Annotated in this window: 86 protein-coding genes; 39 read left to right on the top strand and 47 right to left on the bottom strand. The window is 68.0% G+C overall.

The window, feature by feature from the left end; all coding sequences use genetic code 11:
• The 4 genes from ABLI39_RS14815 to holA all read left to right on the top strand — a co-directional run.
• The coding region (locus ABLI39_RS14815; protein WP_349414223.1) for an RHS repeat-associated core domain-containing protein at positions 1-1102 on the top strand (1102 nt) is incomplete at its 5' end.
• Positions 1099-1431, top strand: a complete 333-nt coding sequence (locus ABLI39_RS14820) for a hypothetical protein (RefSeq protein WP_349414224.1) — start codon at positions 1099-1101, stop codon at positions 1429-1431. The genes ABLI39_RS14815 and ABLI39_RS14820, both read left to right, overlap by 4 nt.
• A 364-nt stretch (positions 1432-1795) precedes the next feature.
• On the top strand, positions 1796-2716 hold the full coding sequence (locus ABLI39_RS14825; protein WP_502935236.1) for a ComEC/Rec2 family competence protein: 921 nt from the start codon (positions 1796-1798) through the stop codon (positions 2714-2716).
• Positions 2650-3663 carry a DNA polymerase III subunit delta gene (holA, locus tag ABLI39_RS14830; protein ID WP_349414226.1) on the top strand — a complete coding sequence of 338 codons (1014 nt, stop codon included), beginning with the start codon at positions 2650-2652 and terminating at the stop codon, positions 3661-3663. The genes ABLI39_RS14825 and holA overlap by 67 nt, the downstream gene beginning before the upstream one ends.
• 106 nt (positions 3664-3769) lie before the next feature.
• Here the strand turns inward: holA and rpsT are convergent, their stop codons facing one another.
• Entirely contained in the window at positions 3770-4030 is a 261-nt protein-coding gene (gene rpsT, locus ABLI39_RS14835) for a 30S ribosomal protein S20 (protein ID WP_056739236.1), read from the bottom strand.
• A 223-nt stretch (positions 4031-4253) separates the two neighbouring features.
• Positions 4254-4814, bottom strand: a complete 561-nt coding sequence (locus tag ABLI39_RS14840; protein WP_349414227.1) for a type II toxin-antitoxin system PemK/MazF family toxin — start codon at positions 4812-4814, stop codon at positions 4254-4256.
• 243 nt (positions 4815-5057) lie between these two features.
• On the opposite strand from ABLI39_RS14840, the gene lepA reads away from it, so the two are divergent.
• Positions 5058-6911 (top strand): translation elongation factor 4, encoded by a 1854-nt coding sequence (lepA, locus tag ABLI39_RS14845; RefSeq protein ID WP_349414228.1) that lies wholly within the window; start codon positions 5058-5060, stop codon positions 6909-6911.
• Between the two features lie 2 nt (positions 6912-6913).
• Positions 6914-8152: a radical SAM family heme chaperone HemW gene (hemW, locus tag ABLI39_RS14850; RefSeq protein WP_349414229.1), complete on the top strand. Its 1239-nt coding sequence runs from the start codon at positions 6914-6916 to the stop codon at positions 8150-8152.
• Between the two features lie 36 nt (positions 8153-8188).
• Here hemW and ABLI39_RS14855 read toward each other — a convergent pair whose 3' ends face one another.
• On the bottom strand, positions 8189-8608 hold the full coding sequence (locus ABLI39_RS14855; protein ID WP_138769263.1) for a DUF4870 domain-containing protein: 420 nt from the start codon (positions 8606-8608) through the stop codon (positions 8189-8191).
• A 120-nt stretch (positions 8609-8728) separates the two neighbouring features.
• Positions 8729-9577 (bottom strand): DUF3097 domain-containing protein, encoded by an 849-nt coding sequence (locus ABLI39_RS14860; RefSeq protein ID WP_349414230.1) that lies wholly within the window; start codon positions 9575-9577, stop codon positions 8729-8731.
• 245 nt (positions 9578-9822) lie between these two features.
• Here ABLI39_RS14860 and hrcA point away from each other — a divergent pair, with 245 nt between their 5' ends.
• The 3 genes from hrcA to ABLI39_RS14875 all read left to right on the top strand — a co-directional run bounded on the left by hrcA (position 9823) and on the right by ABLI39_RS14875 (position 12830).
• Positions 9823-10836, top strand: coding sequence for a heat-inducible transcriptional repressor HrcA (hrcA, locus tag ABLI39_RS14865; RefSeq protein ID WP_349414231.1), 1014 nt, complete (start codon positions 9823-9825; stop codon positions 10834-10836).
• Between the two features lie 81 nt (positions 10837-10917).
• Positions 10918-12045: a molecular chaperone DnaJ gene (gene dnaJ / locus ABLI39_RS14870; RefSeq protein ID WP_349414232.1), complete on the top strand. Its 1128-nt coding sequence runs from the start codon at positions 10918-10920 to the stop codon at positions 12043-12045.
• Between the two features lie 2 nt (positions 12046-12047).
• Positions 12048-12830: a 16S rRNA (uracil(1498)-N(3))-methyltransferase gene (locus tag ABLI39_RS14875; RefSeq protein ID WP_349414233.1), complete on the top strand. Its 783-nt coding sequence runs from the start codon at positions 12048-12050 to the stop codon at positions 12828-12830.
• Between the two features lie 41 nt (positions 12831-12871).
• On the opposite strand, the gene ABLI39_RS14880 is transcribed toward ABLI39_RS14875, so the two are convergent.
• Complete coding sequence (locus ABLI39_RS14880) at positions 12872-13756, bottom strand: GerMN domain-containing protein (protein ID WP_349414235.1); 885 nt, start codon at positions 13754-13756, stop codon at positions 12872-12874.
• Between the two features lie 461 nt (positions 13757-14217).
• Here ABLI39_RS14880 and ABLI39_RS14885 point away from each other — a divergent pair, with 461 nt between their 5' ends.
• The 5 genes from ABLI39_RS14885 (at position 14218) to ABLI39_RS14905 (ending at position 19785) form a co-directional block, all read left to right on the top strand.
• On the top strand, positions 14218-15306 hold the full coding sequence (locus ABLI39_RS14885) for a PhoH family protein (RefSeq protein WP_349414236.1): 1089 nt from the start codon (positions 14218-14220) through the stop codon (positions 15304-15306).
• A complete protein-coding gene (gene ybeY / locus ABLI39_RS14890) occupies positions 15303-15776 on the top strand; it encodes an rRNA maturation RNase YbeY (RefSeq protein WP_138769270.1) in 474 nt (157 codons plus the stop codon). Before ABLI39_RS14885 ends, ybeY begins: the two co-directional genes overlap by 4 nt.
• Positions 15773-17104 carry a hemolysin family protein gene (locus ABLI39_RS14895; protein ID WP_349414237.1) on the top strand — a complete coding sequence of 444 codons (1332 nt, stop codon included), beginning with the start codon at positions 15773-15775 and terminating at the stop codon, positions 17102-17104. Before ybeY ends, ABLI39_RS14895 begins: the two co-directional genes overlap by 4 nt.
• A complete protein-coding gene (gene era, locus ABLI39_RS14900) occupies positions 17088-18047 on the top strand; it encodes a GTPase Era (protein WP_349414238.1) in 960 nt (319 codons plus the stop codon). The genes ABLI39_RS14895 and era overlap by 17 nt, the downstream gene beginning before the upstream one ends.
• 163 nt (positions 18048-18210) lie before the next feature.
• On the top strand, positions 18211-19785 hold the full coding sequence (locus ABLI39_RS14905) for an LCP family protein (RefSeq protein ID WP_349414239.1): 1575 nt from the start codon (positions 18211-18213) through the stop codon (positions 19783-19785).
• 75 nt (positions 19786-19860) lie between these two features.
• Here the strand turns inward: ABLI39_RS14905 and ABLI39_RS14910 are convergent, their stop codons facing one another.
• Entirely contained in the window at positions 19861-21813 is a 1953-nt protein-coding gene (locus tag ABLI39_RS14910) for a M13 family metallopeptidase (protein WP_349414240.1), read from the bottom strand.
• A gap of 253 nt (positions 21814-22066) precedes the next feature.
• Here ABLI39_RS14910 and leuA point away from each other — a divergent pair, with 253 nt between their 5' ends.
• From leuA to ABLI39_RS14925, 3 genes are all read left to right on the top strand, one after another.
• On the top strand, positions 22067-23806 hold the full coding sequence (gene leuA / locus ABLI39_RS14915; protein WP_349414241.1) for a 2-isopropylmalate synthase: 1740 nt from the start codon (positions 22067-22069) through the stop codon (positions 23804-23806).
• A 108-nt stretch (positions 23807-23914) separates the two neighbouring features.
• On the top strand, positions 23915-24670 hold the full coding sequence (gene recO, locus ABLI39_RS14920; protein ID WP_349414242.1) for a DNA repair protein RecO: 756 nt from the start codon (positions 23915-23917) through the stop codon (positions 24668-24670).
• A gap of 2 nt (positions 24671-24672) precedes the next feature.
• Complete coding sequence (locus ABLI39_RS14925; RefSeq protein ID WP_349414243.1) at positions 24673-25518, top strand: isoprenyl transferase; 846 nt, start codon at positions 24673-24675, stop codon at positions 25516-25518.
• A gap of 6 nt (positions 25519-25524) precedes the next feature.
• Here the strand turns inward: ABLI39_RS14925 and ABLI39_RS14930 are convergent, their stop codons facing one another.
• Entirely contained in the window at positions 25525-26511 is a 987-nt protein-coding gene (locus ABLI39_RS14930; RefSeq protein ID WP_349414244.1) for an alpha/beta hydrolase, read from the bottom strand.
• A 21-nt stretch (positions 26512-26532) separates the two neighbouring features.
• On the bottom strand, positions 26533-28230 hold the full coding sequence (locus tag ABLI39_RS14935; RefSeq protein WP_349414245.1) for an FAD-binding dehydrogenase: 1698 nt from the start codon (positions 28228-28230) through the stop codon (positions 26533-26535).
• A 114-nt stretch (positions 28231-28344) separates the two neighbouring features.
• On the opposite strand from ABLI39_RS14935, the gene ABLI39_RS14940 reads away from it, so the two are divergent.
• Positions 28345-29418 (top strand): quinone-dependent dihydroorotate dehydrogenase, encoded by a 1074-nt coding sequence (locus ABLI39_RS14940; protein ID WP_349414246.1) that lies wholly within the window; start codon positions 28345-28347, stop codon positions 29416-29418.
• Between the two features lie 106 nt (positions 29419-29524).
• Here the strand turns inward: ABLI39_RS14940 and ABLI39_RS14945 are convergent, their stop codons facing one another.
• Positions 29525-30124, bottom strand: coding sequence for a DUF3043 domain-containing protein (locus tag ABLI39_RS14945; protein ID WP_349414247.1), 600 nt, complete (start codon positions 30122-30124; stop codon positions 29525-29527).
• A gap of 95 nt (positions 30125-30219) precedes the next feature.
• Here ABLI39_RS14945 and ABLI39_RS14950 point away from each other — a divergent pair, with 95 nt between their 5' ends.
• The 5 genes from ABLI39_RS14950 to ABLI39_RS14970 all read left to right on the top strand — a co-directional run bounded on the left by ABLI39_RS14950 (position 30220) and on the right by ABLI39_RS14970 (position 35444).
• On the top strand, positions 30220-31644 hold the full coding sequence (locus ABLI39_RS14950; RefSeq protein WP_349414248.1) for a dipeptidase: 1425 nt from the start codon (positions 30220-30222) through the stop codon (positions 31642-31644).
• 197 nt (positions 31645-31841) lie between these two features.
• Positions 31842-32231 (top strand): HesB/IscA family protein, encoded by a 390-nt coding sequence (locus tag ABLI39_RS14955; RefSeq protein WP_138769282.1) that lies wholly within the window; start codon positions 31842-31844, stop codon positions 32229-32231.
• A gap of 205 nt (positions 32232-32436) precedes the next feature.
• Positions 32437-33309: an aa3-type cytochrome oxidase subunit II gene (gene ctaC, locus ABLI39_RS14960; RefSeq protein WP_349414249.1), complete on the top strand. Its 873-nt coding sequence runs from the start codon at positions 32437-32439 to the stop codon at positions 33307-33309.
• Positions 33310-33321: 12 nt separating this feature from the next.
• A complete protein-coding gene (gene ctaD / locus ABLI39_RS14965; RefSeq protein WP_349414250.1) occupies positions 33322-35046 on the top strand; it encodes an aa3-type cytochrome oxidase subunit I in 1725 nt (574 codons plus the stop codon).
• Complete coding sequence (locus tag ABLI39_RS14970) at positions 35043-35444, top strand: cytochrome c oxidase subunit 4 (RefSeq protein ID WP_349414251.1); 402 nt, start codon at positions 35043-35045, stop codon at positions 35442-35444. Before ctaD ends, ABLI39_RS14970 begins: the two co-directional genes overlap by 4 nt.
• An 88-nt stretch (positions 35445-35532) precedes the next feature.
• On the opposite strand, the gene ABLI39_RS14975 is transcribed toward ABLI39_RS14970, so the two are convergent.
• Positions 35533-35823, bottom strand: coding sequence for an HPr family phosphocarrier protein (locus ABLI39_RS14975; RefSeq protein ID WP_349414252.1), 291 nt, complete (start codon positions 35821-35823; stop codon positions 35533-35535).
• A gap of 158 nt (positions 35824-35981) precedes the next feature.
• On the opposite strand from ABLI39_RS14975, the gene ABLI39_RS14980 reads away from it, so the two are divergent.
• Positions 35982-36749, top strand: coding sequence for a GntR family transcriptional regulator (locus ABLI39_RS14980; RefSeq protein ID WP_349414299.1), 768 nt, complete (start codon positions 35982-35984; stop codon positions 36747-36749).
• Between the two features lie 145 nt (positions 36750-36894).
• Here ABLI39_RS14980 and qcrB read toward each other — a convergent pair whose 3' ends face one another.
• The 4 genes from qcrB to ctaE all read right to left on the bottom strand — a co-directional run bounded on the left by qcrB (position 36895) and on the right by ctaE (position 41273).
• Complete coding sequence (gene qcrB / locus ABLI39_RS14985) at positions 36895-38574, bottom strand: cytochrome bc1 complex cytochrome b subunit (protein WP_349414253.1); 1680 nt, start codon at positions 38572-38574, stop codon at positions 36895-36897.
• Positions 38552-39622, bottom strand: a complete 1071-nt coding sequence (gene qcrA, locus ABLI39_RS14990; protein ID WP_349414254.1) for a cytochrome bc1 complex Rieske iron-sulfur subunit — start codon at positions 39620-39622, stop codon at positions 38552-38554. The genes qcrB and qcrA overlap by 23 nt, the downstream gene beginning before the upstream one ends.
• Positions 39623-39723: 101 nt before the next feature.
• Positions 39724-40512, bottom strand: coding sequence for a cytochrome bc1 complex diheme cytochrome c subunit (gene qcrC / locus ABLI39_RS14995; protein ID WP_349414255.1), 789 nt, complete (start codon positions 40510-40512; stop codon positions 39724-39726).
• Between the two features lie 86 nt (positions 40513-40598).
• Positions 40599-41273 (bottom strand): aa3-type cytochrome oxidase subunit III, encoded by a 675-nt coding sequence (gene ctaE, locus ABLI39_RS15000; RefSeq protein ID WP_217500973.1) that lies wholly within the window; start codon positions 41271-41273, stop codon positions 40599-40601.
• A gap of 112 nt (positions 41274-41385) precedes the next feature.
• On the opposite strand from ctaE, the gene trpD reads away from it, so the two are divergent.
• Positions 41386-42444 carry an anthranilate phosphoribosyltransferase gene (gene trpD, locus ABLI39_RS15005; protein ID WP_349414256.1) on the top strand — a complete coding sequence of 353 codons (1059 nt, stop codon included), beginning with the start codon at positions 41386-41388 and terminating at the stop codon, positions 42442-42444.
• An 8-nt stretch (positions 42445-42452) separates the two neighbouring features.
• Here the strand turns inward: trpD and ABLI39_RS15010 are convergent, their stop codons facing one another.
• Positions 42453-42734 (bottom strand): Lrp/AsnC family transcriptional regulator, encoded by a 282-nt coding sequence (locus tag ABLI39_RS15010; protein WP_146337532.1) that lies wholly within the window; start codon positions 42732-42734, stop codon positions 42453-42455.
• Positions 42735-42820: 86 nt separating this feature from the next.
• Positions 42821-43237: a DUF3054 domain-containing protein gene (locus tag ABLI39_RS15015; protein ID WP_349414257.1), complete on the bottom strand. Its 417-nt coding sequence runs from the start codon at positions 43235-43237 to the stop codon at positions 42821-42823.
• Between the two features lie 96 nt (positions 43238-43333).
• Between ABLI39_RS15015 and ABLI39_RS15020 the strand changes: the two genes are divergently transcribed.
• Positions 43334-43888 carry a cysteine hydrolase family protein gene (locus ABLI39_RS15020; RefSeq protein ID WP_349414258.1) on the top strand — a complete coding sequence of 185 codons (555 nt, stop codon included), beginning with the start codon at positions 43334-43336 and terminating at the stop codon, positions 43886-43888.
• A gap of 19 nt (positions 43889-43907) precedes the next feature.
• Here ABLI39_RS15020 and ABLI39_RS15025 read toward each other — a convergent pair whose 3' ends face one another.
• From ABLI39_RS15025 to ABLI39_RS15065, 9 genes are all read right to left on the bottom strand, one after another.
• Positions 43908-44231 carry a DUF1905 domain-containing protein gene (locus ABLI39_RS15025; RefSeq protein ID WP_349414259.1) on the bottom strand — a complete coding sequence of 108 codons (324 nt, stop codon included), beginning with the start codon at positions 44229-44231 and terminating at the stop codon, positions 43908-43910.
• Positions 44232-44395: 164 nt separating this feature from the next.
• Positions 44396-44674: a hypothetical protein gene (locus ABLI39_RS15030; protein ID WP_349414260.1), complete on the bottom strand. Its 279-nt coding sequence runs from the start codon at positions 44672-44674 to the stop codon at positions 44396-44398.
• A gap of 73 nt (positions 44675-44747) precedes the next feature.
• Positions 44748-46094, bottom strand: coding sequence for a site-specific integrase (locus ABLI39_RS15035; protein ID WP_349414261.1), 1347 nt, complete (start codon positions 46092-46094; stop codon positions 44748-44750).
• A 181-nt stretch (positions 46095-46275) separates the two neighbouring features.
• Positions 46276-46608: a helix-turn-helix domain-containing protein gene (locus ABLI39_RS15040; RefSeq protein WP_349414262.1), complete on the bottom strand. Its 333-nt coding sequence runs from the start codon at positions 46606-46608 to the stop codon at positions 46276-46278.
• 4 nt (positions 46609-46612) lie between these two features.
• Entirely contained in the window at positions 46613-47710 is a 1098-nt protein-coding gene (locus tag ABLI39_RS15045; RefSeq protein WP_349414263.1) for a tyrosine-type recombinase/integrase, read from the bottom strand.
• A 170-nt stretch (positions 47711-47880) separates the two neighbouring features.
• Positions 47881-48267 carry a hypothetical protein gene (locus tag ABLI39_RS15050; protein WP_349414264.1) on the bottom strand — a complete coding sequence of 129 codons (387 nt, stop codon included), beginning with the start codon at positions 48265-48267 and terminating at the stop codon, positions 47881-47883.
• Complete coding sequence (locus tag ABLI39_RS15055) at positions 48264-48674, bottom strand: HIT family protein (protein WP_349414301.1); 411 nt, start codon at positions 48672-48674, stop codon at positions 48264-48266. Before ABLI39_RS15055 ends, ABLI39_RS15050 begins: the two co-directional genes overlap by 4 nt.
• 201 nt (positions 48675-48875) lie before the next feature.
• The gene (locus ABLI39_RS15060; protein ID WP_349414265.1) at positions 48876-49118 is read right to left on the bottom strand and encodes a hypothetical protein; all 243 of its coding nucleotides are present in this window, start codon (positions 49116-49118) and stop codon (positions 48876-48878) included.
• 52 nt (positions 49119-49170) lie between these two features.
• Entirely contained in the window at positions 49171-51570 is a 2400-nt protein-coding gene (locus ABLI39_RS15065) for an ATP-binding cassette domain-containing protein (protein ID WP_349414266.1), read from the bottom strand.
• A gap of 170 nt (positions 51571-51740) precedes the next feature.
• Here ABLI39_RS15065 and ABLI39_RS15070 point away from each other — a divergent pair, with 170 nt between their 5' ends.
• Genes ABLI39_RS15070 through ABLI39_RS15095 form a run of 6 tightly spaced genes read left to right on the top strand, consistent with a single transcriptional unit; the run spans position 51741 to position 56550 of the window.
• Positions 51741-52979, top strand: a complete 1239-nt coding sequence (locus ABLI39_RS15070) for a type III polyketide synthase (RefSeq protein ID WP_349414267.1) — start codon at positions 51741-51743, stop codon at positions 52977-52979.
• Between the two features lie 11 nt (positions 52980-52990).
• Positions 52991-53704 (top strand): class I SAM-dependent methyltransferase, encoded by a 714-nt coding sequence (locus tag ABLI39_RS15075; RefSeq protein WP_349414268.1) that lies wholly within the window; start codon positions 52991-52993, stop codon positions 53702-53704.
• On the top strand, positions 53701-54855 hold the full coding sequence (locus ABLI39_RS15080) for an FAD-dependent oxidoreductase (RefSeq protein ID WP_349414269.1): 1155 nt from the start codon (positions 53701-53703) through the stop codon (positions 54853-54855). The genes ABLI39_RS15075 and ABLI39_RS15080 overlap by 4 nt, the downstream gene beginning before the upstream one ends.
• A gap of 28 nt (positions 54856-54883) precedes the next feature.
• On the top strand, positions 54884-55732 hold the full coding sequence (locus ABLI39_RS15085) for a hypothetical protein (protein ID WP_349414270.1): 849 nt from the start codon (positions 54884-54886) through the stop codon (positions 55730-55732).
• Entirely contained in the window at positions 55720-55845 is a 126-nt protein-coding gene (locus tag ABLI39_RS15090) for a hypothetical protein (protein ID WP_349414271.1), read from the top strand. The genes ABLI39_RS15085 and ABLI39_RS15090 overlap by 13 nt, the downstream gene beginning before the upstream one ends.
• A gap of 9 nt (positions 55846-55854) precedes the next feature.
• The gene (locus ABLI39_RS15095) at positions 55855-56550 is read left to right on the top strand and encodes a peptide deformylase (RefSeq protein WP_349414272.1); all 696 of its coding nucleotides are present in this window, start codon (positions 55855-55857) and stop codon (positions 56548-56550) included.
• Here ABLI39_RS15095 and ABLI39_RS15100 read toward each other — a convergent pair.
• The gene (locus ABLI39_RS15100; RefSeq protein ID WP_349414273.1) at positions 56547-58655 is read right to left on the bottom strand and encodes a S9 family peptidase; all 2109 of its coding nucleotides are present in this window, start codon (positions 58653-58655) and stop codon (positions 56547-56549) included. The genes ABLI39_RS15095 and ABLI39_RS15100 overlap by 4 nt on opposite strands.
• A gap of 110 nt (positions 58656-58765) precedes the next feature.
• Between ABLI39_RS15100 and ABLI39_RS15105 the strand changes: the two genes are divergently transcribed.
• From ABLI39_RS15105 to ABLI39_RS15120, 4 genes are all read left to right on the top strand, one after another.
• Complete coding sequence (locus ABLI39_RS15105; protein ID WP_349414274.1) at positions 58766-59635, top strand: methyltransferase domain-containing protein; 870 nt, start codon at positions 58766-58768, stop codon at positions 59633-59635.
• A 128-nt stretch (positions 59636-59763) separates the two neighbouring features.
• A complete protein-coding gene (locus ABLI39_RS15110) occupies positions 59764-60225 on the top strand; it encodes an NfeD family protein (RefSeq protein ID WP_349414275.1) in 462 nt (153 codons plus the stop codon).
• A gap of 116 nt (positions 60226-60341) precedes the next feature.
• Entirely contained in the window at positions 60342-61241 is a 900-nt protein-coding gene (locus tag ABLI39_RS15115; protein WP_146337544.1) for an SPFH domain-containing protein, read from the top strand.
• Positions 61242-61513: 272 nt separating this feature from the next.
• Entirely contained in the window at positions 61514-61861 is a 348-nt protein-coding gene (locus ABLI39_RS15120) for an RNA polymerase-binding protein RbpA (protein WP_026266329.1), read from the top strand.
• 73 nt (positions 61862-61934) lie between these two features.
• Here the strand turns inward: ABLI39_RS15120 and ABLI39_RS15125 are convergent, their stop codons facing one another.
• The 18 genes from ABLI39_RS15125 to ABLI39_RS15210 all read right to left on the bottom strand — a co-directional run bounded on the left by ABLI39_RS15125 (position 61935) and on the right by ABLI39_RS15210 (position 82733).
• A complete protein-coding gene (locus ABLI39_RS15125; RefSeq protein ID WP_349414276.1) occupies positions 61935-62672 on the bottom strand; it encodes a polyprenol monophosphomannose synthase in 738 nt (245 codons plus the stop codon).
• 113 nt (positions 62673-62785) lie between these two features.
• Positions 62786-64471: an amidohydrolase gene (locus ABLI39_RS15130; RefSeq protein WP_349414277.1), complete on the bottom strand. Its 1686-nt coding sequence runs from the start codon at positions 64469-64471 to the stop codon at positions 62786-62788.
• Between the two features lie 88 nt (positions 64472-64559).
• Positions 64560-67463, bottom strand: a complete 2904-nt coding sequence (locus ABLI39_RS15135; RefSeq protein WP_349414278.1) for a DEAD/DEAH box helicase — start codon at positions 67461-67463, stop codon at positions 64560-64562.
• Positions 67464-67487: 24 nt separating this feature from the next.
• A complete protein-coding gene (gene tatC / locus ABLI39_RS15140) occupies positions 67488-68282 on the bottom strand; it encodes a twin-arginine translocase subunit TatC (RefSeq protein WP_349414302.1) in 795 nt (264 codons plus the stop codon).
• 48 nt (positions 68283-68330) lie between these two features.
• Positions 68331-68600: a Sec-independent protein translocase subunit TatA gene (gene tatA / locus ABLI39_RS15145; RefSeq protein ID WP_349414279.1), complete on the bottom strand. Its 270-nt coding sequence runs from the start codon at positions 68598-68600 to the stop codon at positions 68331-68333.
• A gap of 35 nt (positions 68601-68635) precedes the next feature.
• Complete coding sequence (locus tag ABLI39_RS15150; protein ID WP_349414280.1) at positions 68636-69034, bottom strand: hypothetical protein; 399 nt, start codon at positions 69032-69034, stop codon at positions 68636-68638.
• A 5-nt stretch (positions 69035-69039) separates the two neighbouring features.
• Positions 69040-71091 (bottom strand): helix-turn-helix transcriptional regulator, encoded by a 2052-nt coding sequence (locus ABLI39_RS15155; RefSeq protein WP_349414281.1) that lies wholly within the window; start codon positions 71089-71091, stop codon positions 69040-69042.
• Positions 71092-71209: 118 nt separating this feature from the next.
• Complete coding sequence (locus tag ABLI39_RS15160) at positions 71210-71605, bottom strand: FKBP-type peptidyl-prolyl cis-trans isomerase (RefSeq protein WP_349414283.1); 396 nt, start codon at positions 71603-71605, stop codon at positions 71210-71212.
• 38 nt (positions 71606-71643) lie between these two features.
• Positions 71644-72579, bottom strand: a complete 936-nt coding sequence (locus ABLI39_RS15165; protein WP_349414284.1) for an FKBP-type peptidyl-prolyl cis-trans isomerase — start codon at positions 72577-72579, stop codon at positions 71644-71646.
• 112 nt (positions 72580-72691) lie between these two features.
• Positions 72692-74056 carry a Pup--protein ligase gene (gene pafA, locus ABLI39_RS15170; protein WP_349414285.1) on the bottom strand — a complete coding sequence of 455 codons (1365 nt, stop codon included), beginning with the start codon at positions 74054-74056 and terminating at the stop codon, positions 72692-72694.
• Between the two features lies 1 nt (position 74057).
• Positions 74058-74765, bottom strand: a complete 708-nt coding sequence (gene prcA, locus ABLI39_RS15175; protein ID WP_349414286.1) for a proteasome subunit alpha — start codon at positions 74763-74765, stop codon at positions 74058-74060.
• A gap of 1 nt (position 74766) precedes the next feature.
• The gene (gene prcB, locus ABLI39_RS15180) at positions 74767-75594 is read right to left on the bottom strand and encodes a proteasome subunit beta (RefSeq protein ID WP_349414287.1); all 828 of its coding nucleotides are present in this window, start codon (positions 75592-75594) and stop codon (positions 74767-74769) included.
• 102 nt (positions 75595-75696) lie between these two features.
• The gene (locus ABLI39_RS15185; protein ID WP_349414288.1) at positions 75697-75897 is read right to left on the bottom strand and encodes a ubiquitin-like protein Pup; all 201 of its coding nucleotides are present in this window, start codon (positions 75895-75897) and stop codon (positions 75697-75699) included.
• A 128-nt stretch (positions 75898-76025) separates the two neighbouring features.
• Positions 76026-77636 carry a depupylase/deamidase Dop gene (gene dop / locus ABLI39_RS15190; protein WP_349414303.1) on the bottom strand — a complete coding sequence of 537 codons (1611 nt, stop codon included), beginning with the start codon at positions 77634-77636 and terminating at the stop codon, positions 76026-76028.
• Between the two features lie 47 nt (positions 77637-77683).
• Positions 77684-79498 carry a proteasome ATPase gene (gene arc / locus ABLI39_RS15195; RefSeq protein WP_349414289.1) on the bottom strand — a complete coding sequence of 605 codons (1815 nt, stop codon included), beginning with the start codon at positions 79496-79498 and terminating at the stop codon, positions 77684-77686.
• A gap of 81 nt (positions 79499-79579) precedes the next feature.
• Complete coding sequence (locus tag ABLI39_RS15200) at positions 79580-80665, bottom strand: tRNA (adenine-N1)-methyltransferase (protein ID WP_349414290.1); 1086 nt, start codon at positions 80663-80665, stop codon at positions 79580-79582.
• Between the two features lie 102 nt (positions 80666-80767).
• On the bottom strand, positions 80768-81991 hold the full coding sequence (locus ABLI39_RS15205) for a site-2 protease family protein (protein WP_349414291.1): 1224 nt from the start codon (positions 81989-81991) through the stop codon (positions 80768-80770).
• Positions 81984-82733, bottom strand: coding sequence for an HAD family hydrolase (locus ABLI39_RS15210; RefSeq protein WP_349414292.1), 750 nt, complete (start codon positions 82731-82733; stop codon positions 81984-81986). Before ABLI39_RS15210 ends, ABLI39_RS15205 begins: the two co-directional genes overlap by 8 nt.
• Positions 82734-82854: 121 nt before the next feature.
• On the opposite strand from ABLI39_RS15210, the gene ABLI39_RS15215 reads away from it, so the two are divergent.
• On the top strand, positions 82855-83760 hold the full coding sequence (locus ABLI39_RS15215) for a PAC2 family protein (RefSeq protein ID WP_349414293.1): 906 nt from the start codon (positions 82855-82857) through the stop codon (positions 83758-83760).
• Between the two features lie 113 nt (positions 83761-83873).
• Here the strand turns inward: ABLI39_RS15215 and mshC are convergent, their stop codons facing one another.
• On the bottom strand, positions 83874-85163 hold the full coding sequence (gene mshC / locus ABLI39_RS15220; protein WP_349414294.1) for a cysteine--1-D-myo-inosityl 2-amino-2-deoxy-alpha-D-glucopyranoside ligase: 1290 nt from the start codon (positions 85161-85163) through the stop codon (positions 83874-83876).
• 15 nt (positions 85164-85178) lie between these two features.
• Positions 85179-86012, bottom strand: coding sequence for an undecaprenyl-diphosphate phosphatase (locus ABLI39_RS15225; RefSeq protein ID WP_349414295.1), 834 nt, complete (start codon positions 86010-86012; stop codon positions 85179-85181).
• Positions 86013-86063: 51 nt separating this feature from the next.
• On the opposite strand from ABLI39_RS15225, the gene ABLI39_RS15230 reads away from it, so the two are divergent.
• Positions 86064-86999 (top strand): aldo/keto reductase, encoded by a 936-nt coding sequence (locus ABLI39_RS15230; protein WP_349414296.1) that lies wholly within the window; start codon positions 86064-86066, stop codon positions 86997-86999.
• A gap of 93 nt (positions 87000-87092) precedes the next feature.
• Positions 87093-87620: a DUF427 domain-containing protein gene (locus tag ABLI39_RS15235; RefSeq protein WP_349414297.1), complete on the top strand. Its 528-nt coding sequence runs from the start codon at positions 87093-87095 to the stop codon at positions 87618-87620.
• A gap of 31 nt (positions 87621-87651) precedes the next feature.
• On the opposite strand, the gene ABLI39_RS15240 is transcribed toward ABLI39_RS15235, so the two are convergent.
• Positions 87652-88512: HNH endonuclease signature motif containing protein (locus ABLI39_RS15240; protein ID WP_349414298.1), on the bottom strand; the 861-nt coding region annotated here is incomplete at its 5' end.

Consider the following 88512-nt stretch of genomic DNA (forward strand, 5'->3'; position numbering starts at 1 on the left):
CAGCGGCGGCCTGGACATCGCCGGCCTGGAATGGCTCGGCGCCCGTGCCTACGACCCGGCCACCCGTGCCTTCCTCTCCACCGACCCCCTCGCCCCCGTCCTCGGCGCAGGCTGGGACGGCAACCCCTACGCCTACGCCGGCAACAACCCCATCAACACCACCGACCCCACCGGACTGCGGCCGCTCACCGACGACGAACTGAAGGCCTACGACGGCTCGAGCCGGGCAGCGTTCGCCGCCGCCGGGGACTGGTTGGGAGATAACTGGGAATACATCGCCGGCGGAGCCATGGTGATCGCCGGCGGCGTCCTCATGGCCACCGGGGTCGGAGGGCCGGCCGGGATGGTTCTCATCGCAGCCGGCGCCGACACGATCATCCAGAAAGCCACGACCGGCGGGGTGAACTGGGGACAGGTTGCGCTTAGTGGTGCCTTGGGCGGTTTCGGCGGCGCGAGTATCGCTGCCCGCGCTGGATTGTGCGGGATGAAAGCAACTCTCGTGGCCGGGGCTAGTTCAGGTGGCATCAGCGGCGGTATTCAAAGCTCGTATGGCTACTATTCTGGCCCCGGCCCCCATACTATTTCAGGCGCCGTGGGAGCGACCGCCCAAGGTACCGTGTTTGGGGCCGCGTTGGGTGGTGCTGGTGGTGCGGGTGGCCATGCTGCAGTTCAGGCAATCAACCGCTTCCGGCTGCGCGGACAATTTGGACCCATCAATCCGGGGCCCCTTCCGCAACATGTAGCGGAGACTTTTAGATCCGCGTCCTATCATCGAGTGAGGGCCTCGGAACCAGTAGATCTGTACCGCGTCTATGGTGGTCAAGCTGGGCCGGTCGCGCGGTACTGGAGCCGGGATATCCCGACCGGTCCGCTCCAGGCCCAGCTCGATAGTGCGCTGATTCCGGCTTGGGGAAATACCGCCACGGAAGTGAGTCATATTAGAGTGCCAGCGGGAACGCGCTTCTACGAAGGTTCGGCTGCGCAGCAACCCTTGGGCGGGACCGCCGAGAACCCATGGGAAGAAGCGTTCGGGTCCCTGTCAGGAGGTGGTAACCAGGTGTACATCAACGGAATGGTCTCCGACGAATGGATAGTCAAATGATTTTTGGATCGCCCGCCGATAAATTGAAGCGGTTCTTTGCGAAGCATGGACGTGCCGGTCTGATGCTTCCTGATGGATGGTACGGAAGGCCATTCGATTCCCTGTTCGCACTGGCGGGCGCTACGGACATTCCTGATGGTTTAGAGATCGAGATCGAGGGCGGCAGGACCTTGTACTTCCGGGGCAGTTTACGAATTGTCAAAACGCAACTCGAGAAGCATCCGGCTATAAGCATCGAGGGGTTCCAATCGGCTTCATGGACGCCTAACGACGGCGTTTCCGAGCAGCGCGTCTACGGCGATACAGGTTCCGTCCTCTTCGTTTCTTGAACGCTCGACCGACGGGGTCACCGCCGCAAGCCGCCGGAGCGGGTACTGCAAAACCCAGTGTGGTCGGCGGGGCAGCGTTAATGATCGTCCAGGGCGGTCAGGGCGCCGGTATGGGACTGACGAGCTTCGGCCCGGGCGTCGTCATCAAGAAAGCCACACCGGCGACTACCACGGGAAGTGCAGCTTAGAGGTGGCACCGTCCAGACGAGAGCGAGGCTCAGCTTCTCAGGCGAATCCTATCGACATGAGGCGCTGGAAGGCTCTGACAGTAGCCGGCTCATAGCCACCCCTCTCTTGACAATTCTCTGGAGCCAACTGCAGCCTGGTCCTTGGGGTCCTGCTGCTCGCTGCCCGCACCCTGCGGCTGCCCCGGCCGGCGGCCGCCGGCTGTGCCCTGACGGGGCTAGGCCTGTTCGTCCTGATGGTCGGCCCCGACGCCAGCGTCCTGCGGGCCGCCGTGATGGGCGCGGTCGGCCTCTCGGCGCTGGCTTTCGGCCGGGCCGGACGCGGCCTCAGCCTGCTCTGTGTTGCCTCCACCGGACTTCTGCTGGCGAATCCGGCGCTGGCGGCCGACTTCGGGTTCCTGCTGTCGGTACTGGCCACCCTTGGCATCGTGGTTGCGGGCAGGCCGTTGATGGCTTGGCTACCCGCCGTTGTGCCGCGCTGGTGCGCCGCCGGAATCGCGGTTCCGCTGTCCGCCCAGCTCTTCTGCGGACCTGTGATCGTGCTGCTCCAGCCGCAGTTTTCCAGCTACGCCCTGCCCGCGAACCTCGCCGCTGCCGCGCTGGTGCCTCCGGTGACCGTGGTCGGCACGGCCTCCGTGCCGCTCGTTGCCGTGGTCCCGGCGACGGCGGCCGTTCCGCTTGCCGTCGCCGGCACCTTTGCAGGCGGCGTGGCGGGCATTGCCCGGTACTTCGCCGCTCTCCCCGGCGCGGCGCTGCCCTGGCCGGAGGGTGCGTTCGGTGCGTCCACGATGGCTTTGCTTTCCGTGCTGTCCGTGGCCGCCATCTGGCTCGTGACCCACCCCGCCGCTACCCTGGGCCGGGTCCGGATCATCCAGGAACGGACGGCGCTCCTCCTGGCCGCCGCGCTGGACCGGAGAACATCCCCCGGCGCCGGCATGCGCCGACACCACGGACCCGGCCGCCGCGGCTTGGTGGACCGTCCCCGCCGTGGCAGGCTTAGAGTCTGCAAACCAACTTCCCGGAGGAATCACCAGTGGCTGCTGCCCAGACGCAACGCACCCGGACCGCGGCGGCGAACACCGCCACCTGGCGCGATGTGACGCCGGCGCCGGTGGTCCTGGTCGGCGGCCCGGAGGATTACCTTGGGTCCCGCGCCATGGACCGGATCCGCTCCCAGGTCAGGGCGGCCGCCCCCGACGTCGAGGTCACCCGGCTGAACGCCGGCAGCTACGAGCCCGGCACCCTGGCTATGAACGTTAGCCCGTCCCTCTTCGGCGAGCAGAAGCTGATCGAGGTCGAGGGACTGGAGGCCATGAATGACGCCTTCCTCGCCGACGCCCTGAAATACCTGGCCCAGCCCGAGCCCGACGCCGTGCTGGTGCTCCGCCATGGCGGGGGAGTGCGGGGGAAGAAACTCCTGGACGCGATCAAGGCCGGCGGCTGGCCGGTGGTTGACTGCCAGCCCCTGAAGAAGGACGCGGACAAGGCCGCTTTCGTCACGACCGAGTTTAAGGCGGCCGCCCGCCGGATTGAGCAGGACGCCGTGCATGCCCTGGTCAACGCCGTCGGCGCGCAGCTGGCCGAACTCGCCGCCGCCTGCAGCCAGCTGATCGCTGACGCAACCACCGCCGTCGACGCCGACATGGTGGACCGCTACTACGGCGGCCGGGTCGAAGCCACGGCCTTCAAGGTTGCCGACGCCGCCATGGCCGGCAACGCGCCGCTGGCCCTCTCCACGCTCCGCCACGCCCTGGACACCGGAGCGGACCCGGTGCCGATCGTCGCGGCCCTGGCGTCGAAGCTGCGCTCCCTGGCCAAGGTCGCGGGCGCCTCGGGCTCCTCCGGGCAGATCGCCAAGCAGCTGGGCATGCAGCCCTGGCTGGTCGAGCAGGCGCAGCGCGAGGCCAGGCGCTGGACGCCGGAAGGCCTGGTGCGGTCCATCCAGGTCACCGCCGAGGCGGACGCGCAGGTCAAGGGGCTCTCGCGTGACCCGGTTTACGCCGTCGAACACGCCGTGACGGTGATTGCCGGATCGGTGCGCCGCTGACGCTAGGCACAGCGGCTCGCCTTGGTCCCGTCTCCGCGTTAACTGGCTGTGGCCGGCACCCTGGGGGTGCCGGCCACAATCATCAGTTCGGTTGAACTGGAAAACCTTAGAGTGCGTTGACCTTCTTGGAGATCGCGGACTTGCGGTTTGCAGCGTTGTTCTTGTGAAGAACACCCTTGCTGACAGCCTTGTCGAGCTTCCGGCTGGCAGTAACCAGTGCAGCAGCAGCGGCATCCTTGTCGGTGGACTCAACGGCGGTGTTGACGGCGCGGATGGCCGTCTTCAGCTCGGACTTGACTGCGTTGTTGCGCAGGCGAGCCTTTTCGTTGGTCAGGATGCGCTTCTTCTGGGACTTGATATTAGCCACGTGTGAACTCTCTTTTTCAATGCGGAAAATGGTCTAGAGGGCTTTCAGATTGGCCATTGACTGAGCGGCGTGGGGATACCTATGGCGACCAACCATCTGTGGCCGTCGACCTGCACGGACACACAGCTGTCAATAATAGCAGAGACGCGCGGCCGGTGGCGATTTCCGGCGGCCGCCGCGGGTCGCGGGCGGGCACGCGTGGCGGGATGCCCGGAAGCGGGGCTCAGGACCAGCCATGCCGGTCGCGCAGCGCCGCGGAGATGGCGCGGAAGCGTCCCGCGTCGAGGATGGCACCTTCGCGCCGCACGTCTTCGGGATTGATCTGCAGGACGCGGTCCAGCCGTGCCTCACTCGGACGCCACTGCCGGTCCCAGGGTCCGGTGCCGATGTCCACGTAGTCGTCTGCGCGCCGGTCGTCCCCGTCGTGGTCCTTGCTGGTGAGCATCAGGCCGAGCAGGTAGCGGCCCTTGCTCCCCACCAGCAGCACCGGGCGGTCCTTGCCCCGGGTGTGGTCCTCCTCGAACGGCACCCAGGTCCAGACGATCTCGCCGGGTTCGGGCCGGCCGTTGGCGGCGGGGTTGTACTGCACCGTGGCCTTGCCGCGGAAATCGCCCGGGTAGGTACCGGTGAGTCCGCCGGAGGTGGCCGGAGACGTGCCGCCGGGGGGTCGGCCGGGCTTGCCGCCGGGGCGCCGCGTTTGGGCCGCCGCGCCGCCGCCGAGCCGGTCGAGGAAGCGCAGGGCGCCGCGGACGGCGTTGCTGAGGGAACGGAGATTCATGGCCATGGAGCAACCCTACCGGCCGCCTGCCGGCCAGCGCCCGGCCGGCACTCGGCCGTTGCCCGGCCGGCGCCTGACCGCGGCGGCTGATGCAGGGCCACGCTCCGGGACGTGGGAGACTATAAGGAACGAGAAATGCGGCGTGCCGCAGCGCGGTGGAACAGGCAACACGGTTCCACCCGCTGCGTTCGGCCGTGGAACAGCCAGCCAGTACAGCTCCCAGGTATTGCCAAACAGTAAGGACCCTGCGTGTCTCCCATGGCCCGCACCGCCCCGGTGCCTGCCGCAACAGATCCGGCCCTCATCCGGAACTTCTGCATCATTGCGCATATTGACCACGGCAAGTCCACGCTGGCCGACCGGATGCTCCAGTACACCGGCGTCGTGCAGTCCCGCGACATGAAGGCCCAGTACCTGGACCGGATGGACATCGAGCGCGAACGCGGCATCACCATCAAGTCCCAGGCCGTCCGGATGCCGTGGGAACTGGACGGCACCAGCTACGCGCTGAACATGATCGACACCCCCGGCCACGTCGACTTCACCTACGAGGTGTCCCGGTCGCTGGCCGCCTGCGAGGGCGCCGTGCTGCTCGTGGACGCGGCCCAGGGCATTGAGGCACAGACGCTCGCCAACCTCTACCTGGCGATGGAGAACAACCTCACGATCATTCCCGTCCTGAACAAGATCGACCTTCCTGCCGCCCAGCCGGAGAAGTACGCCGAGGAACTGGCCAACCTGATCGGCGGCGACCCGGACGAGGTGCTGCGCGTCTCCGGCAAGACCGGCGCCGGCGTCGAGGTCCTGCTGGACAAGATCATCCGCGACCTCCCCGCCCCGGTCGGCGATCCGAACGCCCCCGCCCGGGCCATGATCTTCGACTCCGTCTACGACACCTACCGCGGCGTTGTCACCTACGTCCGTGTGGTCGACGGCATGCTGCACCCGCGCGAACGCATCCAGATGATGTCCACCCGCGCCACGCACGAACTGCTCGAAATCGGTGTCAGCTCCCCGGAGCCCACCCCGTCCAAGGGCCTGGGCGTCGGGGAGGTCGGCTACCTGATCACCGGCGTGAAGGACGTGCGCCAGTCCAAGGTCGGCGACACCGTCACCAACCTGGCCAAGCCGGCCAGCGACTCGCTGCCCGGCTACGCCGACGCCAAGCCGATGGTCTTCTCCGGCCTGTACCCGCTGGACGGCACGGACTACCCGGTGCTGCGCGACGCGCTGGAGAAGCTGATGCTCAACGACGCCGCGCTGGTCTATGAGCCGGAGACGTCGGCCGCGCTGGGCTTCGGCTTCCGCGTCGGCTTCCTGGGGCTGCTGCACCTGGAAATCACCCGCGAGCGGCTCGAACGCGAGTACAAGCTGGACCTGATCTCCACCGCCCCCAACGTGGAGTACGAGGTGACGCTGGAGGACAAGAAGGTCGTGCACGTCACCAACCCCAGCGAATACCCCACCGGCAAGGTCTCCGAGGTCCGCGAGCCGATGGTGGCGGCCACCATCCTGGCCCCCAACGAATTCGTCGGCGCCATTATGGAGCTGTGCCAGAGCCGCCGCGGCGTGATGGGCGGCATGGACTACCTCTCCGAGGACCGGGTGGAAATCCGGTACCGCCTGCCGCTGGCCGAGATCGTCTTCGACTTCTTCGACATCCTCAAATCCAAGACCCGCGGCTACGGCTCGCTGGACTGGAAGGCCGACGGCGACCAGGTAGCCGACCTCGTCAAGGTGGACATCATGCTCCAGGGCGAGCAGGTGGACGCGTTCAGCGCCATCACCCACCGCGACAAGGCCTACGCCTACGGCGTGATGATGACGGGCAAGCTGCGCGAACTCATCCCGCGCCAGCAATTCGAGGTGCCGATCCAGGCCGCCATCGGCTCCAGGATCATTGCCCGCGAAAGCATCCGCGCCATCCGCAAGGACGTCCTGGCCAAGTGCTACGGCGGTGACATCACCCGAAAGCGCAAACTGCTGGAGAAGCAGAAGGAAGGCAAAAAGCGCATGAAGATGGTGGGCCGCGTCGAAGTGCCGCAGGAGGCCTTCATCGCCGCCCTGACCACGGAAGAGTCCAAGGACAAGGCCAAGAAGTAGCCATGCCAAGCGCGCTTCCCCTCGGTGACCCCGCGCCGCCGGACGGGCTCGTGCCCGGCCAAGCGCTGGAGGGCGCCGCGGACCGGGCCTTCGGGCTCTATGTGCACATTCCGTTCTGCGCCGTCCGCTGCGGCTACTGCGACTTCAACACCTACACCGCCACCGAGCTCGGCGGCGGTGCCTCGCAGGACGCCTACGCCGGCACCGCCGTAGCCGAAGTGGAGTTCGCCGGCCGGGTGCTCACAGCATCGGGCCTGCCGGCGCGCCGGCTCAGCACCGTCTTCTTTGGCGGTGGGACGCCCACGCTCCTGCCGGCCGCGGACCTGGCCAGCATCCTGGCCGCCGCGATCAAGACCTGGGGCCTGGAGCCCGGCGCCGAGGTCACCACCGAGGCCAACCCGGACTCGGTCACGCCCGAATCACTGCAGCTGCTCGCCGATGCCGGCTTCACCAGGGTCTCCTTCGGCATGCAGTCCGCCGTGCCGCACGTCCTGAAGGTCCTGGACCGCACCCACACGCCCAGCCGTGTGCCGCAAGTGGTCCAGTGGGCCCGCGAGGCCGGCCTCGCCGTCAGCCTGGACCTGATCTACGGCACGCCCGGCGAGTCGCTGGAGGACTGGCGCTACTCGCTCGAGACGGCGCTCTCCTACGGCCCGGACCACATCAGTGCCTACGCGCTGATTGTCGAAGACGGCACCAAGCTCGCCGCCCAGATCCGCCGCGGCGAGGTCCCCGGAATCGACGACGACGACCACGCAGCCAAGTACGAGCTCGCCGACGAGCTGATCTCCGCCGCCGGCCTTGGCTGGTACGAGGTCAGCAACTGGGCCCGCACCCCGGAGCAGGCCTGCCGCCACAACCTGGCCTATTGGCGCGGGGACGACTGGTGGGGGATCGGACCCGGCGCACATTCGCATGTGGGCGGGGTCCGCTGGTGGAACGTGAAGCACCCCACGGCCTACGCGTCCCGGCTGGGCTCCGGGGTATCGCCGGCCGCCGGCCGGGAGACGCTTGATTCGGCAACCCGCCACGTCGAGCGCGTGATGCTCGAGGCCAGGCTGGTGACCGGACTGGACATCCCGGGCCTGGGCGGGCTGGGGGACACCGGACGGCACGCCGTGGCCGGGCTGATCGCGGACGGGCTGGTGGACCCGGTACAGGCGTTCAAGGGCCGCCTGGTGCTGACGCTCAAGGGGCGGTTGCTGGCGGACGCGGTGGTCCGCAGGATCCTGCCCGACTAGGACCCGGACCGCGCCGGCGGTAGGTCTCCGTGCGCGCTACTTGATCCAGCGGAGGTTGTACTCGTAGCGGTGCGGCTGGCCGCGGTTGACGTGGATGCCCGCCGCGACGGAGAAGCAGGCCAGGGCCAGCCAGATGGCCGTCGCCAGCACGGCGAACAGGTTTCCGACCACCGGGACAAAGACCAGCAGGTTGGCGAGAACGGCGGCGATCGTGGGCGGCAGCGTGAAGTTGAGCGCTTCCTTCGACTCCTGCGCCGTGAAGGGGCCGCGGTCCTTGAAGATCAGGTAGATCAGCAGCGAAGGGATGCAGCCCAGAATGCCGCCAAAGTGCGCCAGGGTGGCCCACTGCCGGTCCTCGCTCGCCGTCAGCGGCAGGGCATTAGCGGGCACGCCGTGATACTGCGACTCGCCATGGCCTGCCTGGTGGTCCGTGTGTTCGCGTGCATCTTCTGCCACGTTTCGTCCTTTGGATTGCGGTGGAGCATTGGTACTTGTAGGGCCGCGGCCGCAACAAACGCTGCGGGCGCCGTTCCAAGAATACTTGCTCGGGCACCGAACCGGCGCACAGCGGGGCGGCTACGGCACCGTAAGGAAGTCGATGACCTCTTCCACCCGGCCCAGCAGGGACGGTTCCAGGTCCGCGTAGCTGCGGACGGCCCCGAGGAGTTTCTGCCAGCCCAGGCCGATGTCCTCCTTGCTGCTGTGCGGCCAGCCGAAGGCCGTCAGGATCCCGGTCTTCCAGTCCACCCCCCGCGGGATCACCGGCCACTGTTCAATGCCCAGCACGGCCGGGCGGATGGCCTGCCAGACGTCCACGTACGGGTGCCCGACGATCAGCACGTTGCCGGCGGCCCCCGGGGACGCCATCACGGCGTCGGCGATCCGGGACTCCTTCGAATCCGGGACGAGGTGGTCCACCAGCACACCGAGCCGGCGGCCCGGGCCCGGCCCGAACTCCTTCACGGCGGCAGCCAGGTCGTCGATGCCATGCAGCGGCTCGACCACGATGCCCTCCACCCGCAGGTCATCGCCCCAGACCCTCTCGACGAGCTCGGCGTCGTGCTTGCCTTCCACCCAGATCCGGCTGGCCTTGGCCACCTGGGCGCGCTGTCCGGCCACCCGCACCGAGCCGGAGGCCGTGCGCGCCCCGGCGGCCGCAGCGGGGGCCCGGGGGGCGGGCGGCATCAGCCGGATGGGCTGGCCCTCCAGCAGGAAGCCGAAGCCCAGCCGGAAGGAACGGGACTTGCCGCGCCGGTCCTCGAGGGCCACAACGTGCATGCCGCCGGACTTCTCCACCCGGGTCACAGCGCCCACCCAGCCGGACTGGACGTCCTCCAGCACCATGCCGCGTTCCACCGGGATTTCAGGGAGCTGGGCCTTGGCGGGGGCGGACAGGTCCTGCGGGCCCCAGTTCTGGTACGTCATCTGCTACACACTGCTTTGCGCTCGGAAAGTTTCGGGGGACGATTCGGTCCCGCGGCCTGCGGTGTGCCCGGAAACACCTGTCCCGGCGGTCACGCCCGCAGCGAATCCAATGCTAACAACGGCGCGAGTCATATTAGACTGGTTAGCACTTAGGCATGTCGAGTGCTAACCGCGGGTTCCCGGGCGCGTCCCGTCACGCCCGGCGGCACCCGGCTCAGCGGAAACAGGTCGATTGGAGGTGGGGCGTGAGCGAGCCACGCAAACTTGAAGTACTGCGCGCCATCGTGGAGGACTACGTCCATTCCCGTGAACCGGTGGGATCCAAGGCGCTGGTGGAGCGGCACCACCTGGGCGTCTCCAGCGCCACGATCCGCAACGACATGGCGGCCCTGGAGGACGAGGGCCTGATCACGGCGCCGCACACCAGCGCCGGTCGGATCCCCACCGACAAGGGCTACCGCCTGTTCGTGGACCAGATTTCGGCCGTGAAGCCGCTGTCCCTTGCGGAGCGGCGCGCCATCCAGGCGCTGCTGGAGGGCTCGGACGACCTCGACGACGTTCTCGACCGGACCGTGCGGTTGCTCTCGCAGCTGACCAACCAGGTCGCCGTCGTGCAGTACCCGCTGCTCAGCCGGGCCCGGGTCCGGCACATCGAATTTGTGCTGCTGGCTCCGCGCAAGGTGCTGACCGTGCTGATCGCCGACACCGGCAAGGTGGAACAGCGGGTGATCGACGTCGGCCAGGAGCTCGGCGACGAGGCCCTCGCGGAACTGCGCACCCTGTTCCTGGCCAAGCTTTCGGGCACCCCGCTGAACCTGCTGCCGCAGTCGCTGCAGGCCGTCGCGGACAGCTGCCCGCCCGCTCGGCGCGGCGCGGCCCAGGCCCTCGCCCGGGGGCTCGAGTCGCTGGCGGCGAGCAGCCGCGAGGAACGGATGGTCATGGCCGGCACGGCCAACCTGGCCCGGTCCAACGTGGACTTCCCGCTCAGCATCGGCCCGGTGCTCGAGGCCCTCGAGGAGCAGGTGGTGATGTTGCGCCTGCTCAGCGACATGGCGCAGGACCCCCGCGGCGTCACCGTCAGCATCGGCCGGGAGAACCCCTACGACGGCCTCTCCGAAGCCTCCGTGGTGGCCACCGGCTACGGTCCGGACGCCACCGCCAAGGTCGGCGTCCTCGGACCCACGCGGATGGACTATCCCACCACCATGGCCGCCGTCCGTGCGGTGGCCCGCTACCTTTCACGGATCCTCGGGCCCTGACGGCCCGGCCCCGGCACCAGCCATTTACCTGACACAGGCTCTGCCAGTTACCGGCAGTACAACCAGGAAGAGATACACACTTTGAGCAGCCACTACGACGTTCTTGGAGTCTCCCGCGAAGCGACGGGGGAAGAAATCAAGAAGGCCTACCGCAAACTCGCGCGGACCCTGCACCCGGACGTGAACCCCGGTGACGACGCTTCGGACCGGTTCAAGGCGGTCACGCACGCCTACGAGGTGCTCTCCGATCCGCAGAAACGCCGGGTCTACGACACCACGGGCAACGAGAACGGCACCGACAACGGCTTCGGCGGCGGCTACGCCGGGCAGGGCTTCGCCTTCCAGGACATCTTCGAGACCTTCTTTGGCGGCGCTGGCGGCCAGGGCGGCCCCGCTTCCCGGGTCCGGCGCGGGCAGGACGCACTGATCAGCGTCCGGATCGAGCTCCGCGACGCCGTCTTCGGCGTCAACAAGAAGCTCGAGGTGGACACCGCCGTCACCTGCCCCACCTGCGAGGGCTCCTGCTGCCGTGAGGGCAGCCACCCCGAACGTTGCGACATCTGCGGCGGCAGCGGCCAGGTCCAGCGCGCGGTGCGCTCCATCCTCGGCCAGGTTATGACCACTGCCCCGTGCGGCAGCTGTGAGGGTTTCGGCACCGTAATCAAGGACCCTTGCAACGAGTGCGGCGGCCAGGGCCGGATCCGCAGCCGCCGCTCGATGACTGTCAAGGTCCCGGCCGGCGTTGCCACCGGCACCCGCATCCAGCTCTCCGGCCAGGGTGAGGCCGGCCCGGCCGGCGGTCCCTCCGGCGACCTGTACGTCGAGATCCGGGTCAACAACGACCCGACCTTCGTCCGGGAGGGCGACGACCTGCACGCGAGCCTACACATCCCGATGACCGCGGCCGCCCTGGGCACGGAAGTGACCTTTGAGACCTTTGACGGGGCGCAGGAGATCGACGTCAAGGCAGGCACCCAGTCGGGCGAGATCATCACGCTCCGCGGCATGGGCGTGACCCACCTGCGCGGCTACGGCCGCGGCGACCTCAAGGTGCACCTGCAGGTGGACACCCCGGCCAAGCTCGACGCCGCCCAGGAAGACCTGCTCCGCCAGCTCGCCAAGCTCCGCGGCGAGCAGTTCACCGAAGGCAAGCTCGCCGCCAGCGGCGGCGTCTTCGCCAAGCTGCGGGACCGGCTCGGTAACCTGTAGCGGTGAGTAACCCGGTCTTCTTCACGCCCGCAGGAACCCTGGACGACCAGGGCCCCGGCACAACGTTCGTCCTCACGGGCGCCGAGGCGCGCCATGCGGTGACCGTCAAGCGGCTGGCCGTGGGGGAGGCGGTCGACCTTGCCGACGGCGCCGGCACCCGCATCACCGGCACCGTCACCGCCGTCGCTCCCCAGGAGCTGACGGTGGAATGCGTCGAGGCCAGCACCGAGGCGCGGCCGGATATCAGGCTGATCCTGGTGCAGGCACTGGCCAAGGGCGACCGCGACGAACTGGCCGCCGAAACCGCTACGGAACTGGGCATCGACGCCGTCGTGCCCTGGCAGGCGGAACGGTCGATCGTCCGGTGGAAGCCCGAGCGCGCAGCGAAGGCCCACGCCAAGTGGCAGTCCGTGGTGACGGCCGCCGCGAAGCAGGCGCGCCGCGCCTGGATCCCGGAGGTCCGGGACGCCGTCGACGGCGGCGCCCTGCAGGCAGCCGTCGCGGCCGCGGACCTTGCCGTCATCCTGCACGAGGATGCGGTCCGCCCGCTCCGCCAGGTGCTGGAAAGCTGGCGCGGCGCGGCCCAGGGGCAGGGGAGTGACGGCGGCGAGCCGCGCGAGGTGCTCCTGATTGTCGGTCCCGAGGGCGGCATCAGCCCCCGCGAGGTCACCCGGCTGTGCGACGCCGGTGCGGTGACCGCCCTGCTGGGCCATCATGTGCTGCGTTCCTCCACCGCGGGCCCGGCTGCCACCGTGCTGGCCAGCGACGTGCTCGGCCGCTGGTAGCCGCCGGGCACCGCAGACGGGCGCCGCTGCCGGGGCCGTGCCTAGCGGACGGTGAAGCCGCGGGTGTCCACGTTCAGGTCCTGCACCGTGCTGCCCGGATCCACCTGCGACACCCGGGCCTCATAGCTGCCGGGCCCGAGGTTCAGCGAGAAGTTGAACAGGCCGGCCTGCGCGCCGTCCGGGGAGGCGGTGATGTTGCCGTTCAGGTAGGGGGTCTTCGTGGTGCCGTCGACCCGCAGGATCTCCCAGCGCAGCTTGCCGCCCGGGACGGTGCTCCGGCCGGTAAACTTCACGGCCCCCTCGGCTGCCTGGGTGCCTTCCTGCGGATCGATGATCCACACCGGCGCCACCATCCCGGCGCTGCGCGACGTCGGCGAACCGAGGCGGACCCGGTTGAACGCGACGTAATCGGTGTGCCCGTCCACCAGGATGACCACCTGGATCTGCTGCCCGGCGTCGGTCAGGCCGGCGCTGGCACCGGCGGCCGTGGCGGTGTAGACCAGCTGCTGGATGGCGCGTTCGGCCATCTCGGCGTCGACGTTGCTGTTGAACGCGTCCGCGGACACATCCACCGTGATGACATTCTTGCCGGAAATGGACGTGGCCAGCTTTTTCGGGTTCTGCCAAGGGGTGAAGAAGTCGGGATCCAGCGGTTTCTCGGACATCATCACGCGCAGGGCCCGTGTGATGGGGTTGTCCTGCTCCGAGACGTCCCGGAACTCGCGGTAGAGGAAGACATTGTTGTTGCTGCGCCCGATCCAGTAGACCGGGGCCTTGTTGGACGCCTGCGTGGATTCCAGCGGCGCGCTGGTGGCGGCGGCGCCCGCGGCGGGGCCGGGCACCGTCTGGGTGGGAGTGCCCGAGTCGGTGATTCCCGGCTGGGGCGTGGCCACGCAGCCGGACAGCGCCAGGGCGGCAGGCAGCACCAGCAGCAGGGCCCCACGGCGCGCACGCCGTCCTGCTGCCTTGACTACTTCACGCTGGCTGATGGCCGCCGTCCTTTCGCTGTGAGCCCTGAATCATGCACTGCTCCGTGCCTGCCGGGTTTGTTCCGCGGGCAGGGCGCCGGCCGCGCCGGGTTGCCCGCCCTCCGTCGGGGAACGGCAGCGTCGGGCCCGGCAAGGCCAAATCCAGCATTACACAGCGCCGGGGCGCTCCGGGCGGGTTTTCGCGCCGGCCGGCGAACTGCAACGGGAACGATATGAGGACGATATGAAGTTGATACCTAATGTCGCTGCGCCGGACCCGGGCGCCGGTCCCGGGCCGCGCTGGCGTAAGATGGAGGGACCCGCCGGAACCGGCGCTGACGGCCCGGACCGGCGTCGGCCGGCAATGGCGGGAGACCATTTCCGAACTGGAGGGGACCAGAGGCCCACGGGCCAACACCATGACTGAAGCAGCCAACGGCAAGGCCCGGATCAGCGCGGGCGAGCGCACCGCAGGGGAATTTCCCCACTCCCTCCCAGGCCTGCGGACGGAAGTGGTCCTGTTCGACAACTCCGACCAAATGGTGCAGTCCCTGGGCAGCCACGACGAAGCCCTGCGCTTCATCGAAACCCAGTTCCCCGACGTCGACTTCCATGTCCGCGGCAACGAACTCGCCATCAGCGGCCCGGCCGCCGACGTACCCCGGATCATGCGGCTGCTCAACGAAGTGCGCGGCCTCGTGGCCCGCGGCACCGTCATCACGCCGGCCGTACTGCAGCAACTGGTGTCAATGCTGCGCAGCCAGTCGCTGCAGAACCCCGTGGACGTCCTGACGCTCAACATCCTCTCCAGCCGCGGCAAGACCATCCGGCCCAAGACCCTGAACCAGAAGAACTATGTGGACGCGATCGACGCGAACACGGTGATCTTCGGGATCGGCCCGGCCGGCACGGGCAAGACCTACCTGGCCATGGCCAAGGCGGTCCAGGCGCTGCAGCAGAAGGAAGTCAACCGGATCATCCTGACCCGCCCGGCGGTGGAAGCGGGGGAGCGGCTGGGCTTCCTCCCCGGCACGCTCAGCGACAAGATCGACCCCTACCTCCGTCCGCTCTACGATGCGCTGCACGACATGATGGACCCCGAGTCGATCCCGCGGCTGATGGCCGCCGGCACCATCGAGGTGGCACCGCTGGCCTACATGCGCGGGCGCACGCTCAACGACGCCTTCATCATCCTGGACGAGGCGCAAAACACCACCCCCGAGCAGATGAAGATGTTCCTCACCCGGCTGGGCTTCGGCTCCAAAATGGTGGTCACCGGCGACGTAACCCAGGTGGACCTGCCGTTCGGCACCCGCTCCGGGCTGCGGATCGTCGAAGAGATCCTGCAGGGGATCGAGGACGTCAATTTCTCGGTGCTGGACGCCTCAGACGTCGTCCGGCACCGGCTGGTGGGCGACATCGTGAACGCCTACAGCAACTGGGACGAAATACAAAGGAACCGGGTCAAGCACTCCGTCGCCCGGGAGAACCGGGGAGAACGCGCATGAGCATCGAAGTCAACAACGAATCAGGCGTGAGCGTCGACGAGGCGGAACTGGTGGCCCTGGCCCGGTTTGTCTTCGAACGGCTCTTCATCCACCCGCAGGCGGAGCTGTCCATCCTGCTGGTCGACGAGCCCGCCATGGAGAAGCTGCACATCGAACTGATGGACGAGCCGGGGTCCACGGACGTGCTGTCCGTGCCGATGGACGAACTGACCCCGGGCACACCGGACAAGCCGACCCCGCAGGGCATGCTGGGCGACATCGCGATCTGCCCCCAGGTAGCCGAGGTGCAGGCCAAGAACGCCGGGCACTCGACCCAGGACGAGATGCTGCTGCTCACCACCCACGGCATCCTGCATCTGCTCGGCTTTGACCACGCGGAACCGGAGGAAAAGGAGGAGATGTTCGGCCTGCAGCGCGAACTGCTCTCCGGCTTCACCGGCAAGGACGCCCCGGCAGAGACGATTCAGTGACCCCACTGATCGTGGCCGGCATGGCGCTGGTCTTCCTCAGCTTTGCCGCCCTGCTGACCGCGGCCGAGGCGGCCTTCAACTACCTTCCCCGGCATGACGCCGAACAGGCGATCCTGCACAGCCGCGGCACCGCGCTGAAACGGATCATGGGCCAGCCGGTGGCGCACATGCGCGCGCTCCGGTTCTGGCGCGTCTGGTTCGAGATGGCCTCGGCGGTGGCCGTGACCGTGCTGCTGCACAGCCTGCTGGATAACGTCTGGCTCGCGGGCCTGGCGGCCACGGGCATCATGGCCCTGGTGGGCTTTGTGATCGTCGGTGTGTCCCCGCGCCAGCTCGGCCGGGTGCACTCGGCAGGACTGGTGCGGTTCTCGGCCCCGCTGATCCGCTGGCTTTGCTGGGTGCTCGGCCCCATTCCGGGGTGGCTGGTCACCGTCGGCAGCGCCGTCGCCCCAGGCGCGCCGGCGGACAACGAGGCCTTCTTCAGCGAAGAGGAGTTCCGCGAACTGGTCGAACGCGCGAGCGAATCCGACGTGATCGAGGACAACGAGGCCGAGCTGATCCAGTCCGTGTTCGACTTCGGCGACACGCTGGTCCGCTCCGTGATGGTGCCCCGGACCGACATCCTCTGCATCGACTCGGGCTCCAGCCTGCACCGGGCGATGTCGCTGTTCCTACGCTCCGGGTACTCACGGATCCCGGTCATCGGTGAGAACACGGACCAGATCCTCGGCATCGTGTACCTCAAGGACGTCGCCGCCGTGGTCCACAACTTGGCCCCGGGCGAGGAGCCGCCGCTCGTCGACGAACTGGCCCGCGAAGTCCGCTACGTGCCGGATTCGAAGCCCGTGAGCGAGCTGCTCCGGGAGCTGCAAAAGGAATCGACGCACGTCGCGATCGTGATCGACGAATACGGCGGGACCGCCGGACTGGTCACGCTGGAGGACCTGATCGAGGAGATCGTCGGCGAGATCGTGGACGAATACGACACCGAGGCGGCCGAAGCCGTGGAACTGGGCGATGGCAGCTACCGGGTCAGCGCCAAGATGAGCATCGACGACCTCGGCGAGCTCTTCGACCTCGAGCTCGACGACGACGAGGTGGACACCGTGGGCGGCCTGCTCGCGAAGGCGCTCGGCCGGGTGCCGATCGTCGGGAGCACGGTCGCCGTCGACGGCGTCACGCTCCGGGCCGACCGGCTCGAGGGCCGCCGGAACCGCGTCAGCCACATCATTGCGGCCGCAGTTCCAAAGGAAGAAACTGACCTTGAAGGCCTTCTCGACGAGGCCGAACCAACGCAACAGGGAGTTCCACGTGAGCAAGCAGAATAAGTCCGACGGCGAAGCGCCCTTCGGCGGTTACCGGGCCGGTTTCGCGGTGCTGGTGGGACGGCCCAACGCGGGCAAATCCACCCTCACCAACGCCCTGGTCGGCCAGAAGGTCGCCATAACCTCGGCCAAGCCGCAGACCACCCGCCACACCATCCGCGGCATCGTGCACCGCGAGGACTCCCAGCTGATCCTCGTCGACACCCCCGGACTGCACCGCCCGCGCACCCTGCTCGGCAAGCGCCTGAACGAACTCGTCGCCGATACCCTCGCCGAGGTCGACGCGATCGGCTTCTGCCTGCCCGCCAACGAGAAGATCGGCCCCGGGGACAAGTTCATCGCGGCGCAGCTTGCCGCCCTCGGAAACAAGCCGGTCATCGCGGTCGTGACAAAGGCCGACACGGTGGACCGCCAGGGCCTGACCGAGCAGTTGCTCGCCGTCGCCGCCCTTGGCCGCGAGGTGCTGGGCGGGGACGGCTGGAAGGACATCGTCCCGGTCTCCGCCACGGACGGCTTCCAGGTCGGCACCGTCGCGGATGTGCTGATCAGCCACATGCCGCCGTCGCCGCCGCTCTACCCGGACGGGCACCTGACCGACGAGCCCGAAGCGGTGATGATCGCCGAACTGATCCGCGAAGCCGCACTCGAGGGCGTCCGTGACGAACTTCCGCACTCCCTGGCGGTCGTGGTCGACGAGATCGTTCCGCGCGAGGGCCGCCCCGAGGACCGCCCCTTCCTGGATGTCCGGGTCAACCTGTACGTGGAGCGGCCCTCGCAGAAGGCCATCATCATCGGCAAGGGCGGCGCCAGGCTCCGGGAGGTGGGCACCACGGCGCGCAAGGCCATCGAGGCGCTTCTTGGCGCCCGGATCTACCTGGACCTGCACGTCAAGGTCGCCAAGGACTGGCAGCGCGACCCGAAGCAGCTGGTGAAACTGGGTTTCTGACCCCCAACGACGGCGGTGTGGGCGGCGTTTCGGTACACCCGCCGCACCGCCGGCCCGGACCGCGGAAGGCCGCCGCGGCCCGGCCCCGGCACGCCCATCGGGATTTTCCCAGTTTCGGACACTAAAATGGTCAGACTCCCGCTCGCTAAGGAAGGCACCACCCGTGGTTCGACCCCGTGACAACCGTGCAGACGGAACCGGCTCCCCGGTTCGGTCAAACGCCGCTGCCCGGCACACGGAAGACCCTTCCGTCGGCCTCGCCCGCCATCTGGGTGCTGGCCCGCGGACCCCGGTATGGCTGAAGGCCACCACGCTGGTCATTTCGGTCCTGCTCGTGGGGGTGATTGCCTTCGGCGCGTACTGGTTCATCCGGCTGCAGGGAAACATCACCAAGCAGGCCCTTGGCGCCGGGAACAGCCGGACCGAAGACACCGTGGACGAAGCGAAGGACCGGATGCAGATCCTGATCCTCGGGTCGGACACCCGCGACGGCAAGAACTCGCAGTATGGCAGCGCGGCCGAATCCACCGGCTACGGCCACTCGGACGTGATGATGCTGATGGACATCTCCGCGGACAACAAGCGCGTGAGCGTGATCAGCTTCCCGCGCGATTTGCTGGTCAACATTCCCAAGTGCGTGGACCAGAAAACGAAGCAGGAGTTTCCGGCCCAGAAGAATGTCATGATCAACGCGGCGATGTCTGAGGCCGGCATCGGCTGTGCCGTGGACACGGTCAACAAGATAACCGGCCTGGAGATCGACCACTTTATGATGGCCGACTTCAACTCGGTCAAGGAGCTGTCCAACACGGTGGGCGGCGTGGACGTGTGTGTCAGTGACGCCATCTACGACCCCGACTCCGGGCTCCGCCTGCCCAAGGGCACCTCCAAGGTCCAGGGCGAGCAGGCCCTTTCCTTCGTCCGGACCCGGCATGCCTTCGGGGACGGCAGCGACCTCGGCCGGATCAAGGCTCAGCAGGGTTTCCTGTCCTCCCTGGTCCGCAAGATCAAGGACGACGGCACCCTCTCGAACCCGGGCCGGATGCTTGGCATCGCGGACGCGATCACCAAGAACCTCACTATTGACGAGGGCATGGCCTCCGTCCCGACGCTGCTGACGGTCGGGAACCGGCTCAGGGACATCGACGTCAGCAAGGTGGCCTTTGTCGCCGCCCCCACCGAGCCCGCCGTGTCGGACTCCAACCGCCTGCAGCTGGCCGAACCCGCCGCTTCGCAGCTGTTCGCGGCGATGCGCAAGGACATTGACCTGACCGACCCGGCCGCGAAACCGGATGCCTCGGCCAGCGCCCCGGCCAGTACGGAACCGGCGGCCAGCCAGAGTCCCGCCGCCCCGGCCTACAACAAGGCCCTGCAGCCCGTGACCGTGGCCAACGGCACCGGCGACCCGGCACGGGCCAAGGAGCTGGTCGCCGCGCTGACCGCGGGCGGCTTCACCCAGACGGGCCAGCTCACCGCGAAGGCGGTGGCGACGACGGCGGTGTACTACGGGGCCAACTTCGCCGACGTCGCAGTGGACGTCGCCGCGCTGCTGGGCATCCCGGCCTCCCAGGTGCTCCCGGCGGCCGGCGTCACCGGCGTGCAGGTCTACGTTGGCCGCGACTATGCCGGCGCGACCCAGCAGCCGGACGCCCCGGCGACGCTGCCGCCGGACATCGTCAACCAGACAGCCGGAGACACCGTCTGCCAGCAGGCCAACCCCGCGCTGATCACCCGCTAGGAACAACACAACAAAGGCGGGCGGGGTGATGTCACCCGGCCCGCCTTTGTTGACCCTGCCAGCGGCGGCTGCCCGCTACCAGATGCTCACCCGCTCCTCAGGCGCCAGCCACATACGGTCCTGCTCCGCGGTTTCGAAGGCCGCGTGGAAAGCATCGAGGTTCTTGGCGATGTTGTTCGTGCGGAACTCGTTGGGGGAGTGCGGATCCGTGGCCAGCCGGCGGACCGCCTCCTCGCCGCGGATGACCTGGCGCCAGCATGCGGCCCAGGACGCAAAGAAGCGCTGCGCGCCGGTAAGCCCGTCAAGGACCGGCGGTTCCTGCCCGCCGAGGCTGAGCTGGTACGCCTTGTACGCGATGGTGAGGCCGCCAAGGTCGCCGATGTTCTCACCGAGCGTCAGCTTGCCGTTGACGTGGTGGCCCTCGGCTTCGGCGGGGGAGAGCGCATCGAACTGGGCCACCAGTTTGGAGGTCAGGGCCTCGAACGCGGTCCGGTCCGCCTCGGTCCACCAGTTGCGGAGCAGGCCGCTGCCGTCGTACTGGGAACCTTGGTCATCAAAACCGTGGCCGATCTCGTGGCCGATCACGGCGCCGATCCCGCCGTAGTTGACGGCGTCGTCGGCGTCGGCGGTGAAGAACGGCGGCTGCAGGATCGCGGCCGGGAACACGATCTCGTTCAGCAGCGGGTGGTAGTAGGCGTTGACGGTCTGCGGCGTCATGAGCCACTTCTCCCGGTCCACCGGTTTGCCCACCTCGTCCAGGTGCCGGTCGACGTCGGCGCTGTGGGCCCGCTCCACGTTGCCGAGGAGGTCCGCCTCGTCGATGACCACGGCGGAGTAGTCAATCCACTTGTCCGGGTAGCCGATCTTGGCCCGGAAGGAATCGAGCTTCTTCAGCGCCTCCACCTTGGTCTCTTCGCCCATCCAGGCCAGGTCCGTAATCGACCCGCGGTACGCCTCGATCAGGTTGGCCACCAGCGCGCGCATGTGCTCCTTGTGGCTTTCCGGGAAATGCCGGGCGACGTAGATCTGCCCGACTGCCTCACCCAGGGCGGCCTCGACGACGGCGACGCCGCGCTTCCAGCGGTCCCGGTTGCGCGGCGTGCCGCTCAGCGTGGTGCCGTAGAACGCGAAGTTCGCGTCCACGAAGGCGGCGGACAGGTACGGGGCGGCAGCGCTGATGACCCGCAGTGCCAGCCATTCCTGCCAGACGGCCAGCGACACCGTGCCCAGCAGGGCGGCCGTGCCCGCGAAGAAATCCGGGGTGCTCACCACGAGCTCGGCGCGCTTCTCCGGGGCGATCCCGGCGGCGTCGAACCAGACCGGGAGCAACGGGAACACCTGCGCAGCCTCCTCGGCCGACTTCAGGTTGTAGGTCTTCTGCGGGTTGCGCAGCGTGACCTTGTCCCAGTGGTGCGACGCCAGGGACGTCTCCAGCTCCACCACGCGGGCGGCAGCGCCCTCGGCGTCGGGGATGCCGGCGAGCCCGAACATGGTGCGGGCGTGGTCGCGGTAGGCCTGGACCGTCGGCGCGAACTTCTCGTCGCGGTAATAGGATTCGTCCGGCAGCCCCAGGCCGCCCTGGCCCGTGTAAAGCAGGATCCGGTCCGGGTTGCCCGCGTCCGGCGCCGGATAGATGTAGAACAGCCCGGAGACGTCGGCGCGGAACAGCCGCCCGGCGAGCCGGACCAGCTCGGCCACGGACGGGGCGGCAAAGACCTCGGCCAGCCGGGCACGGATCGGCTCCGCACCCTTGGCCTCCACCGTGTCCTCGTCCATAAAGCTGTTGTAGAGGTCCCCGATCTTGCGTTCGATGCCGGTCGCGTCCGCGCCGCGGCCGGCCGCTTCCAGGATGATCTCCTTGACCGCAAGCTCCGAGCCGTCGCGCAGCGCCGTGAAGGTGCCCTCGAGCGGCCGGTCGTCCGGGATGGGGGTGTTCTTCAGCCAGCTGCCGTTGAAGTGCCGGTAAAGGTCGTCCTGGGGGCGGACGCCGGCGTCGATGGTGGACTGGTCAATCCCGGAAAGCGGCACTGCTGCTCCTTCGAATGGGACGCTGCGCCGGGCCCTGGCACCGGTGCGGCGTCTGCATGGTGGACGTTGCGGAGGTATGGCTCCTTCATCTTACGCACCCGTGTTAGTGTGAAAATGTGCGCGCAGAACTGCTCCTTCTTAGCTGCCGCGGCGAGGCCTCAGACGCGATCTAGCGCAAGGCCAAACCTCGCTGCGGAGTTTGTGTTGCCCGGCCACCCTTTCACCAGGAACCACAGAAAAGGCCCCGATAGTAATGCGAAACGCACAGCAGCCCTCAGGAATGCCGGTCCACCGCTACGTCCCGTTCCAGGACCTGATCACCGTCGAACTGCCGGACCGCACCTGGCCGGACAAGGTCATCACCAAGGCCCCGCGCTGGTGCGCCGTCGACCTGCGTGACGGCAACCAGGCCCTGATCGACCCGATGAGCCCGGCCCGCAAGATGAAGATGTTCGAGCTGCTGGTCCGGATGGGCTACAAGGAAATCGAGGTCGGATTCCCCTCGGCCTCGCAGACCGACTTCGACTTCGTCCGCCAGCTCATCGAGGGCAACCGCATCCCGGACGACGTCACCATCCAGGTCCTGACCCAGGCCCGCGAACACCTTATCGAGCGGACCTACGAATCTCTGGTCGGCGCCAAGCAGGCCATTGTGCACCTCTACAACTCGACGTCGGTCCTGCAGCGCCGGGTCGTGTTCAACCAGGACGAGGACGGCATCCTCGACATCGCCCTGCAGGGTGCCCGGCTCTGCAAGAAATACGAGGAAACCCTCGAGGACACCCACATCACCTACGAGTACTCGCCGGAGTCCTTCACCGGCACCGAACTCGCCTACGCCGTGCGGGTCTGCAACGCGATTGCCGACGTCTTCGAGGCGTCCGCCGACCGCCAGGTGATCATCAACCTGCCGGCCACAGTCGAAATGGCCACCCCCAACGTCTATGCCGACTCCATCGAGTGGATGAGCCGCCACCTGCACCCGCGCGAGGGCATCATCCTCTCCCTGCACCCCCACAACGACCGCGGGACCGGCGTTGCGGCCGCCGAGCTGGGCTACCTGGCCGGGGCCGACCGGATCGAGGGCTGCCTGTTCGGCAACGGGGAGCGGACCGGCAACGTGGACCTGGTCACCCTGGGCCTGAACATGTTCGTCCAGGGCATCGACCCGATGATCGACTTCTCCGACATCGACGACGTCCGCCGCACCGTCGAATACTGCAACCAGCTGCCCGTCGCGGAACGCTCGCCCTACGGCGGGGACCTGGTTTTCACGGCGTTCTCCGGCTCCCACCAGGACGCCATCAAAAAGGGCCTGGAAGCCCTGGAACGGGACGCGGCCGCCGCCGGCAAGGACGTGGCCGACTACGCCTGGCAGGTCCCGTACCTGCCGGTGGACCCCAAGGACCTCGGCCGCAGCTACGAGGCCGTGATCCGGGTCAACTCGCAGTCCGGCAAGGGCGGCGTGGCCTACCTGCTCAAGAACGAGCACAACCTGGACCTGCCGCGCCGGGCGCAGATTGAGTTCTCCGGCGTGATCCAGCGCCGCACTGACCTGGTGGGCGGCGAAGTCAGCGGCGGCCAGCTGTGGCAGCTCTTCCAGGACGAGTACCTGCCCTCCGCCGCCGCCGAGACCCAGTGGGGCCGCTACGCCCTCGGCGCGGTCAGCACCGAATCGGACGAAGACGGCACCATGACCCTGACCGCCGCGCTCAAGGTGGACGGCAAGCCGCTGCGCCGCACCGGGACCGGCAACGGCCCGATCGCGGCGCTGCTGAGCATCCTTCGTGAGGACGGCGTGGACGTCCGCGTGCTGGACTACAGCGAGCACGCCCTCTCCGAAGGCGGCAGCGCCCAGGCCGCGGCCTACGTCGAATGCGCCGTGGGGGAGCGGGTGCTGTGGGGAGTCGGGATCGACGCCAACACCTCCATGGCCTCGCTCAAGGCCGTCATCTCCGCCGTCAACCGGGCCATCCGGGACGCCCGCGCCTAGCAGCCGCAGTCGCCGTGCCGCCGGTTGCTCCGGCGGCGCGGGGCGGCGTCCCGGCAGGGCCGCATTTCCAATGGCAGTGTTTCCCCGAACTCAGTGCGAAGATTAACTGTGGCCCAACCCTCCTCCTTTGCTGCGCGCGCGTACCGCGACGACGCCGTTGTGCTGCGCACCCACAAGCTCGGCGAAGCGGACCGCATCATCACCCTGCTGACCAAGCACCACGGCCAGGTCCGGGCCGTCGCCAAGGGTGTCCGCCGGACCAGCAGCCGCTTCGGCGCCAGGCTGGAACCGTTTATGGTCGCGGACCTGCAGCTGATCTCCGGGCGTACCCTGGACGTGGTCACGCAGGCCGTCGCCAAGGGCGCTTACGGCTCCAGCATCGCCGCCGACTACGGCCGCTACACCGTGGCAGCCGCGATGACCGAGACGGCGGAGAAGCTCACCGACGTCGACGGCGAGGCCGGCACCGCCCAATACAACCTGCTGGTCGGCGCGCTGGCGTCGCTGAGCCGCGGCGACCACGCCCCCGAGCTCATCCTGGATTCCTACCTGCTCCGCGCCCTGTCCACCGGCGGCTGGGCACCCAGCTTCACCGACTGCGCCCGCTGCGGCGCGCCGGGGCCGCACACCGCCTTTTCCGCCGCGCTCGGCGGCATGGTCTGCGGGGAGTGCCGGCCGCCGGGATCCCCCGCGCCTGCCTCGGAGACGGTACTGCTGCTGGGGGCGCTGCTGACCGGCAACTGGACGGCGGCGGACGCCTCCGCGCCTGTCCACCGCCGGGAAGCCGCCGGCCTGGTGGCAAGCTACCTGCAGTGGCATCTGGAACGCGTCCTGAAATCCCTCAAACATGTGGAGCGAACATAACCGTGGCCCTCGGCAAGAGCAATCCAGGAAAGAAGAAGGATCCGGTCCGCCGGCGCACCGCCGAGGTGGTGGCCCCCTACCCGCACCCCTCCGGTGCCCTGCCGCCCGCCATCCCCGCGGAGTTTATTCCAAAGCACGTCGCGATCGTGATGGACGGCAACGGCCGCTGGGCGAACCAGCGCGGCCTGCCCCGGATCGAGGGCCACAAGGCGGGGGAGCCGGCCTTGCTGGACGTGATGGCCGGGGCCATCGAACTGGGCATCGAGCATGTCAGTGTTTACGCGTTTTCCACCGAGAACTGGCGCCGCTCGCCCGAGGAGGTGCGCTTCCTGATGGGATTTAACAAAGACGTGCTGCGTCGTCAGCGGAACCAGCTCGACGAGTGGGGCGTGCGGATCCGCTGGTCCGGGCGGCGGCCCAAGCTCTGGGGCTCGGTGATCCGGGAACTTGAGGAGGCCGAGGTGTACACCCGGGGCAACAGCACCTGCACACTGAACATGTGTGTTAATTACGGTGGACGGGCAGAGATCGCCGACGCCGTCTCCGCGATCGCCGAGGAAGTCGCCGCCGGCCGGCTCAAGCCCGGCGCCATCACCGAACGAACCATCCAGAAGTACCTGGACGAACCCGACCTGCCCGACGTCGACCTGTTCCTGCGCAGCTCCGGCGAGCAGCGCCTCTCCAACTTCATGCTCTGGCAGTCCGCTTACGCCGAGTTCGTCTTCCTCGACACGCTGTGGCCGGACGTGGACCGGCGGACCCTCTGGGACGCCGTCGAAATCTATGCCCAGCGGGACCGCCGCTACGGAGGCGCGGTCGACGCGGCCGCCCCGGTGCGCCCCGCCTGACCCGCCCTAGGTGCCGGCGGCGTCGTCCGTGACGTAGGCCCGGATCCAGCGGGCGAGCCGGGCATAGGCGTCGGCCCGGACCCGCGGCGCCGAGAGGAACACGTCGTGCAGGGCGCCGTCGATCCGTTCCAGGGTCACGGTGCGGCCCAGGCTGAGGGCGCGTAGGGCGATCGTGTTCACGTCCAGGACCGCGTCGGTGCGCCGCATTGACTCCTTCCAGAACATGCCGTTGGCGCTGGCGCCGGAGATCAGCACCAGGATCGGCACGTCGATGTTCAGCCCCCGGGCCACCCGGGACTGGCCGGCGAGCACCGCGCTGAGCCAGCCGGCGCGCACCGGAAAGGCCCGGGGCGGCCGGTAGTTGTCATCCAGGACCCATTCGCCCTCCGCGGCGCTGCTGATGCTGCGCCAGTAGAATGCCCGTTCGGGCAGCCGGATCACGGACTCGGGCCGGAAGCGGGCCAGCGGCTCCACCATGGTCCGGGCGGCGCGGCGCACCGCAGGGCTGCCGTGCATTTCGAGCCAGGGGCTGTCGAGGACCAGTTGGGCCGCACGGCCCGGGTGCCGGCTCGTCCAGAGCGCCGCGATCAGCCCGCCGGTGGAGTGCCCCATCAGGGTCACCGGCGGGGGAGCCGCGCCCTTGGGCGCGAGGGAGCCGATGATGTCGATCGCCGCGGTGATCTCGGCGTCGTAGTCGGCCAGGTCCGCGACGTAGCCGCCGTGGGCGCCCGGCCGGAGGCTCCGGCCGTGGTTGTGCATATCCAGTGCGAAAAACGTGAAGCCCTGGCCGGTCCAGAACTCCGCGAGTTCCTCATTGAAGAAGTAGTCGCTCCAGCCATGCAGGAACAGCACCGCCCGCCGCGGGGCGATGCCGGCCCCGGAGGCCGGGATGTGCCGGATCAGCGTGGCGGTGCGCTCCACCCCGTCCGGTCCCACCGACTGGAAGGGGCACGCCGCGAAGTCCTCGCCCAGGATGTCCCTCTGCCAGTCCATCTGATCCTCCCGGTCTGCCCGTTAGAGGGCGGCGGCCGCGGCGCGGCCCGCCGCTCGGCCGGAGAACAGGCACCCGCCCAGGAAGGTGCCCTCCAGGGCGCGGTAGCCGTGGATGCCGCCGCCGCCAAAGCCGGCCGCCTCGCCGGCGGCGTAGAGCCCGGCCACCGGGCGGCCGGCGCCGTCCAGGACCCGCGAGTGCAGATCCGTCTGGATCCCGCCGAGGCTCTTGCGGGTGAGGACGGAGAGCCGGACCGCCAGCAGCGGCCCGTGCCGGGGATCGAGCATCCGGTGCGGCGGCGCCACCCGCATGACCTTGTCCGTGGTGAAGCGCCGGGCGGCGCGGATCGCCGCGAGCTGCGGGTCCTTGCCCAGCCCGCTCGTGAACTGCCGGTCCCGGGACCTGATCAGCCGGTCCAGTTCCGCGGCATCGATGAGCGGGGCGCCGGTGAGGGTGTTCATCTTCCCGGCCAGCTCCGCGGGGCTGCCGGCCTGCAGGAAGTCCACGCCCCGGTCCAGGAAGCGCTGCAGCGGGCTGTCGCCGGCCGGTTTGAGGCGGGAGGCGAGTAGCCGGAGGTCCTTGCCGGTCAGATCCGGGTTCTGTTCGGAGCCGGAGAGCGCGAACTCTTTCATGGCGATGGTCTTGTTCAGCACGAACCAGGAATGGGTGTGCCCGGTGCCGAGGATGTGCCGGAGCGCGCCGAGCGAGTCGAAGCCCGGGAACAGCGGTGCCGGGAGCATCCGGCCCGTGGCGTCGAGCCAGAGCGCGGAGGGGCCGGGCAGGATCCGAATGCCGTGCTGCGGCCAGACCGGGGAGTGGTTGTGGATGCCTTCCGGGTAGTGCCACATCCGGTCGCCGTTGATCAGCCGGCCACCGGCGCGGTCCACGGCGGCCAGGAAGTCGCCGTCCACCGAGGCCGGCACACCGCTGAGCATCGACACCGGCGCCCCGCCGCCGGGCCATTGCCGCCGGACCGCGCCGTGGTTCCCGCCGATGCCGCCGCTGGTGACGACGACGGCGCCGGCGGCGGCCTCGAAGGCCCCGGTGACCGTGCGGGAAGACTGTTCGCCACGGGCGGCGGGGCTGGGTGCCAGGACCTCGCCGCGGACCCCGCTGAGCCGGCCCGCCGTCGTCGTCAGTTCGGTGGCGCGGTGCCGGAAGTGGAAGGTGACCCGTCCGGCAGCCACACCCTCGCGGAGCTTGGCGAGGAAGGGCGCGACCAGCGCCGGGCCGGTGCCCCAGGCGACGTGGAAGCGCGGCACGGTGTTGCCGTGGCCGTCCGGGCCGTAGCCCCCGCGCTCGGCCCACTGCACCAGCGGGAACAGCCCGACGCCCAGGGAGGCGAGCCAGGCGCGCTTTTCGCCGGCCGCGAAGTCCACGTACGCCTCCGCCCACTGCCGGGCCAGGGCGTCCTCGGGCCGGTCGAAGGCGGCGGAGGCGAGCCAGTCGGCCAGGGCCAGCCCGGCGCTGTCGCGGACGCCCAGCCGCCGCTGCTCCGGGGTGTTGACCAGGAAGAGGCCGCCAAAGGACCAGTGGGCCTGGCCGCCCGCCGAGGCCTCGGGTTCCTGGTCCAGGACCGCTACCCGCCGGCCCGCCCCATAGGCTTCGGCCGCGGCCACCAAGCCGGCGAGCCCGGCGCCGACCACCACCACGTCGGCTTTGATCGGTGCCCCGGGGGAGTGCGCCCGGCCGTGGCTGTGGACTGCATCATCGCTGGTCATGGCTTCATGCTAGCGCCCGGCGGGCCCAGGTTTTGGCTGCTTCCGGTGCGGGTTTGGGCCGGCCCGGGTGCCGGCATTTTGGTTTGCGCGGCCGGAACCGGAAAACTAGGGGGCATGCGCGTATATCCCACCTTCTTCCGGCTCGCCTTCTCCTGGATGGACGCCGAGCGCGCCCACAAGATCGGTTTCCGGGGCATCCGGCTGGCCAACCGCTGCGGCGCCGGCCGGGTGTTGCAGCGGATCACCGCCCCGGCGGCGTCGCTGCGGACCGAGGCTTTCGGCCTGACCTTCCCCTCGCCGTTCGGGCTGGCCGCGGGCTTTGACAAGGAAGGCCACGGCATCGAGGCGCTGACCGACCTGGGCTTCGGCCACGTCGAGGTCGGCACCATCACGGGACAAGCGCAGCCCGGCAACCCGGCCCCGCGGCTTTTCCGCCTCATCGAGGACCGGGCCGTGATCAACCGGATGGGGTTCAACAACGACGGCGCCGCCGCCGTCGCACCCCGGCTGCGCTCCGCCCGCGCCGCGCTGCAGCGCCGCTACCCCGGTGTCCGCCCGGTAATCGGCGTCAACATCGGCAAGAGCAAGGTGGTGGAGCTCGAGGACGCGGTGGCAGACTACCTGGTCAGCGCCCGCAGCCTGGCCCCCGCCGCCGACTACCTGGTGGTCAACGTGAGCTCGCCGAACACCCCGGGGCTGCGCCTGCTGCAGGACGTTGACACCCTTCGGCCGCTGCTGACCGCGGTGGGGGAAGCCGCCGACACCGCCGCGGGCCGCCACGTGCCGCTGCTGGTGAAGATCGCACCGGACCTCAGCGACGAGGACGTCGACGACGTCGCCCGGCTGGCGCTCGATCTTAAGCTGGACGGCATCATCGCCACCAACACCACCATCGGACGTTCCGGGCTGGTCTCCAGCCCGGAACAGATCGAGGCGTGCGGCGCCGGCGGACTCTCCGGCGCGCCGCTGAAACAGCGCTCCCTCGAGGTGCTGTCCCGGCTCAAGGCCGCAACCGGCGGCGCCGTCACCCTCGTCTCGGTGGGCGGCGTCGAGACCGCGCAGGACGTCCAGCAGCGCCTCGACGCCGGCGCCACCCTGGTGCAGGGCTACACCGCGTTCCTCTACGAGGGCCCGTTCTGGGCGGCGCGGCTCAACCGGCTGCTCGCCAAGCACCCGTCCCGGCGGTAGGCCGCGCGGCGGCGCACGCGCCACTCAGCCGGGGCACCTTGCCGCTGCCAACGAAAGAGCCCCCGGCAGTCCAGCTGCCGGGGGCTCGTCGTGTTGGAGGCGTGAATCAGGCGGGGAAGTCGCCGCGCTTGACCTGGGGCTTGGGCAGCCGCAGGCGGCGGAACTGCAGGGAGCGCATGGAACCGTACCAGACGGTGCCGCGCTCAACGTCGACGAACTTCTCCGTGAGGCGCTTCTTGAGCTTGCGGGACAGGATGAAGACGTCGACGAAGACGGCCAGGAACATCACCCAGAAACCGCCGAGGACATAGATCATCTGTTCGCTGCTCGCCGGGACCAGCAGGGAGATGATGACAAAGACGAGGGCGCCGAACATCAGGTACTCGCCGAGACTGAAACGTGCATCGACGTAGTCGCGGGCGAAGCGCTTCTGCGGGCCCTTGTCGCGCAGCGGCAGGAACTTCTCGTCGCCGGTGTCCATGGCCTGGCGCATTTTGAGGCGCTGCTCCGCGACGGCGGTGCGCTCGGCGGCGCGGGAGGCCTTGCGGTCCTCCGGAACCAGCGGCCGCTTGCGGGCGGCCACCTGGGCGCTGCGCTTGGGCGTGGGCGCGCCCTTGCCGATGGCGGCGTCCCGGGCTGCTGCCTCGGCCACCTGCTGGTCAACTACGTCCTGCGCCGCGGGCGCTTCTTTTCTACGTCCAAACACCCCTACAGAATACCCTGCCGAACACCGCGCCAGACCCAGTCCGCGGCCCCGTGGCGCTGTTTGTCGTGATGCCTGACACGGGTAGTGTTTTGGCCATGACTTCAGAACCCGCGGGGATCCCGCAGCCCTCAGCCGGCGGCTCCATCGATGCCGCCGCCCTCCGCCAGGCCGTCACAGAATCCTTCGACGCCACCGTCGAACAGTTGAAGGCGCTCGTGGCGATCCCTGGCATCGCCTGGCCCAGTTTCGACCCCGCCCCGCTGAACGCCAGCGCCGAGGCCGTCGCCGACCTCGTCCGCGCCAGCGGTTTCGAGGACGTCCGGATCCTGCGCTGCGACAAGGAGGACGGCACCCCCGGCGGCCCGGCCGTCGTCGCCCGCCGCCCGGCCGCGGCCGGCAAGCCCACCATCCTGCTCTACGCCCACCATGACGTGCAGCCCACCGGCGACCTGGCGCTCTGGGAGACCGAGCCGTTCACCGCCGTCGAACGCGACGGCCGCCTCTACGGCCGCGGCGCCGCGGATGACAAGGCCGGCATCCTGGCCCACGTCGCCGCCTACTCCGCCGTGACCCGGGTGCTCGGCGACGAGCTCGGCCTCGGCGTGACCTTCTTCTTCGAAGGCGAGGAGGAAGCAGGCTCACCCACCTTCCGGGCCTTCCTGGAAACCCACCAGGAACTGCTGCGATCCGACGTCATTGTCGTCGCCGATTCCTCTAACTGGAAGGTCGGCATCCCGGCGCTCACCACCAGCCTGCGCGGCCTGGTGGACGGCACCATCGAGGTCAAGGTGCTGGACCACGCCGTCCACTCCGGCATGTTCGGTGGACCCGTCCTGGACGCCCCCACGCTGCTGGCGCGGCTGATTGCCACCCTGCACGACGACGAGGGCAGCGTGGCGATCGAGGGCCTCGTCAGCCGCGACGACGTCGCCGTCGACCTCACCGAGGAGGAGTACCGCAACGACGCCTCCGTGCTCGACGGCGTCAAGCTCGCCGGCACCGGTTCGATCGCCTCGCGCATGTGGACCAAGCCGGCGCTGTCCATCATCGGCTTTGATGCCCCCGCGGTGGACGTCGCCTCCAACACCCTGCTGCCGCGCGCCCGCGCCAAATTCAGCCTGCGCCTCGCCCCGGGCCAGGACCCGGCCGAAGCCATGGAGGCCGTTCGGCGGCACGTTGAGGCGAACGCGCCGTTTGGCGCCGAGGTGGTGTTCACCCCGGGGGAGAGCGGCAACGCCTTCCTCACGGACACCAGCTCCACCGCCGCCAGCATGGCGATGTGGGCGCTCGGCGAGGCCTGGGGCGTGCCCGCGGTGGAGACTGGGATCGGCGGCTCGATTCCGTTCATCGCCGACCTGACCGAGCTGTACCCGGACGTGCAGATCCTGGTCACCGGTGTGGAGGATCCCGATTCGCGGGCGCACAGCGCCAACGAGTCGCTGCACCTGGACGACTTCCGCAACGCGATCATTGCCGAGGCGCTCCTGCTGGCCCGGCTGAACGCCGAGGGACTGGCCTGAAGTCCTGCCCTGAGGTCCTGTCCAGGCAGGCCCGCGGGTCCGCGCTTCCGGGGAACATCCGGCCGGCTCTGAGGGTTACGTCAGGAGTTAGAGCTACACGTCTGATCGACGTAGCATGTAGCTATAGCCCATACCGTTTAAGTAGGGGCGGGCACCGCGCAGGCGGAGCCGCCACGACCGTCGTAAGAAGGTAGGCCATGAGCACTACAACCAATGAAAACAGCGCCGACACCACCGTCCAGGCGGACCAGGAACTGGCCAGCCACGAGGTCCAGCTGACCGACGTCGCCGCCGGCAAGGTCCGCAGCCTGCTGGAACAGGAAGGCCGCACCGACCTTCGCCTCCGTGTTGCCGTGCAGCCGGGCGGTTGCTCCGGGCTGATCTACCAGCTCTACTTCGACGAGCGGCTCCTCGAGGGTGACGCCGTCCGCGACTACGACGGCGTCGAGGTCGTCGTCGACAAGATGAGCGTGCCGTACCTGAGCGGCGCCAGCATCGACTTCGAGGACACCATCTCGAAGCAGGGCTTCACGATCGACAACCCGAATGCGGGCGGATCCTGCGCCTGCGGGGACTCCTTCCACTAAGGGCTAAGGCCGGGCATTGAGCCCGGCCTTAGTGCCGTCCGGGGAGCGGTCGGCGGAAGCGCTCAAAACGCCTCCGACGCACGGTGCGGACATGTGGGCGAAAACTCGCGGGGAGCGGTAAGCTCTACACCGAGTAGTAAAACTTTTAGTGTGCCCGGAACGCCATCGGCGGCCGGGCGACAGCAACAAGTAGGAAGGGCCGTCTGTGAGTTCGCAGAACCGAACCGGCAGCCGACGCAAACAGATCACTACGATCACTGGCTTGGCACTAGCCGGCGCGTTGGCTTTGACTGGATGTTCACCAGAGGTACAGAAAGGGTGGCTGCCCACTGAGCGTGGCACCACCAACCACACTGACCGCATCATGGACCTCTGGGTCAACTCATGGATTGCCGCGCTGGTCGTCGGCATCATCACCTGGGGTTTGATGATCTGGTGCATCGTCGCTTACCGGCGTCGCAAGGGCACCGTGGGTTTCCCCCGCCAGAACAGCTTCAACCTCCCGCTTGAGGTCTTCTACCTGACGATCCCGCTCTTTATGGTCCTGGTGTTCTTCTACTTCACCGACCGCGACCAGCAGGCCATCGACAACCGGGACCAGCCGGCCGACGTCGTCGTAGACGTCCGCGGCAAGCAGTGGGCCTGGGACTTCAACTACAAGAAGGGCGACGTCGTCACCGGCGACGTCCACGAGGCCGGCGTCCAGGCGCACCTCACCGGCAACGAGGTGGACAAGGAAAAGCTGCCCACCCTGTACCTGCCGGTCAACAAGTCGGTTGACCTCGAGCTCAACGCCCGCGACGTCATCCACTCCTTCTGGGTTCCCGCCTTCCTGCAGAAGCGCGACATGATCCCGGGCAAGACCAACTACATCCGGTTCACCCCCACCAAAGAGGGAACCTACGACGGCAAGTGCGCCGAACTCTGTGGTGAGTACCACTCCGAAATGCTGTTCCGTGTGAAGGTCGTCTCCGACTCGGAGTTCAAGGCCCACCTGGACAAGCTCCGCCAGGACGGCAACACCGGACTGCTCGGCGAAGAGTACGACCGCAACCCGGCCCCGACCGAGAACAAGTAAGGGGAGCGCGAAGTGGCAACGACCTACTCTCAGCCCTCAGGGATCCTTGAGGCTCCCGTAGTACCGAAATCCAAGGGGCGCATCGTCGTCAACTGGATTACCTCCACCGACCACAAGACCATCGGGTACATGTACCTGATCGCGTCCTTCGTGTTTTTCTGCTTCGGCGGCGTGATGGCGCTGCTGATCCGCGCCGAACTGTTCGAGCCCGGCATGCAGATCCTGCAGACCAAAGAGCAGTACAACCAGCTCTTCACCATGCACGGCACCGTGATGCTCCTGATGTTCGCGACGCCGCTGTTCGCCGGCTTCGCCAACGTCATCATGCCGCTGCAGATCGGCGCCCCCGACGTCGCCTTCCCGCGGCTTAACGCGCTGGCCTTCTGGTTCTTCCTGTTCGGCTCCACCATCGCCGTCTCCGGCTTCATCACCCCGCAGGGTGCCGCGTCGTTCGGCTGGTTCGCGTACGCGCCGCTGTCCAACACGACCTTCAGCCCCGGTGTGGGCGGTGACCTCTGGGTCTTCGGCCTGGCGCTCTCCGGCTTCGGCACCATCCTCGGTGCGGTCAACTTCATCACCACCATCATCTGCATGCGCGCCCCCGGCATGACGATGTGGCGCATGCCGATCTTCACCTGGAACACCCTGGTCACCGCCATCCTGGTGCTCATGGCCTTCCCGCCGCTGGCCGCCGCGCTCTTCGCCCTCGGCGCGGACCGCCGCTTCGGCGCCCACATCTTCGACCCGGAAAACGGCGGTGCCGTCCTCTGGCAGCACCTGTTCTGGTTCTTCGGTCACCCCGAGGTGTACATCATCGCGTTGCCGTTCTTCGGCATCGTCTCCGAGATCTTCCCGGTCTTCAGCCGCAAACCGATCTTCGGCTACAAGGGCCTCGTCTACGCCACGATCTCCATTGCGGCGTTGTCCGTGACCGTGTGGGCCCACCACATGTACGTCACCGGCTCGGTCCTGCTGCCGTTCTTCTCCTTCATGACGATGCTGATCGCGGTTCCCACCGGCGTGAAGTTCTTCAACTGGATCGGCACCATGTGGCGGGGTTCCATCACCTTCGAAACCCCGATGCTCTGGAGCATCGGTTTCCTGGCAACCTTCCTCTTCGGCGGCCTGACCGGCATCATCCTGGCCTCCCCGCCGCTGGACTTCCACGTTTCCGACTCCTACTTCGTGGTGGCGCACTTCCACTACGTGGTCTTCGGCACCGTGGTGTTCGCAATGTTCGCCGGCTTCTACTTCTGGTGGCCGAAGTGGACCGGCAAGATGCTCAACGAGCGCCTCGGCAAGATCCACTTCTGGATGCTTTTCCTGGGCTTCCATGGCACCTTCCTCATCCAGCACTGGCTCGGCGTCGAGGGCATGCCCCGCCGCTACGCGGACTACATGCCGCAGGACAACTTCACCTGGATGAACCAGTTCTCGACCTACGCCTCCTTCCTGCTGGGCGCCTCGCTGATCCCGTTCTTCTGGAACGTCTACATCACCTGGCGCAGCAACGAACGGGTTACGGTCGATGACCCCTGGGGCTTCGGCGCGTCGCTCGAATGGGCGACGTCCTGCCCGCCGCCGCGGCACAACTTCACCTCGCTGCCGCGGATCCGCTCGGAGCGTCCTGCCCTGGACCTGCACCACCCGGAACTCTCCCAGTCATACACCGTCGACGCTCCTGCCCCGGCAGCGGCAGCGCTCGGTAACGCCGACCAGAAGGATCAAGCCCTGTGAAAATCGAATCAAGGATTTTTGGATTCGGCGTCTTCTTCTTCATCCCGGTCTCGGTAATCTACGGCTTCCTGACCGGCTGGACGGAATGGGTCGGCATCCTCGGCGTCCTGCTGCTGGGCGGTCTTGCCGGCATGATCGGCGCCTACCTGGGCTTCACCGGCAAGCGTGTCGGCATGCGCCCGGAGGACCGCAGCGACGCTGAGATCCACGAAGGCGCCGGCGAGCAGGGCCACTTCAGCCCCTGGAGCTGGTGGCCGCTGGTCCTCGGCCTGTCTTGCGCCGGCGGGTTCCTCGGCCTGGCCGTGGGCTTCTGGATCACGTTCATCGCCGGCGGCCTCGCCGTCGTCGCACTGATCGGCTGGGTTTACGAATACAGCCGCGGTGACCACGCGCACTAGCGGCTACCGCTGATACAAACGACGTCGGGCCCCACCTTGTGGTGGGGCCCGACGTCGTTTGCGTTGGGTTAGGGCCTGAAGCCGCCGGTCAGCGTGCCTGGGACTCCAGCAGGATGCAGAGCTCGGCTAGGATTCGTTCGGCGTCGTCGACGCTGGACCCGGCCGGGACGGCCTCGGCCCGGACCGCCAGCTCTACCTCGCAGCCGCAGGGGAAATCCTCCGTCATGACCTCGAGGAGCGAGCGGGCGTCGACGCCGGGCCGTCCGTCCCGGCTGATCGTGACCGGCAGGCCGCTCTGCGTCACGGCGCGGACAAAGACCGCCGCCGGGCGGGCGTGCAATCCGATCGAGGCCTGGACGACCGCCTTGCGTACTGGCAACGGAAACTCCTTCAACTGGGGAACATGTCCAGCGTAGCCGGGGGAGAGGGCCCCTGCGAACCGGGTCCTGCAGTGGTCTAGACCTGCCCGGAAAGTACCCTAGGCTTAAGGTATGAACGTTTTCAGCAGGGTCCGCCGTGGGCTCTAACGCGGCCCGGATGGCCGGCGAGATCGACCGGCACAGCGGCGTCCCCATCTACGTCCAGCTCCGCGAGATCCTCCGCGCGCACATTGCCAGCTCCTGCCCACCGGGCTCCGCCCTTCCCTCCGAACGGGACCTCTCCGAGCGGTTCGGCCTCGCCCGGATGACGGTGCGCCAGGCGATCGATGCCCTGGTGGGTGAGGAAGTGATCGAACGCGTCGTCGGCCTCGGCACGTTTGTGCGTAAACCGAAACTGGACCTGCAGGTCAAACTCACCTCCTACAGCGAGGAGATGCAGCGCCGCGGCATGGTCCCGGCCGCCAAGGTGCTCAGCTTCGAACAGATCAACGCCAGCGCCTTCCTGGCCCGCGAGCTGCAGCTCGAGGAGGGGACGCCGCTGGTGCGCTTCCGGCGCCTCCTGCTGGCGGACAACGAGCCGATGAGCGTCGACGAGAACTTCATCCCCGCGCACCGTGTGCCGGGGCTGCTCGACGGGGAGCCGCCGACGTCGCTCTACAACGTGCTGAGCGAACGCTACGGGCTGGTGATGGAGTGGGGCGAGGACATGATTGAGGCGACGGCGGCGTCACCGTCGACGGCCCGGCTGCTCAACGTCGAGGTGGGCTCGCCGTTGCTGAAGATCCAGCGGCACGCCTTCGTCGCCAGGGCCATGGTTGACTACTCCGTCTCCTACTACCGGGCCGACCGGTACAAGCTCTGGGTGCCCCTGCAGCGGCCCGGTGTGCGCCCCACCCGCAACTACGCCACCGGCTACCGCGCCTGACCAGCAACGCGGGGTCACTCCGCGCCCATGTTGACCCTCGGGATGGGCGCGGAGTGACCCCGCGTTGCTGTCTGCCGGTGCCCGGGGGGACGCAGAAAGGCCCGGTCCGATTGGACCGGGCCTTTCTGTTGCCTAGTGCCGGAGGCTAGTGGCTGAGGCTCTTCTGCTCCGCAGCCGGGGCAACAGCCTCGTGCTCACCGTGGTGGCCGTGGGCCGCCGCGAGCTCGGCCGGGGTTGCCGGGGCAACCCGGTCCTCGAAGAACCAATTGGAGAGCAGCGCGCGGCGCTTTTCCTTGCGGTCCACGATGCCGTGGCTGTTGGGCTCGGCCGGGAGCGGCGACGGGGATTCGAAGCCGACCAGCTTGTAGCGCTTGTATTCATCCAGCGGCGCGTGGACCTCGATGAACTCGCCGTGCGGCAGGCGCACGATGCGGCCGGTTTCGCGGCCGTGGAGGGCGATTTCGCGGTCCTTGCGCTGCAGTGCCAGGGCGACGCGCTTCGTGACGATGAACGCGATGACCGGGCCGATGAAGAACAGTGCGCGCAGCCAGTAGGTGACGTCGTTCAGGGCCACGTGGAAGTGCGTGGCGATGAGGTCGGAACCTGCTGCTGCCCACATCACGCAGTACCAGACGAAGCCGGCCATGCCGATCGCCGTACGGGTCGGCGCGTTGCGGGGACGGTCCAGCACGTGGTGCTCGCGGTCGTCCTTGGTGATCCAGCGTTCGATCCACGGGTAGGTGAACATTACGGTGAACAGGATGCCCGCCGGGACCAGGGCCGGCAGCAGCACGTTGAAGGTGAAGACGTGGCCGAACCAGACCTGCTCGACGTGCCAGTTACCGAAGGTGCCCGGCATCAGGCGCAGGGCGCCGTCAACAAAGCCGATGTACCAGTCAGGCTGGGTACCGGCGGAGACGGGGGAGGGGTCGTACGGACCGTAGTTCCAGATCGGGTTGATCGTGAAGAAACCGGCCATCAGGGCGATGACACCGAAGACGATGAAGAAGAAGCCGCCGGCCTTCGCCGCGTAGACCGGGCCGAGGGGGTAGCCGACGACGTTGCCGTCGTTGCGTCCCGGGCCGGGGTACTGGGTGTGCTTGTGCACGACGACCATAAAGAGGTGTACGGCGATCATCAGGAGGATCAGCGCGGGAACCAGCAGGATGTGGAGCATGTACAGGCGGCCGATGATGGCGGTGCCGGGGAATTCTCCGCCGAAGAGGAAGAACGAGATGTACGTGCCGATCACCGGGATGGACTTGATCACGCCGTCGATGATGCGCAGGCCGTTGCCGGAGAGCAGGTCATCGGGGAGGGAGTAGCCGGTGAAGCCGGCGGCCATGGCCAGGATGAGCAGGACGCTGCCCACCACCCAGTTCATTTCGCGGGGCTTGCGGAAGGCGCCGGTGAAGAAAACGCGCAGCATGTGCACGGACACCGAGGCCACGAACAGCAGGGCCGACCAGTGGTGGACCTGGCGCATGAACAGTCCGCCGCGGACATCGAAGGAGATGTTCAGCGAGGAGTTGTAAGCAACCGACATCTCGACGTTCTTCAGCGGCAGGTAAGAACCCTGGTAGTGGGTTTCCGCCATCGACGGGTCGAAGAAGAAGGTCAGGAACGTGCCGGAGAGCAGCAGGATCACGAAGGAGTACAGCGCGACTTCGCCGAACATAAAGGACCAGTGGTCCGGGAAGACCTTGCGGCCGAATTCCCGGAGCATTCCGGAACCGCCCACGCGCTGGTCAACAAAATCGGTAATGCGGCCGCCCTTGGTCTTGGCGACAAAGGTGGGGGTGTCAGCTGTTGATGTTGCGCTCATGCTCATCACGCTCCCAGTAGCTAGGTCCGACAGGTTCTTTGAAGTCGCTCGTGGCGTAGAGGTAACCCTCGTCGTCGACGGCGATGGGCAGCTGCGGGAGCGGCCGGCTGGCCGGGCCAAAGATAACCTTGCATTCCTGGGTCAGGTCGAAGGTGGACTGGTGGCACGGGCAGAGCAGGTGGTGGGTCTGCTGCTCGTACAGGGCAACAGGGCAACCAACGTGGGTGCAGATCTTGGAGTACGCAACGATGCCGTTGTAGCTCCAGTCCTCGCGGCCCGGGGAGGGCTTGAGGGATTCCGGGTTGAGGCGCATCAGCAGGACGACGGACTTCGCCTTTTCGTTCAGCTTGCCCTCGTGGAGCTCGTTGAGGCCTTCCGGGATGACGTGGAACGCCGAGCCGATGGTGACGTCCGAGGCCTTGATGGGGGTGCCATCCGGGTCGCGGGTAAGGCGCTTGGTCTTGCCGTCCACCGGGGCCCACATGGTGTGCGCCAGTTTGTTGTCCGGACGCGGACCCAGGTCACCGAAGACGGCCAGGGCCGGCAGCGGAGCCAGCGCGACGGCGCCCAGCAGGGTGTTGCGGATCAGCGGGCGGCGCTTGATGCCGGTCTCCTCGACGATGTCGTCGACGATCCGGACGGCGGCCAGACGGTCCTCCTCGGTGCGGATGGCGTGGCGCTCTTCCGACACTTCGTGGTCCGGCATAAGGGCCTTGGCCCAGTGCACGATGCCGGTGCCGATACCGAGCATGGCAAAGGCGGTGCCGATGCCCAGCAAGGTGTTCTGCAGCCGGATGGTGGCGATCGAGGAGTCAGCTCCAAGATCGATGGCGAAGTACGCCACCAGGAATATCAGGGTGCCAACGACCGAGGCGCCGAACAGGATGGCCACCTGCCGTTCCGCTCGCTTGGCGGCCCTCGGGTCCGTGTCAGCCAGGCGCAAACGATGCGGGGGAATTCCAGGATCCTGGAACTTCTCCACCTCATTCTGACCAGCCGTAGCTACGGTGCCCGAGTGGCTCGGACTGCCGTCACTATGGTTGCCCATAATTCGCCTCATCCTTCTCTCGTCTCGGCCAATGCCGAGTTAGTTTTCAATTCAAACTGCTGAGTGATCAGCAGAAACTTCTTACGGGTGCCGCGGGGCGCCTAGGACGTCCGCGAAGTCAGCCAGATCGTGAAGGCGATGATGACGCCCAGTCCGGCGATCCAAACAAACAGGCCTTCGGAGACCGGGCCGAGTGCGCCCAGGTCGTTGCCGCCGGGGGAGCCGTTGGCTTCGATCTGCTTCAGGAAGGTGATGATGTCGCGCTTGCCTTCGGGGGTGACGTTCGCGTCGGAGAAGACGGGCATGTTCTGCGGGCCGGTGACCATGGCCTCGTAGATGTGCTTGCCGGAAACGTCGGCGAGGGCCGGGGCGAACTTGCCCCGGGTCAGCGCGCCGCCGGCGGCAGCAGCGTTGTGGCACATGGCGCAGTTGGTGCGGAACAGCTCGCCGCCCTTGGCGGCGTCGCCCTTCTCGTCGAGCACACCGGCCTCGGGGATCGACGGGCCGGGGCCGAGCGAAGCGACGTAGGCCGCGAGCTGGTGGGTCTGCTCCTCGTTGAACTGGGCGGGCTTCTTGTAAGCCTGCGGGCCGTTCATCTGCATGGGCATACGGCCGGTGCCAACCTGGAAGTCAACGGCGGCAGCGCCGACGCCGACAAGCGACGGTCCGGCCTGCGAGCCACTGGCACCCATGCCGTGGCAGGTGGCGCAGTTGGCGGCGAACAGTTTGCCGCCCTCCTCCGCGTCGCCTGCGCTGAAGCTCGTGGTGTCGGCCTTGGCCTGGTTGACGGTGGTGGCAACGGCGTACAGCCCACCAGTGATGAGGAGGCCCATCAGCAACAGTGCAACTGCTGCCAGTGGGTGACGTCGCTTCTGCGAGAGTGCCTTCACGTGGTGGTTCCTTTATTCGATGCTGCGTTGGCTCCGGGAGCCGCTTCTTGAAATTCTATCTCTTGTAGAAAGAGAGACAAGTGGGGCTACTTGAGGACGTAGATGACCAGGAAGAGGCCAATCCACACGACGTCGACGAAGTGCCAGTAGTACGAGGTGACGATCGCGGAGGTTGCCTCGAAGTGCCCGAACTTCTTTGCCGCGAACGAGCGTCCGATGATGAGCAGGAAGGCAATCAGGCCGCCAATAACGTGCAGGCCGTGGAACCCGGTGGTCATGTAGAACGCGGAGCCGTAGGCGTTGGAAGAGAGCGAGACGTGCTCGGAGACGAGCATGGCGTACTCGGTCGCCTGGCCGGCCACGAAGAACGCACCCATGATGAATGTGAGCGTGAACCACTCGTTCATTCCCCAGCGGGTAAAGCTCAGGGGACCGCCGAGCCGGCGCGGCTGGAGCCGTTCGGCGGCGAAGACGCCCATCTGGCAAGTAAAGGAACTGGCCACGAGGACGATCGTGTTTACGAGCGCAAAGGGGAAGTTGAGCTTGGCTGTCTCTTCGGCCCACATCTGTCCGGACGTCGAACGGAGTGTGAAGTACATGGCAAAGAGACCGGCGAAGAACATCAACTCACTGGACAGCCAGACAACGGTTCCAACGGAAACCATGTTCGGGCGATTCAGCGTCGGGTGCGCCGGGGTACTGGGGGCATGGGTCGCAGATGTCACATAGACATTATGTCTATAAAAGTCCGTCCTGCCCAACGCAAACCGCGTTTCGGGAGGACTTTTTCTACAAAGCCGCGAAATCGTGCGGAAAAGTTCCCGGCCCCCTTCGCATTGGGTATTGCGGCCCGCGGCTCGATAGCATCAGAACGTGACTTCTCAGGCATCAGCACAGGCGGCAGGCAAGACGTGGCCGCGCCTTATCGGCGCCCTCATCAACGGCAGCAACCTCACCGCCGGGGACACCGAGTGGGCCATGAATTCGATCATGTCCGGCGAAGCGACCCCGGCCCAGGTGGCCGGCTTCCTGGTTGCGCTGCGCGCCAAGGGAGAGACCGTGGAGGAGCTCTCCGGCCTGGTTGAGGCGATGATTGATTCCGCCAATCCGATCGAGATCGCGGGCGAAAAGCTGGACATCGTGGGCACCGGCGGGGACCAGTTGAACACCGTCAACATCTCCACTATGGCGGCCCTCGTCTCGGCCGGGGCCGGCGCCAAGGTGGTCAAGCACGGGGGCCGCGCAGCGTCGTCGACGTCGGGATCCGCGGATGTCCTGGAAGCCCTGGGCGTCCGGCTGGACCTGCCCATTCCGCGGGTAGCCAGGAACGCGGAAGAAGCCGGCATCACGTTCTGCTTCGCCCAGGTGTTCCACCCGTCGATGCGGCACGCCGCCGTCGCCCGCCGTGAGCTGGGCGTCCCGACGGCCTTCAATTTCCTGGGACCGATGACAAACCCGGCGCACGTCCAGGCGTCCGCCGTCGGCGTCGCGAACGAGCGGATGGCGCCGCTGGTGGCCGGGGTGCTCGCGCAGCGCGGCAGCCGCGGACTCGTCTTCCGGGGCGACGACGGCCTGGATGAGCTGACCACCACGGGGCCGTCCCGGATCTGGGAGATCCGCGGTGGGCAGGTGACGGAGGAAGTCTTCGACCCGCGCGAGCTGGGGATCCGGCAGGCGACCGTCGAGGAACTGCGCGGCGGGAACGCTGAGGCCAACGCCGCCGTCGTCCGTTCGGTGCTGGCCGGAGAACCCGGCCCCGCCCGCGACGCCACGCTGCTGAATGCCGCGGCCGGCCTGGTCTCCTTCGACCTGGACGCGACCGCCCCGCTCACCGAACGGATGGCCGCCGCGATGAAGCGGGCCGAGGAATCGGTGGAGTCCGGCGCCGCGGCTGCGGTCCTGGACCGCTGGGTCGCGCTGTCCCGCGACTGACGCGCTTCCTACTGTTCGAAGCCGAGGGCAAACGCCGCGTCGAGGTCGTGCTGTGAGTACGCACGGAACGCGATGTGCGTGGTGGTGTGCACCACCGCAGGGACCTTGGAGAGCTTGTCCGCGATAACGTCGGCGAGCTCCTCATGCTTGGCCACGCGCGCAATCGCGATCAGGTCCCATTCGCCGGTCACCGAATAGACCTCGCTGATGCCGGGAATCGCGGAGATTTTTTCTGCAGTTTCCGGAATGGCGGAAGCGTCAGTCTTGATCAGGACGAAAGCGGTGATCACGTGGGGACCTTTCGGATCTGGTGCGCCGTTGCCGGCGTCGTGAGTGGCCCGTGAGGGCTGTGCCGTGTGCTTGCAAGCCTAGTCCATTAGCCCCGCGTGCGGCGTGCCCGGAACCGCCGGGCCGCCGCTGCCAGCAGCCGGTAGCCGAGCAGGAAAACCGCCAGGCTGAGCAGCGCCACGATCACAAACGGCAGGACCACGGTCTGCCCGGTAAGCGCCCGGAGCAGCATGCCGACGGCCACCGTTCCGAGCCAGACGGCGACGCCGGCCGGCCACAATGCGAGCGGCGCGCGCCACAGGCGCAGCGCCAGCCAGGCCACGGCGGCGCCGGCCAGGAACGGCCACGCGGTCGCCAGGACCCCGGTAATGATCTCGCCGCGCTGGTGGGCGTCCCGTCCGATCGCGGCGAAGAGCAGGATCAGGAGGGCGTCGGCGGCCGCCGCGAGGACCGCTGTGCGGGTGCTCGACGGCGGATGGGGCAGCGGGGGAGTGGTGGCTGGCATGCTTCCAGCCTAGCTTCCGCAAGTCATGGAGCCGGGCAGCATTGCGGACTAGCATGGGGCGCGGAACAGACAAGCAGCGAGCCTGAGGAGATGCCCATGACAACGTTGTCCGGTCGACCCAACACCGCCTTGATGGTGATCGATGTGCAAAACGGTGTGGTGGAGGGCGCGCACCGGCGCGACGCCGTGATTGCAAACATCGCCGAGCTGGTGGACAAGGCCCGCGACGCCGCGGTGCCGATTGTCTGGGTTCAGCATTCAGACGCCCAGTTGGAACGGGGGAGTGAGGCCTGGGAGTACGTCCCGGAGCTGGCCCGGCAGGAACCGGAGCCGCTGGTGCACAAGTCCTTCGGTGACTCCTTTGAGGACACCGACCTGGAAGAGGTCCTTGCCGGCGCCGGGGTGGGGCGCCTTGTGGTGGCGGGTGCGCAGACGGACGAGTGCATCCGGTCTACGATCCACGGCGCGTTCGTGCGCGGCTATGACGTCACACTCGTGGCCGATGCCCACAGCACTGAGGACCTCTCGGCCTGGGGTGCGCCGCCGCCTGAGCTGGTGATTGCCCACACCAACCTCTACTGGGAGAACCAGGCGGCTCCCGGGCGGACCGCGGAGGTCGTCAAGACCTCAGAGGTGGCGTTCGACGGGTAGGAGCGGCGGTGCTCACGTCTCATACTGGCGGGCCGGTGCCGTTGGCCGCCCGCCCGCCACGGGGAGCCACGCTCAGGGCGACCGTCACCGTGTCGCCGTCGCCGAACCGCTCCCGCGTGCGGACGTCCTTCTTGACCGGCAGCACGTATTCACCGTTGCGCGGCAGCAGCGAGGTTTCCCATTCGGTGCCGCCGATGCGTACGGAAACCGGGATGGCGCCCCAGCCGTAGCTGGCCGCCGCGGCCTCGGCCCGGACGTAGTCACCGACACCCGCGGGCAGCGTCAACCAGTAGAACGGCGCAGGACCACGCCACTCGAACAACTCAGCACTGAAGGTCGTCACCACGTCACGCAACGCTAGCGGTGGAGCGTCTTGCAATCAAACAGGATTCCACCTGGGCAAGGGTCCCGGGCAGCGCACTGCGGTCAATCGACTGGGGTGGCCGTGTCACGATTCTGAGCCGCTTCTCAATGGACTACTGGTAACCAGCATTATTCGATTTGGAACTATTCAGCAGTGTCACGCGAGGGGAAGCGGTCCGGGTGCTTAGGATCCCGTCCTTTTTCCCGCCAGTACTCGTCCCGCTGCCATAGCGAGAATCTAGTGACCTGGACGCAGAACACGACGGCGGCGATGCCAAAGAGAATGCTCCGAGTCCAGAGCCATGGCTCCGAATCGACACCAACGAGACTTAGGACGGTGGAGATCAGCATGATGATCGTTACTGGAAGGAACCAGCGGAGGATGCGTTGAAGCCTCCGCTGCAGTTCTTCCTTTGTTGCCACCTTTGCCTCCATTAGTCGGGCTGCCTTCGGAGAGGCCCGCCCCCGTTCCAGATCGAAGATCTCAAGGGAGTGGCTAGCGATCGATTCCGATGGTGTCAGTCATTATCCGCGTCGCCTGGATTCTTGGATAGCGGGACCAGGGCTCGGCGGCTGCGGTGGCGTGCTTCTGGGTGACTTGGTAGCTGTAGCCGAGCATTTCGGCAACGAGCGGGGCGGGAACTTCCTTCACGAGCGCGCGGAGGGATGCATTGCGTGCGCCCAGCAGTTCGATTCCGACTTCCCTGAGGCGTTCCATGAGCGTGTTTGGGTGGATATGTTGCCCGGGCCGGTATCCGGGAAACAGCCATTCGCTGCCCGAGCTGCTGCCGGTGCGCATGTTGGGGCGTGCGGCCAGGTGTTCTGTGAGCAGTGACGCGAACGGCTCCGGTACTGGTGCAGGGTCGCCTTCGCCGAGTGACAGGCGCAGGCCGTCGGGCGTGAGGATCACGTCGGTGCTTTTCATCGCGGCGATCTTCACGACTGGCTGGGCGTAGAGCAGCAGGAGAGTGGCGGCGACCCGGTAGGGCAGGGTGTCGATGTTGTCGGTGAGGCAGGCTTTGAGCATGGCGAGCCGTTGGCCCTGGGTGAGCAGTGGCACGGTCTTGGCCTGCCTGAATCCGATGGTGATGTTGGTGCAGATCCGGTTCTTGACCGCCCAGACGAAGAAGGTTCTGATGGCGTGCCTGGTGGTCGGGCCGTCGGCCAGCCAGGTGTCGACGTCGGCCTGGACGCAGGTGGCGACGGTCCGTCCGTGGGTGAGTTTGAGCCAGGTGAGGAATTTGATGGTTTCGGTGATTTCCTGCTTCGCGCTGTGGACGGGGCCGCGGGTGGGTTTCCCGTCTGTGGACAGGCTCCTGATGCGTCGCAGGTGGTGCCAGCGGCCGAAGGATTCAACGGGCCGCCCAATGTCGGCGTCGTCGACGTCGTCGAGCTTGCTGGTGAGCCAGCGTTGAAAGAGTGCGAGGTAGTGGTCTCTGTCCGGGAGTAGCTTGTGGTGGGTGAGCAGGCTGCGCATATGCTCCACGCGCAGGCTGTTCGGCTCCATATCGAGCGCTTCGTGGCTGAGCGGGATCTCGTCGGTGGCAAGTCGTTGGAGCAGGTCGCGGACGCCGGTTTTGCGGAGCCAGGTGAGGATGCTTTCGGGGCGCTGGGCTCCGCAGAGCGCGCCAAGCAGTTTCGTCGCCGTGGTTTCGGATCCGGGGGCATCGTCGACGCGCAAGAGGACGGTCAGGTCGTCCCGAAGCGAGCAGCGGGCGCACGTGTTCTGGCGGTAGTGCTCGGTTTCCGTGCCGCAGCGCGAGCAGTGGTAGTTCTGGGTGATGCCTGCGCAGTCGGCACAGACTGGTTGGTCGCCGTGGGCAGCAGACCGCCCGGGAAGCATGCGCTCCGTTCGGCAGCCAGGGCAGGGCCCGTGCGTGCGCATGGCGACGGTGAAGCAGGTCCCGCAGATCCTGCCTTCAGGCCAGCTGGCGCGGTGCCTTCCGGCTGTCCGTGAGCATCTGTCGCAGGTGAAGTCTCCTTCGGTGCGGGGGCGGCCCCGGACGGCCAGCCGCGGTGTGATTTCAGCCGTCATCGCGGATCACGCGGGCGCGTTTGGGGCGGATGGTTTTGTTCAGGTCCACGACGTTGGCGTCGGAGGCGACCTTGCGGACCTTGGCGTCTGTTGCCGTGACGGTGACCAGGTCCTCGGGTCCGCAGGAGAAGATGTCGCAGATGGCGGCGACCATCATGAGCGAGACGCGTTCCGGGCGTTGCGTGACCAGCCGGTATACCTGGGAGGCCGAGAGTTCGATGCCGCGTTCTTTTAGCAGTGGGCCCAAGTCGGTGCTGTTGTGCATTCCGCGGGCTGCCATAAGTTCGGCGAGGCGCCACCGGTAGTCGATCTCTCGTTTCATGAGTTCAGTCTTCCATTCCGGCAAGTGCGTCCCGGACGGTGGAGTCCAGGGACCGGCGCAGCGTTTTGACTCGGTAGTCGCTGGAGACGGAGGTATAGAGGGCCGTGGTCGAGGCGTGCTCGTGTCCAGCCTGGTGCTGGACGAACAGGGGGTCCATGCCGGCTTCGATCAGGTGGGTGACGTAGGAGCGGCGCAGCGAGTGGATGTCCAGGCCGGGGGAGAGGCCCAGGTCTTCGCAGTAGCGGTTGAACCTGCGGTTCAGCGCCGTCTCGGAAACAAGGGTGCCGCGTTCGGACGGGAACAGGTCCAGCCCGTCGGTCATGTGCGGGTGGCCGCGTTCCAGCCAGTCAGCGATGATCTCAGCCGACCAGTCAAACACCGTCAGCACGCTGCGGCGTTTCGGAGGAGAACCCCGCATGGCCTTGCCATAGCGGACCTGCAGCACCCCGTACTTACCGAACTCCCGGGCGTGCGGGTTCCGGGCAAAATCGACAGTCTGGAGGTGCCGGACCTCGTTGCGTCGCAGGCCCCAGCAGTAGGCCACCTTGAACAGGACAGAGTCCCGGTAGGCCGGCAGCCAGCCCTTGCGCCCCAGAGTCGCGATCCGGTCCACCTCGTCATCAGCCCGGTCAAAGAAGGCCTGCAACTCCTCCCTGGTGAACGGGCGCCGGACAGGAGCTGACTCTGTCGCCTGCGCATGGACCGCGGTGTTCCAGTCAAAGCAGACCTGCGAAGGGTGCGTTCCGAAGTACTGTTCGCAGACCCGGTCCCAGCCATACTCGGGCGAGGCCGCATAGGCGCAGAACGCCCTCAGCGCTGCCTGGTAGCTCCGGATGGTGGACTGGGCGGCACGCTTCACGCTGCGAAGATCCCCGAAGAACTCGTCCACGTGGGCCGGCGTCCACTGCCACGGATACTCATTCGTGGACTCCTGGAACCGTGTCACCAGCCGTTCCCGGCCCTCGATCGTGCCAAACGCCAAGTTCCGGCTCAACTGCTGGTTGCGCCAGCCGGTGAGCATCTGGGTGAACACGTGGTCCTCCGGGTGAAGGAAACGCACAGCGCCGAAGTCGAGCACCCGTCCCGCTGAATCGACCGCCACGAACCCTCCTGAGACATTGCATTGGATGCAAGAATCATGCAATTAATGCAGAACGCGCGCAAATCCGCGGATCCGAGGGCCATTCCAGTCCGATGCACTCCGGCTTTTGAGGGCCTGCGCGATGGACTTATGAATAGCCCTGCCGACCCTTCGCCCAGCGTTTCCGCAGGTCACCGCCGCTTTCCCGCTTCAAGTGACGGGGTACCGGGTGGCAACGGGCAGAGGAGGGGTGATCGTGCATCAGATGCAATAATCACTGTTCTACTTGACATAATGTTGATTATCGGCGTTACGCAAGCAGTCCCGGTAGGGCCGGAAACGTCGCCCTGAAAATGCTTGCGCAGTTTCTCGCCGCCAAACATTCCTGTTTCGTAATTCGCATGGTCGTTGAAGAACTTTGCCCAGGCCCTCAGATCCTCGTTGAGCTGTGCCGGAAGCTCTCGCTCCCAGTCAGGGACATCCTTGGGATCCCAAAAGATTGTGGACAGTGGCCACGAATACCCGTAGTCGACGTCGAGGAGAATCTCAGGCCTCGGGTCGTCGTCGCTGTGACTCACACCGGCAAGTTCTTGATCTGCGCTGTGATGGCGGACCGGTAGGGATCGTGTGCGGGGCTCAGCGCGGTGGCCGGGTCGGACCAGTTGGTTCCTGGGTACAGCCACACCGGTTTGGTCCGCAATTCGGGTTCTTCCCATTGGTACCGCGGCCAGATATGCGTGTGAAGGAATGCGTCCTTGTTGCCGAGAATTTCGATATTGACCCGGAGGAATGCGGGATCCAATTCCGCGCAGGCAATTTCGACGGCTTCGGCCAGAATGTCGACGCTGCTCAAGTATGCCGCCCGTTCGGCGCGCGGCAGATCGGTCAGCCGGTCCACGCCGGGCTTGTCTGTGATCAGCACCGAGTAGCCGGGAAGCCACTGGACGTCGCCGATGACCGCAAAGCCGCCATTGAGCGGGGCCATCACGGTGGGGTTCTCCCCCGCAATCGCCGAACCCACCCGGTCGGTCTTCCATGACTCCATTGTCGATCTTTCGTCAGAATGAATTTCGGCGCCTGCGCAGACACGCGAACATTTCATATTGCCTAATTCATTACTTCACATTGTTTTTAGACGTTACATTACCCATAATTGGTGCTTTTCTTCGCCGCCGGATCATGACGGTCAGGCAGATTGGTAAATGCTGCCCCGGCTGCAGCGAGCTGCATGCACCGTCACGCCGACACTTACCACCACGCTTAGGAGCAGCGCCAGGAAGCCGGCCGCGGCGGCGACGTAATAGCTCGCCGGATCCGGAACTGAATCCACCACCGGTTCCATGTAGAACCACACCGTGGCGCCAGCGCTGATACCCAGTACTGCGATCAGAAAAGTGAGGCTCCACGCGGCGATCGCGAGAACGAGCATCGCCCGTCCTCCCCCGGGCCCGCCGGCAGGAAAAGTGTTCGGCCCACGGCCCTCACTCCCCCACATAAGCCGCCAGATGTTCCCCGGTCAGCGTGGACCGGGCGGCGACGAGCTCCCCAGGCGTGCCCTCGAAAACGATCCGGCCGCCGTCGTGCCCGGCGCCGGGGCCGAGGTCGATGACCCAGTCGGCCCGCGCCATGACCGCCTGGTGGTGCTCGATGACGATCACCGACTTCCCGGCGTCGACCAGCCGGTCCAGCAGCCCGAGCAGGTTCGCGACGTCGGCCAGGTGCAGGCCCGTGGTCGGTTCGTCGAGGACGTAGACGTCCCCCTTCTCGGCCATCTGGGTGGCCAGCTTGAGCCGCTGCCGTTCACCGCCGGAGAGGGTGGTCAGCGGCTGCCCCAGGCTGAGGTAGCCCAGACCGACGTCCACCAGCCGGTCGAGGATCTTGTGCGCGGCCGGTGTGCGGGCTTCGCCGTCGCCGAAGAACTGCTCGGCCTCGGTCATCGACATCGCCAGGACTTCAGCGATGTTGCGGCCGGCCAGTTTGTACTCCAACACCGACGCCAGGAACCTGCGGCCCTCGCAGTCCTCGCAGGTGGATTCGACGGTGGCCATCACGCCCAGCTCGGTGAAGATGACGCCGGCGCCGTTGCAGGTGGGGCAGGCCCCTTCGGAGTTGGAGCTGAACAGCGCCGGCTTCACGCCGTTGGCCTTCGCGAACGCCTTGCGGATCGGCTCAAGCAGGCCCGTGTAAGTGGCCGGGTTGCTGCGCCGTGAACCCTTGATGGCGCCCTGGTCGATCAGCACCACACCGTCCCGGCCGGCCACCGAGCCCTGGATCAGCGAGCTCTTCCCGGATCCGGCCACGCCCGTCAGCACACACAGCACGCCCAGCGGGATATCGACGTCGACGTCCCGGAGGTTGTTGGTCGTCGCACCGCGCACCTCAAGGGCGCCCGACGGCGTGCGCACCGTCTCCTTGACCGCCGCCCGGTCGTCCAGGTGGTGGCCGGTGATGGTGTCGCTGGACCGCAGGCCCGCCACGCTTCCCTCGAAGCAGACACTGCCGCCCGCGCTGCCCGCGCCGGGACCCAGGTCAACAACGTGGTCGGCGATGACAATGGTCTCCGGCTTGTGCTCGACGACGAGCACCGTGTTGCCCTTGTCCCGGAGTTGCAGCAGCAGCTGGTTCATCCGCTCGATGTCGTGGGGGTGCAGGCCAATCGTCGGCTCGTCAAAGACGTAGGTGATGTCGGTCAGGGATGAGCCCAGGTGCCGGATCATCTTGGTTCGCTGCGCCTCTCCCCCGGACAGAGTCCCCGCCGGCCGGTCCAGCGAGAGGTAACCCAGTCCGATTTCGGCGAACGAATCGAGCAGGTGCCGCAGCCCCTTGAGGAGCGGCTCGACCGAGGGCTCGTTGAGCCCGCGGATCCACGCGGCCAGGTCGCTGATCTGCATCTGGCACAGTTCGGCGATGTTCTTTCCCTGGATCTTCGAGGACCGCGCCTCCTTGCTGAGCCGGGTGCCCTCGCACTCGGGGCAGGGCTGGAAGGTGATGGCCCGGTCCACGAAGGCCCGGATGTGGGGCTGCATCGCCTCCACGTCCTTGGAAAGCATCGATTTCTGGATCTTCGGAATCAGGCCCTCATAGGTGAGGTTGATGCCCTCTACCTTGATCTTGGTCGGCTCCTTGTAGAGCAGGTCGTGCATTTCTTTCTTGGTGTACTTCGCGATCGGTTTGTCCATGTCGAACCCGGCGCCGCTGAAGATGCGCCCGTACCAGCCGTCCATGCTGTAGCCCGGGACGGTCAGGGCACCTCCGGCCAGCGACTTGCTCTCGTCATAGAGCGCGGTGAGGTCGAAGTCGGAGACCGATCCCATTCCCTCGCACCGCGGGCACATTCCGCCCAGGTAGACGGCGTTCTGGACTACGCTCTTCTCCACCCTGCCGCCGGCCTTCTCGGTGCTCATCACGCCGCTGGCCTTCCGGGTGGGGACGTTGAAGGAGAAGGCCGTGGGCGGACCCACCTGCGGCGTGCCGAGCCGGCTGAAGAGGATGCGCAGCATGGCGTTGGCGTCGGTGGCGGTGCCGACGGTGGAGCGTGGGTTCGCGCCCATCCGCTCCTGGTCGACGATGATCGCCGTCGTGAGCCCCTCCAGGAGGTCGACGTCGGGACGCGCCAGATTGGGCATAAAGCCCTGCACAAAGGCGCTGTAGGTTTCGTTGATCATCCGCTGCGACTCGGCCGCGATCGTGGCGAACACCAGCGAGCTCTTGCCCGAGCCGGAGACGCCGGTGAACACCGTCAGCCGGCGCTTTGGAATCTCGATGCTGACGTCCTTGAGGTTGTTTTCCCGCGCGCCCTGCACCCGGATCAGATCGTGGGTGTCGGCAACGTGCAGCACAGCCGGCTGCGGGTCCGTGCCGGTGCTCGTGGCCGTGCTCATCATGTCTCCCTCTGTCAGGCGGGCCTTTGCCGCCGTGGCGGCGGCGTCGGCTGGCTCAATGGGAACAGCTTAGAACAGTCGGTGGGCTAATCCTCCGGCAGTTCCGCCGGGCGCGGGGGACGCCGTCGAAAATCCATTGTCATATCCGGCAGGCTCACTGAGAATGAACCATGACGGTCTACCTGAGGTCCCTGGAAACTGCAGTCCCGCCCACCGTACTGATCCAGTCCGAGGCCCGCGACGTCTTCGCCGCCCAGCCGGGGCTCAGCCGCCTCGGCTCCCGACTGGTCAGCACCTGCTTTGACTCCGCCGCCATCGACACCCGCTACACCGCCGTCGGGGAACTGACCACCGGCAGCCGGGCGGAGGATCCGCAGTTCTTCGACCCCGCCACGGGCCGGCTGCTGAGTCCCAGCACCAAGATCCGGAACGACATCTTCGCCCGCGAGGCGACCAAGCTCTTCATCGAGGCCGCGGAAAAGGCGGTGGACGCCTGGAAGGGCCTCGACCGCGGTGAGATCACGCACCTTGTGACGGTCTCCTGCACCGGTTTCTTCAATCCCGGACCGGACTACAAGATTGTCCGGGCGCTCGGACTGAACCCCGCGGTGCAGCGCTACCACCTCGGGTTCATGGGCTGCTACGCCGCCTTCCCGGCGCTGCGTGCCGCGAAATCCTTCTGCGACGCGGACCCCGACGCCGTGGTGCTGGTGGTCTGCGCGGAACTGTGTTCCCTCCACGTCCGGACGTCCAACGACCCGGATACCATCATGGGATCCGCCCTCTTCGCCGACGGCGCGGCGGCCGCCGTCATCAGCGCCCGCGAGTTGCCGGACCAGCCCGCCCTGATGACCCTGGACCACTTCGAAACGGTCCTGACGCCGGTGGGCGAGGAAGCCATGGCGTGGAACATCGGCGACGAAGGCTTTGAGATGGTCCTGGGCACCTACGTCCCGCACATCATCGACGACCACATCATCGGCGCCCTGGAACCGCTGTTGTCCCGGGATGCGTCCCTGATCGGACTCCCGTACCGCGACATTCGGCACTGGGCCATCCACCCCGGCGGCCGCAGCATCCTGGACAAGGTGCAGTCCCGGCTGGAGCTCAGCGACGAACAGCTGGTGCCGGCACGGGAAACCCTCCGGAATTACGGGAACATGAGCAGTGCCACGGTCCTCTTCGTGATCCGGCACATCCTGGACCTTCCCGCGGCCGACGGCGACTTCAGCGGCAGAGCTGCCGGAACGGGCGACGACGGCGGTGAACGCATCTGCTCGATGGCGTTCGGACCGGGACTGACGGTGGAAACGGCACTCTTCACCAAGATCACGACCCCGCGGGTTCCAGAACCCGACGTCGGCCCGGAGCGGCCCGGTGTTCCGCGGGCGGAACAGGCCCTCGCCTGAGTCCCGGAGCCATGGGCCGGCTGCGAACGCGTGCCCTGGACGCTGTTGAGGAGATGGACCGGCCCGACTGTGATCCTGAGCGGCTGGACCGGACCTACGCCCAGTTCGCCATGGTCAACAGGGCCGTGTCCGGCTGGCGGGGCATCTATAGCCGGGAGCTCCGGCCGTTGCTCTCCAGGGAGACGGAAACCACTCTGCTGGACGTCGGCTGCGGCGGCGGCGACGTCCCGATAATGCTCTCGAAGTGGGCGGCCCGGGACGGGCTGCGGCTTCAGATCACGGCGATCGACCCGGACGAGCGCGCCGCCGCCTTCGCCGCGCGCCGGCGGAGCCGCCCCGGCGTGACATTCCGGCGCCGGAGCATGGCGGAGCTGCTCGGCGAAGGTGCGCGCTTCGACGTCGTTGTGTCCAACCACGTGCTGCACCACCTGGACTCCGCGGAACTGGGCGGCTTCCTCGCCGAATCGGCCGAGCTCAGCGCCGGAACGGTGATCCACAACGACCTCCGCCGCAGCACGGCCGCCTACGCGCTGTTCTGGGCCGCCGCCCTGCCCTTCCGCGGGTCCTACATAAGACAGGACGGCCTGACCTCGATCCGGCGCAGCTACACGGCCTCCGAACTGCGCGCCGTCGCTCCCCCGGGCTGGACCGTCCAGCCCCGCTCCCCCTTCCGCAATCTGCTCATCCTGGCTAAGGCCCGGTCGCCACAGCGGAGCCCCGTGTGAGCGACGTCGTCATCATCGGAGGGGGCCCGGTGGGCCTCTTTATGGCGGCCCTGCTGCTGCAGCGGGGCGTCGCGGTGACGGTGCTCGAACAGCGGACCGCTCGGGAACCGCACTCCCGGGCCATCGGCATCCACCCGCCGGCACTGGAGGCGCTCGGCCGGATCGGGGTGGACCAAGAGCTCGTCCGCCGGGGCGTTCCGATCCGGCGCGGCCTGGCCCTCAGCCGCGGCACCATCCTGGCCCAAATGTCCTTCGCGGGCGTGTCCGAGCGGTACCCGTTTGTGCTGTCGCTGCCGCAGAATTCCACCGAGGCCTTGCTCGAGGAACGGGTGTGCGGGCTCAATCCGGATGCCCTGCGCCGCGGCGTCCGTGTGACCGGACTGCACGACGACGGCGGCCGCGTCACGGTTGACGCCTGCGTTGACGGCATCCAGGAACGGATCACCGCGCCCCTCGTGATCGCCGCCGACGGGGTCCGGTCAGCTGCCCGGGCAAATCTTGGGGTGCCGGTGAGGTGCCGGGATTACGCGGACCGCTACCTGATGGGCGACGTCGCTGACAGTACCGCGTTTGGTCCCGACGCCGCGCTGTTCCTGGCCGGGGACGGGATTGTCGAGTCGTTTCCGCTGCCGGGCCAGCGGCGGCGCTGGGTGGTCCGGCTGGGCGCGTACGACGGCGTGTACGACGGCGCATATCGAGCCGCCGGTCCCGACGCCGGCTGGCTTGCCCGGGAAGTCTGGCGGCGGACCGGCATCGACGTCGACGTCGGCAGCCAGAGCATGCTCAGCGGCTTCGGCGTGCGTGCCCGGCTTGCCCGGCGCATGGTGTGCGGCCGGGTCATCCTGATCGGCGATGCGGCACACGAAATCAGCCCGATCGGGGGCCAGGGCATGAGCCTGGGCTGGCTCGACGCCCTGGCCCTGACGCCCCTCGTGCCGGGGCTCCTGGCCGGCCGCCGCAGCGGGCTGGCGGCCTTCGAACGGAACCGGATGCGCCAGGCGGCGCGCGCTGCCCGGCAGTCGGAGATCAACATGGCACTGGGCCGGCCGCTGCACGGCGGCCTGCTTTCCGCCCGCAACGGCGCCATTGCCGCCGTGGCCGCGGTCCCCGCCGCGAACCGGCTCGTGGCCCGCCGCTTCACCATGCAGTAGCCGCCGCGGCACGGCCTAGACTGACCGCATGGTCAGCCTCCCCGCGCAGATCCGGTGGCCCGCCGTCGTGCTGGTCCTGATGGCGGCTGCGTCCTGCAGCACGGGCCCGGGCACAGCCGGTCCCGGGGGCGCGACGGCGCCGTCGACGTCCGGGGCCGGGCCGCTGACGGCGGAAATCAGCCAGTTCCGTGACAACTACAGCCGGCAGATTATCGAGATCCAGCTGACCAACACCACCGGCGAGCCGATCACCGTTCTCGCGGCCGGGCTGCGGAGTCGGCTCTTTGCGTCCGCAATCAGCTGGAGCGCGGCGGACGCCGGCACTGAACTGCCGCCGGGCCAGACGAAGAGCCTGCCCGCCCGGCTCCCGGCCGCGTCCTGCCCCGATCAGGCCCCGCAGGACGCCGCCGCAGACCCGCCGGCCGCCGCCGTCGAAGTGCTGCTCGCGCCCGTCGCCGGCGCTCCGGGACGAACGGTCACGATCAAGGCCACAGACCCCTATGGTGTGCTGCCACGGAACAACAGCGAAATGTGTGTGGCGCAGGCGGCCGCCGAAGTGGCCGAATTCCGGTTCGGTCCGGAGCTGGAACTGTCCCTGGATGCCCGGACCGCCGTGCTGCATCTGGTCATCACCCCGCGTCACCCGGCCGGTGAACCCTCGGACCGGGCACTGACGATCAACAGCATCGGCGGGACCACACTCCTGGAGGAGGACCGCAGCGCGCCGTGGCCCAGCGGGCTGCGGGTCGACGCCGCCGGCCCGGTGCGCGAGGTGCGGCTCGGCATCCGTCCGGCCCGGTGCGCGAGGTGCGGCTCGGCATCCGTCCGGCCCGGTGCGACCCGCACGCCGTGGCGGAGGACAAGGTGGGCACGCTGATCCCGCTGCACGTCAAGGTCGCAGGCCGGGAGGGGGTGCTGAAGGTCGACGCGGGTGCGCAACTGCGGGGCCGGATCTACGATTTCGTCACTTCTGCGTGCGGACGCCAGTAGTCTGGTGCCATGTCCGCAGACGCCAGGAACGACGCAAGCTACACCGCCCCCACCGCCGAAACCAGCGACGAAGCCATCCAGGAGGCAGTCGAGCAGCTCCTGAACGCCGGGGTGCTCCCGCCCATCGTCCAGGTGGGGCACCCGGTCCTGCGCCAGCAGGCCGTTCCGTTCACCGGCCAGCTCGACGACGCCGAGCTTGGCCGGCTGGTCGACCTGATGCGCCGGGTCATGCACAAGGCGCCCGGCGTCGGGCTCGCGGCCCCGCAGCTGGGAATCCCGCTGCAGCTGGCCGTCCTGGAGGACCGGTTCGACGTCGACCCCGACGTTGCGGCGGCCCGCGGTCGGGAGCCACTGCCGTTCTTCGCCATGCTGAACCCGCGCTACGAGCCACTGGGCGCGGCCAAGAAGGCGTTTTACGAGGGTTGCCTGTCCCTGAACGGCCTGCAGGCCGCTGTGCTGCGGCCCGAATCCGTGCGGCTGGACTTCACCGCATTGGACGGAACAGTGCAGCAACGGGATTTCACCGGCTGGCAGGCGCGCATTGTGCAACACGAGACCGACCACGTGCACGGCGTCTTATACCTGGACCGGGCCGAGCTTCGCTCCCTGAGCAACAACGCCGAATACTCCGCCCGCTGGGCCCAGCCTGACATCAGCCACGCCCGGCAGGAACTGGGGTTCCTGCCGGACGACCCCGAAAGCTAGCCGGCGGGAGGTGCGGCGGGTGCTGCGGCCACCGTACCATCCTGCGGCGCCGGGTTGGCCGCCGTCGGAAGGTGGCGGGACCACCACTGCAGGATCTGGTCGAAGCGCTGCCGGCGGTGGTGCGGGGTGCCGGAGCGGGAAAGCTCATGGTTCTCGCCCGGGAAGACCAGGAACGCGGCCTCCACACCCAGCTGCTTGAGCGCGGTGAAATAGCGCTGGCCCTGTTCCACCGGGCAGCGCAGGTCCTCCTCGCTGTGGATGACCAGAGTGGGCGTTCGGACGTGCTCCACCCGGGCCATCGGGCTTTGCGCTGCCATCTGCTCGGCCGAGCGGCCGGTGTACTCGCCGCCGAAGAACCAGCCGATGTCCGAGGAGCCCGTGAAGCTCACCGGATCCAGGTAGCCGCGCTCCACGATGGCGGCCTTGAAGCGGTGGTCGTGGCTGATGGTCCAGGCCGTCAGGTAGCCCCCGTAGGAACCGCCCATGATGCCCAGGGCATCGCCGTCGAGCTCTTCGAACTTTTCCAGTGCCCCGTCCAGGAACGCCAGCACGTCCTGCATGTCCACGGTTCCCATGCGCTCCTTGATGGCGCGGCCGTGGGCCTGGCCGTACCCGGCGGAGCCGCGCGGATTGCACATCAGCACGGCATAACCGGCGGCGGCGTACACCTGGGCCTCGTCGAAGAGCGCCCCGGTGAACTGCGCAAACGGGCCGCCGTGGATGTTGAGCAGTACCGGGTGCGGCCCCTCCCCCGCGGGCGCGACGAGCCAGCCGTGCACCGGGTAGCCGTCGGGCGAAGCGAACGTGAGCTCCTGCGGGGCCAAGACGCCGGCGTCGGCCCGCAGCGGCGCCGAGAAGTCGGTCAACACCCGGAGCCCGCCGGCGTCGAGGACGGCGACGTCCCCGGCGGTCGCGGCGTCGCTGAAGCTCAGCAGCACCGCTCCGGCGCGTTCGGCCGCGGCCGTGACCACCCGGTCGCCGTCCAGCAGGGTGCTCCGCAGCCCGGCGGGGCCGAACTCCAGCAGCTCCATGGTGCCGCGAGCGTTGTTCAGGACGAGGACCCCGTTCGCGCCGGCCGGCTCCAGCCCGCCGGCCAGGTCCATGGTCTCCACGTCGCTGAGCGCGACCGGGTCCCCGCCGCCGGCAGGCATAACGAAGAGCGCCGTGTTGCGGGCCACGAAGTCCTGGCCCGAGGCGCCGAGATCCTGTGCCGTGAAGTAAAGCCACCGGCCGTTCCGGCTCTGGCGGACGGCCGAGACTGACAGCCGGGCCGTACCGGCGAGGGCCACCTCTTCCGGGGCGGCTCCACCGGTTGCCTCAGTTCCGTCCCCAGCGGGCAGCGGCAGCCGGTAGATCCCGCTGACCAGGTCGTTATCGCTGCCCTCGTGCAGGGCGGCGGTGAAGTACACGGCGCCGCCATCGGTGCTGAAGCTGGCGCCGTTGTGGTCGGTCGCTGCCGTGGTCAGCTGGCGTGCCTCCGGAGTTCGCCCGGCCGTTTTGCCGCCGGTCACTTTGCCGCCGTCGGCGGACGCGGCCGCCTTCAGGGCCCGGCCGGCCGGGGCCACGGCGGGCTCCTCGTCCAGGGACGGGACCTCGACGACGAACAGCTGCAGCGGTTTGTCCGCCGTGTAGCCGACGCCGTTCATCCGGTACTGGTAATCCGTGATCAGGCGGGCGTCCTCGCCGCCGGCGGAGACCCCGTCCACCGTGCCGTAGCGGCCGTCCTCGGGCGTCCGGGCGCCGAAGACGATGCTCCGGGAGTCCGGAGACCAGGTGAAGGCGCTCACGCCGAGCGGCGCATCCGTCACCGTTAGGGGCTCCCCGCCACCGGCCTCGACGACGTGCAGCTGCGGTTTGCCGCCGGGCGCCGCGCGGAGGAACGCCAGTACCTCGCCGTCCGGGGAAAAGTCCGGGGCGGTATCGCGGAAGCCGCGGGTCAGCCGGCGTGGCCGCAATGCCGGATCCACCGGCACGGTCCAGAGCTGGCCCACGTAGGCGTCGGCGTCGAAATCGGGGCGGACCACGGACACAACGGCCCGGGAACCGTCAGGGTGCACGGCCGGCGCCGAAACGGACTTGAGCAGGGGCAGATGTTCGGATTTCACGAGTGCGAGCCTAGCCGCTGCAGCCCGCGACGTGAAATGCCTCACACCGGCATGGCGCTGCCCGAAGGTCAGAGGTTGGGCCCGGGTGTGCCGGGCCTACGATGGACTCTATGCCCGCCGCCTCCCTCGCTGCCCTCGTGTGCCCCGTATGCCGGAGCCCGTTCGCGGCGGGCAGCGGCCATCGCTCCCTCGTTTGCCCCGCCGGGCACAGTTTCGACGCCGCCAAACAGGGCTACTTCAACTTCCTGACCGGGAAGGGCACCGTGTTCGAGGCGGACTCCGCGGACATGGTCGCGGCGCGCTTCGACTTCCTCTCGGCAGGGCACTACCGGAGCCTGGCCGACGCCGTCGCCGACCTCGCCGCGCCGTTCCTCGCCGGTGCCGGGGCGGCCGTGCTCGACGCCGGCACCGGCACCGGGCACTACCTGCGCGCCCTGCTGGACCGCGTCCCGGCGGCCGCCGTGGGCCTGGACATCTCCAAGTTCGCGCTGCGCCGGGCAGCCCGGCTGAACCCGGAAGCGGTCAACCTCGTCGGCGACGTCTGGCAGCCGCTGCCGCTCGCGGACGACGCCGTCGACGTCGTCACGGTGGTGTTCGCGCCTCGCAACGCGGCCGAATTCGCGCGCGTGCTCCGGCCGGGCGGCCGCCTGATCGTGGTCACGCCCAGGCCCGGCCACCTGGCCGAGGTCGCCGGGCAGACCGGCATGCTGGGGATCGAACCCGCCAAGGACGAGCGCCTCGCGGCCTCGCTGGCCGGTGACTTCGCCGCGCGCGGCGGACGAGAGCTGGACCTGGCGTTGAGCCTCTCACCGTCCGATGTGGCCAACCTGGCCCTGATGGGCCCGGCCGGCCACCACCTGGACCGCGGAGCCCTGGCCGCCCGCATTGCCGGCCTCCCGCCCCGCACCGCCGTTTCCGCGCGGTTCCGGATCAGCGTCTTCGAACCGGTCAAGTACGCGGCGACGGACCCGCCAACGTAACGACTTGGCCACGTTCGCCTGCTGATTTCCGCATCCCATGCCGGTCGTTGCCGTCCGGCTTAGGATGGAACCACGTTACGGAGGGCCTGCGCCTGCAGGCGCCCGGACGTATCGGCAAGGGGGAAATGATGTTTGAATGGCTGGCCGAAAACTGGTGGGCGTTGTGGCTCACGATTTTTCTGGTGTTCGCGGTGGTGGAAATGCTCACCCTCGACCTGTTCTTCATCATGCTCGGCGGCGGTGCCCTGGCCGGGCTGATCTCCGCATTCGCTGGCGCCGACCTCTGGCTCCAAATCGTTGTCTTCAGCGTTGTCTCGCTCTTGATGATCGGCTTCGTGCGGCCCGTAGCCCTCAAGCACCTGCGCAGCAGCCCGGCCGACCAGCGCAGCAACATCGAACGCCTGATCGGCGAATCCGCCCTCGTCGTTGAACCCGTAAGCGCCACCGGCGGCCGGGTCAAGATCGGCGGGGACGTCTGGAGCGCCCGGATGGAAACCGGGGAGCTCGCCCCCGGACAGCACGCCGTCGTCAGCGCCATCGACGGGGCTACCGCCGTCGTTGTTCCGGAACAGGACACGGCCGCGCCGTAACGGCCCCGCCTCGAATGGGGCCCACAAAATCTTCCTGCCGCCGCCACCGGCTGCAGGATCCGCGGCAGCCGGACCGCCGCACAGACAAAACCACATATCTGGGGAAAAGGTGATGTATGGATATCGCAGTCGCAATAGTGCTGCTGGTACTCGTTGCGTTCGTAATAATCGTGCTGGTGCGCTCGGTGCGGATCGTGCCGCAGGCCCGCGCCGGCGTTGTGGAACGCCTTGGCAAGTACCAGCGGACGTTGAATCCGGGCCTGACCATCCTGATCCCCTTCGTTGACCGGCTGCTGCCGCTGCTCGACCTGCGCGAACAGGTGGTCTCCTTCCCGCCGCAGCCGGTGATCACCGAGGACAACCTCGTGGTCTCGATTGACACCGTGGTCTACTTCCAGGTCACCGACGCGCGGGCCGCCACTTACGAGATTGCCAACTACATCCAGGCAGTCGAACAGCTCACGACGACGACGCTGCGTAACGTCGTCGGCGGCCTGAACCTCGAAGAGGCGCTGACCTCGCGCGACCAGATCAACGGCCAACTGCGCGGTGTGCTGGACGAAGCCACCGGCCGCTGGGGCATCCGGGTCTCCCGGGTGGAGCTCAAGGCGATCGACCCGCCCCACTCCATCCAGGATTCGATGGAGAAGCAGATGCGCGCCGAGCGTGACCGCCGCGCCGCGATCCTGACCGCTGAAGGAACCAAGCAGTCCGCCATCCTCACCGCCGAAGGCCAGCGCCAGTCCTCGATCCTGAAGGCCGAGGGTGACGCGCAGGCGGCCATTCTGCGGGCCGACGGCGAGGCGCAGGCCATCCAGAAGGTCTTCGACGCCATCCACAAGGGCAACCCGGACCAGAAGCTGCTGGCCTACCAGTACCTGCAGACGCTCCCGAAGCTCGCCGAAGGCACCTCCAACAAGCTGTGGATCATCCCCAGCGAGGTCGGCGAGGCGCTCAAAGGCATCGGCAACGTCCTGGGCGGCACCAACCCGGACCCGCGCGCGGACGGCAGTTAACGCCTGAGTCACTAGGGAGGCACCCGTTCCGGCGGGTGCCTTTCCCGTCTCACCGGCTTTACCTGCGGCGCCGCACCCGCGTATAGTTGAGTATTTGTCCGGGCGGTTCAGCCTGCCGGAACAATTAAGCTTCGCGGCGCGTTATATCTACTGACGATTTCTGCAGTGGGGAACGCCCAACAAATCGCATGCAACAAGTAGTCCGGCGTGGTCCTGGTGGCTCCCGGCTAGCGCAGGGCCCGGCCCTGCGAACCGATCATAAGGGAGAAAAGATGAGCGATCGCAGCCTGCGGGGTATGCGCCTTGGCGCACAGAGCATGGAGACCGAATCCGGCGTCGAACCGGCTCCGCGCCAGCGCGTTGAGTACCGCTGCGAGGACGGCGAGCAGGTGTTTGTGACGTTCTCCTCCGAGGCGGAGATCCCCCCGGTCTGGGTTTCCAAGACCGGCAAGGAAGCCCTGCTGGTCGACGGCGAACGCCCGGTCAACAGCAACGAAAAGGCCGTCCGCACCCACTGGGACATGCTGCTGGAGCGCCGCTCCCTGCCGGAGCTGGAGCAGATCCTCGAAGACCGGCTCACCATCCTGCGTGAACGCCGCGGTGAACGCCGCTCGGCCTAGTCGGCCAGCCACTGAGCACAAGGCCGGGCCGGCACCTCATGGAGGTGCCGGCCCGGCCTTTTCGTCCCCGGCGCTACTTGCGGCCGAGCTTCCGGCTGAGGGTGTTCCAGCGGGCGGTGAGTCCCCACTTGGTCACGTTGATCATGGCTTCGACCACGATGTTGCCGCTCATCTTCGACGCGCCGAGTTCGCGCTCCACGAAGGTGATGGGCCGCTCCACAATGTTCAGGCCCAGCTTGGCGACACGCCAGGCGAGGTCCACCTGGAAGCCGTAGCCCACCGAATCGACCGAATCCAGATTGAGCTTCTCGAGCGTGCTGCGGCGGAAGGCGCGGAAGCCGCCGGTGACGTCCTTGATCTTGACGCCCAGCATGATCCGCGCGTAGGTGCTGCCGACGCGGGAGATGGCCTGGCGGTACAGCGGCCAGTTCACCACGCTGCCGCCCAGAACCCAGCGCGAACCCATCGCGAGGTCGGCGCCCTGCTCCACGGCCTCGATCAGCTGCGGCAGCTGCTCCGGCTTGTGCGAGCCGTCCGCATCCATCTCAACGAGAATGTCGTAACCGGCGTCGAGGCCCCACTTGAAGCCGGCGATGTACGCCGCGCCGAGACCGGCCTTGCCCTCCCGGTGCAGGACGTGGACTTGGCTATCCTCTGCTGCGATGCGGTCCGCGAGCTGGCCCGTGCCGTCGGGGCTGTTGTCATCGACCACCAGGACGTCGGAGGCTGGCACAGCGGTGCGAAGGCGCCCAAGGGTCTTGGGCAACGATTCCAGCTCGTTGTAGGTCGGGATGATCGTGAGGACACGCACAGCGGGGCCTTTCCTTGGAGGGAGCGGTCGAAGGCCGGGACAGTCGGCTTTAGCCGACTGCAGGCACAGCTCCCCATTATAGTCAGTCGTCCGGCCGCCGCCGGGCGCGGACGTTAGCTTCCGAGCGAGCCGGCGGAGAAGAGTTCGACGCCGTCGCGCACGGTCTGCAGGCAGACTGGATCGCTGCCGGTGTCGAGGGCCGGCAGCAGGGGCGTCCGGGCCCGCGGGTCCGTGCTCCAGGACTGGACCCTGCCGTCGGCGACCTGGACCATAAGCTCTTCGACTTGCCAGACCGCGAAGCTCGCCGGGGCGCCCGGCACAAGCTGGCCCGCCATCGGGTTCCGGTACCGCGCGGCCCGCCAGCCCGCCCTGGTGTGCCCCAGGAAAGCGGCCCGTGCGGAGATCCGCTCGTCCGCGTTGTGGTGCTCCAGGCAGGCGCGGACGCTGGACCAGGGCCGCAGCGGCGTAACCGGGCTGTCGCTGCCGAAGCAGACCGGCACACCGGCGGAGTAGAAGGAACCGAAGGGGTTCATGGCCGTGTGCCGGGCGCCGAGCCGCTGGGCGTAGAGCCTCCCCTCCCCGCCCCAGAGTGCGTCGAAGACAGGCTGGGCGCTGACCGTCACCGAGTACTGGGCCAGCCGGGCGATGGCGTCCGCGTCGGCGATTTCGACGTGTTCCAGCCGGTGGCCGGCAGCGCGGACGCGCTGTTCGCCCACGTCGGCGGCGGCGCGGTCCAGGGCCTGAAGCGCGGCGTCGAGCCCGGCGTCGCCGATCACGTGGAAACCGGCCTGGATGCCGAGCACCGAGCACGCCGCAATGTGGGCGGCCGCCTCGTCGACGGAGAGGTACTGGCTGCCCCGCTCCCCCGACGCGTCGCTGTAGTCGCTGCGCAGGGCGGCGGTGCGTGAACCGATGGAGCCGTCCATGTTCAGGTCCCCGGCCAGGCCAAGTACGGGGACGCCCAGGCTTTCGAGGATGGCCCGCGCATGCTCCGCCGAAGAAGCTAGCTGGCCCCAGTACGGCAGGATCTCCGGCACGGCCTCGCCGGTCCGGCCGCGGGTGTTCCAGCCGGCCGCGAGTTGCAGGTCTTCGATGCTTGCGATGTGCGGGGCCGCCATCTCGGCCAGCGCCACGTAGCCGTTGGCGGCCGCCTCGGCCAGGGCAGCCTGCTGGTAACTGCGCCGGGCGTCGGCCGGGAGTTTCCGGGCGGCGAGCCGGGCGGCCGTGTGGGCGGCCCGTTTGACCTGCCCGTCGGAGGCCCCGTCGGAGGCGCCGTCGAGGCCCTCAAGCCCTGACGCCGCGGCCAGCGACGCGGAGACCAAGGCCGAGTGCACGTCCACCCGGGAGAGGTAGACGGCCCGGCCGCCGGCAGCCCGGTCCAGCTCCTCCCGGGTCGGCAAGGCGGGGTCAGCCCAGAGCGCCTCGTCCCAGCCGTGCCCCAGCACCGGCCCCGCCCCTCCCGAACCCGCGGAGTGGGCGACGGCGTCGAGCAGTTCGGCCGCGGAACGGACTCCGCCGAGCTGCAGCGAATCCAGCGCGATCCCGGTTTCCGTCAGGTGCACGTGCGAGTCCACGAAGCCAGGGGCCAGCAGCCCGCCCTGCAGGTCAATGACCTCCATCGAGGAGTCGGCGATGGACGTGGCCGCCTGTTCGGAACCGACCCAGGCCACCGTGTCGCCGTCGACCAGCATGGCCGTCGCGAAGGGGTCCGCCGCGGTGTAAACGGAGCCGTTGCGGTACAGCGTCACCTTGCGCGGTTGCTGCGGTGCCTCGGATGCCTCGGACGGTGAAGCGGTCATGGTGCGGATCTCCTTGTTGCAGGTCGCCGGCGGCGGGGCCGGCCAGGGTGAAGAAAGGGCGGGCGGGCAGGGGGCCGCTAGGGAAGGCTCATGCGACGGCCGAGTAGGCGACGACGCCGCGCTTGACCAGCGTGATCGCTTCGGCGCAAAGCCGTGCCACACGCGGTTCGAGTCCGGGGATTTTGGCCAGCTGGTCCAGCAGGTCGATGACCTGTTTGACCCACCGGACAAAGTCGCCGGCGGCCAGGTCCGTGCCGCTGAGCACCTCCTGGAGGTGGCGGCCCTTGGCCCATTTGAAGATGGGCCAGACCAGCCCCAGTTCGGGCTCCCCGGTGAGGGGCAGTTTGTTGGCTTCCTCGACATCCTCGAGGGCCGACCATTCGCGCACCACGGTGTCGACGGCGGACTCCAGCGAGACGCTCGGCATCTTGGGCCGCAGGCCGCGGTCCTCGCGCTTGGCCTGGTAGACCAGGACACTGGCCAGCGCCGCGATTTCGGCGGCATCGAGGTCACTGAAGGCGCCCATCCGCAGCGACTGCGAAATGAGCAGGTCCTTTTCGCCGTAGATCCGGCGGAGCCGCTGGCCGTCCTGGCTGATAGAGAGGGTCCCCGCGTCCGAGGTTTCGAGATAGCCGTAGCTGGAGAGCACGCCGCAGACCCGGTCGAAGGTCTTGGCGATCGTGTTGGTTCGGCCCTGGATCTGGCGGATCAGGCCGTCGGTCTCCTGGCGCAGCTTCCACCAGCGCTCGGACCAACGGGCGTGGTCCTCGCGGTCGCTGCAGCCGTGGCAGGGGTGGGCCCGCAGTTCGCGGCGCAGCTCGGCGATCTTCTTCTCCATGTTCGGCAGCGCGGCGGCACGGCCGAAGTCCTCGTTCCGGTTCGGCGGTGCCGGCGGGCGGCTCTCCCGGATGGCGTTGCGGACCGAGGAGGCGAGGTCGCGCCGGGATTTGGGCACCTTGGCGTTGAAGGACTTGGGGATCCTGACCCGGGTGATCGGCGCGAGCGGGCCTTCGACGTCGTGCAGGCCGATCCGGCGCAGTTGGTTGTCCAGGGTCATCACGGCCGGGCGCGGCTCACGGGAGTGGTGGTCCGAACTCAGCACCACGGCGAGGCCGGGCGCCCGGCCCGAGGGTACGTCCACGACGTCCCCGGGCAGCAGCCGGCTCAGGGAGTCCTCGGTGAGCGACTTCCGGGCCCGCGAGGTGCCCTTCGCCGCGCTGTTCTCGGCGTCGGAGAGCGCCCGGCGCAGCCGGGCGTACTCGGTGAAGTCGCCAAGGTGGCATTCCATCGACTTGCTGAAGCCGGCGAGGGATTCCTCCCGGCTGCGGACCTGCTTGGCCAGCCCGACGACGGAGCGGTCGGCCTGGAACTGTGCGAAGGAGGACTCGAGGATTTCCCTGGCGCGCGGCCGGCCGAACTGCGCCACGAGGTTGATCGACATGTTGTAGGTGGGCCGGAAGCTGGAGTTCAACGGGTACGTCCGCCGGGACGCGAGGCCGGCCACGGCTGCCGGATCGGTCCCCGGCTGCCAGAGCACGACGGCGTGGCCCTCCACGTCGATCCCGCGCCGGCCCGCCCTGCCGGTGAGCTGGGTGTACTCCCCCGCGGTGATGTTGACGTGCGCCTCACCGTTGAACTTGTCGAGCTTCTCCAGCACCACACAGCGGGCCGGCATGTTGACGCCCAGCGCGAGGGTTTCAGTGGCGAACACGGCCTTGACCAGGCCGTCTACAAAAAGCTTCTCCACCACTTCTTTGAACGTCGGCAGCATGCCGGCATGGTGCGCGGCGAGGCCGCGGAGCAGCCCGTCCCGCCAGCTCCAGAAGCCCAGCACGTCTAGGTCGTCGGACGGGATGTCCTGCGCGGCCTCGTCGACGCGCCGCGCGATGACGGCCTGTTCCTGCTCGGTGGTGAGCCACAGCCCGGCGGAGACGCACTGCGCCACCGCGGCGTCGCAGCCCGCGCGCGAGAAAATGAAGGTGATGGCTGGCAGCAGGTCCATCCGGTCCAGGCTGGCGATCACCTGCGGGCGGCTTGCCTTCCGGACCGGGCTGCGGGTGCCCTGCGGGGCCTCGGCCCGCTGGCTGCGCTGGTTCCGTTGGCGCTGGTTGCGGCCGCCGTGGCCGAAGCGTCCGCGGAAGTTCATCTGGCTTTCGGCCCGCGCCATGGACAGCAGTTCCGGGTTGACCTCGAAGCCAGCCTGTTCGGTGATCACGCTGCTGGCGGTCTCCGCGGTGGCGGACACGGCGGCGACGGCGGCCTCTCCCGCCGGGGCGATCTCGTCGAAGCTGGTGTCGCCGGCAAACAGGTCCACGATCTTGCGCCCCACCATCACGTGCTGCCAGAGCGGGACAGGACGGTGCTCGGAGACGATCACGTCGGTCTGGCCGCGGACCGTGTCCAGCCAGGCACCGAATTCCTCGGCGTTGGAGACCGTGGCGCTCAGCGACGCGACCTGCACCTCGCTGGGGAGGTGGATGATGACCTCTTCCCAGACGGCGCCGCGGAAGCGGTCGGCGAGGTAGTGCACCTCGTCCATCACCACAAAGCCCAGGTCGTCCAGAGTCTCCGAGTCCGCGTAGAGCATGTTGCGGAGCACCTCGGTGGTCATCACCACCACGGGAGCTTCGCCGTTGATGCTGGTGTCACCGGTAAGCAGGCCCACCTGGTCGGCGCCGTACTTCTCCGCGAGCTCGGTGTATTTCTGGTTGCTCAAAGCCTTGATCGGCGTCGTGTAGAAAGCCTTCAGGCCGCGCTGGAGCGCCAAGTAGATGGCGAACTCGCCGACGATGGTCTTGCCGGCCCCGGTCGGGGCCGCGACCAGCACCCCACGGCCTGCCTGAAGCGACAGGCACGCCTCGCGCTGGAACGGATCGAGGTCGAACGCGAGCGAGCGGGTAAAGCCGCCCAGGTAGGTCTTGGCTTCTGCGGCCCGCTCGGCGCTGGCGCGGTAGCGCTCGGACGGCGACTCCGGCCCGGGTAGTGAGGACATGCTTCCAGCCTAGTGCGCCAAGGGCTAGAGATTCTCCAGCTCGGAGCTCGGCGTCGCCTGGTCGGCGGTGGCTTCGGTCTCGGCGGCCACCTTGGCGGCACGCTTCTCGCGCCGGCGGTCGTTGAGCAGGCACAGCCCGATCGCTGCGAAGAACAGCACCAGCATGGGCACGGCGAGGTAGAACATGCTCATCGCGTCCGCGCCGGGGGCGGCCATGGCGGAGAAGAGGCAGACCAGGAACACAGTGATCCGCCAGCTCTTGACCAACTGCTGGCCCTTGACGAGCCCGGCCAGGTTCAGCCCGAAGAGCACCACCGGCAGCAGGAATGCGATGCCGAACGCCAGCAACAGCCGCAGCACAAAGGACAGGTACACCTGGGCGCTGATGAAGTTGGAGCCGCCCGAGGGGGTGAAATCGGTCAGCACGCGCACGGCGTTCGGCAGCACCAGCCAGGCCAGCAGGACACCACCGACGAACAACGGTACGGCGGCCGCCACGAAGGAGAGCGCCAGCCGCCGTTCCTTCTTGTGCAGCCCCGGGACGATGAAGGCCCAGAGCTGGTAGAGCCACACCGGGCTCGCGACGATCAGGCCCAGGAATACGGACACCTGGATCATCAGGTCAAAGGAGCTCGCCACGCCGTCGAAGTTCAGCGACGCCTGCCGGCCCTCGTGCTCGTTCAGGTCGCGGATCGGTTTGATCAGCGCCGCCAGCATGGGCTGGTAGACGAGGAACCCGACGACGGTCCCGAGGACGACGGCGATGGCCGCCTTAAACAGCCGGTTGCGCAGCTCCTTGAGGTGGTCCAGCAGGGCCATCCGGCCCTCGGGGTTCGATCGGCGGCTCATGGTTACTGCCATGTGGTTCTAGGCGCGGTTCGACGGCGGAACGTCGGTTCCCTCGCCGGGGCGGCTTTCGGTGCCGTTGGACCGGGGGTGGTTCACGACTTTGCCTTCGACGGCGTCGGAATCGGCCGCCGCCTCGGGGTTGCCGTCCTTCTTCATTTCACGGACCTCGGATTTGAAAATCCGCATCGACTGCCCCAGGCTGCGGGCCATTCCGGGCAGCTTCGGTGCAGCGAAAAGCACCAGTGCCAGGACGATGATGATAATGAGATGCCAGCCTTCAAGCCTCATGCCGGGTGGTCCTTTCGTTTGAATCCATCGTATGTCTAACGGAGATTGATGTCGCGCAGCGCTTGGGGCTGGCCACGCTCCGCCTTGCGCCGGATCCGGCGCAAGCGCCGGGCTTCCTGCCGGGCAACTTTCGATGCATGGTAATCATGTCGCATCGATGCGGGCGGGGCAAAAACGGCCGAACCGGGCGCGGCCCGCAGGCCGGATCCGGTGCCTTCCCCGTCGCCGTTAGAGCCTACGGCGTCCACATGAACAACAGCTGAACCGGAGGTAAGCGGAGCGGAGGCGAAGTTGGAGAAGCGGTCCCCCGCCTCCCCGAGCTCCTTGACCGTGGCCATGAACTGCCGGAACAGCCGGACGCCTAGCACGCCGTAGAAGAGCAGTGACAGCGAAATGAGCGCTATCCAGATCACGATCCAGGTCCACCAAGGCATGCTGATCAGTCTAGCTGGCGTGCCGCGTGCTCCTCGTACCCGGCGAGGGCGGCGCCCAGCCATTCCCGGGCCGCTGCGGCCAGGGCGGGGGGCTGCAGTATCCGGACGGCCCCGCCGTGCTGGGCAGCGAGCATGGGCAGCCAGTCCGCGCTGCCGAAGCGGATTTCCGCCAGCATGTTCCCGTCCGGAAGCGCCGCGGTCCGCTCGGCGTAGTAGTCGTCAGCGAGCCCGGCACCCTGTCGGGTCAGCTCCAGTACCACCACGGCGTCGTCGTCGTTGGGGGTGAACAGCTTCACCGGGAAGCCGCCGGCCGGGTTGGCGGCCGAGGACGCCGGACGGCCGGTGGGCGCCAGTTCCTGGATCCGGTCCAGCCGGAAGTTCCGCAGGCCCTCCGCGGTGTGGCAGTACGCCTCGAGGTACCAGGTGCTGTCCATCGAGTAGAGCCGGTGCGGGTCGACGTCGCGCTCGGAGACGGTGTCTCGCTGCGGGGCGAGGTACTTGAGCCGCAGCTGCGCGCCGGTCCGGATCGCCTCGCGCGCCGTTGCCAGGGTGGCGGAATCCGCCGGGGCCACCTCGGGGCCGGAGACGGCCGCGGCCTTGAGGCCCTCCTCGCCCGCGGCGGCCATGAGCTTGAGCGTGACGGATTCGAGGGCGCCGCCTACGTCGAGACCCGGCAGGCCGTTGAGCGCCTCCAGACCGGTCAGCAGCGCGCAGGCCTCGTCGACGCTGAACCGGACCGGCCGCTTGAGGTCCAGGTCCTCGAAGATGTAGACGTGGTCGTCGTCCCACCGGATATCCAGCAGATCGTCCGGGTAGCCCTCCGGCAGGCCCGAGCAGATCAGGATCCGCAGGTCATCTTCCAGTTCCTTGCGGGTGACGCCAAAACGGTCGGCGACCTCGCTGATATGCAGGCCCTGGTTGTGGACCAGGAACGGGACCAGCTGCAGCATCCGCTTGAGCTGGTCCTCAGAGGTGCGCTTCCGGGTCCGTTTGGGGTGTTCCGAGCGCGGGAAGTCGACGGGCGGCTCGGGGGCCGCGGCGAAGGCGGCGGCGGCTTCCAGCCTCCTCCGCACGGCCGCGTGCAGCCCGTGCGGGGCGACGACGACGGCCTTCGGGCCGTAGGAGGCGAGTTCCGCGGCGAGGGTTTCCGCGTCCCGGTACGGCACGCTGAGCCGGTCGAAGCCGGAACGCGGCGGGAGTGCGGAGGCCTCGGCGGAGTTTTCCGCGTCGGTTTCTGCGCTGCCCGGTCCGGTGCCGCCGTCGAAAGGCACGGAGTGCTTGCGCAGCCCCAGCAGCGCACCGGCGGCGACGTCGACGACGGCGTGCCGGACGGGCAGTTCCGGCAGGGCGGCCAGCTGTTCGCGGACGTTGAACGACGGCGGCGGGGTGAAAGTCTCCTCCAGCACGGTGACGGCGGAGGTGAAGCGCGAGAGCCGGAAGAACCGCTTGTCGCCGCGCGCGCGGTCGTGGCCCACGAGGTACCACTGGCCGAAGCGGCTGCCCAGGCCCCAGGGCTCGACGGTGCGGGTTTCCTCCTGCCCGGTGCTGCCGGCCAGGTAGCGGAAGCTCACGGGGTGCTGGGCGTGGATGGCCGTGACGAGGTCCTCGAAGGCCTGGCCGGCCGGCCGGATGCGGGGCTGGACCCCGGGGGGAAGTTCGGCGTCCAACAGGCCCCCGGAGGCCTGGAGCTTGCGCACGGCATTCCGGGCTGCCGAGCCGAGGGCGGCCTGTTCCCAGAGCTGCGCGGCCAGAATCAGGACCGTGCATTCCGCAGGGGTGAGGCTGACATCCGGGAGGCGGTTGGATTCCTTGCCGATCCGGTACCGGGTGGTCGCGGGATCGTCCGATCCCCAGCCCGTATCGGTCACCGTCTCCACTTCAAAGCCGAAGTGGCGCAGTTCGCCCTTATCCCGCTCGAACATCCGCCCGAAGGCGGCCTCGGTGCTGGTGCTGTCGTGGTAGACCTTCTCGCGCAGTTCGCTGCGGCGCAGGCCGTACCTGGTGTTGAGCAGCGCGATGAGAAGGTTCAGGAGTCGTTCGGTACGTGAGGCGGACACTCCGCAAGGTTACTAAAGTCCCCGCGCTTAAACGGCGAAAGCGCGGCAACAGCCGGAAGAACTTTCCGATTGTTACCGCGCTTTCGCAGGCGGGCGCTGGGCCGGGCGGGGTGGGCCCTTAGCGGACGGCCACGAGGTCGACGACGAAGATCAGGGCCTCGTTGGGGCCGATCGCTCCCCCGGCGCCACGGGAGCCGTAGGCCAGTTCGGAGGGGATCTCCAGCCGGCGGCGGCCGCCGACCTTCATGCCCAGCAGGCCCTGGTCCCAGCCCTGGATGACCTGGCCGACGCCGACGCGGAAGTCCAGGGGCGCGCCCCGGCCCCACGACGCGTCGAACTCTTCGCCGGTGGACCAGGCGACGCCAACGTAGTGGGTGGAAACGGTGTCGCCGGCCTTGGCCTCGGGGCCGTCGCCCTCGATCAGGTCGGTGATAACGAGCTCGGTGGGTACTTCGCCCTCGGGGAAATCAATTTCCGGCTTCTGGCGGTCGAGGTTGCGCTGTCCAAATGACATGGTTGCTCCTTCTGGGTGGCTGAATGGGTGGTGCGGGTTTACTTGACGCTTAGGATGTCGACGACGAACACGAGGTCGCCCTTGGCGTCGCCCTGGCCCTGTTCGCCGTAAGCGAGGTCCTTCGGGATGACCAGCAGGACACGGGAGCCGACGGTCTTGCCGGCGAGGCCCTGGGTCCAGCCCTTGATCACGCCGTTGAGCGGGAACGTGGCCTTCTTGCCGCTGTCGAAGCTGGAGTCGAAGACCTTGCCCCCGGCCAGCGCCACACCGACGTAGTTGACGGTGATGGTGTCGGTTTCCTTGACCGCCTGGCCCTTGCCCTTGATCAGGTCCTGGGAGATGAGCGCGGTGGGTGCGGGCACGCCGTCGACGGAGATGACCGGAACGCCCTTGTCGTTTTCCTTGACGGTGGGCAGGCCGGCCGGCGGGGTCACGGCGTCGCCCTCGGGCTTGTCCAGGACCTTGGGTGCGTCCTTGACCGCGAGGATCTTGACCACCAGCAACTGCGAGGGCTGGGCTGCGCCGCCTTCGGCGCTGGCGGCCTTGCCGGGCACTGCCAGGGCCAGGTGGGAGCCGACCTTGGCGCCGACGAAGGCGTTGTAGATGAAGGCGCTGCCGGACTTGAGATCGTCGTTCAGCTCGAGCTTCTCGGGATCCTTGGCGAAGGTGTCCTCGAGGGTTGAGCCGTCCTTGCCGTTGAAGGCGACAATCGAGATGTCCGCGACCTGGTTGGCCTTGACGCGGTCGCCGTCGCCTTCCTTGACCACCTTGATGGTGGGGTCCTTGACCTCGAGCGGCTTGGTGAACTCGACGCCGGGGGCCTTCTTCTCGCCGTTGTCCGTCAGTTTCAGGGAGTCGAGCTTTGCGGTCTCACCGGCGGACTGGCTGGTGGGCTCGGGGGCGGCTGGTTCGCCGCCGCCACAGGCGGTGAGCAGCAGCAGTCCGGGGATGAGAATTGCTAATAGTCGGCGCACGTAAGAACTTTCGTCGGGGCAGGATGGACGCTTCGCCGGCCGGCTGCCAGCGGCAAAGCATGCGGTAGCCGTGAAACGGCACCTTCCCCAGAATAACGCGGAAAGCTGGGTATCAGCCCATAGAGTCCAGCAGGGCGTCCACCCGGTCGTCCACACTGCGGAAGGGATCCTTGCAGAGAATGGTCTGGTGGGCGCGGTCGTTGAGCTTCAAATGGACCCAGTCCACGGTGTAGTCGCGGCCCAGTTCCTGGGCCCGGCGGACGAAGTCGCCGCGCAGTTTCGCCCGGGTGGTCTGCGGCGGGGCGTCGACGGCGTCCTTGACCGCGGTGTCGTCCACCACGCGCCGGGCCGCGCCGCGGGACTGGAGCAAATAGAAGAGCCCGCGGCTGCGTGAAATGTCGTGGTAGGTGAGGTCAAGCTGCGCGATCCGGGGCGCGTCCAGCTCCAGGCCGTGCCGTTCCCGGTAGTTGTCCATGAGCTTCTTCTTGATCGCCCAGTCCACCTCGGTGTCGATGGCGCTCGTGTTCTCGCTCTCGATCGCGTCCAGGGTGCGCTCCCACAGGTCCAGGATCAGCGGGACGTGGGCGTTGTGGGCCCCCCGGTCCGCCACGAACTCGGTCACCTTGGCCAGGTATTCGCGCTGGATTTCCAGGGCGGTCAGCTGCCGGCCGTTGGCGAGGCGCACCACCGCGCGCCCGCTCAGGTCGTGGGAGATCTCCCGGATGCTGCGGATGGGGTTCTCCATCCGCATGTCCCGCATGATGACACCGGCCTCGATCATCCGGAGGATCAGGTCCACGGTGCCGACCTTGAGCAGGGCCGTGGTCTCGGACATGTTCGAGTCCCCGACGATCACGTGCAGCCGCCGGTAGAACTCGGCGTCGGCGTGCGGCTCGTCGCGGGTGTTGATGATGGGCCGCGAGCGGGTCGTGGCCGAGGAGACGCCCTCCCAGATGTGGTCCGCACGCTGGGAGAACGCGAAGGTGGCCCCATGCGGGGTCTTCAGGATCTTGCCCGCGCCGGCGATCAGTTGGCGGGTCACGAGGAAGGGGATCAGGATTTCGGCGAGCCGGGAGAATTCGCCGCGGCGCGGGATCAGGTAGTTTTCGTGGCTGCCGTAGGAGTTGCCGGCCGAGTCGGTGTTGTTCTTGAACAGGTACACAGTGCCGTTGAATCCTTCGGCCGCGAGGCGTTCCTGCGCCTCGTTCACGAGGTCGTCCAGGATCAGCTCGCCGGCCCGGTCATGGGCGATCAGCTGGGCCAGGTCGTCGCATTCGGCGGTGGCGTATTCGGGGTGCGAGCCCACGTCCAAGTACAGCCGGGACCCGTTGGTCAGGAACACGTTGGAGGACCGCCCCCAGCTGACCACCTTGCGGAAGAGGTAGCGGGCCACTTCTTCCGGCGCCAGCGGGCGGGACTCGGGGCTCGAGTAGGAGATTCCGAATTCGGTTTCGATCCCGAAAATGCGCTTGTCCATTTCAGTTCTCCTCAGCCAGCAGTGCCACCACGTCGGCGTCGTCGAGGCGGCGGAACGCGCGCCGGGTGCCCCGGCTGCTTTCCGAGCCGCGGTCCAGCACGGCGACCTCCACGGCCGACGCCGGCAGCGCGTCGGCCTCCTTGTCCGCGACCAGTCCGGCCAGGGCCAGGCGGATCGCCCCGGCGAAGTCCAGCTCTCCGCGCCAGCCGGCGGCGACGGCCTCGGAGACCTTGTCGGCCTGGCCGCCCATCACGATGAACCCCTGCTCGTCCGCGATGGAGCCGTCGAAGGTCAGCCGGTAGAGGTGGTCGGCTTCCGGGCTTGCCCCGACCTCGGCCACGGCCAGTTCCACCTCAAAGGGCTTCTGTTCGGCCGTGAACACCGCGCCGAGGCTTTGGGCGTAGACGCTGGCGAGTCCGCGGGCCGTAACGTCCTCGCGGTCGTACGAGTAGCCGCGGACGTCCGCGTACCGGACCCCGGCCTGGCGCAGGCTCTCGAACTCGTTGTACTTGCCGACGGCGGCGAAGGCGATCTTGTCGTAGATCTCGCCGATTTTATGCAGCGACGGTGAGGGGTTCTCCGCCACGAGGGCAATCCCGTCCCGGCAGCTGATGACCACCACTGACCGTCCCCGGGCGATGCCTTTCCGGGCGAAGTCCGCCCGGTCCTTCATCAGCTGTTCGGGCGAGACATAGAACTGCTGGGTCATCTCAGGCCTCCCGCTGGGCAACGGCCCGTGATTCGATGATGGTCCCGGCCACCGCCGCGAGCTGGCGCTCGGGGATGCGGACGGCGCCGGAGCGGCTGACGGTGTAGACCACGGGCCAGAGCTGCCGGACAGGGTCCGGGCCGCCGGTGGCGGAGTCGTCGTCGGCCGCGTCGTAGAGCGCTTCAACGGCCACCTGGACGGCATCCGCTTCCGGGAGGCCGGGCCGCCAGAGTTTCTTCAACGCCCCGCGGGCGAACATGGAGCCCGAGCCGACGGTGTGGTGTTCCTGCTCCTCGTAGCGGCCGCCGGTGACGTCATAGGAGAACAGGCGGCCGACGCCGGCAGGCCGGTCAAAGCCGGCGAACAGCGGGACGACGGCGAGGCCCTGCATCGCCATCGGCAGGTTGCCGCGGATCATCGCGCCGAGCCGGTTAGCTTTCCCGTCCAGGCTCAGTTGCGTGCCTTCAATTTTTTCGTAGTGCTCCAGCTCAACCTGGAACAGCCGGGTGATGTCCAGGGCGATGCCGGCGGTTCCGGCGATGCCGAGCACGGAGTACTGGTCCGCGGGAAACACCTTCTCGATGTGCCGGCTGGCGATCACGTTGCCCATGGTTGCCCGGCGGTCCCCCGCCATCAGCACTCCCCCGGCGTAGGTCATGGCGACGATCGTGGTGGCGTGCGGGGTCTGCAGCGGGGCGGCGGCGGTTCCGGCCGGGATGCCGTGCTGCAGGGCGTTATACGGCAACAGTTCGGGCCGTGAACGCTGCAGGTGCTCGGTGAATGAGGACGTCGCGCCGGCTGCTACCTGATTGGCTGATGTTTCCTGCACTGGTGCACTCCCTCAACGTAGTGGATCAACGACTTCCGGCCCTCAGCCCTGTGTCTCCTCAGTTCCGGTTCCCTCCAGTAGTGCCCCGCCCGGCCGGTGGCCCTACTGGCCACCCTTCTGGACGAAGGCCCGGACAAACTCCTCGGCGTTGGACTCCAGGACGCCGTCGATTTCGTCCAGGAGGTCATCCACGCCCTGGGTCGCGGCGGAGGCCTGGGCCTCGGGCGCCGCCGGCGGTGCCGCGATCTCCTCCTCGACCTCGGTATCGCGGGACTGCGGCTGCTGCTGCTCCTGGCCTGCCATCGTTTTCTCCTATCGGTCTTCGCCGTGCGCTGTCGTCGCACTGCGTTGTCCCCCGGATGTACCCGCGTGCACGGGACGTCCTGTAAGCAATATTGCCACGCCCGGGCCCCGCGCGGGGGCCTTTGCGGTTACGAACCGGGGGTCAGTCCCAGGAGCTCGGCCAGGAACGGCCCGGCCTCGCGGTGCCGGGCAAACAGGCCGCCGGTCAGGGCCTCCGTGCCGCGCAGCGGTTCGCGGGTGGGGACCCGCTGGAGCTTGCCACGGCCGGGCAGGTCAAAGATCACCGAGTCCCAGCTCGCACCCACCAGATCCTTGCCGAAATGGCTGACGCAGCGCCCGCGGAAGAAGGCCCGGGTGTCCGACGGCGGCTCCGTCACGGCCCGTGTGATCGCCCCGTCCTCGACGATCCGCTGCATCCGCTCGCGGGCCAGCAGCCTGTAGTAGAGGCCCTTCTCGGGGCGGATGTCCGCCCACTGCAGGTCCACCAGGCCCAGCCGGGCGTCCGACCATTCCAGCCCGTCGCGCTGGCGGTAGCCCTCCAGCAGGGACAGCTTGGCCAGCCATTCCACCGTCGACGCGGCGGCCGCCCGGTCGCTGTCCAGCGCGGTGAGCGTCGAGGACCAGCGCTCAAGCACCTCATGGGTATGCCCGTCGCCGTCGACGGCGTCCGCCACACCGGTGTCCTGCGCCAGTTTCGCGGCCGCCTCGAAGTACATCCACTGCAGATCCAGCGCGGTGACGCGGCGCCCGTCGAGCAGCCGCAGCGTCGTCGTCAGCGAGGTGTCGTGGCTGACCGCCTGCAGGGCCGCCACCGGCTCGTGAACCTCGATGTGCGGCGCCAGGCCCGCCTCGATCAGGCTCAGGACCATGGCGGTGCTGCCGAACTTAAGGAAATTAGAGCCCTGGCTGAGGTTCGCGTCGCCGATGATGACATGCAGCCGGCGGTACTTGTCCGCGGTGGCGTGCGGCTCGTCCCGGGTGTTGATGATGGGGCGGCGGATGGTCGTCTCGAGCCCCACCTCGGTTTCGAAGAAGTCGGCCCGCTGGCTGATTTGGTAGCCGGGCCGGGAGCTGTCCTGGCCCAGCCCCACCCGGCCGGCGCCGCAGATGATCTGGCGGGTGACGAAAAACGGCGTCAGTCCGCGCACGATCTCCCCGAAGGGGACCGAGCGCGGCATCAGGTAGTTCTCGTGCGAGCCGTAGGAGACGGACTTGTTGTCCGTGTTGTTCTTGTACAGGTTGATCGGCGGCAGGTCCGGGTCTGCGGCCAGCCGGCGGACGGCGGCAAGGGCCACCAGGTCCCCGGCGGCATCCCAGACCACCGCGTCACGCGGACTGGTGACTTCCGGGCTGGAGTATTCCGGGTGGGCGTGGTCCACGTAGAGCCGCGCGCCGTTGCCCAGCACCATGTTCATCAGCAGCGAGCCGGACTCGTCCTCGCAGTCGTGGTCGAGCTCGGCGCGGCCGTACGCCAGGGCGATCGCCTCCGCGTCCAGGGCCGGCGGCTGGTCGGTGAGCTGTTCGGGCTCGGCCGCGCTCCGCTCAAGGGTCCAGCCCCGGGCATCGTGCAGAGGCTCCTCGTCGGTGTAGTCCCACCGCGTCTCGGCGCCGCCGGCCGCGCGCTGCCGCGTCACCTGGGCGTAGGCCTGGATGACGCGGGCGGACATCATGGTGGCGTTGGCGCCCGGCGCGGACGGCGCGTGGATGCCGTACTCGGTTTCCGAGCCCATCACGCGCATGGCGCCGCCGGCGGGAAGGCCTCCGGAACCCGCTGAGGGACCCGCCGTCACAGGTACTGGCCCGTGCTGGGCATCGTCTCGATGGACTTCCCGGGTTCCTGGCCGGCCTTGCCTTGGACGATGGTGCGGATGTACGTGATGCGTTCGCCCTTTTTGCCGGAAATCCGTGCCCAGTCATCCGGGTTCGTGGTGTTGGGCATGTCCTCGTGCTCACGGAACTCGTCGATGACGGCGCGGAGCAGGTGGTCGATGCGCAAACCCTTCTGGCCGCTGGTGAGCAGGTCCTTGATGGCGGACTTCTTGGCCCGGTCCACCACGTTCTGTACTACGGCGCCGGAGTTAAAGTCCTTGAAGTAGAGCATTTCGGTGTCACCGTTGGCGTAGGTCACCTCGAGGTACTCGTTGGACTTCTCGGTGGAGTACATGGCCTCCACGGTGCGCTGGATCATGGCGTCCACCGTGGCCTGGATGTCGCCGTTGTGCTCGGCCAGGTCCTGCTCGTGGAAGGGCAGGTCCGTGGTGATGTATTTGTTGAAGATGTCTGCCGCGGCCTCGGCGTCGGGGCGCTGGATCTTGACCTTGACGTCCAGCCGGCCCGGGCGCAGGATGGCCGGATCGATCATGTCTTCCCGGTTGGACGCGCCGATCACGATCACGTTGTCCAGCCGCTCCACGCCGTCGATCTCGCTGAGGAGCTGCGGCACGATGGTCGTCTCCACGTCCGAGGAGATGCCGGTGCCGCGGGTGCGGAACAGCGAGTCCATCTCATCGAAGAACACCACCACCGGGCTGCCCTCGGACGCCTTCTCCCGGGCGCGGGCAAAGATCAGCCGGATGTGCCGTTCGGTCTCGCCGACGTACTTGTCCAGCAGTTCGGGTCCCTTGATGTTCAGGAAGTAGCTCTTCATGTCCGTCTTGCCGGCGCGCTCGGCGGCCCGGGCGGCCAGCGAGTTGGCCACCGCCTTGGCGATCAGGGTTTTGCCGCAACCCGGAGGGCCGTACAGCAGGATCCCCTTGGGTGCCTTGAGGCCGTGCTCGCGGTACAGGTCGGGGTGCAGGAACGGCAGTTCGACGGCGTCGCGGATCTGTTCGATCTGCGGGCCGAGGCCGCCGATGTCCTGGTAGGTGATGTCCGGGACTTCCTCGAGCACCAGGTTTTCCACCTCGGAGCGCGGAATCTTCTCCAGTGCGTAGCCGGTGCGGGTGTCGATCGAAAGGGCGTCGCCCACGCGCAGCTTTTGCGCCAGCAGGGCGCCGGAGAGCCGGATGACGCGCTCCTCGTCGGCGCGGCCCACCACCAGGGCGCGGTCGGAGCCAAGCAGCTCCTTGAGTGTGACGAGGTCGCCGGCCCGCTCGTAGCCGAGCCCGGCGACCACCAGCAGGGCCTCGTTGAGCAGCACTTCCTGGCCGACGGCGAGCTGGTTGATGTTCACCAGTGGGCTGATGCCGACCCGCATTTTCCGGCCGGCGTTGAAGATGTCCACGGATTCTTCGGTGGCGGCCTGCCCGCTGCTGCCCGGGGCGGGGTGCCGCTTCGGGTTCAGTTGCAGGATGGTGCCGAAACTGTACGGCGGCTGCCCCTCCTGGTCCAGGGCGTTTTTCAGCCGCAGGATCTCCGCTTTGGCCGTCTCCAGCATGCCAACGAGCTTGGAGTTGTTTTGCGTGGCGGCCGCGAGCTGACGGTCGATGTGGCGGAGTTTGTCGCGCAGGATGTTGACCTGGCGCTCGGCGACGGACAGTTCAGCGGCAGCGTAACGGTCGACGTCGGCTACCCCCGCCGTTTCAGACCCGCCGGCGGCCGCAGCCGCCAGGGCCTCGTCCTGTGCCGGCGTGCGGCCGGTCTCGTTGTTCGGAGTCTCCATCGTGCATCAGCCCCTTCAGTACTTCTGTTAAGACCATAGCCCCAAGACGGCGGGTGCTGCTGAAGACTTCCGAAATGCGGACTAGTTCGTAGCCCCGGGGGTGTCCTTGACGTTGGTGCCGGCGATTGCGTCGCGGGCCGCGCGGCGCAGCTTCTTGTCCGAGACGGCCCGTTCACCGACGGCGCCGGGGGTCCAGGCGTTGACGTCCTCGGCGTCGAACTCGGTCTTGGACGGCCGGCGCTTCACGGAGATGCCGGTGACGCCGTCGGCCAGCCGGCGGGTAACCAGCAGGAACCCGGTGTGGGCCACCATCCGGTGGTCCGGGCGCACGGCAAGGCCCTCAAGGTGCCAGCCGCGGACCATGGACTCCCAGGCGTCCGGCTCGGTGAAACGGCCGTCCGCGCGGATGGCCTCGGCGGTCCGGGACAGCTGCGTAACAGTCGCGACATAGTTGATCCAGACGCCACCCGGAGCGAGGACGGTGGCGACGGCGTCGAGGCATTCCCAGGGGGCGAGCATGTCCAGGACCACGCGGTCCACGGAGCCGGGCGCCTCGGTCCGGACGACTTCCTCCTGGAAGTCGCCGAGGCTGATCTGCCAGGCCGGGTGGGGGCCGCCAAAAATCGTCTCGACGTTGCCGCGGGCGATGTCGGCGAACTCTTCACGCCGTTCGAAGGAGTGCAGGTAGCCGTTGTCCCCCACCGCGCGCAGCAGCGAGATGGACAGTGCGCCGGAGCCGACGCCGGCCTCGACCACGCGGGCGCCCGGGAAGATGTCCGCCATGGTGACGATCTGGCCGGCGTCCTTGGGGTACACCACGGCCGCGCCGCGCGGCATCGAGAGGACAAAGTCGGAGAGCAGCGGGCGCAGCGTCTGGTACTGCTGGCCGACGTTGTTCACGACGACGGATCCGTCCGGCTTGCCGATGATCTCGTCGTGGTTGAGGAAGCCGCGGTGCGTGTGGAACGCGCCGCCGGCCTCGAGGCTGATGGTGTTCATGCGGCCGCGTTCGTCGGTGAGCTGCACCCGCTCCCCCTCGCGGAACGGCCCGCGGCGCCGGTTGGCCCCCACAGGGGCAGTAGCTGTTTCCGTGGCCGGCGCCAGCGGGCTCTCGACGGCGGTGCGCTCCCCGCTGGGGGTGGCATTGGCGGCAGTGTCGCTGCTCATGGGATGTTTCCTCGCTCCTGTAAAGCTTTGGTGGCCGCGGCTGTGGCGGCTGGCACCGGCCCGTGGTTCTTGGGCCGGATAATTCACGACCGGCAGGTAACTCTACCGGTTCCGGTCCTGATTGCGGCCTTCGCCGCCGGCCGGGGTGCCCGCCGTGCCCCGCTGCTGCTTGCCGGTGAGGGTATTGAGCACAGTCAGTTGCCGCAGCAGTCCCGTGACGGTGCCGCCGTCGTCGACCACCGCGTAGTCCGATCCCTCGAGCTGGGCCAGGTACGCCAGCAGTTCGGCGCCCCGGTCGGTTTCCTTGACGTAGGCGCCGGCAGTGAGCGGGTACGCGACAGCGGTAGCAGGTGTGGCGGCGGCCAGCGACGCGGGAACGTCCGCGGCGGCGGTTTCGTCAACGACGGCGGCGGGCCGCGCATCGGCACCGTAGAGCACGACGGCGGGCGCCCCGGCCGGCGAGTGCCGCAGCACGTCCGCGACCGTAGCGGCGTCCGGCAGGCCGATAGCCGGCTCCGCGAGGGCGGCGGCGTCGACCAGGTGCAGCCGGCTGCGGTAGCGGGCCTGCTGGATCGAGGCGGTGGCGCCGAGCCAGAGGAAGCTGCCCACCAGGACGGTGATGAGTATCAGGGAGGTGTCCGGGCGGTTGCCGCTGAGCAGCGGCAACGCCACGAACCAGACGGCGAGGGCGATCACGATGATCCTGCCCGCCCAGCCGGCCGCGATGGTTCCCTTCTCGTGGCTTCCGGTGGCCTTCCAGACCGCGGATTCCACCAGCCGGCCGCCATCCAGGGGCAGGCCTGGCAGCACATTGAAGATGCCGATCAGCAGGTTAGCCCACACGAAGATGTTCGCCAGGGGGTCCGCGAGGCCCGGAAGCGGGCCGGGGGCGACCACAAGCCAGCCCGCGCCGGCCAGGACGAGGTTCGCGGCCGGGCCGGCCATGGCCACCAGCACGGACTTCCCGGGCGAGGCGGTGAAGTTCTCGAACTGGGTGTGGCCGCCCCAGAGGTTCAGGACAATCTTGCTGGTCGGCCAGCGGTACATCCGGGCCGTCAGGGCGTGCGCCAGCTCGTGGACCAGCACCGAGAGCAGCAGCAGCACGGCGTACGCGAACGCGGCGAGGTAGGCGGTGGCCCCGGTTCCCGGGAAGTTATGAGCCAGGACCGGGCCGTAGGCGATCACGGTGAATGCCGCGATGACGAACCACGAGTAAGCCAGGATGACGGGGATGCCGGCGATCCGGCCGAGCGGAATGCCGCCGCGCAGGGAGAATGGGCGCTGCTCGGCGTTTCCCGGCGGTTTCTGCGGCGACGGCTCAGTCAAGCTGGCCACCGCTGCCCGCGCGCTCCAGCTCGACGATCCAGGATCCGGCGTCTGCGTGCCGCAGCGTGACGAGCTCCTCGAGGTCGGCGACGGTGCGCCCGGCCAGGGTGTCCCAGGTGGTGCGGCGCGGATCGTGCGGGAGCGGAACGATGTGCGGAATGGCCACCGTGACGACCCCGGAGGCCACGGCCGCGGCAACTCCGGGAACGGAATCCTCCAGTGCCACGCAGTGCCGGTGGTCCAGTTCGGGATCCTCCTGCTGCAGGAGTTCAACGGCCTTCAGGTACGCCTCGGGGTGCGGCTTGCCCTGCGTGACGGTGTCCCCGGTGACGAGGAATTCAAAATACGGCTTGGGCAGGCTGGCAATGATCTCGCGGGCCAGGGGCGCCTCGGACATGGTCACGAGGGCGCAACGGATGCCGGCCGTGTGCAGTTCGTCGAGCAGCTCCCGCGCCCCGGGCCGCCACGGGACCGACTCCCGGACCAGGCTGACGACATGCCCGGTGAGGGTGTCAATAATTTCGCGCTCTTCGAGTTCCACACCGGCTTCCTGCAGGATGCCGGCCGAGAACACCAACGACTGGCCCACGAGCAGCATGGCCTTCTCGTGCGACCATTCTCCGCCGTGGGCCGCGACCAGGGCGTGCTCAGCCTCGATCCAGTAAGGTTCGGTGTCGACGATCGTGCCGTCCATGTCCCATAACGCGGCTTTGAGCAGGGGCTGGGAGGCTGGGGATCGCATGCCCTCCAGTCTACGGTGTAGCCCCGGCCCGGTGCCCGGGGCTACGCCGTCGGCGAATTTCAGGGGACTTGTAGGGCCCGCCTGTCTGCGCTCCCCCGCAAGTTGGACGTAGGGTGAACACATGAATAGCTTCGAGCCAGACACCACCGAAACGGGCGTCACGCCCGAGCCGGAGCGGCTGCTGCAGCCCGTACCCGAGGGCCAGCGCATCACGGTGATGCTCGCGGCGTTTGAAGGATGGAACGACGCCGGCGAAGCCGCAAGTGATGCGCTGCGCTACTTGAACAAGCTCTGGGGCGGCAAAAAGGTCGGCTCGATCGATGCGGACGAGTACTACGATTTCCAGTTCACCCGCCCCACCATCCGGCGGACGGCGTCCGGCGAACGGAAGATCAAGTGGCCGTCCACCCGGATCTTCAAGGCCAGCGTCCCGGGCTCCAACGTGGATGTCATCTTCGTCCAGGGCACTGAGCCCTCGTACAAGTGGCGCGCCTATACAGCCGAGCTGCTGGTGCACGCCGAGGCGCTGAAGGTGGACTACGTCATCCTGGTCGGCGCGCTGCTGGCGGATGTGCCGCACAGCCGGCCCATCCCGGTCAGCGCCTCGACCGACGACGCCGCGCTGCGTGAACGGATGGACCTGGAAGCCTCCCAGTACGAGGGCCCCGTGGGGATCGTCGGTGTGCTCGCCGAGGTGGCCCTGCTGGCCGGGCTGCCCACGGTCTCGCTCTGGGCCGCCGTGCCGCACTACGTGGCCCAGGCACCCTCGCCGAAGGCGCAGCTGGCCCTGCTGCACCGGATCGAGGAACTGCTGCAGGTTCCGCTGGACACGCAGGAACTGGTTGAGGACGCCGACGCCTGGGAGCGCGGCGTCGACGAACTCGCCACCGAGGACCCCGAGATCGCGGCCTACGTCCGCCAGCTCGAAGAGGCCAAGGACACGGCGGACCTGCCCGAGGCCAGCGGCGAGTCGATTGCGCGGGAATTTGAGCGCTACCTCAAGCGCCGCGGCAAGGAAAAACCCTAAGGACGCGCAAGGCGCTGGCGCTACCAAAAAGCGCTGGCGACACCAGAATTCGGGTGTCGCCAGCGCTTTTTCGCGTCGCAGGACTTCAGCGCGCGGCGCGCCGCGCGCCGTGCCTAGAGTTCGACGCCGAGCAGGGCGTTGACGGCGTCGGCCACCAGCGCCGCATCAGCGGCGGAACCCGCCGGGCCTTCGGAACCGGCCGCCTGCGCGGCGGCGGCCCAGGCATCCACGGCGGAGAGGGCACGCGGGGCGTCCAGGTCGTCAGAGAGCGCGGCCCGGAGTTCCTCGATGAGCGGACCGGCGGACCCAGCCGGAGCAATGGCCACGGCGGCCCGCCAACTGGCGAGCCGGTCCTTGGCCTGGGCAAAGCCGTCCTCGGTCCAGGACCAGTCACTGCGGTAGTGGTGGGCCAGGATCGCGAGCCGGATGGCGCCCGGCTCCTCGCCCGCGGCCCGCAGCTTGGACACCAGCACGAGGTTGCCCTTGGACTTGCTCATCTTTTCGCCGTCGAGTCCCACCATCCCGGCGTGCGCGAAGTGCTTGGCCAACGGCACCCCGGCCAGGGAGTAGGCATGGCCGGCGCCCATTTCGTGGTGCGGGAAAACGAGGTCGGATCCGCCGCCCTGCACCGTGAACGGCGCGGGCAGGTATTTCTGGGCGATGACAGTGCATTCGATGTGCCAGCCGGGACGCCCCTCCCCCAGTTCGCCGCCGGGCCAGCTCGGCTCGCCCTCGCGGGCCACCCGCCACAGCAGCGGGTCCAGGGCCTGGCGTTTCCCGGCGCGGCCGGGGTCGCCGCCGCGTTCGGCGAACAGCTCCAGCATTTCGGCGTCACCCAGACCGGAAATGGATCCCAGCGTCCAGGCATCGCGCGCCTCCGCGGAGTGCTTCCCGGCCGCTTCGACGTCGTAGTAGACATCGCCGTCGGGCTCCCCGGCGGTGCCGGCCAGCCGGTAGGCCAGTCCGCGCCGCACGAGGGACTCGATGGCCGGAACGATCAGCGGGATGGCTTCGACGGCGCCCACATAGTTGTCCGGGGCTAGGACGTTCAGGGCTGCCATGTCGGTCTGGAACAGTTCGATCTGGCTGGCGGCGAGTTCACGCCAGTCCACGCCGGTCGCCGTCGCGCGCTCCAGCAGGGGGTCGTCGACGTCGGTGACGTTCTGGACGTAGGCGACCTGCTGGCGGCCGTCGCGCCACGCACGGTTGAGCAGGTCGAAGGCGACGTAGCTGGCGGCGTGGCCCATGTGCGTGGCGTCGTACGGGGTGATGCCGCACACGTACATGGACTGCTCCCCCGTTGCTTCAAGGGTGACGAGGCCGCCCTTGGCGGTGTCGAAAAGTCGCAGCGCGGGCATGCTGCCCGGGAGCTGGGGAACGGGGCGGGAAGTCCAGGATTTCACAGACCAAGACTAGTGCTAGGCGCTGATGACATTGAAACCGAGCAGCAAGTACAGCGCGAGGCCCAGACCTATCCGGTACCAGACGAAGAGCCGGTAACTGCGGGTGGAAACGTACTTGAGGAACCACCCGATGATGACGTAGCCCACCACGAAGGCGATCACGGTGGCGAGTCCGGTCTCGGGCAGGCCGTACGGTCCGGTGATGCCTTCTTTAGTGACCACCTTGTACAGCTGGTACAGGCCGCTGCCGAAGACCGCCGGGATGGCCAGCAGGAAGGAATAGCGGGCAGCGGCTTCGCGGGTGTAGCCCATCAGCAGGCCCGCGGTGATGGTGCCACCGGAACGCGAGACGCCGGGGATCAAGGCCATCGCCTGCGCGAGGCCGTAGAAAATGCCGTGCTTGTAGGTGAGCTGGGTCAGGTCACGTTCCTGGCGGCCGACGGCGTCCGCGACTGCCAGGATCATACCGAAGACGATCAGCGTGGTGGCGACGATCCAGAGGTTGCGGAGCACCGATTCGATCTGGTCCTGGAACAGCAGGCCCAGGACGATGATCGGAAGGCTGCCCAGGATCACGAGCCAGCCCATCCGGGCGTCCGGGTCCTGCCGGGACACCCGCCCGGCGAGCGAGCCGAACCAGGCCTTCACGATCCGCACGATGTCGCGCCAGAAGTACACGATCACCGCGGTCTCGGTACCCAGCTGGGTGATGGCGGTAAAGGCCGCCCCAGGGTCGGCGGCATCCGGCAGGAACGCCCCCACGATCCGCAGGTGAGCGCTCGAGGAAATCGGGAGGAATTCTGTCAGGCCCTGCACCAGGCCCAGAAAGGCTGCTTCTAACCAGTTCACGTTTATAGACCCTACGTTATGAACGTTCCGGAGCATCGTAAGCTTGCAGGCATGCAGCAGCGTTATGTCGGCAACAGTGGGTTGCGTGTGTCGTCCCTCTCCCTTGGCACCATGTCGTGGGCCGGTGAGACCGATGAGCAGGATGCCTCAGCCCTGCTGCGCACCTTTGTCGACGGGGGCGGCACGCTGATCGACACCGCCGCGTCCTACGCAGGCGGCCGCGCCGAGGCGATGCTCGGCAGCATGCTGGGTGACGTCGTCGCGCGCTCCGAAGTGGTGATTTCCACCAAGGCCGGGCTGACGACGTCGGGCCGACGCCACAGCGTCGACACCTCCCGCAACGGAATGCTGTCCGGCCTGGACGCCAGCCTTGCGCGGCTCGGCACCGACCACGTTGACCTCTGGTTCGCACAGGCCTGGGATCCCAATGTGCCGCTGGAGGAAACCCTTTCAGCCCTGGAATTCGCCGTGCGCTCCGGCCGGGCACGCTACGCGGGCGTCTCCAATTTCACCGGCTGGCAGACCGCCAAGGCCGCCGCCGTGGCCGGGTTCCCGCTGGTCGCCTGCCAGTCCGAGTACTCACTGCTGCAGCGCAAGCCCGAGGCCGAGTTGATTCCCGCCATTGAAGACGCCGGGCTCGGCCTGATGGCCTGGGGTCCGCTCGGCCGCGGCGTGCTGACCGGCAAGTACCGCGGCCATATACCGGCCGACTCCCGCGCCGCGCATCAGAAACTGGCCGGCTACGTTGAGCCGTACCTCGAAGGCAGCGCCAGCAGCGTCGTTGAGGCGGTGGCCATGGCGGCCAAGGGGCTGGGCCGGGCCGCCCTGGACGTATCGCTGAGCTGGCTGCTTTCCCAGCACGGGGTGGCCACCGCGGTGGTGGGACCCCGGACTGCCGTCCAGCTCAAGGAGATCCTGGACTCCTCGCTGGCGCCGCTGCCGCCAGAGATTGCCGTCGCCCTGGAGGACGTCTCCGCCGGAGCTTAGGGGCTTCCCCGGGAGTCTGCCGGCACGATTGATCTCCGGCTCACCCCCCTGCGTTCACGGTTGCATCCCAGCGGCAGGTGGCACCATTGGGAGATGACTCCTGCGAACGGCTTTTCCGGATTCTTTCGGCGTCCCCAGCCCATCAAGCCCAAGGCCGGGCAGGAATCTGTGTGGGACTACCCGCGGCCGCCGCGCGTCGAGCACCGGTCCGATCGGGTGGTCGTGCGGCTTGGCGAGCAGGTGATTGCCGACACCACCGACTCGGTCCGTGTCCTGGAGACTAGCCATCCGCCTGTCTACTACCTGCCCTTCGAAGCATTCCCTGTCGGGGTCCTTGTCCCGGCCCAGGGCACCAGCTTCTGCGAATTCAAGGGAGAGGCACAGTACTTCGACGTTGTCGCAGGTGGTGTTGTTGTCCCCCGGGGCGGCTGGACCTACCCGGAACCGGCCCGTGGTTTCGAGGCGCTCAGCACCCGGGTGGCCCTCTACCCGGCACATATGGACTCCTGCACGGTCGACGGCGAACGGGTCACCTCGCAGGAGGGTGACTTCTATGGCGGCTGGATCACCTCGCAGATCGTCGGCCCGTTCAAGGGCGGCCCGGGCACAGCCGGATGGTGAAAGACTCCGACGCGGCAACCCGACCAGCTCTTCACGAGCGGAAGTAGTGGTTGCGTCTCGGTTGCTGTTGGGGGTCGAGGTGGGGAGGCGGGACGAACCACGGGACGCCCGCGTGGGGCTCGATGGTCCATTCTTCTTTGTGGATCAGGTGGTGATGGTGTGAACAGAGCAGTGTTCCATTGTCGGTGCTCGTGGAGCCGCCGCGGGACCAATAGTCGATGTGGTGGGCTTCGCACCAGGGGGCGGGGATGGTGCAGCCGGGGAACGCGCAGCCCCGGTCGCGGGCGGTGATGGCTTTGCGGATATGCGGCGGGAAGACCCGGGTGGTGCGGCCGATGTCCAGGACGCGGCCCTTGGATCCGAGGAGGACGGGGATGATGTCGGCGTCGCAGGCGATTTTGCGGATGGTCGCGGCGGTGACGGGGCCGGTGAACGCCATGGTCCCGGTGCCGGTGAACCCGAGCGGGCCGGCGCCGTTGACACTTCCGGCTGCGTCGCCGGTGAAGCCGGTCGTGGCGTTGCCATGGAACTCTTCTGCGGTTGGTGGTGGCGGGCTCCCGACGGCTGCGTCGGTGCCCGCGGTGGGCCCGCCGCCCGTTTCCCCGGTGTCGGTCAGCCGGTGGAGGCGTTCGAGGAGGTCGCGGTAGTCGATGGTGACCATGACCTGGGGCCGGAGTCCGCCCGTGGCGGGCAGCCCGCCGGAGGCCATGGCGACCTTGCAGCCGCCGACGAGGCCGTCGAGGTGTTTCTGCGGCCGCGACCGCCGGTCCAGGACGTTCGGCACGAAGCCGTCCGCAGCCTCTTCGCCTTCTGATCCGTCGTCCGCTCCGCCGGGGGCAGCCCCGTAGGCGGCCGCGGTCCCCCTGGTGCGGGGGTTGGTGGCGGTGTTCAT

It is taken from the genome of Pseudarthrobacter sp. B907, from assembly GCF_040137805.1.
In the GTDB taxonomy this organism is placed as follows: Bacteria; Actinomycetota; Actinomycetes; order Actinomycetales; family Micrococcaceae; genus Arthrobacter.

Excerpts from the sequence above, each read along its gene's own strand:
- ABLI39_RS14955 (WP_138769282.1), top strand. The coding sequence starts at position 31,842 with ATGAGCACTACAACCAATGAAAACAGCGCCGACACCACCGTCCAGGCG.
- tatC (WP_349414302.1), bottom strand. The coding sequence starts at position 68,282 with ATGGCCCTGCTGGACCACCTCAAGGAGCTGCGCAACCGGCTGTTTAAG.
- ABLI39_RS15015 (WP_349414257.1), bottom strand. The coding sequence starts at position 43,237 with ATGCCAGCCACCACTCCCCCGCTGCCCCATCCGCCGTCGAGCACCCGC.
- ABLI39_RS15020 (WP_349414258.1), top strand. The coding sequence starts at position 43,334 with ATGACAACGTTGTCCGGTCGACCCAACACCGCCTTGATGGTGATCGAT.
- ABLI39_RS15070 (WP_349414267.1), top strand. The coding sequence starts at position 51,741 with ATGACGGTCTACCTGAGGTCCCTGGAAACTGCAGTCCCGCCCACCGTA.
- ABLI39_RS14885 (WP_349414236.1), top strand. The coding sequence starts at position 14,218 with ATGACTGAAGCAGCCAACGGCAAGGCCCGGATCAGCGCGGGCGAGCGC.
- qcrB (WP_349414253.1), bottom strand. The coding sequence starts at position 38,574 with ATGAGCGCAACATCAACAGCTGACACCCCCACCTTTGTCGCCAAGACC.
- ABLI39_RS14930 (WP_349414244.1), bottom strand. The coding sequence starts at position 26,511 with ATGGACTGGCAGAGGGACATCCTGGGCGAGGACTTCGCGGCGTGCCCC.
- ABLI39_RS15215 (WP_349414293.1), top strand. The coding sequence starts at position 82,855 with ATGAATAGCTTCGAGCCAGACACCACCGAAACGGGCGTCACGCCCGAG.
- ABLI39_RS14840 (WP_349414227.1), bottom strand. The coding sequence starts at position 4,814 with ATGGCCATGAATCTCCGTTCCCTCAGCAACGCCGTCCGCGGCGCCCTG.
- ABLI39_RS15035 (WP_349414261.1), bottom strand. The coding sequence starts at position 46,094 with ATGCTTCCCGGGCGGTCTGCTGCCCACGGCGACCAACCAGTCTGTGCC.
- ABLI39_RS15055 (WP_349414301.1), bottom strand. The coding sequence starts at position 48,674 with ATGGCCCCGCTCAATGGCGGCTTTGCGGTCATCGGCGACGTCCAGTGG.
- ABLI39_RS15115 (WP_146337544.1), top strand. The coding sequence starts at position 60,342 with ATGGATATCGCAGTCGCAATAGTGCTGCTGGTACTCGTTGCGTTCGTA.
- ABLI39_RS14860 (WP_349414230.1), bottom strand. The coding sequence starts at position 9,577 with ATGACGTACCAGAACTGGGGCCCGCAGGACCTGTCCGCCCCCGCCAAG.
- leuA (WP_349414241.1), top strand. The coding sequence starts at position 22,067 with ATGCGAAACGCACAGCAGCCCTCAGGAATGCCGGTCCACCGCTACGTC.
- ABLI39_RS15230 (WP_349414296.1), top strand. The coding sequence starts at position 86,064 with ATGCAGCAGCGTTATGTCGGCAACAGTGGGTTGCGTGTGTCGTCCCTC.
- ABLI39_RS14820 (WP_349414224.1), top strand. The coding sequence starts at position 1,099 with ATGATTTTTGGATCGCCCGCCGATAAATTGAAGCGGTTCTTTGCGAAG.
- ABLI39_RS14940 (WP_349414246.1), top strand. The coding sequence starts at position 28,345 with ATGCGCGTATATCCCACCTTCTTCCGGCTCGCCTTCTCCTGGATGGAC.
- ABLI39_RS14950 (WP_349414248.1), top strand. The coding sequence starts at position 30,220 with ATGACTTCAGAACCCGCGGGGATCCCGCAGCCCTCAGCCGGCGGCTCC.
- ABLI39_RS15065 (WP_349414266.1), bottom strand. The coding sequence starts at position 51,570 with ATGAGCACGGCCACGAGCACCGGCACGGACCCGCAGCCGGCTGTGCTG.
- pafA (WP_349414285.1), bottom strand. The coding sequence starts at position 74,056 with ATGGACAAGCGCATTTTCGGGATCGAAACCGAATTCGGAATCTCCTAC.
- ABLI39_RS15120 (WP_026266329.1), top strand. The coding sequence starts at position 61,514 with ATGAGCGATCGCAGCCTGCGGGGTATGCGCCTTGGCGCACAGAGCATG.
- ybeY (WP_138769270.1), top strand. The coding sequence starts at position 15,303 with ATGAGCATCGAAGTCAACAACGAATCAGGCGTGAGCGTCGACGAGGCG.
- ABLI39_RS14980 (WP_349414299.1), top strand. The coding sequence starts at position 35,982 with ATGGCCGGCGAGATCGACCGGCACAGCGGCGTCCCCATCTACGTCCAG.
- tatA (WP_349414279.1), bottom strand. The coding sequence starts at position 68,600 with ATGAGGCTTGAAGGCTGGCATCTCATTATCATCATCGTCCTGGCACTG.
- prcA (WP_349414286.1), bottom strand. The coding sequence starts at position 74,765 with ATGACCCAGCAGTTCTATGTCTCGCCCGAACAGCTGATGAAGGACCGG.
- ABLI39_RS15185 (WP_349414288.1), bottom strand. The coding sequence starts at position 75,897 with ATGGCAGGCCAGGAGCAGCAGCAGCCGCAGTCCCGCGATACCGAGGTC.
- ABLI39_RS15135 (WP_349414278.1), bottom strand. The coding sequence starts at position 67,463 with ATGTCCTCACTACCCGGGCCGGAGTCGCCGTCCGAGCGCTACCGCGCC.
- ABLI39_RS15060 (WP_349414265.1), bottom strand. The coding sequence starts at position 49,118 with ATGCTCGTTCTCGCGATCGCCGCGTGGAGCCTCACTTTTCTGATCGCA.
- qcrA (WP_349414254.1), bottom strand. The coding sequence starts at position 39,622 with ATGGGCAACCATAGTGACGGCAGTCCGAGCCACTCGGGCACCGTAGCT.
- ABLI39_RS15130 (WP_349414277.1), bottom strand. The coding sequence starts at position 64,471 with ATGACCGCTTCACCGTCCGAGGCATCCGAGGCACCGCAGCAACCGCGC.
- hemW (WP_349414229.1), top strand. The coding sequence starts at position 6,914 with ATGCCAAGCGCGCTTCCCCTCGGTGACCCCGCGCCGCCGGACGGGCTC.
- ABLI39_RS15160 (WP_349414283.1), bottom strand. The coding sequence starts at position 71,605 with ATGTCATTTGGACAGCGCAACCTCGACCGCCAGAAGCCGGAAATTGAT.
- ABLI39_RS15210 (WP_349414292.1), bottom strand. The coding sequence starts at position 82,733 with ATGCGATCCCCAGCCTCCCAGCCCCTGCTCAAAGCCGCGTTATGGGAC.
- ABLI39_RS15150 (WP_349414280.1), bottom strand. The coding sequence starts at position 69,034 with ATGCCTTGGTGGACCTGGATCGTGATCTGGATAGCGCTCATTTCGCTG.
- ABLI39_RS15085 (WP_349414270.1), top strand. The coding sequence starts at position 54,884 with ATGGTCAGCCTCCCCGCGCAGATCCGGTGGCCCGCCGTCGTGCTGGTC.
- ABLI39_RS15095 (WP_349414272.1), top strand. The coding sequence starts at position 55,855 with ATGTCCGCAGACGCCAGGAACGACGCAAGCTACACCGCCCCCACCGCC.
- ABLI39_RS14935 (WP_349414245.1), bottom strand. The coding sequence starts at position 28,230 with ATGACCAGCGATGATGCAGTCCACAGCCACGGCCGGGCGCACTCCCCC.
- ABLI39_RS15105 (WP_349414274.1), top strand. The coding sequence starts at position 58,766 with ATGCCCGCCGCCTCCCTCGCTGCCCTCGTGTGCCCCGTATGCCGGAGC.
- ABLI39_RS15040 (WP_349414262.1), bottom strand. The coding sequence starts at position 46,608 with ATGAAACGAGAGATCGACTACCGGTGGCGCCTCGCCGAACTTATGGCA.
- ABLI39_RS15075 (WP_349414268.1), top strand. The coding sequence starts at position 52,991 with ATGGGCCGGCTGCGAACGCGTGCCCTGGACGCTGTTGAGGAGATGGAC.
- dop (WP_349414303.1), bottom strand. The coding sequence starts at position 77,636 with ATGCGCGTGATGGGCTCGGAAACCGAGTACGGCATCCACGCGCCGTCC.
- ABLI39_RS15200 (WP_349414290.1), bottom strand. The coding sequence starts at position 80,665 with ATGAGCAGCGACACTGCCGCCAATGCCACCCCCAGCGGGGAGCGCACC.
- ABLI39_RS15110 (WP_349414275.1), top strand. The coding sequence starts at position 59,764 with ATGTTTGAATGGCTGGCCGAAAACTGGTGGGCGTTGTGGCTCACGATT.
- ABLI39_RS15235 (WP_349414297.1), top strand. The coding sequence starts at position 87,093 with ATGACTCCTGCGAACGGCTTTTCCGGATTCTTTCGGCGTCCCCAGCCC.
- arc (WP_349414289.1), bottom strand. The coding sequence starts at position 79,498 with ATGGAGACTCCGAACAACGAGACCGGCCGCACGCCGGCACAGGACGAG.